This window comes from Halomonas sp. JB37 (genome assembly GCF_002332255.1).
Lineage (GTDB): Bacteria > Pseudomonadota > Gammaproteobacteria > Pseudomonadales > Halomonadaceae > Vreelandella > Vreelandella casei.
Genome location: NZ_NRGW01000001.1, coordinates 1,893,684 through 2,009,026 on the forward strand (window position 1 = coordinate 1,893,684; position 115,343 = coordinate 2,009,026).

A 115,343-nucleotide genomic window follows, 5' to 3' on the forward strand; every position below is an offset into this window, starting at 1 on the left:
TGAATATCAAGTGCGCTGCGACTACTTGGGGCCTTGGTTGATCGGTCTTTACGTGGGAAAGCAGAGGATTTGGCTTTGGCCGGACAGTGCGCCGCCAGAGCGCTTGCGTGAAGTAAGGCGGCTATTTCATCGTCCCGGGCGCTAGATGCATGCTTGAGAGCATTGAAGCGGTGGGTTTAGGCTGCTGATGAGGCCAATCGGTCGTGAAATGCAGGCCGCGTGACTCACGTCGCTGCTGGGCAGCCAGTACTGTCAATATGGCCAGCTGCAGTGCCTGAATTAGGCGACGGCCTTCTGGGGCTGCTTGGATGCCTTCAAGTCCTTCCGCGCTGTTTAACAGCGCCTTTAGCTGCTCCATGGCCGTTTTTAATCCCGCATTGCTGCGCACAATGCACACATGCTGGCTCATCACTTGACGCATGCGCTGGCGAATGTCCTTCAGTGCCGATTGAGAAATAGCGGACGCCGCAGGTTGGGCGGGAGGACGATATTCATCGCGGTGTAAGCCTTTGTCTTGTTTTTGCGCGCAGGCTAATAGTGCTTGTGCGCAGCTCCTAGCAAACACCAAACACTCAAGCAGCGAGTTGCTTGCCATTCGGTTAGCTCCATGCAGGCCTGTGCATGCCGTTTCACCAATGGCATAAAGGTTAATAACGCTGGTAGCGCCTTGCAGGTTGGTGGCGATGCCGCCGCAGCTATAGTGGGCGGCAGGCACCACAGGGATAGCTTGCTGGGTAATATCAATGCCCCGAGTGATGCAATGAGCTTGAATGGTAGGGAAGTGGTGGCGAATGGCCTCGGTGCCTAGATGACGAATATCCAGCCACACGTGGCCGAGCGTGCCGCGCTGTATCTCAGTATCAATAGCGCGGGCGACGATATCGCGAGGCGCCAGCTCGGCGCGTTGATCCAGCGCCAGCATAAAGCGCTGCCCGGTTTCATTTAGCAGGTGTCCACCTTCGCCCCGCACTGCCTCGCTGATCAAAAAGGCGGGGCCTTCAGGGTCAAATAAGCAGGTCGGATGAAACTGCTGAAACTCCAAATTCATTAGCTGGGCGCCCAGCTCGGCGGCCATCATCATGCCTTCGCCGCTGCTTGGGGTTGGCGTTGTGGTGTGTTGATAAAGCCCGCTGGCACCGCCGGTGGCGATAACGGTATGGCGTGCCGTAATCGAGTGCCACTGTTGGTTAAGATCACTGCCATAGGCGCCTCGACACCTACCGCTATCATCTTGTGATAAGCTAACGATTGTTAGGTCGTTGCGCTGCATAATCCGTGGATGCTGTGCGACCTTATCTAATAGCGTCTCTACCACGGCGCGCCCCGTGGCGTCATCTGCGTGGATGATGCGTCGGGCATTGTGGCCACCCTCACGAGTCAGATGATACGGGTAGCGTGCGTCAGGGTCGGTCTCAGGCGTAAAAGGAACGCCTTTATCGATCAGCCACTGAATGGCGGAGGGGCCGTTGGCGACGGTAAACCGAACGGCCTCTGTATCGCACAGGCCATCCCCCGCAACCAGCGTATCGTTAATATGTGCTTCGAGGTTGTCGTCAGGTGAAAGAACCGCGGCAATACCGCCCTGTGCCCAGCGGCTGGCCCCTTGGTCGTCTTGAGCAGGGCGCACGAGCATTACTGACAGGTGGTCAGCAATGTCCAGAGCAAGCGTTAACCCGGCAACGCCGCCGCCAATGATCAGTACGTCGGGTGTTGGCGTGCTCATGATGCCCGCTCCTTATTGTTGGTTCGCGTGCTTGCCGGATGTCAGTTCACGGTCAGTGTCTAGGCGAACGAAAGCCGAGCATCATAGCGTGACAATGACTAAATGACGATATTGCTGAACGCAAAATAGGCCCTGCAAGCGTTCGCCTGGGGCAATAAGAATAGCTAACTCAATAGAAAGGAGGGCAGCCAAAAGCTGAAGAGAAATGAAGAGTCAAACAAAAGAAATGGTGCCCGGAGCCGGACTTGAACCGGCACGGGGTTTCCCCCGAGAGATTTTAAGTCTCTTGCGTCTACCGATTTCGCCATCCGGGCAAATCATTGCAATGTTGTTTCAAATTTTTTTCAAAAAAACTTTGAAAAATGGTGCTTTGAAAAGCCATTGCTACACGAGAAATGTGGAGGCTGGAGTCGGAATCGAACCGGCGTACACGGAGTTGCAGTCCGCTGCATAACCACTCTGCCATCCAGCCTCAAGAGTCATTGGAGCGGGAAAGGAGATTCGAACTCCCGACCCTCGCCTTGGCAAGGCGATGCTCTACCACTGAGCTATTCCCGCTCGACTCGATGGCGAATTATACGGATCACCACCGAGTTGTCAATCAATCAATCTTAGATTGTTACTTATTTATTTATCAGCAGCTTACACGGAGCGACTAGTTACATCGAACGGCTGAGATGCGGCCAGGCGGCTTTTAGATACTGAATCATTGACCAGAGCGTTAGAGCAGCGGCGACATACACTACGACAACGCCTACCAGCGCAAGCGGGTGCGCTGGCGGGAAAGCCAGTAGAATGAGTAAGGAGACCATTTGTAGCGTTGTTTTGAGCTTGCCAACCCATGATACAGCCACCATGCCACGCTTGCCCATTTCCGCCATCCATTCTCGCAGAGCTGAAATAACAATTTCCCGGCCGATAATGACGAGGGCGGGAAGCGTTAGCACTAACGTGTCGTAGCGTTCAATTAATAGTGCCAGGGCCACCACGACCATGAGCTTGTCGGCCACAGGATCTAAAAAAGCGCCAAACGGCGTTGACTGATTCCAGCGGCGTGCTAAATAGCCGTCCAGCCAGTCAGTAATCGAGGCTAGGCCAAATAGCCCCGCTGCCACGGGCATGCTCCAGTTGAACGGGAGATAAAACAGCACCACGAGTAGCGGGATGAAGGCGATTCTCGCCAGGGTCAGTATGTTGGGTATATTCATCGCAGGAAGCGATCCTTGCTGGAAATCATAGGATTCGAAATGTTTGGAGTCATTCTATCCCCCTTAGCCGATAGCATCCATGCTAACAGGATGTTTATCCGTTTAACGCCCGGTAAATACTTTCGGCGAGTGCCGCATTGATACCCGGTACGCGTATAAGTTCATCGCGGCTGGCTTTTTGTACGCCTTGTAGGCCGCCAAAAAAGCGTAATAACTCTCGTCTACGTTTAGGGCCAACGCCAGGAATGTCTTGTAGGGTAGACGTGCGTCTTGCTTTGTCGCGCTGGGCGCGATGTCCGGCAATCGCAAAGCGGTGTGACTCATCCCGAATGTGCTGTATCAGGTGCAGCGCCGGCGAGGAGGGGTCTAGGTTGAGGGGGTTGTCCGCTGTTTCTAAGAATAGGCTTTCAAGCCCCGCCTTACGCGTTGTGCCCTTGGCAACCCCGAGTAGAATGATATTGGTAATATCTAATGCTTTAAACACGCCGCGAGCCATGTTGAGCTGACCTTTACCGCCATCGACAATCAAAATGTCGGGCGCCACCGCTTCGCCACTTTTTACCCGTTTTAGGCGGCGTGTCAACGCTTGCTGCATGGCTGCGTAATCATCGCCTGCGGCTACTCCTTCAATGCGAAAATGCCGATAGTCACTTTTACGCGGCCCCTGGTGATCAAAGACAACGCAGGAGGCAACGGTGGCTTCGCCATGGCTGTGGCTAATATCAAAGCACTCAAGGCGCTGGGGTATTTCGTCTAGCTCCAGTGCTTTCTGTAAGGCGCTAAAACGTTGGGTCAGCTGCGTTTGGTTGGCGAGATGTGACGCCAACTGCTGTTCTGCGTTAGTAATAGCGAGTTGCTGCCACTGGGCACGGTGACCGCGCACCTGGCTAGTCACCCGGATTCGTTTGCCCGCCTGCTGGGTCAGCGCTTCGGCAATCAGATCGCTGTCCTCTAACGGATGGCTGGTGATGACTTCGCTGGGCACGTTATGCGGTTGACCAAAATAATATTGGCTGACGACTTCCGTCAGCAGTATCTCAATCGGCAGGTCTAGATCGTTTTTCGGCGTGTGATGGCGCGCGCCCAGTAGTCGGCCATCGCGAACGCTTAGAACAGAAACGCCCAGCGCACCGGGGCGCGTGGCAAGCGCGAAAATATCCGCATCGCCGCCGCCGGTGTCGACAAACTGGCGCTGTTGAAGCTGGCGCAACTGCTGTACTTGATCGCGAAGGCGTGCGGCTTCCTCAAAGTTTAGCGCTTTGCTGGCTGCCTCCATCGCGGCCACCAGCTCTTGGGTCACATTTTCACTTTTACCTTCTAAGCACATCACCGCATGTTCAAGGTCACGGCGGTAATCCTCTGCCGAAATATAGTCAACGCAAGGCGCGCTGCAGCGCTGGATTTGATACTGCAAGCATGGCCGCGAGCGATGCGCGAATACGCTGTCTTCGCAGTTGCGGATATGAAATATTTTTTGCATCAACGATAGGCTTTCGCGCACGGCTCCGCTGCTAGGGTAGGGGCCTAAATAGCGGCCATCGTCGCGCCGTTGACGTGCGCGCTTATACTCTAATGCTGGGTAAGCATGGCGGTCGGTGACAAACACGAAGGGATACGATTTGTCGTCACGCAACAAAATATTGTACGGCGGGCGCAGCTGTTTGATTAGCGTCTGCTCGAGTAGCAGCGCTTCTGTTTCCGTGCGTGTAACAGTGACTTGCACGTCGGCAATGCGGCCAACCATCGCCTGGGTTTTGGTGTTCAACTGGCCGCGGAAATAACTGGATAGGCGTGCTTTAAGGCGCTTGGCCTTACCGACATAAAGCGTATTGCTTTGTTCATCGAGCATGCGATAAACCCCGGGGGAGGTGCTCACGGAGCTCAAGAACTGTTTTGAATCAAAGGTCATATCAGCGTGTCGGTACCCGATTACAGCGGAAGGTGGGGTTATATTTGGGTCGTGTCAAACCCCTCGACCAGCCCATGCCGAAGCGCTAAATGCGTTAGCTCAACGTCAGTGGCAACCTGTAGTTTATCAAAGAGTCGATAGCGATAGGTGTTTACTGTTTTAGGACTTAAATGTAGACGGTCAGAAATATCTTGCACCCGCTGGCAATTAACAATCATGAGCGCGATTTGTAGCTCACGGTGGGAGAGGTGGCTAAAAGGATTGTCTTCATTGGTGAAATGAGAAAGTGCTAAGCGCTGAGCAATTTCCTGGCTGACGTAACGGCCGCCATGAAACACTTGTCGTATGGCCTCGGTCATTTCTAGCGCACCGGCGCCTTTGCTTAAAAAACCTGAAGCACCGGCTTCGAGCATACGTCTCAGTACGCTGTCCTCCATGTGTGCGGTCAAGATGAGGACCTTAATGTCTTCCATCGTGCGGCGAATGCGTCGCGTTGCTTCCAGCCCGCCAATCCCCGGCATACGAATATCCATCAGCACGATATCGGGCTTCAATTGACGGCACTGAGTTACCGCGCTTTCACCGTCGTCGACCTCGCCTACAATTTTAATGTCGGACTCTTCGTTTAGTAGGTGGGCGATACTCGTTCTAACGAGATGGTGGTCATCGGCGATAAGGACACTGATCAATGGACAGGCTCCTGCATGGAAACTTCTTGGGCTCAGGCGTTGGCCTTGTACGCTAATCTATTACATTAACTGCATATAGGGTGCCACAGCTAACAACAAAGGAGAATTAGATAAAAGCAGGTGATTCAAAAACTTGACTGAGATAAATGTTCATCGTAGTATCCGCCTCGCTGCAAGTACGAGCAGTAAGTGGGGCCTTAGCTCAGCTGGGAGAGCGCAACACTGGCAGTGTTGAGGTCAGCGGTTCGATCCCGCTAGGCTCCACCATTATATTCACTGTTATCGATCATCGATAAAAAAGCCTCGCGGTTTAAGCGAGGCTTTTTTTGTCTTAATGTCAGCGGCTAAGCTGCAATTTTGCCTAGTAGCAAAAATTCGATAAGCGCTTTTTGTGCGTGTAAACGGTTGCCGGCTTCTTGCCAAACGACCGCACGAGGGTCGTCGAGCAGGGTGAGGCTAATCTCTTCGCCGCGATGAGCCGGCAGGCAGTGCAAGAACAGCGCGTCCTGGCGGGCGCCATCAAGCATCACTTCCGTGACTTGGAAGCCTGCGAAGTCTGCTTCGCGTTTAGCCTGTTCTTCTTCCTGTCCCATTGAAGCCCAAACATCGGTGGTGATTAAGTCAGCGTCTTTGACCGCTGCCTGAGGGTCATGCAGCATGCTAACGTGATCGCCGGCGGCCGCCATTATGTCAGCGCGCGGCTCGTAGCCTTTTGGGCAGCATACGCGCAGATGAAAGCCGAACTGGCGGGCAGCATTGATCCATGAATGGCACATGTTATTGCCATCGCCAATCCATACTGCAGTACGGCCCTTAACGCTGCCGCGTAGCTCGGTCCAGGTCATTACGTCAGCCAGTAGCTGGCAAGGGTGATAGTCATCACTTAACGCGTTAATGACCGGCACACTGCTAGCGCTGGCATAGGTTTCCAGCCCTGCATGTGAAAACGTGCGGATCATCACCGCATCGACCATCTCAGACAGTACGCGAGCAGTGTCTTCAATCGGTTCGCCGCGGCCTAGCTGCGTATCGCGGGGAGAGAGAAATAGTGCGTGGCCACCAAACTGCGCCATTCCTGTTTCAAACGACACCCGCGTGCGAGTTGATGATTTTTCAAAGATCATCGCCAGAGTGCGGTTGGATAATGGTGTATAAACAGGGCCTTGGGCCTTAAGATTGGTCTTAATCGTAATGGCGCGTTGGATTAAATAGTCCAGCTCATCCGGGGACAAATCTAGCAAGGTCAGGAAATGGCGTGTCGCCATAGGGGCTTCTCTCCGCGCAAAAACACTATCCTAGCGATGCGGCAGGGGATGCGCAACGCGTACGGCATGCGTAGAATGATGCCTACACGTTAAGCCTAGCGTTCCACTCGAGCATTAGTGAGTGGGCTCCGGCTATTTTTATGCGAGGAAAATTGTATGAGCACGACTGCCGAAAACATTCAGCGCCAAATTAGCGAAAACCCAATCCTCATCTACATGAAAGGATCTCCGCAACTGCCACAGTGCGGTTTTTCTGCCCAGACAATTCAAGCGCTAATGAGCTGTGGCGAGCGTTTTGCGTTCGTTAATATCCTCGATAATCCGGATATTCGCGCCGAGCTGCCGAAAATTGCTAACTGGCCGACGTTCCCCCAGCTGTGGGTTGAAGGTGAGCTCGTAGGCGGCTGTGACATCGTGGTAGAAATGCATCAAAGCGGCGAATTGGAAAAGCTAGTAAAAGCCGCTGCTCAGCGCGCTGGTGCGGTAGAAGGCGGCGACAACGCTTAAGCATTACCCTCTCGAAGGAAAAACAGCTTCATGAGCTATCAGGTTCTGGCCCGCAAGTGGCGACCCCGCACATTCCACGAACTCGTGGGCCAGGCCCATGTTCAGCGCGCCTTGGTCAATGCTCTTGATCAGGGCCGCCTGCATCATGCTTATCTGTTTACCGGCACCCGTGGCGTGGGTAAAACCACGCTGGCACGCATTCTTGCCAAATGTTTGAACTGCACCGCCAACGGGCGTGGAGAGGAGGGCGTTACCTCTACTCCCTGCGGTCAGTGTGCGAGCTGCCAGGCTATCGATGAAGGCCGCTTTGTTGACTTGATCGAGGTTGATGCAGCCTCACGCACGAAGGTGGAGGATACCCGCGAGCTGCTAGATAACGTGCAGTATGCGCCCACCCAAGGGCGCTATAAGGTGTACCTGATTGATGAGGTACACATGCTTTCCACTAGCAGCTTTAATGCGCTGCTGAAAACATTAGAAGAGCCACCCCCGCACGTTAAGTTCTTGCTGGCGACCACCGACCCGCAAAAACTGCCGCCGACCGTGCTCTCACGCTGTCTACAGTTTACGCTCAAGCACATGCCGCCTGAGCGAGTGGTTGAGCACCTGACATATGTGTTGGGTGAAGAAGGTGTTGCGTTCGATGAAAGCGCACTGTGGCTGCTGGGTAAGGCCGCCGAAGGCTCAATGCGTGATGCCATGAGCTTAACGGATCAGGCCATCGCATTTGGTCAAGGCTCGGTGCGGCATGCCGATGTAGCCTCAATGCTGGGCACGCTAGATCATCGCCATATTCTGGGGCTGGCAGAAGCGCTAGCCGATGTCGACGTGCAGCGGCTGCTGGCAGAAGTGTCCCAGCTTGCAGAGCAGGGCCCTGATTTTGCCGCTGTATTGGACGAGCTTGCAAGTATGTTGCACCGCTTAGCGGTTGCGCAGATGGTGCCGGACGCCGTTGATAATAGCCACGGCGATCGTGACGTGATCTTACAGTTGGCGAGTCGTTTTACCGCTGAAGATATACAGCTTTATTATCAAATCGGTATTCAAGGCCGTGGCGACATGGTGCACGCGCCGGATTTACGCAGTGCATTAGAGATGACCCTGCTGCGAATGCTGGCCTTTAGACCCCAAGGTGTGCCGAAGCCGCCGCGTACGCCGCTACCGCTGAGAAGTGAGCCTTCCGGAATAACCGCGGGTGATCCCAATGCCGCCGCCCAGGTTGCGAGCACATCCGCTGCCTTGCCCGCACCTTCGCCGCCTGTTGAGCCCTCGCCCAGTGAGAGTCACCGAGAGAGTGATCAGCGCGGCGAAGTAGCTCCTCAAACGGCCTTTTCAGCCCAGCCTTCTCAGGCGGAGTCTGAAGGGCCTGTGATTCAAGAGGAGCCGCCACTTCAAGAGCCACCACCTTGGTCAGTTGACACCGAAGTGACGGCCCCCGAGCCCGAGCCCGAGCCTGTTTCTGCCCCCGAACCTGTTGCTGAGCGGGAACCAGAACCAGCATCTTTTCCAGAGCCAGAGCCAGAGCCAGAGCCAGAGCCAGAGCCAGAGCCAGAGCCAGAGCCAGAGCCAGAGCCAGAGCCAGAGCCAGAGCCAGAGCCAGAGCCAGAGCCAGAGCCAGACATCGTGATGCCATCGAATGCTATGGCAGAAAATGGCTCAGATACTTTGGATAACGCGCTCTGGCTGCAGTCTTTTGATTCTCTCGGTCTGGGTGGTTTGACGCGCAACCTTGCTGGCAACTGTTTAGTAGAAAGCGATGATGGCAAGCTGTTAACGCTGCGCTTAGACCCAAGCCAAGCGGCTATGCAGGCGGAAGTTCATCAGACGCGTATCGAGCGTGCGCTTGGCGAGCAGGGAAAGCCGCGCCGAGTGGCATTTTACGTCGCAGAGCTGCCTAGCAATGTTGAAACTCCCCGTAAACGTGAGGAGCGCCTTAATAAAGAGCGGCACGCTCAGGCGGTTGATCTGCTCAACCATGACCCCCATGTACAAAAGTTACAGCAGGCGTTTGGCGCAAAGCTGATAGAATCCAGCGTGAAGCCTGCCGAGCAATTGCGCTAACAGCGCATCCTGCGAGTCACGTCCTTAGACTTTTTTTCAGCCATATTGGAGATCGGATCATGCTTAAAGGTGGAATGGGCAACTTGATGAAGCAGGCCCAAGAAATGCAGGAAAAGATGCAGCACGCCCAGGAAGAAGTCGCCAAGGTTGAGGTTCAGGGCGAAGCGGGCGCTGGTATGGTGAAAGTTACAATGAACGGTCGCCATGACGTTTCCAATGTGACCATCGATCCTAGCGTTATGGAAGAAGATAAGGAGCTGCTGGAAGATTTGCTGGCGGCGGCGGTTAATGATGCGGTACGCAAAGTAGAAGTTAGCTCTAAGGCGAAAATGGAAGAAGCGACGTCCGGGCTGAGTCTTCCTCCCGGCTTTAAGATGCCGTTCTAAGCAATGCGCTTTTCTCCCCTCGTTGAGCAGTTGATGGAGGCTTTTCGCGTTCTGCCCGGCGTTGGGCCTAAAACGGCCCAACGCATGGCTATGCACCTCCTCGAGCGCGAGCGCCCAGGCGGGCAACGTCTTGCCGCGGTGATTCAGCAAGCGATTGAGGAAGTGGGTTACTGCCAGCGTTGCCGTACCCTTACAGAGGCTGAAATTTGTGCTCTGTGTGAGAGTGCGCGACGTAACGATGCATTGCTATGTGTCGTAGAGTCGCCTGCTGATCAGTTGGCCATTGAAGAAGCCGGTGGGTTTAAGGGGCGCTACTTTGTCTTGCATGGGCACCTTTCGCCACTGGACGGCATTGGCCCCGAGTCGATTGGTTTAGATTTACTTGAAGCGCGCGTTGCAGAAGGGCTGGTCGAAGAAGTGGTGCTGGCCACTAACCCAACCATCGAAGGTGAAGCGACGGCTCATTATATTGCCTCGCAGCTTTCTGAATATGGCGTCAAGCTCTCTCGGCTAGCCTACGGAGTGCCAATGGGGGGTGAGTTGGAATACGTCGATGGTGGCACATTGAGTCGCGCGTTTAATGGGCGCCTGCCTTTTACCAGTGAATAAGCCTACTTACTCAGTAGTTCTCTAACCGCAAACGCTCTGGCGATTGTGTGTCAACTTGGAAGAATGCTTTTGTCCTCTCTTACTCCCGCTTTTCAATGGCTTGATACCCCCGATGCGCTCGATGCAGCGTGTGAGCAAGTAGCCGATGCCTCAGTGATTGCACTGGATACCGAATTTTTCCGAGAGAACACGTTTTTCCCTGTTCCTGCGCTATTGCAATTTACAGCGGGAGAGGAGGCTTATTTAATCGATCCAGTGGCGGTGCCATGTACCGAAAAATTCCGCGCTTTGCTGCAAAATAGCGCGATTAAGCTGCTGCATGCCTGCAGCGAGGATTTGGAAGTATTTCAATGCTGGGCAGGCGTTTTGCCTACGCCGTTAGTGGACACGCAGGTAGCGCAGGGTTTTTTAGGCGAAAATCCCAGCATGGGGTATCAAAAGCTGGTCGAATTTTGGTTCGATGAAACGCTTCCTAAAGAGGAAACACGCTCAAACTGGTTAGTGCGCCCATTAACGCCAGCGCAATGCCATTACGCTGCGCTAGACGTTATTTATTTATTGAAAGTATGGGGCCTCCAGGCTGAGAAGCTCGCTGTGTTGGGTCGCCGTGAATGGGTGGATGCTGAGTGCGCCATTTTAATTGAGCAGGCGGGTCGCAGTGTTGAAAACGATCAGCAGTGGTATACCCGGCAACGCCAGCTTTGGCGCTTAGCGCCTCGCCAAATGGAGGCGTATCGTCTAATGACCACGTGGCGCGAGGGTGAGACACGCCGGCGTGATTTACCTCGTAATTGGCTAATTAGTGATAAGTTACTGTTTGCGATCGCAGAAAAAATGCCTGGCAATCGCTTTGAGCTAGCCGAGGTGGAAGGCGTTAAGCCAGTGCTGATTAAAAAAGAGGGTGACACGCTGTTAGCAATGGTAAAGCAGGCACAGCACTGCGACGAGTCGGCCCTGCCAGTGCGCTGGCCTGACCCCATGCATCCTACTTTTAAAACGCGCTTTAAAGCGCTTAAAAAAGTGACCACTGCCAAAGCCGATGACTTAGGCATGGCGCCTGAAATGCTGATGCGTCGTCGAGATATTGAAACGCTCGTGATGCAGGATTTGGCCAGTGAGCCGCATTCATTACCCAGCGGTTGGCGTGGCGAGTGTTTGAATACTGCGCTAGTTCAAGCCCTTGAGGAGCTGCCTTCATGAGCGATAAGTTAATTTGTGATGTCTTCAAAAGCTCGCGTAAAGACGAGATGTATCTATACGTTGATAAGCGTCAGGGGATGACACAGGTGCCAGAATTACTCATGGAGACGTTTGGCAAACCGCTGCCTGTGTTTACCATGCTGCTGACGGCTGACAAAAAGCTTTCACGCGTCAGTGCGGCTGATGTGGTCGAAGGGATTAAGGACAAAGGTTATTATTTGCAGATGCCTCCTCCTAAAGAAGCCTATTTGCTTGATGTGCACCGTGCCCATGTTGCATCACGCTCAGACGCTGAATAGCCGGCATAATGAATTTTCTAGCCCATGCGTGGCTGGCGCGTGCCGGTAGCGATGATTTTCTATACGGCAATCTAATTGCTGACGGCGTTAAAGGTCGCGATTTAAGCGGCTGGTCGGATGCGACTGCCCTGGGTATTCGGCATCACCGCCGCGTGGATGCATGGGTTGATAGCCACCCCTGTGTTGCGGGGGCAAGGCGCCGCGCTCCAACCGCTCAGCGCCGCTATGCAGGAATCGCGTTAGATATGGTCTGGGATCATTTTCTAGCCAGGGATATGGCCGGCCGACAAGATCACGAGCAGTTGATTGAGCGCTGCTATCAGCTGCTTTCGACGCGCCCAGCCCCCAATCGCTTGGCTGGCATGATGCCGCTGCTGGTCAAGCATGACTGGCTAAGAGGCTACGCTGACTTTGAATTCACTTGCCGTGCCGTTGCTGGCATTGGGCGCCGCTTATCTGGCCCGAATCAGCTTGCGGCGCTTGTGCCGTGGCTGCATGACGATTATCCAAGGCTAGAGCAAGATTTTCAGTCGTTATGGCCGGTTTTATTTGAAGCATTAAGTTTGAAACACTCAGTCGCCAAAACACAGCTTTATAGCGTGTGTTGCCGCGTGACAATGAAGGAGGAGGCGATGAAAGCCACCATGCGCGAACGTTTCTGGGAGCGCTTTACGCTTGAAGAACTCACGCCGCCAGAATGGGAGGCACTGTGCGATGGGTGCGGGCAGTGTTGCTTGCTAAAGTTGCACGATGAAGAAACCCAAGAGCTAGCGGTGCTTAACGTTGCCTGCCGTTTGCTGGATATTCAGTCGTGCCAATGCAGTGACTACCCGAATCGTTTTGACAGCGTACCTGACTGTACCCAGCTCACGCCTGCACTGGTCAAAGAGTTCACCTGGTTGCCACAAAGCTGCGGCTATCGGCGAGTCTCGGAAGGGCGCAAGTTGGCCGGCTGGCACCCGCTATTGAGTAACGATGCAGAGCGGGTTCATCGCAAGGGGATCAGTGTGCGCAGTTTTGCTGTATCGCAAGATGATGTGCCAGAAAAACAGCTAGAATCCCACATCATCGCGATTCTGCCGATGTAACCTTCGCTTATTTAAGCGTTGGATTTAGGCGAATCCCAAATAGACAGAAACACGTCCTTAAATGCTGAACGCTCTTGTTTAGCAGGTGCTGCGTTTGCTGGCTTTTTGCTTGCAGCTTTTTTCTGGCGTGGCGCATCCCAAATAGTGGGAAAATGGTCTTGGTATTTCATAATATCTCCAGATAGCCTTGATTAGACGTTAGTGCATGCGACTAATGTCTAGTATGGCGTATTTTTATTGGTCTGTGAATATTTTATGGAAAGTATTTTCATAAAGGTTGATGCGCGCTGTTGACGAGGGTTACTCAGCAGTGGTGTTTATTGACAGCCATTAAAAAAGCAGCGCTTGAAGCGCTGCTTTTAAGTGACTCTTGCGTAGGCTAGTAATGTGGGGGTTAGCTGGGCATTGGCTGTTCCGCGAGCCCCATCGCCCACAGAATAAAGGCATCTTGCCTTGCGGTGTCCTGCCACGCCTTAAAACGCCCTGACGCGCCGCCGTGGCCGCTACTCATATCAGTGCGCATTAGAATAGGCGCTGAGCCTTGCTGCTGTTGGGATACCTGGGCATAGAATTTGGCAGGCTCCCAGTAACTCACACGCGTGTCGAACCAGCTGCCTTCAATCCAGAGTGCAGGATATGCCTGAGATTTGATGTTATCGATCGGCGAATAGCCGCTAACTCGCTCGGCCACTTCGACTTCTTCGGGATTGCCCCATTCACTGTACTCCGCGGTGGTCAGGGGAAGCTCAGGATTCTGCATGGTGCGTAATACGTCAAGGAAGGGCACGTCTAGCAGTGCTGCGCAAAACGCCTCGGGTGCTCGGTTGATGCAGGTGCCGACCAATAATCCACCCGCACTCGCGCCACAGGCCACTATGCGCTGAGGGTCACTGACAGCTTGTTCAACAAGCGCCTCACGCGCGGCCAGAAAGTCATTAAAGCTGTTTTCTTTGTGGGCCATCTTGCCGTTTAAGTACCAGGGTTCGCCGCGTTCGCCGCCTCCTCGCACGTGTGCAACGGCAAAGGCTGCGCCGCGTTCAAGTAGCTCTAAACGTGCGATAGAGAACCATGGATCAAGCGCTTCGCCGTAGGCGCCATAGCCGTACAGCAGTGTGGGCAGAGGTTGGTCTGCCAGGTCTGCACGCATGACGATTGAGACAGGCACCTGCTCGCCATCCTGGCTTGTCGCCCATAGGCGGCGGCTGACCAGTTGTTCGGGCAAAAGATTGCCGTAAACGGGCACGCGTTTTAGCAGCGTGCGCTGGCCGTTCGTAAGATCGAGCGCGAACCAGCTGGGCGGCTGGATAAAGGACTCTTCGCGCAGTTGAAGCACCTGGCTATCGAAATGAGGTGCATCTTCTAATAGCTGTGAGCAGGGCTGCTCGGGTAGTGCCAGATACTCATCCAAGGTGCAGCTATGCTGATCATCTAAGACAAGCCGCCGTAGGCGCACCTGTGCCTGGGCATGGTCACGCTCCGCGAGCATTAGTCCCCAAGAAAATGCATCAATGCCTTCAAGCGTTGCATCTTCGCGGTGGCCGATGAGTGTCTGCCACTTAGGCTGGGGCTGACCAAGCTGGCTTTCCGGCAGGTGATCAAGTTGAAAGTGAGCGCCGGATTGATTGTGTAAGCGGTAAAACGACCCAGGACGGTGGTCGATGCTGTACTCAACGCCTGCTTGGCGTGTTTGAATGCATATCGGCGTAGTGGCAGGAGAGTGCGCCGGTACCAGATGGATTTCGCTAGTATCTTTTGAGCCGCTTTCAAGCTGTAGCCACGCTTTCGACCGGGTTTTGCCGATACCGAGCCAAAATTCGGGATCATCTTCGCGTAACACAAGGATGGGGGCCGTTGCGGCATGTGGCTCTGTCAGCGCCAGCGGTAGACGCCATACGCTATCTGGGCGTTGGGTGTCGTCAAAGCGCGTGAACAGCAGCGTTGCCGTCTTTGCTGTTTGATCTTCTGCCCAGCAAAGGCCTGCGCCAATATCGCTTAATAATTGCAGGGGCTGGCCGTTAGGCAGTGCTTTTAGCCACAGCGTAAAGCGCTCGTCGCCCTGAGTGTCTTCCGTCCAGGCTAGCCACTGCTCGTCCGGGGAGAGTGCAATATCGCCCATGTCATAAAAGTCATATTCTGCGGCGCGGGCACCGACATCAAAAAAACACTCCTGCTGTTCGTGTCTAGCGTTAGGATGACGCCACCAGCAGGGGTAATCATCTTTAGCGCCGGTTTCGCTCCAGAACGTGAAGTGGTCAAGCGCTGTCTTAAGGCTAGTCACTGCAAGCTCGCGGCGTGCCAAATGGCTTTGATATAATGCTTCTTCTAGCGGTGCTAGCGGGGTGAACCAAGCAGCCTGCTGCTCATTGGCAGCCTCTAAAAAGGCAGTAACCTCTGAATCATCGCGCTTTTCTAACCAGTGCCATTGAGGGTCATTAGCGCGATAATAGCGCGCAGCGGGTAAGTTTGAGTGGATGCTTGGCTGTGCTTTCATAAATTCATAGGTACCATAACGAGAAATCAACGTCGGGTGAGTTCACCCACATGAGGGGTATTATGTTAATTGCAAATTCAACGTCAATGTTGTGGTTAAGTTACTACGGCGTAGCGCTGTTAGTGATTGTCGCTGTTTACTTTGCGCTATCTCTGCTGCCCCGTTTGCCACGGCTGGTGCTGACATGGTGTGTCGCTGGCGCCGTGCTGATGCCCGCTAGTTTTCGGCTGCCGCTGATAGAGGAGGGTGAATTCTATACCGGTTGGGCACCGTCGGCGATGGTGTCAGCGGTGGGTTTTTTAGAACATAACGGTGCAGCGCTGCGTGGAGGCCTGATGTGGCTGATATTTGGCGTCGCCGTGGGTGCGCTTATTGGTGTCGCTCTGTGGTGGTGGCGTCGCCCTGATGAATACGACTATGTCGAGCAGGACGAAGAGCGCGACGGTGTTGCGCAGCCTTCACGCCGTCGTGAACCGGTGATTGGCTAATGATTTTATGCGCATGGGTGATTGCCCTTGTGAGAGGCCCTGCGTGCCAGATTATGTTGAGATCTTTACGGGTGGCTAGGCATGTGTGAGTTATTGGGCATGAGCGCTAATGTACCCACTGATATTTGTTTTAGCTTCTCGGGCTTTTTACACCGTGGGGGCGGGACGGGCCCTCACCGTGATGGCTGGGGTATCGCTTTCTATGAGGAAGGCGGCTATCGCGATTTTCGAGATCCGTATCCTTCGGTCAATTCGCCTATTGCTCGATTGATTTGCGACTATCCCATTAAGTCCAATGTGGTGATTAGCCATATCCGGCAAGCCAATGTGGGCGGAGTGCGGTTGTCCAATACGCATCCGTTTATGCGCGAAATGTGGGGGCGCCCTTGGTGTTATGCGCACAACGGTCAGTTAAGCAGCTGGGAAAATCTACCGTTAGGCAGTTATACCCCGGTGGGCAGTACGGATAGTGAGCATGCCTACTGTTGGCTGCTAGGCGAGCTACGACGAGCCTTTCCGACACCGCCCGATACACTTGAAAGCCTGTGGGAGCGTTTACACCAACTGTGTGAGCAGTTAAGAGCGCTAGGCGTATTCAATATGCTGCTCTCCGACGGCCATTATTTATATACCTTTTGCGCTACTAAGCTTGCGCACATAACGCGCTGCGCGCCGTTTGGCGATGCTGAACTATCTGATGCTGAAATGACGGTCAACTTCGCTGAGCATACCACCCCCGATGATATTGTTTCGGTTATTGCCACTGAGCCACTTACCCATAATGAAGCCTGGGAGAAAATGGTGCCTGGTGAGCTATTAGTCTGGCGCGATGGAGAAATTCAGGCGCGATACTGTCCATAAATGAATGAGTTGCTAAAGTAGCAGGTGAGAGTGAGCAATGAATAAGACGTATTTGGCGCTAGGCTAAGGTTGAAACGTAGGTTTTAATCGATCGTTTTACAGCCCTTTACGCGTCGTATATCGTTGGTGCTCTCAACCTCGCGACAATAACAAGGTCGGTGATCTCGCCGACACGGATAGCGGAGATTGCCCATGAGCGAACACGCCAACGCCGCCGTTTTAAGTGGCCCAGCGCTTGAAGGGTTGGATCAATATGATTCAGTCACAGATGTTTTTCATTCCGCAGTAGAGCGTTTTAAAGAAAAGCCTGCCTTTTCCTGTATGGGGAAAACGCTGACCTTTGCCGACCTTGACCGCTTATCGGGGGGCTTCGCCGCCTGGCTACAGCACGAAACTGACCTGGTGCCCGGTGACCGAATAGCCATTCAGCTGCCCAACGTATTGCAATTTCCCGTGGCAGTCTTTGGCGCGCTGCGTGCAGGCCTCGTGTTGGTCAATACCAACCCGCTCTATACCGAACGGGAAATGGCAAACCAGTTCAAAGACTCCGGCGCGAAAGCGATTGTTATTCTGGCCAATATGGCGGACAAGCTTGAGAAAGTGCTCGATAAAACGGATATCAAGCACGTTGTGGTAACTCAGCTCGGGGATTTACACGATATACCCAAGCGCTGGTTAATCAACGCAGTGGTTAAACACGTCAAAAAGCTGGTGCCCGCCTATTCGCTACCCAGCGCGACTGACTTTAGAGAGGCTTTGAAAAAAGGCGCTTCGTTAAGCCATACCGAGGTCAAGCAGACGCACGATGACTTGGCGGCCCTTCAGTATACCGGCGGCACGACCGGGACGCCCAAAGGGTCGATGCTGACGCACCGCAACCTGGTCGCCAACATGCTGCAAGCACGTGAAGCGATTGGCGTCCGCTTGCGTAATGGCGAAGAACTCGTTATTGCGCCGCTGCCGGTTTACCACATTTATACGTTTACCGTTAACTGCCTATTTTTGATGGAGACCGGCAACCACTCTTTGTTGATTACCAATCCTCGTGACCTGGATGGTTTTATTAAAGAGCTCAAAGGGCTGCCTTTTACCGCCTTCATTGGCCTGAATACGCTGTTTAATGCCCTCTGTAACCGTGACGATTTCAAACAGCTAGATTTTTCTAACTTAAAACTGACGATTTCTGGCGGTATGGCTTTGACCAAAGCCGCAGCGCAGCGCTGGGAACAAACGACCGGCTGCCCGGTTGCTGAGGGCTACGGGCTGACTGAAACATCGCCTATCGTTAGCTTTAATCCTGCTGATGCCATTCAACTGGGCTCGATTGGTAAGCCCGTGGCAGGTACTGCGGTCAAAGTTGTTGATGCCGACGGCAACGACGTCGCCATGGGCGAGCCAGGTGAGCTGTGCGTACAAGGGCCACAAGTGATGAAAGGCTACTGGCAGCGCGAGGATGACACCCGCGCGGCCATTGATGAGGGTGGGTGGTTTCACTCCGGCGATATCGCCATACTTCAAGATGATGGTTACATCCGCATTGTTGATCGGAAAAAAGACATGATTCTGGTCTCTGGTTTTAATGTCTATCCCAATGAAATTGAGGATGTAGTGGCTTCTCATCCCGATGTGCTTGAGTCGGCTGCGGTAGGTATTCCGGATGAAAACTCCGGTGAGGCGATCAAGCTATTTGTCGTAAGCAAAAATAGCCAGCTTGATGAAAAAACACTCCGTGATTGGTGTAAAAAAGAGCTCACCGGCTATAAGGTGCCTAAAGTTATCGAATTTCGTGATGAACTGCCTAAAACGAACGTGGGCAAAGTTCTGCGCCGCCAGCTGCGTGACGAAGAAGCGCCTAAAGGGTAACCGTTTAACGCGTACCCAGCGCCGTGCTAGGCGTCAAGCAAATGAAAGCGTTACACTACGGGGCTGTGCTTACGACCCGCTCAATTGAGCGGGTTGATTTTTTGTGCCACTCAAGCGAATGGAAGCCTACTCAATCGTGACCACTGACATCCCTACAGCCCCCACCGATAGCCAACGCCTTGCATCGCTGACACAGGCAGCGGGGGATGTGATGCTGCGCGATACAGAGAGGCTGGAGAAGCGCCTGAGTGGTTTGAACCGTCGCCTGCGCGATAACAAGCCTATCAGCCGTGGTTTGGATGAGGTGCAGCGCGAGATCAGCCGTGCTCAGCAGCTGCTTAGCCTACGTCAGGCTCAGCAGGTCGCGCTTAATTATCCGCCTGAACTACCGGTTGTTGAGCGGCGAGAAGATATTCTTAACGCCATCCGTGATCATCAAATCGTCGTGGTGGCAGGGGAGACCGGCTCAGGCAAAACCACTCAGCTTCCAAAAATGTGCTTAGAGCTGGGGCGTGGCCGTCGTGGCTTGATTGGCCACACCCAGCCACGGCGCTTGGCGGCTCGAAGCGTTGCCGGGCGTTTGGCGGAAGAGTTGAACGTCTCTTTGGGCGAGCAGGTAGGCTATCAGGTACGCTTTAATGATCAGAGTACGCCGAGCACGTTAGTCAAGCTAATGACGGACGGTATCTTGCTGGCTGAGACTCAGCACGACCCGCTGTTGTTGCGCTATGACACTATCATCATCGATGAGGCTCACGAGCGAAGCCTTAATATCGATTTTCTGCTGGGCTATCTAAAGCGTTTATTACCCAAGCGGCCCGATCTCAAAGTTATTATTACCTCGGCTACCATTGACGTGGCGCGCTTTGCTGAGCATTTCGGTACCGCTAAGACGCCTGCACCGGTCGTGGAAGTGACCGGGCGGACTTATCCCGTTGAAGTGCACTATCGGCCGCTGGTACGTGACGAAGACGATGAAGACGATCGCACGCTGCAAGAGGGTATTCTGCACGCGGTAGAAGAAATCGAGGCCATTGAGCGTGATAAAGGCTGGTTGCATGGCCCTCGCGATGTGCTGGTGTTTTTACCCGGCGAGCGTGAGATTCGTGAAACCGCCGATACGCTGCGCCGCGCGGAGTTAAAAGGCACTGAAATTCTGCCTCTCTACGCACGCCTTTCCAACGAAGAGCAAAACCGTGTCTTCGCCTCACACCGCGGGCGCAGAATTGTGCTGGCGACCAACGTTGCAGAAACCTCGCTGACGGTGCCCGGCATTCGCTATGTGATCGATCCAGGGCTTGTGCGTATCAGCCGTTACAGCTACCGGTCAAAAATCCAGCGCCTGCCCGTGGAGGCCGTCAGTCAAGCGAGCGCGAATCAGCGTAAAGGGCGCTGCGGGCGGGTTGCGGAAGGGGTCTGTATTCGCCTTTACAGCGAAGAAGATTTCTTATCTCGGCCAGGCTTTACCGACCCTGAAATTCAGCGCACCAATTTAGCCTCGGTGATTCTCTCAATGCTGGGCCTCAAGCTTGGCGATATAGAAGCTTTTCCTTTTGTTGATCCGCCGGATAGCCGCTTTGTTAAAGACGGTTTTCGACTGCTGTTCGAGCTGGGCGCCGTGGATGAGCAGCAGCGCCTCTCTACGCTGGGTCGTAAGCTTGCGCGGCTGCCGATTGACCCTCGCTTAGCGCGCATGGTGTTGGCAGGCGTGGACATGGGTAGTTTGCGCGATGTGCTGATTGTGGTGTCGGCATTGGCTATTCAAGACCCCCGCGACCGGCCGGCAGATAAGCGCCAAGCGGCTGATCAAGCGCACCAGCGCTGGCACGACCCGGATTCAGACTTTGTTGCATTGCTGAACCTTTGGCACGGCATCGAAAACGCCCGCGAGGCGCTGTCCGGAAACCAGTTGCGGCGCTGGTGTCGCGAGCACTACATCAACTACCTGCGCATGCGAGAATGGCACGACACCTTCCGACAGCTGCGCCAGCTGCTGCGAGATATGGATATTGATGTACCTGCACCCTTGCCACGCAACGAAGAAGAGAGTGAAGAGCAGGCTCGACAGATGCGGCGCAAAACCTCGGGCAAGCTGCATCAGGCGCTGTTATCAGGGCTGCTTTCTAATTTGGGCACGCTGCTTGAGAACCGTGAATATCTGGGCGCCCGCAACCGAAAGTTTATGATTCACCCCGGCTCTGGGCTGGCTAAAAAATCACCCAAGTGGATGATGGCGTTTGAGATGATCGAGACGTCAAAGCTATTTGCCCGCACGGTGGCCAAAATTGACCCAGACTGGATTGAGCCTCAGGCGCAGCATTTGATAAAGCGTACTTACAGCGAATCGCATTGGGAAATGAAGCGGGCACAGGTGGTGGCATTTGAGCAGGTTACGCTGTTTGGTCTGCCGATTGTCGCGAGGCGCCGCGTTCATTACGGGCCAATAGCGCCTAAGGAGTCTCGGGAGCTGTTTATTCGCCGCGCGCTGGTGGAGGGTGAGTTTCAGACTAAAGGTGCTTTCTTCGCCCACAACCGAGCGTTGGTCAGCGAAGTCGAGGCGCTAGAAGATCGCGCTCGGCGGCGCGATATTTTGGTCGATGAAGACACGCTTTTTGATTTTTACGATGCGCGTATCCCCGACGAAACGGTTAACGGCAAAGGGTTTGAACACTGGCGCAAGCAAGCCGAGCAGCGTGATCCAGAGCTACTGCATTTCGATCTTGAGTCGTTAAAAGCGCGCGATGCTGACGACGTCACCCAAATTCAGTATCCCGATTATGTAACCTTGGCCGGCGTTGCGTACCCGATTAGCTATCACTTTGACCCTGACGCTGAAGACGACGGCATCACGTTGACCGTTCCCGCGGCCATGCTGCCGCAGGTGCCGGTGCATGCTTTAGAATGGCTGGTGCCCGGGCTATTGCGTGAAAAGTGCACTGCGCTATTGAAGTCGCTGCCGAAAAGTATTCGCCGCCAGGTTGTGCCAATTCCCGATTGGGTCGATGCTGCGCTGGAAACCTTGGGGCCTGATCAGCGCCCATTAACCGAGGCTCTTGGGGAGTTTATTCGCCGTCGCACAGCGACACGCGTGCAGCTCGAAGACTGGCGCTTAGACTTGCTTGAGCCACACCTGATTATGAATATTCGCGTGGTGGATCACGCGGGTGAAACCCTGGGTCAGGGTCGCGATCTGCGCGCCCTAGAACGGCGCTATGAAGCGGCGGCCAGCGCAGGTGCTCAAGCCCTGGCCGAACAGGTCAGCATTGAGCCTGCCGTTGCCGGTCTGCCTGAGTCCCCGTTACCGGCTTCCCGCGTTACCACTCAGGCAGGCATTCGCGTTGAGGCCTACCCGGCGTTGGTGGCGCAAGCAAGCGAGTTTAAAGTTGCGCTGTTCGATCACCCTGCCAAAGCCGATGCCGCCCATCAGGAGGGCATTGCCCGGCTAGCGATTGCCAAATTGCCGGAGCAGGTTAAAGCGATTAAACAGTTACCGGGCGTTGAGAAGTGCGCACTGCTGTTTGCTAAAGTGGGGAGTAAGCAAGCTTTGGTGGATGATCTGCTGCTGGCGGTATTCAGTCAGGTGGTGGCTCAGCATCCGCTGCCGCGCTCGGCAGGGGAGTTGAGCCAACGACTCAACGATACTCAGCATCAGCTTGTTAACGCAGCGAGCACTTTACTATTACGGGTAGAGGCCGCGCTAAAAGGTCATTTAGCGGTTAGTAAGCTGCTTAAAGGTAAACTCAATTTTGCCCTTGCGCTGGTGTATAGCGATGTCAGTGCACAAATGCAGCGCTTGGTTTATACCGGCTTTATTCGCAATGCAGGCGAGTGGCTTGAGGAATACCCGCGTTACACCGAAGCGGCGCTGATACGCCTTGAAAAGGCCGCCCGTGAGCGTGGCCGCGATCAAATGATGATGCACGATGTTCAGGCGTTGGAGGCGCGTTTTGATGCGCGGCGTAAGAGCGAACAGCGTGGCCAAGTGGAAGACCCCGAACTGGTTGCTTTCGGCTGGTGGCTGCAGGAGCTTAGGGTGTCACTGTTCGCTCAGCAGTTGGGCACTAAGATGGCGGTTTCGATGAAACGATTAGAAAAGCGCTGGCAAGAAATTATTAGTGCCTAGTGCGTTGACTAAAACAGGTGTCGAAAAAAAGTTGCTGGAAAAAGCGCTATTTTACGCACACAGTAACATTATGGTTACGCCGAAAGTTACCTCGGCAAGCCGCTAAAAGGAGATTGGCATGACACATGTGGTGATCACCGGAACAGGCCTCTATACGCCGGAACACGCCATTGATAATGCCGCTTTAGTGGCGGCATTTAATACTTGGGTAGACGGTGAAAATCATCAGCATGCTGACGCCATTGTCCGGGGAGAGCGTGAGCCACTCGCACACTCGAGCAGTGAGTTTATTGAAAAAGCATCAGGTATTAAGAATCGTTACGTCCTCGATGCGCAAGGTATCCTTGACCCACAGCGTATGCGGCCTAAACTGCCACATCGGGATAATGATGAACCCTCACTTCAATGTGAAATGGCTACCGCCGCAGCGCACCAAGCTTTGGCCGCTGCGCGCGTTGATCCTGCTGACATTGAGCTGGTGATTGTTGCCTGTTCCAATTTAGAGCGTGCTTATCCCGCCGTGGCAGTCGAAGTACAGCAAGCGCTGGGTACCAGCGGCTACGGATTTGATATGAACGTTGCCTGCAGCTCCGCGACGTTTGCTTTGGAAACAGCGGCCAATGCGATAGCGTCTGGAAGCATTAAGCGCGCGCTGGTGGTCAATCCGGAAATTTGCTCGGCGCATCTCAATTTCAGAGACCGTGACAGCCACTTTATTTTCGGTGATGCTTGCACCGCCATCGTCCTGGAAAATAGTGCAACTGCTGCTGCCGATGAACAGTTTGAGATTCTGGGTACGCGCCTAGTTACCAAGTTTTCCAATGCAATTCGTAATAATGCGGGTTTTCTCAGCCGTGTAACGGATAGTGACCCGCTGGCCCTTGATAAGCTGTTTGTGCAAGAAGGGCGGCGGGTGTTTAAAGAGGTCTGTCCAATGGTCGCTAAATTGATCACCGATCATTTGGCATCTTTGGAGTTGAATGGCAGTGATTTGAAGCGTATGTGGCTGCATCAAGCCAATCAGCATATGAATGACTTGATTGCCCGTAAAGTGCTTGGTTACGACCCGAGTGCCGCTCAGGCGCCGATTATTTTGGATCGCTACGCGAACACTAGCTCCGCTGGGTCGATTATTGCGTTCCACCTTCATCGCGAAGAGCTGGTAGAAGGCGACATTGGCGTGATTTGCTCCTTCGGGGCGGGTTACAGTGCTGGAAGTGTGGTAGTTCGCCGCCGGTAACGTGGCGTTGAAATGGATAAAGGAAAATGTCATGCAGCCGTTTTTAAATAAAGAAAAGCCAGCGCTTACGTGGCGTACACAAGGATTGCCTCTTCTATTGGTGGCGTTATTGGCCACCGGCGGCTGTGCCAGCACGCAGGTGGCGCAAGACACTAACCCTGATGATCCTTGGGAAGGCTTTAACCGCAAAGTGTTTGCGTTTAACGACGTATTAGATCGCTATGCGCTAAAGCCAGTCGCTCAGGGCTACCGAACGGTTACGCCTGACCCGGTACAAACAGGAGTAGGTAACTTTTTCTCCAATTTGGGCGAAGTGCGAACGGCGCTTAATAGCCTTCTGCAGGGTAAGCCAGCAAACGCGGGCCTGGCCACATCACGGTTTTTAATTAACTCCACAGTGGGCGTCGGCGGGTTATTGGACTATGCCACCCTAATGGAAATTACCGCTGATAAAGAAGATTTTGGCCAAACACTAGCAGTGTGGGGATGGGATGATTCGCGCTATCTTGTACTGCCTTTATTAGGCCCAAGCACGCTGCGCGATACTACCGGCTTACCTGCCGACCTGGCTGCGTATCCGGTCACCTATGTCGATGATGATACCGCTCGTATAAGCCTTACTGCACTGCGGCTAATCGATGTTCGTGCAGGCTTGCTTGATCAGGAGGCGTTGATCCGCGGTGATCGTTATAGCTTTATCCGTGATGCTTTCTTACAGAGTCGTCAATTTGAGGTGAGTGATGGAAAACTGGGCGATGACCCATTTGCCGCTGATGCCTTTGACTTTGATGATAGCGACTTTGGTGATGACGGCGTTGATGGCGATAATAGCGCCGATTGAGGCTAATGATGGATCATTCTAAGCAGTTGATCGCGGTCATCGACGAACCGGGTCGTGAGCGCGATGCGCTGGCTGAAGCTATTACCTGTGATGGCATGTGGGTGTTTGCATCAGAGAATATTGAGCATCTCCCCGCTGACACAGTGCTTATTGTCGCGCATGCTAGAGCGGTTCCTAGGCAGCAGTGGTCGCAGCTAACCCGGCGCCTACCGACGCTGGTGGTCAGCGACTCGCGCCAAGATGCGGATCTTATTAAGGCGATTGATGTTGGCCTAGTGGACTATATCGTTCATCCTTTGCGCCATGCCGAGCTGTTACGACGGATGATTCGCAAAGCGATAGAGCTTAATGATCTTGCCCTGGAGCGTGAGCGCGACCACGAGCGTCTAGCTGAGCTGAATGAAAGCCTAGAGACGCATTTAGCGCTGCTGCGTATGGACCAGCAAAGTGGGGGCCATATCCAGCGGCGCTTACTGCCGATTCATCCTAAAGTCATCAACGGGGTGTATTTCGATTACTGGTTTGCCCCCTCGCTGTATTTATCCGGGGATTTTCTAGACTATCAGCGCTATAACGACCGCTATAGCGCTTTTTATTTTGCGGATGTTTCGGGGCATGGCGCCTCATCGGCATTTGTGACGGTGTTACTAAAGTATTTATGTAACCGCTGGCTCAGTGAGTGGGATGGGCAGAAGCCTGAGGACTTACCGCCGGACTGGTTAACGGCAATGAACCGTGAGCTGCAGGGCACTGACATTGGCAAGCACGCGACGTTATTTGTCGGTGTTATTGACCATGAGGCAAAGACTCTTCACTATTCGCTCGGCGCTCAGCTGCCGATGCCCCTGTTAGTGGCAGAAGGAAAGCTAAGTCGCTTAGAGGGCGAAGGAATGCCGGTAGGCCTTTTCCCCGATGTAGAGTATCCTTCGCTGAGCTGTTCCTTGCCGCCTGAGTTTCGTTTGTGGCTATGTTCAGACGGTGTATTGGAATGCTTGCCGGGTAAAACGCTCGACACGCGGCTCAAGGAGCTTGAGCAATTAGTAAGCGAGAGTGTAACGCTTGAGCTGTTGCGCGATAGGTTAGTGGGAACTAATGCACTCCTTGCTAAAGGAGATGCACAGTTTGACGCTAATCAGGAGCGCGATGCTTTACCCGATGATCTTACAATCATGATGGTGAGCGGATTTGGTCATGCTGATTGAAGAAGGTCGCATAAAAGCGGCTTTCGATACTGGTGTTTTTGTTTTAAAGCTGTGCGGCGATGTGCGCTTGACGCTATGCGCCACGCTGGACTCTCAAGCTCAACGTCTTGCCGAGACGCCAGGGCTGCGCGCCGTATTGATTGACCTGCGAGAAGCCACCAATGTGGACTCCACCGCCCTGGGCTTTCTCGCTAAGGTTGCGATGGCCGTCAAAGGGCGCTTGGAGCAGCCGCCAACCATTATTGTCGATAATCCTGACGTTCGCAAAATGCTCGATGTAATGGGCTTCGCGCGCTTCTTTACTCTTATGGAAGCGCCTTTGCCTCTGCAGCAACCTGTCGCGCTCAATGATGCACTTGAAGAATTGCCTGAAGAGCCCGCAGACGAAGAAGGCCTGCGTGAGCGAATTCTCGAGGCCCATCGCATTTTAATGCATATGAATGAGCACAACCGTGAGCAGTTTCAGCCGCTGGTTGAGATGCTTGAGTCGCAGTGTGCTACAACTCATTGCTAGTACGTCTGTGAACTGACCTTGCGGCTAGAGCGCATATGCTAACGGGGTATTGCGCAATACGCTGAATCGTCGTGTTTCTGCCTTTTATGATCGTTCTCGTATGCGTGCCTGCTTATCTGTTGTTATTTAAATTGCTCGCCTGATTATCTAGCTCTTTTAGTCCTATAGGGATTAACGAGGCAGTGGTAATGGCGTGTAAATACCGACAAATGTAATCAAATCGTCTATGCTTAGCGGCCTATCTATCCCTGTGCGCACCTGTTGTGCCTCCTATGGAGCCTCATGCACCTTAATCCTCGTCGGGTGGCACTGCTGGTTGCTGCCAATACTGCTCTTGCTCCCTTTGCTATTGATGCGTATTTGCCCGCTATAGGCATCATCGCTGAAAGTATTGATGCCAGCATTCATCGGACTGAGCTTTCTATTAGCGTCTTTTTGTTTGGCTTTGCATTAGGCCAGCTTTGTTTTGGTCCGCTATCTGATCGAATGGGACGCAAGCCGGTACTGCTGGGTGGTTTAGTCGTTTTTATGCTGGCAAGCTTAGCGATTACCACGGTGGATAGTTTGTCTACGCTGCTCTTCTGGCGTTTTATACAAGCGCTTGGCGGAGGTGCCTGCGTGGTCAATTCGGCCGCGATTGTGCGCGACTGTTTTAGTGGCCGAGAGGCTGCCAAAGTCATGTCTACCATGGCGATGATTATGATGCTGGCGCCGCTAGTAGCGCCGGCAGTCGGCAGTTTGTTGCTTCATATTGCCGGATGGTGGCTAATTTTTGTATTTTTAGCGGTCTATGCCGGCTTCTTATTATGGCTTTTAGGCACGCGTCTGCCTGAAACGCGGGATATGTCATTACCGGCAGCGTCACCACGACAAGTTATCCGTAACTATGCCAGCGTGCTTAAGCACCGGGAAGGTATGGGCTATATTTGCGCCGTTGCTTCTTCGTTTGCCGGGTTATTTGCGTTTGTAACCGCGTCGCCATTTCTGTATCTAGATTATTTTGGCTTGTCTCCAGTTACTTACCCTCTGGTGTTTGGGGTGAACGTATTGGTTATTGCGCTCTCAAATCGCGTCAATATTCATCTGTTGCGTAAGCGTTCACCGCAACAAAATTTACGTTTAGGACTACTAGTGCAGTTAGTCGCCGCGCTTGGTCTGGTGCTTGTTACCGCTTTAAATATAGCCTCACTGTTCGTTGTGGTGCCTCTCATTATGCTATTTACCGGCATGATTGGGCTGATTACGCCTAACGCTATTTCCGCACTGTTGGATCACTTTGGGCATATCAGCGCAACGGCAACGGCGTTGCTTGGCGGTATCCAATTCACCTGCGGAGCGCTTGCCGGTGTCATGGTTGGGCTGTTTGAAGTAGAGCATCTGTGGCCAATGGTTCTCACCATGCTGAGTGCGACGTTGCTAGGCAATATTGGGGTACGCAAGCTAACCAAGAAACCTGCGGTGGATGAGCTACGGGGATGAACAGCACACATGAATAGTCTGCTTGCCTGGATCAATCTGCCATTAGATACCTGGCTTGCCTGTGCCGCGGTTTTGATGCTTGGTGCTTTTGTTCAGCGAGCGACCGGCTTCGGGTTGGCGGTAGTGGGGGCACCGCTACTGTTGATGTTGGAGCCTCGCCTAGTGCCGGTCACGCTGGTGTTATTTGGGCTGACTGTCTCGCTTATGATGGTGCGCCACTATTGGCACGAGGTGCGGCTGGATGCTATTGGAATGGCGTTAGTAGGCCGCCTGCCTGGTAATGCGCTGGGTGTTTGGCTGCTACTTGTGGCCCCTATGGTGATCTTAGAAAAGCTGATTGCCGTTATCGTATTGTTCACGGTATTAGTCACTGTATGCCGTTTTCAGCTGCCGGTGAACCGTATAACGCTGTTTGGAGCGGGTGTTCTGTCCGGTATTTTCGGTACCGTTGCGGCTATTGGCGGCCCGCCTATCGTATTGTTGATGCACGGCTTGCCGGTTGATCGAATGCGCGGCAATCTGGCCGCTTTCTTTATTTTAACCTCTACGCTAACGCTGATAACTCTCGCGTTGGCGAATCAAATTCAGCTATGGCATTTTCAAATGGCGCTGACTTTTTTGCCTGCGGTGCTTATCGGTAATGCGCTGGCAGGTGCGCTAGCACATCGCTTAGACAGACGCCTATTGCAGCGTGCTTCACTAACGCTGTGTACGCTAGCAGCGATAGGGCTTTTAGTGTGACGTTAAAAAAATAGCAATAATTGGTCACTGTCATATTTCTGCAATCGATCGTGTGCAGACTCCTCTTTGCGCAAGGCCATTGGGCCAGCTCTTCCGGAAGCTAAGTGCTAACCGGATATTAAACCAGAGGGGAACACGACGATGAATGTAGCTAAGAAGACATTAGGTGTTGCAGTAGTAGCGGCCCTGGCCACTGGCGTTTCCGCTACTGCAATGGCGCGCGATACTGTGCAGATTGCGGGTTCCTCTACGGTACTTCCGTTTGCCAGTATCGTTGCTGAAGAGTTTGGGGATACTTTTTCTCAGTTCGGTACACCGGTCGTTGGCTCTGGTGGCTCTGGTGGTGGCTTGCGTCAGTTCTGCCAAGGCGTTGGCGAAAACACCATCGATATTGCTAATGCCTCACGCGCCATCCGTAGCGCTGAAGTAGCGAGCTGTAATGAGGCCGGGGTCAATGAAATACTTGAGGTCAAATTCGGTTACGACGGTATTGTTTTTGCCTCGCGCCTAGACCGCGAAGCCTTTGAACTGACCCCAGACCATGTCTTCAAAGCCGCCGCAGCCCAAGTTACCCAAGACGGCGAACTGGTGGATAACCCCTATACCCGCTGGTCAGAAATCGATGCTGACCTGCCAGACCAGGAAATTGTGCTGGTCATCCCCGCTTCAAACCACGGCACCCGTGAAGTGTTCGAAGAGAAAGTCATCCACCCTGGCTGTGAAAGCGACGCCCAGGTTGAGGGTGATGCCTGCGTCAACCTACGTGGCGATGGCCGTATCGTTGAAATTGCTGGCGACTACACCGAAACGCTAGCGCGTTTAGATGCTCAAGCAGACGCCGTTGGCGTATTTGGTCTTAGCTTTTACGAGCAGAACCGCGACCGCCTACAAGTGGCCACCGTTGACGGCGTAACGCCAAGTCTGGAAACCATTGGCTCGGGCGAATACCCGATTTCTCGTCCGCTGTTCTTCTACGTGAAAGGTGAGCACCTTGACGTAATTCCGGGTCTGGCCGAATACACCGAATACTTCCTGAACGACATGGTGTCAGGCTACGGCAGCCCGCTGGAAGATGCTGGTCTTATTCCACTGGATGAAGAGGAGCGTGCAACCGCGCTTGAGCAGTTCCAAGCCCGCACTGTGGTTAGCCCAGAGTAAATACGGGCCTACTTGCCATCGATTAACACTTAACTCGCTTGGCAGTCGCGCCGGCATCAATGATCTGATGCCGGCGCTTAAATGTAGAAAATCACAGGCGGAGAGATAATGAGCAACATTGCCTTGATAGCCACACTGCTCGTGATCATGGCCCTGGCTTACCACTTAGGGCTGACACGAAGCCGTGCGGTTGCGGCAGAAAATGATGTCAGGATGCACTCGCGGCCGGGCTATTACGGTGTGCTCGTTGCATTGTGGTGCGGGCTGCCAGCCTTAGTGCTGTTTTTGCTGTGGTCTTTCTTAGCGCCCCAGCTTATTGAGATGCTCGTTACTCATCAGTTGCCCCATGAGTTGGTGGCTAGCATGAGCGGACGGGAGCTTGAAACAACGTTACGTCGTATTTCCGTACTAGCCGAAGGGCGTGGTGTTGCCGGCGGTGGAAGTGCCCAAGAACTGGCGGCTGCCAACCATATGGCGCGCCTGCATACCTATGAAAATCTAAGTCTCGTCGCGCTAATGGCTGTGTTAGTGGTCGCCGGTTTGACATATGCCAAGCGGCATATTTCACCCCAGTGGCGCGCTAGAAACCAAGTTGAGCGGGTGATTACCTTTGCCTTAGCAGCCTGTTCGGCAGTAGCGATTTTTACCACGGTGGGTATTGTGCTCTCCATGCTGGGAGAGGCTTTAAAGTTTTTCAGCTTTATTAGCCCCGCTGAATTTTTCTTGGGAACCACTTGGAATCCTCGTTTCAATACCGCCGGGTCGAGTGCTCAGGGCGAATTTGGGCTCCTGCCGTTGCTATGGGGCACCATGATGGTGAGCGCCATTGCCCTCTTAGTGGCCATCCCCATTGGTCTCATGACAGCCATTTATATGGCCGAATACGCGCCTCGCTGGCTGCGTAATATCGCTAAGCCGGTAATTGAGGTGTTAGCGGGTATTCCAACGATTGTTTATGGTTTTTTCGCGCTGATTGTCATTGGTCCTTTCTTGTCGAGTGTCGGTGATGTCATCGGTATCAATATCCGTACCACCAGCGCACTGACCGCCGGCCTGGTGATGGGGATTATGATTATTCCTTTTGTCTCATCGCTTTCCGACGACATTATTACCCAGGTGCCTAAATCGCTGCGCGATGGTGCGCTGGGGCTAGGTGCAACGAAGTCTGAAACGATCCGCCAAGTAGTTTTGCCGGCAGCACTGCCGGGTATCGTCGGGGCCTTTTTGTTGGCGGCCAGTCGGGCGATTGGTGAAACCATGATTGTGGTATTGGCCGCGGGTAATAATCCAGTGCTGCATGGCAATCCCTTCGAAGCGGTTTCAACCATCACAGTCACCATTGTTAATCAGCTGACCGGGGACATGGATTTTGCCAGCCCGCAGTCGCTGGTTGCGTTTGCACTTGGTTTGACGCTGTTTGTGATTACCCTAGGTTTGAACGTTATCGCACTGGTTGTGGTGCGTAAATATCGCCAGCAATACGAGTAAGCGACTATGTCTATAACGATTGAGCAGCGTCGACAGCACCGTCTGATGACGATCGAAAAATCGCTGGCGAAACGACACCGCAAAGAGACCCGCTTTCGCCGCGTGGGGTTAGCCGCTGTGACAACGGGCATGGCTCTGGTAATCATTTTATTCGCGAGTATTCTTGCGCGTGGCGTACCTGCTTTTTGGCAGTCGACGGTTTACACCGACGTGTATTTTGACCCTGAGGTTATTCAGTTGGATGAAAAGCCGCGGCGTGAAGATGGCGAGACCCAGCTTGCATTTGATGAACGCTATGGCGCATGGCTAACGCAGGCCAGTTTAATCAACTGGCAGTCACTGATTGATAATGCAATGGAAGATGCATTAGGCGTGGATGTTGAGTCTCGCCAATTGCGCGACTTGCGGGCATTATTGGCCTCTGGCGAGCGCTTTGCATTACGCGACCAGTTTATTGAAAAGCCTTCATTGCTTGGTCAAACTGTCGAGGTCAAGCTGCTTGCCAGCGCCAATGTGGATGTATGGATCAAAGGCAATATAGATCGCAGCTTACCGGATGCGCGTCAGCAGCTTAGCCCGCAAACGCGTGAGTGGGCTGATCGGCTCAGTGATGAAGGCATCATTGAGAATGCTTTCAGCACATCGCTGTTTCTCAATACGGATTCGCGCAGTTCACCGGCGTCAGCAGGTTTGGCAGGTGCCTTTATGGGCTCTCTGTTTATGATGATGGTGGTCATTTTGCTGTCGGTGCCTATCGGTGTCGCGAGCGCTGTTTATCTTGAAGAGTTTGCGCCTCAAAACCGTCTCACCGATCTGATCGAAATCAACATCAATAATTTGGCCGCTGTGCCTTCCATTGTCTTTGGCCTGTTGGGGGCATCCATCTTTATTGGCTACTTTGGCTTGCCGCTATCAGCACCGGTCGTCGGCGGTTTGGTGCTAACGTTAATGACATTGCCGACGATCATTATTACCACGCGCGCATCGCTGCGTTCGATCCCTCCTTCCATACGCCAAGCGGCGTTGGGTATTGGGGCATCGAAAGTACAAACCGTTTTTCACCATGTGCTGCCGCTGGCGCTGCCCGGTATATTGACCGGCTCTATTCTAGGTATTGCACAAGCGTTAGGTGAAACGGCGCCGTTACTGCTGATTGGAATGAATGCCTTTGTGGCCAACGTGCCGGGTACGCCGCTGGAACAATCAACGGCGTTGCCTGTACAGATTTATCTCTGGCAGGGCAATGAGCTGCGCAATTTCTTTGAAGCGCGCACATCAGCAGCCATCATCGTGTTGCTAGGGCTGATGCTTAGCTTGAATGCATTGGCGATTTGGTTGCGTAAAAAATTCGAGACGAGGTGGTAAGTGAATACTTCTACACAGCCTAATATACCTTCGCCTATGGTGAGTGTGGGTAACGGCGAGAGCCGCACCAGTAAGGCAAAAGATAAAGTGAAAATGAGCGCTGAAAACGTCGAAGTGTTTTATGGCAATGCTCAGGCGATTAATGGGATTGATCTCGATATTTACGAGAATGAAGTAATGGCCTTTATCGGCCCTTCGGGCTGCGGTAAATCAACGTTTTTACGCTGCCTGAATCGGATGAACGACACTATTGATATTTGTCGTGTCGAAGGCAGAATAACGTTAGATAATAACGATATTTATGCTCCGGATCGCGATGTCGTACTACTGCGGGCTCAGGTCGGCATTGTGTTTCAAAAGCCTAACCCGTTTCCTAAATCGATCTACGAAAATATCGCCTATGGGCCGCGTCTTCACGGACTGGCAAAGCGTAAGGCAGAGTTAGACGATATCGTTGAAAGCAGCCTGCGTCGTGCGGGCTTGTGGGACGAGGTTAAGGATCGCCTTGATCAGCCCGGCACGGGCCTATCCGGCGGGCAGCAGCAGCGTCTATGTATTGCCAGAACCGTGGCCGTTAGCCCTGATGTCATTTTGATGGACGAGCCCTGTTCGGCGCTCGACCCAATCGCAACAGCGAAAATTGAGCAGTTGATAGATGAGCTGAGCGAGAGTTATACCATTGTGATGGTAACGCACAATATGCAACAGGCTGCTCGCGTCGCTGACCGTACCGCCTTTTTCCACATGGGAGACCTGGTGGAAGTGGACAGTACCGATACTATTTTCACTAACCCACGGGATCAGCGCACGCACGACTATATTACCGGACGCTTCGGTTAAGTACCTTAATTGGCTAAGTTTTAATGGCTCAGTTTTAATGACTAAGCTTTAATGACTAAGATTTAATGACTAAGCTTTAAGCCAACGTCTTTTTTATTAAAAAGAGACGTTGGCTCTTGTCACAACGAGCTATGTGCCATTGATTAGTCGATTAACTCAACGGCGACGGCTGTCGCTTCACCTCCGCCGATACACAGGCTTGCGATGCCGCGTCGGCCACCTTGTGTTCGCAGGGCATGAATCAGCGTGGCAATAATGCGCGAGCCAGTCGAGCCAATTGGGTGGCCTTGGGCGCAGGCGCCGCCAAAAACGTTGACCTTGCTATGGGGCAGCCCTAGATCATCCATGGCCATCAGGGTCACGACGGCAAAGGCTTCGTTGATTTCAAATAAATCCACATCGTTAACGCCCCAGCCTAGCTTTTTCATCAATTGTTCAATCGCACCGACAGGCGCAATGGTGAACTCACTTGGGTGGCGGGCATGGGTTGAATGACCCACCATCCGCGCGAGTGGTTTAATGCCGTGCTGCTCGGCCGCTGCTTGGCTGGCCAAGATGAGTGCGGAGGCGCCGTCGGAAATGGAGCTGGCGTTGGCCGCGGTAATGGTGCCGTCTTTGGCAAAAGCAGGGCGGAGCTGGCGGATTTTGTCTAGTTTGGCTAAAAAGGGCTGCTCGTCATGTTCAACAACGGTGTCTCCGTGGCGAGATGTAACGGTGACGGGGGCCATCTCGTTGGTCAAGTGGCCTGCATTCGTCGCGGCCATCGCGCGCTCAAGAGACGCGATAGCGAAGTCGTCAAGCTGTTCGCGAGTGTAGCCGCGCTGAGTGGCGACGTCTTGGGCAAAGACGCCCATCAGTTTTCCCGTTTCAGCATCTTCCAGTCCGTCTAAAAACATGTGATCTTTTAGTTCGCCATGTCCCAGTCGATAGCCGCCGCGTGCCTTCGTCAGAATGTGAGGTGCGTTAGACATGGACTCTATGCCGCCAGCCAGCACAATATCGCCACTGCCCGCTTTGATAAGATCGTGGGCAAGCATGGTAGCCTTCATTCCAGAGCCGCACAGCTTATTAATGGTGGTGGCACCATTGGCATCGGGTATGCCGGCTTGGCGCATGGCTTGGCGAGCAGGCCCCTGTTTAACGCCCGCGGGCAGTACACAGCCCATAATTCCTTCGGTTATCGCAGCGGGGTCGATACCTGACGCTTCAATCGCCGCCTTAATGGCGGTTGCGCCAAGCTGTGGCGCTGTCATCGTGGCAAGGCTGCCCATCATGCCGCCCATCGGCGTACGTTTAGCGGCTAGAAATACAACATCGGTGGGGCTGCTCATGTTCAATCTCCTTCCAGTTTATTGTGATTATCATGCCGAGTGGTGGGTGACACGTTGACCCGTTGGCAGCGCTGTGGTTCTCTCCAGAGTAACCAAGCAAGCGCTAGTGTAAATGACATGAATGTAATGAATGCATCACCACGCCGCAAGGAATTGACGCGTCTCGCCGCTCAGCTGTTCGTCCAAGAAGGCTTCGATCGCACCACGGTGCGCATGCTGGCGCAGGAAATGGGCATTAAATCCGGTAGCTTGTTTCATCATTTTAAAGATAAGCAGGAAATTCTGGCGGCGGTGATTGAAGAGGGCACCCAAAATGCCTTGTTGATTGCACGTAAAGCCCTGAATGAGTGCGCCACCGAGCCGGAAATTCGCTTACGCACCATGGCGCGTGCCCACCTTGAAACCTTATTTACCGACCGCAATGCCCATGTAGTGGCGCTCTTTGAGTGGCGTAGGCTTGATCCTGTGGCGAGCGCTCATCTCAGTCATTTACGCGATGCTTATGAGGCTTTGTGGGTCTCGGTGATTGACGAGGCGCTGGACTCAGGATTAATCCATGGTGATCGTTTTCTTGTGTCGCGCTTTGTGCTGGGGGCTTTGAATTGGACCGTTCGTTGGTACGACCCCAACGGCTCTCGCTCACCCGATGACCTCGCTGACGAGCTTGTCGCTATGATAATGCCCACCGCTGATTGATATCCCGCTGTATACCATTGGCTAGCCCCGACCAACGTCTAGTGCCTTAAACCATCAGAATGCTTGCTCTCCAAGGCGATTGCTTTTAGCGTTGTTTTTATCTCAAAAGTTCCGTTAACGTCAACGGATGTTTTATAGGCGTTGCCTGTTCCCATATCGCTTGCTACGTGCTCATTACCAACAACAATTACCGACGACATCAGAGAGCCATCATGACCACGACACCGCACACACTGCCCGACTACCAGCACTACCTGGATAGCTTTTCTATCGATAGCGTCATTGCTCGCTTAGATGACCACCAAGACGGCTTCCTTAATGCTTTTGAGGCCTGCTGTGGGCGTCATGTGCGTGCAGGACGTGGTGACTTACTGGCGTTGGTTCAGGAAGATTCCCAAGGCGCTATTAATACGCTGACTTACGCCGAGCTTGATAAGCAAAGCGCGATGCTTGCCGGTTGGTTTCAAGCTCAAGGGCTACGCCAGGGCGATCGCATCGCCTGCATGTTGCCACGATCCCCGCAGCTGTTGATTGCCGTTCTAGCAACATGGCGTATCGGTGCCGTTTACCAGCCGCTGTTTACCGCGTTTGGTCCTGATGCCGTGGACTATCGGTTAGGGCGTGCCGATACCAAACTTGTGATAACTGATCACGCCAATCGCTATAAGTTTGATGGTTTGAGCCAGTGTCCGTCGGTGTTAGCCGTCGGTGGTGAAACCAGCGAGCATGCCGATGATCACGATTGGCAAGCTGCATTGACGCATACGTCAATGAGCGAAAGGCCGCCAAGGCTCTCGCCTGATGAGCCATTTCTGCAAATGTTTACCTCTGGCACGGTGGGCAAGCCAAAAGGGGTGGCGGTTCCGCTGGCGGGCATGACGGCATTTGCGATCTATATGGAGCTCGCCATTGACCTACGCGACGATGACCGCTTCTGGAATATGGCTGATCCAGGCTGGGCCTATGGCCTTTACTATGCGATCACCGGGCCGCTGCTGCTGGGCGTAACCACGCATTTCTGTGAGGCGGGCTTTAGTGCCGAAGGGGCGCTGGCGTTTATGAAGCGCCACCACATTACCAATTTTGCCGCCGCGCCCACTGCTTATCGCTTGATGAAGGCCTCAGGCCTATTTGATGACGCGCATGAAACGTTAGAGCTGCGAGCGGCAAGTTCAGCAGGAGAGCCTTTAAATACCGAAGTGGTTACCTGGGTAGAAAGGTCGCTCGGCTGTTCGGTGATGGATCACTACGGTCAAACCGAAACGGGGATGACCTGTAATAACCATCATGCGCTTGATCATTTAAAGCACGTAGGCGCCATGGGCGTGCCGATGCCGGGCTACCGTCTCGTCATTTTGGATGCGGAGTATCGCGAACTCCCCGCAGGGGAGCCTGGTGTTCTGGCGGTGGATATCAAGAACTCGCCAGCGCACTTCTTTCCAGGATATACCTGGCAGGAAAAAAATCCCTTTGTGGAAGGTTATTACCTAACCGGAGACGTGGTGATTCGCAATGAAGATGGCACCTTTCAGTTTGCCGGCCGTGATGATGACATTATTACCACGGCAGGTTATCGCGTTGGGCCAACGGATGTTGAGAACAGCGTGATGACGCATCCTGCGGTCGCTGAATCGGCAGCCGTAGGGCAGCCAGATGAAATTCGAGGCGAGGTAATTAAGTCGTATGTGGTGCTGCGCGAAGGCTTTGAGCCCAGTGATGTCCTCGCCGATGAAATCAAGCAGCGAGTACGCGAGCGGCTTTCGACGCATGCGTTCCCACGCATCATAGAGTTTGTCGATGAGCTACCCAAAACTCCCAGCGGAAAGATCCAGCGCTTTAAGCTACGCGCTCAAGCGGTAGAAGAATCCAAGTCAAGGCAGTCATTGTAACCACCATAGGGAATCCAGTTATGCAGGTTAAGGACAGTACGTTTTTGATTACCGGCGCCGCCTCAGGGCTGGGCGCAGCAACCGCTGAGCGTTTAGTCGCCTCGGGTGCACGGGTCGTTCTGTGCGACTTGAACGACAGCGTGAATGCGCATGCCCAGCAGTTGGGGGCAGGCGCACAGGCTGTCCTTGCTGATATCACCTCTGCTGAACAGATGCAGAAAGCGGTGGACGCAGCCGTTGCGCTAGGCGGTGAGCGCGGGCTGTCGGGCGTGGTTCATTGTGCGGGCGTGGTAAGCGTGGCAAAGCTGGTTGATCGAGACGGTATTCCGGCGGATCTAGAAAGCTATAAGAAAACGATCAATATCAATCTGGTGGGCACGTTTAACGTTATGCGCCTTGCCGCCGCAGCGATGGCGAAAAATGTGCCTAGTGAAAGCGGTGAGCGTGGGGTGATTATCAATACTGCGTCTATTGCGGCTTTCGATGGGCAGGTGGGGCAGTGTGCCTACAGTGCCTCTAAAGCGGGGGTTGTGGGGATGAGCCTTCCCGCCGCGCGTGAGCTGTCTCGGCATGCTATCCGCGTGATGGCAATCGCCCCAGGGGTATTTGAAACGCCGATGATGAGCGAGATTCCTGATGAAGCCGCTCAGGCGCTAGCCGCTGCGGTGCCATTCCCTAAGCGATTAGGCAAGCCAGACGAGTTCGCTCAATTAGCGGAGCAAATTATTACCAACGCTATGCTGAATGGTGAGTTGATTCGCTTGGATGGCGGCATTCGCATGCAGTAGTCGTTTTTCCCAGTAAATTATGGCAGCTCGTCAGCTAATCACTGGCGAGTTTTTTTATGTTTAGAGGCTATAGCATGTTGAGTTGGCGGCCAAAGTTGTAATGCGCTTCTAGGCTAAATTAAAACGCTCGCTTGACTCTATAGAGCGCTCGCGCTAGTTTTCAAACATGTGTTTGAAAGTTGTTTGTCTAAAAGCAATTTATCGGCTTTCAATACCCCTTCTTTTGGAGAAGTGTGATGCCCAGCTACCAAGCCCCTATTCGTGATATGCGTTTCGTGATGGACGAGATGCTTGATTACCCCGCTCACTACGCACAGCTTCCAAGTGGCGATGATGCATCGCCTGATGTGATCAGCGCTATTTTGGAAGAGGGAGCTCGGTTTGCCCGCGAGGTGTTACTACCGATTAATCAAAGTGGAGATGAAGAGGGGTGTTTGCTAGAAGGGGGGGAGGTTAAAGCCCCTCGCGGTTTTAAAGAAGCTTATCAGCAGTACGTAGAAGGTGGGTGGCCAAGTTTGGCTGCTGACCCTGAGCATGGTGGGCAGGGGTTGCCGCCCTCGCTAGCCATGCTGCTTTCGGAAATGATCTGTGCCACTAACTTGGCGTGGGGTATGTATCCAGGTCTGTCGCATGGCGCTGCTGATGCTCTGCGTCACCATGGCACTGATGAGCAGAAGGCGACGTATCTCACTAAGTTGGTGGAGGGTGTGTGGACCGGCACTATGTGCTTAACCGAGTCCCATTGCGGTACCGACCTCGGCCTAATCAAAACGCGGGCAGTGCCTGCTGATGGTGATGCTTATGCAATTACGGGCACCAAGATTTTTATCTCTGCCGGTGAGCATAATTTGGCAGAGAACATTGTCCACTTAGTGCTGGCAAAACTGCCTGATGCGCCAGAAGGCTCTAAAGGTATCTCACTGTTTGTAGTGCCTAAGTTCTTACCCGATTCTCAGGGTAATGTGGGGGAGCGGAATGGCGTCACCTGTGGTTCGCTCGAGCACAAAATGGGCATTCATGGTAATGCTACCTGTGTGATGAACTTCGATGGCGCAATAGGCTACTTAGTTGGGCCGCCCAATAAAGGGCTGGCGTGCATGTTTACTATGATGAACGCTGCGCGTCTCGGCGTAGGTATTCAAGGGCTTGGGTTGATTGAGGCGAGTTTCCAGAATTCACTGAGCTACGCGCGGGATCGACTACAGATGCGTGGGCTGTCGGGTAAGCAGGCGCCTGATAAGCCAGCTGATCCGATTATCGTTCACCCGGACGTGCGCCGTATGCTGCTAACGCAAAAGGCGTTTGCGGAAGGCGGGCGCATGCTGGTGCTGTACGCTGCCCAAATGCTCGACGTGGTGGAACAAGGTGAGCCAGGTGAAGAGCGAGATCATGCTGAAACTCTCCTTGGTCTGCTAACACCTATCGTTAAGGCTTTCCTGACCGAAGTTGGTTTTGAATGTACTAACGAAGGCGTACAGATCTACGGTGGTCATGGCTTTATTAAAGAGTGGGGGATGGAGCAGCTAGTGCGTGATGCACGCATTACTCGCCTCTATGAAGGTACTACCGGTATTCAAGCGCTTGATCTATTGGGCCGTAAAGTGCTTATGAGCCAGGGTGAGTCGCTAAAAGTATTCACCAAAGAGATCCATAGGTTTTGTAAAGCCGAGGCTGATAATCCCGCCCTTCACGAATTCATCGAGCCGCTTGTCAAGCTGAATGCAGAGTGGGGTGAGCTGACCATGGGCGTGGGTATGAAAGCTATGCAAGACCGCGAAGAAGTCGGTGCGGCTAGCGTTGACTACCTTATGTACTCAGGTTACGTCACGTTAGCGTATCTATTTGCCCGTGCGGCCAAACAGGCATCGAGCTCCTTGGGCGAGTCTGATAAAGCGTTTTATGCCGCGAAATTAAACACTGCGCGCTTCTACTATCAGCGGCTCCTGCCGCGCACTCGTGCGCACGCACAAATGATAAGTGCGGGTGCCGCGAGCTTAATGGCCATCTCTAGTGAGGACTTTGGCTTAGGTTTTGAAATTTAATAACAGGTCTTAATTTTTAGGCGCTAGCATTGGCCCAGCAACGCAAGCGCTAATGAGTGCTCTCTAATGATGTTGTTCTGCGCGTTGTTCTAAACGTGGTTTGCGGCAGAAGGGAGGTCTTCTGCCGTTTTTTTATGCTCTCCGCTTCTTTTTCTTGCAATCTCATCTGGGAAGCCATAAAGTACGCATCCGCTGCCGGGGACGCCTAGCGTTACCAGCGGTGGATGAAGGTGAAAACCTTCGGTTTGTCAGCAGGTTAGCGTTTTCAGGTCATCGAAAAATGTTTCCCGAATCGGCCCCAGAAATTGCCGATTGACAAACACTCGGAAGTGCGTAGAATACGCCTTCCTCGCTGAGGCCAAACAGTTCAACGGTTGGCCCGCTATCACAACACGATAGCCACAGCGAAACGCTCTTTAACAATTTGATCAGGTAATTCATGTGGGCGCTTGCTGATGTTGGTGACAAATCACCCAATATCAAGGCAAGCGACTCAAGCAATAAGGTTTTAAAGGCATTGCCTTTTTGATCCGTTTTGAATGAATTCGTTTGAACCTTGAGCCAAGTTTGATTCGCTTTTGTGTTTTCCTCGGAAGACACGAGTAAGGATCACAATGATTGTAAACTGAAGAGTTTGATCATGGCTCAGATTGAACGCTGGCGGCAGGCCTAACACATGCAAGTCGAGCGGTAACAGATCTAGCTTGCTAGATGCTGACGAGCGGCGGACGGGTGAGTAATGCATAGGAATCTGCCCGATAGTGGGGGATAACCTGGGGAAACCCAGGCTAATACCGCATACGTCCTACGGGAGAAAGGGGGCTTCGGCTCCCGCTATTGGATGAGCCTATGTCGGATTAGCTAGTTGGTGAGGTAATGGCTCACCAAGGCAACGATCCGTAGCTGGTCTGAGAGGATGATCAGCCACATCGGGACTGAGACACGGCCCGAACTCCTACGGGAGGCAGCAGTGGGGAATATTGGACAATGGGGGCAACCCTGATCCAGCCATGCCGCGTGTGTGAAGAAGGCCTTAGGGTTGTAAAGCACTTTCAGCGAGGAAGAACGCCTAGTGGTTAATACCCATTAGGAAAGACATCACTCGCAGAAGAAGCACCGGCTAACTCCGTGCCAGCAGCCGCGGTAATACGGAGGGTGCAAGCGTTAATCGGAATTACTGGGCGTAAAGCGCGCGTAGGTGGCTTTATAAGCCGGTTGTGAAAGCCCCGGGCTCAACCTGGGAACGGCATCCGGAACTGTGAGGCTAGAGTACAGGAGAGGAAGGTAGAATTCCCGGTGTAGCGGTGAAATGCGTAGAGATCGGGAGGAATACCAGTGGCGAAGGCGGCCTTCTGGACTGATACTGACACTGAGGTGCGAAAGCGTGGGTAGCAAACAGGATTAGATACCCTGGTAGTCCACGCCGTAAACGATGTCGACCAGCCGTTGGGTGCCTAGAGCACTTTGTGGCGAAGTTAACGCGATAAGTCGACCGCCTGGGGAGTACGGCCGCAAGGTTAAAACTCAAATGAATTGACGGGGGCCCGCACAAGCGGTGGAGCATGTGGTTTAATTCGATGCAACGCGAAGAACCTTACCTACCCTTGACATCTATAGAAGATTGCAGAGATGCGATTGTGCCTTCGGGAACTATAAGACAGGTGCTGCATGGCTGTCGTCAGCTCGTGTTGTGAAATGTTGGGTTAAGTCCCGTAACGAGCGCAACCCTTGTCCTTATTTGCCAGCGAGTAATGTCGGGAACTCTAAGGAGACTGCCGGTGACAAACCGGAGGAAGGTGGGGACGACGTCAAGTCATCATGGCCCTTACGGGTAGGGCTACACACGTGCTACAATGGCCGGTACAAAGGGCTGCGAGCTCGCGAGAGTCAGCGAATCCCTTAAAGCCGGTCTCAGTCCGGATCGGAGTCTGCAACTCGACTCCGTGAAGTCGGAATCGCTAGTAATCGTGAATCAGAATGTCACGGTGAATACGTTCCCGGGCCTTGTACACACCGCCCGTCACACCATGGGAGTGGACTGCACCAGAAGTGGTTAGCCTAACGCAAGAGGGCGATCACCACGGTGTGGTTCATGACTGGGGTGAAGTCGTAACAAGGTAGCCGTAGGGGAACCTGCGGCTGGATCACCTCCTTAAACGATGCGTCACAGTTAGTAAGCGTCCACAATGAATTACCTGATCAAAATGCTGTTGATGAGCAGTGATAAGCCAGCCGCCTCCGGCGTTGTCTTATCACTGCTTATAGCAGTCGCTCTTTAACAATGTATATCATGCTGACAAGAACGCACCGCAAGGTGGGTTCTTAAATTGTGATACGTTTTATACGTATCCGGCAAATGAACGTTATCATTGCGAGACACCAGACTCCTTCGGGTTATAGGGTCAAGCAATGAAGCGCACACGGTGGATGCCTAGGCAGTCAGAGGCGATGAAAGACGTGGTAGCCTGCGATAAGGTTCGGTGAGGTGGCAACAACCTGTGACCCGGACATCTCTGAATGGGGAAACCCACTGACCATAAGGTCAGTATCTTACACTGAATACATAGGTGTAAGAGGCGAACCAGGGGAACTGAAACATCTAAGTACCCTGAGGAAAAGAAATCAACCGAGATTCCCCTAGTAGCGGCGAGCGAACGGGGACCAGCCCTTAAGCATGTGAATGATTAGGCGAACAGATTGGGAAGTCTGGCCGTAGCAGGTGATAGCCCTGTAGTCGAAAATCTGATCATGTGAAATCGAGTAGGTCGGGGCACGAGAAACCTTGACTGAAGACGGGGGGACCATCCTCCAAGGCTAAATACTCCTGACTGACCGATAGTGAACCAGTACCGTGAGGGAAAGGCGAAAAGAACCCCGGATAGGGGAGTGAAATAGATCCTGAAACCGTGTGCGTACAAGCAGTAGGAGCAGACTTGTTCTGTGACTGCGTACCTTTTGTATAATGGGTCAGCGACTTATATTCAGTGGCGAGGTTAACCGTATAGGGGAGCCGTAGGGAAACCGAGTCTTAACTGGGCGACACAGTCGCTGGATATAGACCCGAAACCGAGCGATCTATCCATGAGCAGGGTGAAGGTTGAGTAACATCAACTGGAGGCCCGAACCAGGATCTGTTGAAAAAGATTTGGATGACTTGTGGATCGGAGTGAAAGGCTAATCAAGCTCGGAGATAGCTGGTTCTCCTCGAAAGCTATTTAGGTAGCGCCTCACGTATTACCGCCGGGGGTAGAGCACTGTTTCGGCTAGGGGGTCATCCCGACTTACCAACCCGAGGCAAACTCCGAATACCGGTGAGTACAGCGTGGGAGACACACGGCGGGTGCTAACGTCCGTCGTGAAAAGGGAAACAACCCAGACCGTCAGCTAAGGTCCCGAAATCCTGGTTAAGTGGGAAACGATGTGGGAAGGCTTAGACAGCTAGGAGGTTGGCTTAGAAGCAGCCATCCTTTAAAGAAAGCGTAATAGCTCACTAGTCGAGTCGGCCTGCGCGGAAGATGTAACGGGGCTAAACCAGGTACCGAAGCTACGGGTGCGTCATTATTTCGATAATGATGCGCGGTAGAGGAGCGTCGTGTAAGCCAATGAAGGTGGATTGAGAAGTCTGCTGGAGGTATCACGAGTGCGAATGCTGACATGAGTAACGATAAAGGGAGTGAAAAACTCCCTCGCCGGAAGACCAAGGTTTTCTGTTCGATGCTAATCAGAGCAGAGTGAGTCGGCCCCTAAGGCGAGGCCGAAAGGCGTAGTCGATGGAAAACGGGCTAATATTCCCGTACCGGACATGGTTGCGATGGGGGGACGAAGAAGGCTAGGTGAGCCAGGCGTTGGTTGTCCTGGTGAAAGTGAGTAGGCCGAGATCTTAGGAAAATCCGGGATCTTAAAGCCGAGACACGAGATGAACTGACTACGGTCAGGAAGTCACTGATGCCACGCTTCCAGGAAAAGCCTCTAAGCTTCAGATCATGTGCGACCGTACCCCAAACCGACACAGGTGGTCAGGGAGAGAATCCCAAGGCGCTTGAGAGAACTCGGGTGAAGGAACTAGGCAAAATGGTGCCGTAACTTCGGGAGAAGGCACGCCGGCGTAGGGTGAAGAGACTTGCTCTCCTAGCCCGAACCGGTCGAAGATACCAGGTGGCTGCAACTGTTTATTAAAAACACAGCACTCTGCTAACTCGTAAGAGGACGTATAGGGTGTGACGCCTGCCCGGTGCCGGAAGGTTAAATGATGGTGTTAGCCGCAAGGCGAAGCTCTTGATTGAAGCCCCGGTAAACGGCGGCCGTAACTATAACGGTCCTAAGGTAGCGAAATTCCTTGTCGGGTAAGTTCCGACCTGCACGAATGGCGTAATGATGGCCACGCTGTCTCCACCCGAGACTCAGTGAAATTGAAATCGCCGTGAAGATGCGGTGTACCCGCGGCTAGACGGAAAGACCCCGTGAACCTTTACTATAGCTTCACACTGGACGCTGATGTTGCCTGTGTAGGATAGCTGGGAGGCTTTGAACTTTGGACGCCAGTTCGAAGGGAGCCAACCTTGAAATACCAGCCTGGCATCATTGGCGTTCTCACTCAGGTCCGTTATCCGGATCGAGGACAGTGTGTGGTGGGTAGTTTGACTGGGGCGGTCTCCTCCTAAAGAGTAACGGAGGAGCACGAAGGTACCCTCAGCACGGTCGGACATCGTGCATTGAGTGCAAGAGCATAAGGGTGCTTGACTGCGAGACAGACACGTCGAGCAGGTGCGAAAGCAGGTTCTAGTGATCCGGTGGTTCTGTATGGAAGGGCCATCGCTCAACGGATAAAAGGTACTCCGGGGATAACAGGCTGATACCGCCCAAGAGTTCACATCGACGGCGGTGTTTGGCACCTCGATGTCGGCTCATCACATCCTGGGGCTGAAGTCGGTCCCAAGGGTATGGCTGTTCGCCATTTAAAGTGGTACGCGAGCTGGGTTTAGAACGTCGTGAGACAGTTCGGTCCCTATCTGCCGTGGGCGTTGGATGTTTGAGAAGGGCTGCTCCTAGTACGAGAGGACCGGAGTGGACGACCCTCTGGTGTTCCGGTTGTCACGCCAGTGGCATTGCCGGGTAGCTATGGTCGGACGGGATAACCGCTGAAAGCATCTAAGCGGGAAGCCCCCTTCAAGATGAGACATCCCTGAGGCCTAGAGCCTCCTGAAGGGCCCAGCGAGACCAGCTGGTTGATAGGCACGGTGTGGAAGCGCTGCAAGGCGTTGAGCTAACGTGTACTAATGGCCCGTGAGGCTTGACTCTATAACACCCAAGGGGTCTGGTCGCAGTGATAACGTTATGATGTTAACGCATCAAAAAAAAGCCGGATACGCAGCGTGTGGCCCAGCCCACTCATCAAGAGTGAACAAGCAGGCGGCACGACAGCAAGAAACGATCACATCAGCATGATATACGACCAGTTACGCCTGACGACCATAGCACGCGTGAACCACCTGATCCCTTGCCGAACTCAGAAGTGAAACCGCTTAGCGCCGATGGTAGTGTGGGGTCTCCCCATGCGAGAGTAGGTCATCGTCAGGCACTTATACGAAAAATCCCCCGAGGCTAACGCCCCGGGGGATTTTTTTTGCATCTTTTTTTAATTTTAGAGAAAACGTAAACAATATAGCTGCGCGTATTGCCGACCGCCTCGCTGCCAGAAATGCTATGATGCAGCCGTTAAGGGTTATCGCTTCGACTCGAAATAATCCGCCATGTCTATATGCTAAGTTTGAGGTGAAAGGGTGAGTGAGATAGTACCCACTTCGTGGCTAGTTTACTGTCGTCCTGGGTTTGAGCATGATGCGCTGGCCGAGTTGCAACATCACGCAGAACGGCTCGATGTTTCCTGTGAGGCATCTTACGGAGAAGGGTGGGTAAGCCTAACGCGTATCGATGGCGAACCGGTGAATGATTTGCACCGCCAAGCTGCCTTTAAATCACTGATTTTCGCTCGCCAGAGCCTAGCGGCACTGCCTGCGCTGAGCCTATCGCGTGATGATCGTCTTACCGCTATATTGGAGCAGGTCAAGGCCAGTGGCTGGAACTTCGAAGAAATTTGGCATGAAACGCCGGACACTAACGACGGTAAAGCACTGGCAGGGCTAATCAAGGCGCTTAAAAAGCCATTGGAAAGCTTGCTAAAGAAGCGTGGCGCGTTAAGGCGAAGTGCGGGTGCTAGACGGCTACACATTTTTTGGACCGATGGTGATAAAGCGCAGCTGGCAATGAGCTTTCCGGGTAATCGTAGTGAGCTTGTTAACGGTATTCGTCGGCTGCGTTTTCCTTCGCGTGCGCCTAGTCGCTCAACGTTGAAGCTAGAAGAGGCATGGCACGAATTTATCCCTCGCGAAGAGTGGGAGACGCGTCTTGCGCCGCATATGCAGGCCGCTGATTTAGGCGCTGCACCCGGCGGGTGGACTTGGCAGCTCGTACAGCGCGGCATGTACGTGTATGCGATTGATAATGGCCCAATGGATCCTCAACTGATGGGGACAGGGCAGATTGATCATCTTAAAGAAGATGGTTTTACCTGGGAGCCACCACAGCGTTTAGACTGGTTGGTGTGTGATATTGTCGATAAGCCTGTACGCGTGCTGGCGATGGTTGAGCGCTGGCTAATTCGTAAGTGGTGTAAAGAGGCAATCTTTAACCTCAAACTGCCTATGAAAAAGCGCTGGGGCGAAGTAACGCGCTGCTTAACGACTTTGGAAGACGCGCTGGAAAAAGCGGGTGTCAGTGCTAAGGTAACGTGTCGTCATCTTTACCATGATCGCGAAGAAGTCACTGTGCATGTAAGGCTCAGAAGCTAGTACCGACGGTCTTTCAAGTTTAATAGCCGGGCTCGTAAATACGGATAGTTTCATCTTCGGTTAGTAGCGGTAAAATACGCTGCATAGCCATTGTGCGCGCATCGCTTGAGTGCCACTCTTTCCAAGCACGGATGTCGCGCCACTTAGTAATCATTAAACGGCGATCGGTATGGCCACGCTCTACGAGGGTTTCGCCACCGACAAAGCCCCTTACGCCTAAAGAGACGCGCATGGCTTCCCGTGCCGCTTGTTCATACTCTTCTTCTAGGCCGGGCATAATGCGCCGTTCGATGATGATTTTAATCATACGCTTTGCTTCCTGCATCGAGGATATCAATGGCTGCTAATACGGGTAACTTACCCAGCTATGATGAGTTGTTAGACACCTCTGGACTCTATTGCCCAGAGCCGATTATGTTGATGCATAATAAAGTACGCGATATGTCGCCAGGTCAGGTTCTTAAAGTGGTGGCTACAGACCCAGCGACAACGCGTGACGTGCCTAAATTCTGTCAGTTTCTGGGCCATGAGCTACTTGGGCAAGACGTCTCATCCGAGAGCAGCTACCTTTATTTTATACGCTTAGCATAGCCCCGCTTAAGGCCTTTGAAGCTTGCGAGGCACAGAGCGACTGGCCTCGCTATTAGTGCAACTGTTCAGCATCTGTATCAATCGCTTGCCACGACCATCATGGCGAGAGCATCCAGCGTTGCCGGATCTTCTTCCAATATGCGGTTAGCAATATGGCGTTGGAAAAAATAAACGGTCTGGTGTCGATCCTGTGCGCTGTATAGGCACTTGTCGCCGAGAAGAATGGGTGTCATTAGCGCTTTTTGTTCATCAGCTAACAGCGCGTCAAGACTGCCATCACTGTAAAGCCGCCAGCCGTAAACGGGTTTCATATGCCAGGGCGAGTTTGGGTGATTCATACATAAAGCATGTGTACCAAGTGTATCTGGGATTTGTTGGATAAGGGTGACGTCGCCTGAAGCCTCATAATCGAAGTATTCCGCTGCCGCCATTAGCTCATGAAACTTGTGATCGGGTGGGGAATCGAAAATTTCTTCCGTTTCAGGATCACGATAGCCAACGAAATAGCCATTTTCTTCACTGTTCAGATCTTGGCAGGCGGCTAAGGTTTCCATCCACGGTACTAGACCGATAATGTTGCCGTCCTCTCTTAACCCCCAGGCTAGAATGGGCATGCCGTAATAGGTGTCAGGGTTCGCAGCGAGCTTATACACCATCTCAATGCCATCTAGCTCAGGTGCTAAACGGACTAAGCACTTTTGCGCCTGCTGACGTTGGCGCACGGTTTCCAGGTCGATGACCTGGGCAGAGCGGGGTGACAGGGATGCGCCCATTGTGTCCCTCCTTGTGCTGCGTGGTCATGACAGTGGCGAAGCAGGCTAGCTTGCTGCATTCTTCACCTCTTATATTCACCAATAGCACAAGTTGCTTATAAGGTTAAGGGTTTGGGCAATTTAATTCGTAGTGCAAGCAGCGAAACGTGCTCTTAACGCTTTATGTTCACTGAGTGCCTGTTGAAACTGTTGCCACGGAGCACCTGGGTATTGCAGTGAAAGCCAGCGCACTTGATAACGTTGGACTGCCGCTGGCTTGTCGACCTGCTGCGCATCGATTAACCGATTGATCGCAGTAAGCCACTCATGCGCCGTGTTTGCTAAATCCTCAAGGGGCTGTAAGTTCCAGGGGGTTAGGCAGCGCATGGGAGTATCGCTTTGCTGCGTTAATAGCGTATTTTCTTCGGCTAAGCGTTGAGTGGCGAGTAATAACGCCCGCAAAATTTCAGCCGTCAGTGGCCGCTCTTGCAGCGTTTTTAGATGGTTTTCGAGGACTGATGAGTTTTGCTGCCAGTCGAGGTCAAACTGGTGCACGGTCATTTCCTGTAAATAATCGATAGCCTCGAGATGGCCTGCGATAACCGCTTTATCGACATTGGCTAAAGGCTGGCTTGAGCGCGAAAAGCTTTTTATCCACTCGCTGGAATCAAAGATAGCGTTCCAGCTTACGGCGGATAGCTGTGCCGTTTTTGTTGCCGTTAACTGCTGTAGTCGCTCTTGATCTTCAGGGTTTAACTGGTCGGCAACGTCGCTATGCGAACAGACGCTTAGCCGCTGCCATAGCGTTCGTTCATATAGCCACTGCTGGCTGGGAGGCGCTACGCGGCCAAGCTGATTATTACGTGCCGCGATTAGCGAGGTGATTTGGCATTCACGCAGCGCGTAAACGTTGAGTATGCTGTCCCGCGTTTCAGGAATATCAATAAGGCGATCTTTGCGATCAGGAAACGCGCCAATATTTGCCGGAGCTGCTCTATCTATATCGGTCTTATCTATATCTGCCCGTGCGAGATCAGTTGCAAGCTGCTGATGATAGTCTCGCCACTGCTTTTCAGCGGGGCTGTCGCCACAGCCAGCCAGTAGGGCGCTTAGCGCGAGCGTGACACAAGCATGCGCCCATCGAGCCATGATTACTCCCGAACGCTGATGTGCTGTAGGCGCCAGCCGAGTAGGAGTGCGGCAGTGCTTAAACCAGCAATGAGGCCGATCCAGTAACCGTGAACCCCTAACGGCACAACCATATCACCTACACCATGAGTGCCTAACCAATGGCCGCCCCCTAGGCCGACAATCCAATAAGAGAGCACCGTAATGACCATAACGATACGCGTATCCTTGTAGCCTCTTAGAGCGCCTGCCAGCGTAACCTGAAGAGAGTCGGATAGCTGAAAAATAGCGGCCAATGCAATGATCGATAGCGCGAGGGCCTGTATCTCGTTATTCGACGTATAGAGTGAGATAACGGGCACCGCCGTGAACCAGAGTAGCGTGCTGTTAATAACCGCGATGATCACACTAATGATAACCCCGTTCCAGGCGACTTTTCTGGCAAGCGCCCAGCGCTGCTGCCCCAGCGTGTTACCAACGCGCACGGTTAACGCCATGCTCAGCGACATAGGCAGCATAAACAGAATAGTAGTGAAACTCAGCGCTATTTGATGGGCGCCCACGGTAACCTCACCAAAGCTTGCAATGAATAGCGCAATAAATGTGAATAGCGTTACCTCAACAAAAATAGCCACGCCAATGGGGACGCCCACGACGATGAGTTCGCGAATGCCTGCCCACTGTGGGAGCGTTAGCCCTTGCCAGATAGCTACACTTTTATACGTACGCCCGTGGCGCGTGTAATAAGCCATCGCTAACGCCATCGTCCACATTGAGAACGCCGTCGCTACACCACAGCCAAAGGCGCCTAGCGCGGGTATTTGCTGCAAGATGTCAGGTGTCCAGGAGCCGAATAGCTCAACTAACCCATCGCCACCGTAAATCAGGACATAGTTGGCGGGAATGTTGACGCTCAAGCCTACCAGGCTAATCCACAGTGCCGGGCGAGAATGGTTCATACCATCTGAGAATGCCCTCAGCGCTTGAAAGAGCGCAATTCCAGGCATGCCAAATGCCACGGCAGAGAGATAGGCTGCAGATTCGCGGGCGACGGCGGGTGGCACGTCCATTAATTCAAATATGGGCATCACGACTGACCAAAGCAGCAACGCCGCGACGATGCCTAGCAGTAGGGCGACCCAAAGACCCTGGTGTACTGCTGGGCGAATGGCCGTTTGACGCTGGCCACCGAGTAAATGAGCCACAATCGGCGTCAACCCCATCAAGGTGCCGGTCATAAATAGCATTAGCGGCATCCATAGACTGGAGCCAACCGAGACCGCCGCGAGTGACGTAGCATTATGTCGTCCAGTCATCATGACATCGACAACGCTCATCCCCGCCTGAGCCAACTGAGCACCACAAATGGGCAGTGCCAAAAAGATCAAGGCGCGCGTTTCCGGCCAGTACACTGATTTAACGTGTCGAGTGAAATCGCCCAATGGTTGGCTCCTGGTTGGCGAGTTAAGCTATAAAAAGGCGATAGATTAGCAGGGATCACTAAGCCTTGCCGCCTAGTATTTAGCTGGTGTTCATCCGGCGGGTATAATGCAGCAAATTAAACGACAAATGAGGTCAATGTGAGTTACGCCGAGGAGCGCTGGACCCTTGAAGATATTACCGCGCTATTTGATGGTGTTTTTGGCCAGCGCTATCAAACACGCCTGATTCGAGGAGACGATGAGCCTCTTTATCGCCCCGCGAATAATGAAACACCTTATCACCAGGTGATTTTTGCGCGCGGCTATTTTGCCAGTGCGCTGCATGAAATCCAGGCAACTCTTTAAAAGTTGACATGCTAAGAAACTCATGCTCGCATGGTGTACATCCTTATAGGACACCAAGGGTATGAAAACCACCCTCAATAAATTATTTAGGTCAAAAGCTAGGGTCATTCATCTAAGTCATTTTTATAAAGGCCAATTGATGTGGTCGAAGGTTGAAGACGACCATAAATATGAATACCATTTCTCACGCCTAGAGGGTGTCGGCTATTTTCCAAAGATGCCAGTAATTCTTCAGTCTGATGGATTGCCTTGGGATATCGGGAACGCTTACTTACTGGGACAGCTTGAAAAGCCTAGCCTCTCAAATATGAAAACGCTCACTGCTCGGGCGACTCATCTGAAATACTACCTGCAATACCTCGAAGATACCGGGCAACACTTTCTTGATTTGCCAAAGAAATACTACGAACGTGCACCGCAAAAATTCAGCGTTTTTATGAAGCAGTCTTTAAATAATAATGACTTCAGTGCTGAACATATTAATAACATTCTTTCCACAGTTGCCCATTTTTATACAAACATTCGTTACGAGTCACTCGTGACGGAAGTTAGCCTGAAGAATGAGCCATTCACGCCTATCAGAAAGACGATTATGACGGCTAACCGTGTGGGTTTGGTTCGCAGTGTACAGACGATTACGAATGACCTCCGGATTAAGAGTAGTAGACGTCCAATTCCTCAACATGGAAAGCTCAGAGATGGTGGAAGCTTGCGACCTTTAATGCCCGTAGAGCAAAAAATTATTGGGGAAGGATTTAGAAAAAATTACGCATCAATAGAGCTGGAGTTAATGATTCGAGTTGCTCTTGAAACAGGTGCCAGACAACAAACAGTATGCACGTTGAGTATCGGTTGCATTAAAGAGGCATTTGAAGAGCTAGAGTCATCCTCCTTTATAGATAATGTAGTTATAAAAACAGGCCAACGATACAAAGCAGATACGAAAGGAGGAAGGCCAAACAATCTGATTTTTAGACGCGAGCTTATTAACAACTTAATAACGTATATTTATTGTGAGCGTGCGGAAAAAAGACGAAGCCGAAAAAACAGTTTTTATTCTGAAACAGATGAAAACTATGTATTTTTAACACGTGATGGGAATCCATATTTAACAGCTCAACGAGAAATTGGAGACCGTCAAGACCCGATGGCTGCGTGGAATATTAACGCGCCACTGATGGTGCCGAAGAACGGTCAATCGCTTAGAAATGAGTTGGGACGATTTATTGCACGTATCCAAAAAGATGAGCCCGATTTCAAGATTTTTAGTTTTCATGACCTCAGGGCAACAATGGGAATGAACGTAGTACGACTGCTGAGGGGAAAAGGTTACCCTGATTCTAAGATATTTGATCATGTCAGGCAACGTTTGAATCATAGTGATATTAAAACAACAGAATTGTATTTAAATTTCGATGCAGAGCTAACTGAGTTTAATTATATCCAAGAGGAATTTGGTTCGCTATTTTATCCGGGGGATAATGATGAGTAAGTTATTCACTTCTCGACCTATGGTCGAAATAGACCCTCAAGACCCTCCTAAGTTGTATGCGCCCCAAGCTGTTATTGTTAAAGGGGTTAGGGCCGATGGCTTATTTTATAAGGTAGATATTGGCAGAATCTGTTATTTAGAGAGAGATGAAGTTTCCAGACGTTTGTCAAGGGGGAAGCATCACTCGCTTGGATTGGTTAGTGCTGATTCCCTATCGTCAGAGAGGGTGAATTGGCTAAGGAATTATTTGGATTACGCTTTTCGTAAAGGTTGGCGTGATGAAACTTTGCGGGGAAAGCTTCATTATGTACGATATTTTTTTCAGTTTTGCGATTTTAATGAAGGGGCAAAACCAACTTCATTGACTGATTTGGTAAATGAATATAAAAGATATCATATAGTTCTTTATCAACGAGCGCGCATGAGTGGTGTTTCTGCATTGGGTGGAACAGCATTAAATGGGCGTTTAAATTCCGCTAGAGACTTTATTCAGTGGGGTGCGCAACTGTCGAATAATGAAATTCTTGAATATGTCCCTAAGAATCGACATAGAAAGTTAAATATAGAACCAGAAGTTAGAACTATAAATCTTAAAGATGGACAAGATTATTTGCGCGCGTGTGCCGTCTATTTTAGCCAATTTTCAGATGCTATTCTAGATAATAAATATCCTGTTCGAGTGACTCCGCCAAATTCTACTGATAAGGATCTTTATTGGCATTCGCCAAGAGGGGCTACTTTGAAAGATTTGTCTAATTGTTTCGATGTAAATGGTGCTCCACTTCCTAAGAAAGATATTGGTTATGCTGTCTCAAAGAATTTCAAAAGTAAAAGTGGTTTTCATGGAAAAAGAGGCTTCTATGATAAAACTCTTATTTTTAATAGGTGTGAATGGAGGAGTGGGAGTTTAACTTTTCAAAAGATTTATGCTTACAACTTGAGTGTTTTTTGTTTTTTTCAGATTTATCTTGGGCTTACTGCAGCGAACGTTCAAACTACTCTTGATCTAAAGATATCAGATATTGATTTAAGTGCAATTGGTTCTTCTTCATTCGCTAAAAAGCATAAGTTTCGTGCAGGAAGATCCGTTGAATTTACGGCTTCGAGTAAACTAAAGAAAGAGCTGCTAAGATACCTAAAGCTAAGAGAGTGGGTTGAAGGTTTAGGTCTTTCAGGGGATGTCGGTGATTATCTTTTTGTAAAAATTGGCGAGAATCAGACTTTAAAACGTTTGGAAAGAAGCAGTGGTAATTGGCTTATAAGAGGATCACCGCTGTTTAAAGGTATTCCAATTATTTCATCGAGAGATATTAGACAGCTATCCGGTGAATATTTTATTAGAAAATCACAAGGAAAAATATCCTTGGTGGCCAAAAAATTAAATAATTCAATTGCAACAACTACAAAGTCTTACACATCTATTGACTTGGAATCACAGGCTATTGAGATGAATGACTTCCATGAAGCGGTGAGCTCTAAAGTGAGAAAGTTTGATCGGGCAACAGTAGAGCCCATTTCTGTTAATCTGGCGAGTGATTGTAAGACTGAAAGAATCGCAGCTGGGTCTTGTTCTAACTTAGATGGAGGCACCCCGTTAAGGCGAGAAGGTTTTAATACTGAAGCCCCAGAGCCTTCTTGTGGAACTTTTGAAAGCTGTCTATTTTGTGAGTACTTTGCAATCCATCCCGATTTTCAAGATATCCATAAAATTTTAAGCCTCCGGGAAGCGTTGCGTATAGCATCATTGATCAGAAATGATCCGGAGCATTATGAAGCCGTAGTGAAACCAGCACTTTTAAGAATTGAAGAAATTTTAGCATTTGTTTTAGACAAGAACGAATGCTATGGAGAAGTACTTAGCAAAGTGGAGGAGGAAATTGAAATGGGTAAATATAATCTACACTGGAACAGACAGATACAAGCGCTATTATCTCGATATAACGAATTGTTGATAGAGCATTAATTATGGAGTATTTGATGTCGAGAGATTCTACTGCGAAGGAGATATTTCTAGCTGAAGAAGTATCAAGCGCAACGATCGCAGATGAAATGGTAGTTACCATTGCCAGAGATGGGAATCCTTTGTCAAGATTTAGAGATGATATTTGGGATTATAGTGCTACTAGCACAGCAATGAAAACTCTCAATTTTAAGACAAAAGTTGAGAGTTTTCTTTCTGGTATAGGTACGAATAAGTTCAAACATGGAAATGCTTCTTGTGCAATTAAGTTTCTGAAGACTTTTGCGATTCATTGGATTAATTTTGTCGGTGGATGCTCAATGTCAAAACTTAATGGCGATTTGGTGGCAATGGCGTCTTTAATTTGTTATTGCGCTGATAATAATATTCCGGTTAACAAAGTTTTCTCTACTCCCAATTCAATTGATTTTTTGATTAGCCGTGGGTCGTCAGACAAGCAGGTGGGGATATTACTTGCAAAGATTCAGCGCTTCACAGATACAGCGACTGCTCTCGGTAATAGTTGGTTTTGGGAAGAGTTGACTCCCTCTCTGGAGTTTTTATATCGGTTAAAAATATTTAGAAAGCAGTTCCCGGAAACCGGCGATACGTTTCAGACACTTCTTATTCCATCAAAAATATATCAGTGCTTATTAAAAAGCACGATTGAAGATTTAGACCGATTCATTGACAAAATTGATGCTATCAATTTCATCTTTCAAATGCGAACTCTTGCAAGAGACAAGGCGGTGAGTCTGGACAGAAAGCTTGAAGCTAGTCCACTTACAAGTAAACAAGCCGCGCGTGTAACATTTCAATGGAATAAATTGATTTTAGAGAATGATAGGCTGCGCGTCGCCCTCAAAGAGCTCTTAGATGCGGGTATTTCAAAAAACGAAAGTTGGGCAGGGATCGTTGAGAATTTTGGCCGTTGGCAAATTCGCTGTGCAATTGTGATTGCTGCTTTTACTGGTATGCGCAAGGGCGAATTGTTGTCTATACCACTTAATGGCCTCAAAACTCTAAGTATTGATAATGGAGATATTCCCGTTGTTTGGTCATCTACAACAAAACTTGAGGATAATGGTGTACCTCGTTTTACAAAATGGGTTACTAGTGGTGTAGTCGAATCTGCATTTGAAGTAGCCAGGACTATTGCGAATGGCGCGCTATCTTGGACTGATGACAGATCTTTAGAATATCCTAATGAGCAAGACATACCTTTATTCTTATCAGTGGAGCATGGAAAAAAGGGAAAGCCCCATCCGAGGTTTCGTTATGCAGCAACTTCATTCAATGGAGGTTCTGCCTTTGGAGGACTTTACAAAGATGAACTTCAGATTTCCGATCAAGATGTAGAGGAAGTAAGTTGGTTCTTGTATGGCGAAGATTTACCAAACTGCATTAGCGTGGGTGAAACATGGCCTCTAACATTTCATCAGTTTAGGCGATCAATGGCAGTTTATGCAGCTGCGAGCGGGCGAGTATCATATCCTGTTTTAAAGGCTCAGCTTAAGCACATCAGCATGGTGATGACTGCATATTATTCCAACTCAAGCTCGAGAGCTATAAACATACTAGGGAATGGCCTTGAAGTTAAAGCTTTACGTGCCGAGTGGGCTGAGGCGAAGGCTCGTGCTGAAGCAGATGATCTCTTTCATTTATTAGAAAATGGACTGCCATTAGCTGGTAGCGCGGGGAAAAAATTAAGAACACAACAAACTAAGGGGCAATTGCCAAGCTTTTTAGAGAGTCGTAAGACAACAACGCAGGCTGTCAAAAATGGTAAGATTCGTTACCGCCCTACCTTGGTAGGAGGATGTATGTCACTGAAACCCTGTAATAAAGGAGCAGGCGTTCTGGCTTCCGCATGTATTAGTTGCGAAAATTCCGTGTTTTTACCAGGATCGAAGATAGCCTTGGAACAAACGAAGGAGTTTTATAAGCTGGAGTTAGCAGGTGTAATTCCAAAGCGTGCCCGCCAAGAGTATGAGGAAAATGTAAGGCAAATTGATATCTTCTTGCAGAATTTGGTTGAATCAGTGGAGGTCTCATGAGGATTCACAGCGAAGCAGAACAGCAATATTGGGATGCCCTTGTACGGTTAAAGAGTGGAAAAACTGAGGTGGTTGATACAAGATCAACTCGGTTTAAGTTCACTAAAGATGCTGTGGGCCGTGAAGCTGGGCGAGGTAAGGGCTATGTGCGTTATGAACGTTATCCATCGCTTTGTGATGCTATAGCTGATGCTGAAGCTAATCGTAAAAAAGATGGCTTAGATGCTCCTGGTTTTGCTCATAAAGTTGAGAAGCAAAAAGAGCTCAAAAAAAAAGCAAGAGATGAATACCATAAACTTAAAAAAGAATATGATCTTTTAATGGCTGAATATTTAAACGTTGTTCGGCGCAATTTTGAGCTGGAAACAGGTTTGGTTGAAAGTAATAATCAAAGGCTCGTTCGAGTTCCAAATAAGAAATAGATGATAATGCCTTTGATCTTTGTGGAAGAGTCTCAAATTTCAATGACTTTTTTTTATGCTCTTTTGTCATTAGTCGTTAAATGGTTTGTTCTCAGGGATTTATAAATGTTTGTTAACGATGAAGAATGCTGTCAGTATTTGATAGCCGCATTTGCAGGTATATTCCCCGATCTGAAAATAATAGGGGGAGCTGAGGAGCCGATTTATGTAGCGCCTAAAGACAATGACGCTGCAATAATCTATTTTAGGAGTAATTACCCGAGAAGTTTGCTGCATGAGATTTCTCATTATTGTTTAGCGGGTGATAGACGAAGAAATATAGATGATTTCGGCTTTTGGTATTCTCCATGCGGAAGAACTGCGAAAGAGCAATTGCTATTCGAGGACGCTGAGGCCAGGCCTCAAGGATTAGAGAAAGCCATGTGTGAGATTCTAGGTTTGAAATTTTCACCAAGTTTGGACGATTTTTCAGGGCGTCCCCCCTCGGAGGAGTTTCAGAAAAATTTGAATGTGGCATATCGAGAGATGATCACAAGTCCGCCTCCTACTGCAAAAAAAGCATTATTGGGTATAAAAAACTATGGGGATGCTAAGGGACGTCCTGTCATTATCAGTAATTGTTACGGCATTTAATAAATGGCTGCGATAGTCCAGGCCGTTTTAGGCCACCAAGAGTTTGACCATACAAGGCCATACCTCACCGTAAACCAAGAGACAATACGGCTAGCATGTGAGTTAACCTTGACCTAGTGACGTATGGAGTTTAATGTCTGCCAGGGGTGCTTTTAACGCACCATTTTAGGAATAAATGTGTCTGATCAAATCTCTTATCCCAAGGGTGATCTAAGGCGTATGTTGCTTGTGCTTGGCGTGATAGACACCACCCGAGAGGCCACTTTGGTAAAAATAGCGGCCAGGAGTGGCCTGGACAAGAAAACTGTCTCGAATCTGATCCATCATGCGGCAGAGCAGGCGCACGTCAGCATCGAGAAGTCAGGGCCGGTTTATGCCATTGCTCATTGGGGGCCAATTATTAAGAAATCAGGTGCTAGAATGGTCTTAACAGGCGCATTAAACACACCTGGTATGGTTATATCTAAACACGGCTGAGGAAAACATCATGACACAAAGGGAGAATGCTGGGGGTAGCGAATCCGTAAAGGCGGATGATGTATATACGAAAACTCTCTACGACTTTAGTGAATTGGAAATTATTAAGTTGCTGGGCTGGATGCACGGTGAGTGCTTGTCAGGAAGAGCATCAGACAAAGAGATTCGTGACTTCGTTCTGGGAATCTATAGGACACGTTTCATGGCGGCGGGATATGGTAAGCAACTCTTTCTTAGTCAAGGCGGAGGGCTTGATGAGGCGCTTGAGTTATCAGATGAATTATCTAAGCATAGCCCTATAGCGCAAATGTCTTTTGATGCTAGGGTTCAGTTCTCAGATGTTATCAGTAACCCATTTGATATAATTAAGCCTGAAGCTGAAGAAATGCTTAAATCGGGGGGCTTAATGGCCAACCTTGTAGCTACTGGTAAGCCAGAGATCGCGCAAATCATCTGGAGGGATGCCGCCAAGGGTGTGTTTCATTCCCTGTGAGCACGGCAAATAAATGCAATCGCAATATATGTCGAAAAATACATAGCCTGTCGCAGCAATAGCTATTAATTCTGTCGCATTTAATATTGTGCAGGTTACTATAACTTACGGCTATTAGGTGACCAACGTCGCATAATAGCTGAAAATAAGTCATCTAATTCTTTAATACCTGATGTAATGTTTTATGGCATGACTGCTCCTTAGAGGATGAGCGTATGGGGCTCAATTAGCCAAGTGCGAGGCCCTTTAAGAGAGACAGCAGCGATATCTGAGGCATGCGTACCACTTTGCCTACCTTGGACGAATGCCTCTCTTGCTGTCCTACGGTTTATTCCTTGCTCATAGTTTGTCAAGCGCCGCTGATTAGGAGCCTCCGAACCTCAGTGGCTGGAGGTGGTCTGCCCGCGAAAAAAGGCTGCGAGAATTGGCTCACTCGGCTTTCCATCCATGAAATTGTTAAGCCGAACGGATAAATAGCATCATTATGGAGGCAGCTATTGCCATTACACTACCTTAGGTGAGCTGAGCCCCAACCAAAGAACGGCCTCTAGGTTTTTTTGCAGTGCTTACTCATCTCGTGTGTTCAAGTGAAAAAACAGCTAATGGGCTCAGTCTCGTATGCAGGCAGAATAGTTGCAGATTAAATCCCCCCAATCTACTGCTTACTATGTCTATATATTTAAAAGGTCATATCTTTCTTTCACTTCCGAAAGACATTTTGCCCTAGTTATTGAAGATTTTCCTTGCCGTGTACCATGCAACTTACGGCAAAAATAAATTTTCCAAATTTTATTGAATATTTTATCTTCTATGCTAGGATCCCAGTCCAATTTTTTTCGCCATTCAATTGCCCACCTCCGGCACATTTCATCAAAAAGCTCGCGATTAAAAGTAAGTACTAAACTGTCAATTGCCTCTATAGATTTTTGCAATGTTGCAAATCCTACAGCAATCCTGACTGGCTTTTTGTAATTTTTTGCTCCAATCTGAACTGCATTTCTCCCTGGCAAAATGCCAGCGTTATGTACGATACCATGGCGCAAATGGCAAACAAGATCGTATTGTTCAAGGGGGCCTTTGAAGCTAGAGTCTTTGAGTTCGAACCTAAGGTAGCCTTTCGCAGCCTTTTTAATGTCATCTTTCGAGCAAAAGGTAAGATGTTCGAATGCACTTCTTCGAAACTCAGCATGCCCATGCCACAATACGCCACCTAAATTTATTTGCTTTTCAGCGGCGTTTTCGCGAGAAATTGGGCACGCTTCCAAAGTAAGCGATAATATAGAGCGAAAATATGCTTCCGCAGCGGAAACAGCTCCAAGTAATAGTAACCCTCCAAGATGCTCGTTCTCTTGAAGTTTTTCTTCAGTGCCATAGGCAAGCAAACTTCTAGAGTAATCGACATACGCATCAATCGGACAAGGAAGATCAATTTCAACCAAAAAGGAATGATCCGATCCCATGCTGTTAGATGAAGGAGCTTCATTTACATAATCCGAGATTGAGAGCGTCACGAAACATACTCCTCAGCGTGCCCTACAATCGCTTGCGCCCGTGCTTTACCTATATATGAAATTCCAAGCAATGTTTCTCGATTAGCATCTGTAAGAATATCTCGAATTCTACGAATTTGTGAATGCTCCTTAATTCTTTTCTCTAGCCTTTTTGAGATTGGAAGAACTGATATGTCCCGTTTTACAAGCTCCTCATAGGCTGAGGACGGCTTTAGCTTTGCCCCACAATTGGAACAGAACCTTGCCTCTGGATTGCTTCTCGGAGTTGAGCAAGCATGACAAAGCGGCAGTGCAAGTGTGAAATCTTCGGATACGAGTCCTGCCTTCTCGAAAATAGAGGTGGATGTCAATCTCGGCCAAGCTTGGTGCTTTGGCGCCCTGATAACTTTAAGAAATGAGCTAACTGATTTTGTTCGACTTCCTACAATAATATTTTCCGTAGTTAGATCACCAATGTGAACGTGATAATGTTGAAATGCTCCCTTTTCACCCTTGAGGATTGAACCGGAAGACATAATCAGTCCCGAGTATTGAAGAAATCCGAACACTTTTTCCAAATCTGCATTAATCGGTGTTTTTACAGCAAATTGCAGCGCCTGCTTTTCAAGCGGCTTTCCCTTATTAAAATCTCTTATCTGAGCAAGTATTGCTTGATAAGCCCTAGATCCATTTTCGACATAGCTTTCATAAGAGGGTAATTTTGCGGTAAGTGAATCGTAGACACCATGCGACATATCTCTTCCAATACGAGATAGGCGCAGCAATTTTGATTTATTCAGACCGCCGTTAGTATTAATGTATGTATCTGGAGTGTTAAATACAGATCGTAGCATTCCTAAAAATCCTCTAGGGATTCCGAATGCAGCATATGCAAGCAGTATTATGTCTTCCTCGTTTCCTGAAATAAAATCTAAATCAGCGCCCTCAAATCTCTTGCTAGCCAACGAAACCATGAAGGCTTCATACTCTTTACCAGATGGCTTAATCCACGCATCAATTTGTTCCGCGTCGTGTCCAACGTGAAAATTAGCCGAATTTGAGGTTATACCGGGATATATTGCTGCCTTTGGAGAAATAGTTCTCGATTTTATTGCACGAAAGAAGTCAAAAAAATCTTCTTGCTGCTTCTCTGAGAATGAATGAGCGGCATCATCTATAAGAATTACACAGCGCTTAAGTTCGTTCCTTGAAATCAATTCCTCAATATGCTCTGTTAAGAATGTTAATGTGAATTTATCTATTTGATCCGCACTTGCGCTGCTCGCCTCCAGTGAGTTAATAGCCTTTGAAATAAACTCTTTTGGAGGAAAGGATTCTGGGGCAACCAGATTGCCATGCTCCTCCATAGCCTCCCATATAGATAAAAGAATTTTCGCAATAAGCCAAGACCGAAACCAATACGATGCATTAGGCCCATTTACGTAATAAGGCTCTAATTTTAAAGTGAGCTTGAAGTTCACATAAACTGGTAATGTCTTGTCTGCACTTTCCTCAATAAGGCGGTAATACGCCTTCTTCATAAGTGTGCTTTTGCCGCAACCGCGAGGGCCTATCAAAAGCTTTGCTCCACCACCCATGAGCTTCTTTAAAATTTCCGTTTCATTAGGGTGCTCTGCAGCTAACTTTTGAAACTTTGCACGGTCGATGTATTCCGCTTGTTCGATGAAATTTTCCTCAAGCGGTAATTCTTCTTCTATTTCTAAATTAAAATTAGCGGTAGTGGCCATAATAGTTGTATCCTTGCATGTTTAACTCCAACTTAATTGACCGGTGGAGACTGTTGTCGTTTTTTCTTTTTTAGTATGAATTATCTGCTTTTAAGTCTGCCAGCTACCTGGGAGCCGTGCAAAACAATTATTTGGGAATCGTTTTCATTGGCACAGATACAGAACCTTCCTATTAAAAGGTGCGGTTTATCCGTTCGATTTAACAGCTTATTCACGGATAGAAGGGCCGAGCGACCCAATTCTCTCAGCTTTTTGCGGGCAGACCATCTCCAAGCACTGAGGTTTGGAGGCTCCTCAATAGCAGCGTTTGGTAAACATAGGGAAAATGTACAAAAAGAGAATTTTATAGCAATTTTGTACATTTTTCTAAGACATGCTGCTTTTTAATTGGAATTTAAAATTATATTTTAAATCAGAATGTTATGTATGTACATTTGTTGCTAAGAGATTGCTAGAAATGAGCCATTGGTGTATTGCTGGCTCGCAGCGGCGCCTGCAAGAAGATTACGGCTACTGGTACTGTCCTGATGGACGTAATGCCGAGCAGCAGGCATTGTTCGAGCGGGCTGAAATTGTGCCACAGGCGCTCGAATCAATATTTACTCATGCCTGCGGCCGCCCGTTTAATATCAGTGTCGATAATCTCGGTGGCGATGTTGAGGTCGATAGAAGTGCATTTACGGCGCGCGTTGTATCTCGCGCGCAAGGCTACTTGAAAGAAGGGCTGCCTGTACGCGCTAACGCTTTCCTGGTGGCCATTAACTGCTTTTACTCTCACCAGAAAGCGCTAGCGGACGCCATCGCCGAAGGGCAGGCTGTGTTAGATCAATTAGACGTGACGGCCAGCGCTTAATCGTCGTCTGTTAGGCGCTGATGCATCGACAGCATGACCTCGAGCTCATGTTCTGGCCGCATCGGTTCCAGACCCAGTTCGCTAAAGGTTTCCCGGCGCTGGCGATGCCATTCGCTAGGAGTGATCGATGGGTAGAGTACCGAGGCGGGGGCAAGCTCAACAAAAGGGTCTAGCCCATAGGTGTCGAATAGACGCGCAAGCGCCGCTTCGTCTTCTCCGTTGTCACTGGTATATAGCGTGGCGGAAAAGTGATCGGTCTCTAGCTCGCGAATCACCTCAAGCGGGCTTACGCCGAGGCTTTCCAGTTCTTCCATGCTGTAGGCGCCCAAGGCATTCGTGTCTTCTTTAATCCAGCTGTCATCCGGCTGAATCAACGTTTGCTTTACACGACCATCGGGTAGTGACCAAGCAATGGCTAGCGGTAGGCCATCGTCTTCACCTGTTTCAATGGCTATAAATCCTGGATAATCAGACACGCTATTACTCCTCTAGGGGCGTCGTAGGAAGGCGGAAAAATCGCTGTGCGGTTTGGGTCGTGGCTGCGCCTAATGCTGCATCGCTGATGCCGTACCACTGGGCAATCTCGCGCGCTATCCACGGCAGCAGTGCGGGCTCATGTCGACGGCCTTTTAATTTCGCCGGCAGATTGCGGGGCAGCAAGTAGGGGCAGTCCGTTTCCACCATCAACCGTGTCAGCGGTATATCGCTAACCAACGAGCGCAGGTGATGTCCGCGTCGCTCATCGCAGATCCAGCCGGTTAAACCTATATGTAAGTCTAGGTCGAGATAGCCAAAAAGCGTATCGCGATCGGCCGTAAAGCAGTGCACCACCGCTTGGCTGATGTCGTCTCGCCATGCATGCAATATTTCGCGCATCCGTTGACCCGCATCCCGCTCATGTAAAAAGAGCGGTAAACCGCTTTCAACGGCGAGTGCCAACTGAGCCTCAAAGGCACGCTCCTGCTGCTGAGGCGTCGAAAAATTACGATTGAAATCCAGCCCGCACTCACCCACTGCGACCACTTCTGGCATGGCATGTAACGCCGCCATCGAGCGCGACAGGTCGTCATTCCAGTGACTGGCATCATGGGGATGTACGCCTGCCGTCGCGTATAACCCAGAATATTGTTTGGCGAGTGCAACGGCCTGTTCAGCATGGGCGAGATCAGTGCCGGTCACGATCATAGTCGTTACCTGCGCCGCCTGGGCACGCTCGATCACTGCCTCAAGATCGCGACCAAAGCTTTCATGAGTCAGGTTTGCACCAATATCTATTAAAGGAGCGCTAGGGCGAAACTGTAGTGCTTCGGGTAAAAACGCATCAGTGTCAGCAGTAGCCAAACGTTGCTCCTTAGCCAGATAGAAAACCTCCATTGTAACGGTATGCGCGTACATCGACTAATGCTCTGTTGATAGTGGTCAGTGCGCACGAATGGCACGAATTGCAAAAAACTTGGCTTGTTAGGTAAACAGCAACGGGGTATTTGCGGCTAGGATGAAGTGAGGGTATTACCGGCGATTCTGCGGCCATTGATTTAATAACAACAATAGAGAGTCTAATAACCATGCCAATATCTCACCGCTTTGCTGTCTCCACGCTCGCCATTGGTATTCTACTGGCTAGCAGTGCCTCCCTGGCTGTTGCTGCTGAAGGTGTTTCTGATAATGAAATACGGATCGGCTATTTAGCTGATATGTCAGGCGTTTACCGCGACCCTATTGGCCCGCTAGGCGAAGATGCCATCATGATGGCGATTGAAGATATCGGCGGAAGCGTTAACGGCGCCAATATCGTGGTATTTAGTGCCGATGATCGCAATAGCCCAGACGTTGGCTCAAGCGTAGTGCGTGAATGGATCGACGAACGTAATGTCGATATGGTCACCGGGCTGGTGGCATCATCTGTCACGCTCGCTGCGGTAGGTTTATTAGAAGAAGCCGACAAGCTTGGGCTGGTCAATGGTGCCGTGTCGTCAGCTATTACTAACGAACACTGCTCGCCTAATCATATTCATTGGGTATACGACACATGGGCGATGTCCAATGGCACTGCAAAAGCCATTACCGACGAGGGCCATAAAAAGTGGTACCTGCTGAGTGCCGATTACTCGTTTGGCCATGCGCTAGAGGCTGATGTCACAAGAGTCGTCACAGAAAATGGCGGCACCATTGTGGGCAGCGCTCGGCACCCGTTCCCCAATAGTGATTTCTCTTCTTTTATGCTCCAGGCTCAGGCCTCGGGTGCGGATGTTATTGCGTTAAACAACGCTGGCGGCGACACGATTAACGCCGTGCAGACAGCGGGGGAGTTCGGCATTACCCAGGCAGGCCAGATTTTAGCCGGAATGGTGCTGTTTAGTACCGATGTGCGCAGTATTGGGCTAGAGAATGCACAGGGCTTACAGTTTACCAAAGCGTGGTATTACGATTTAAACGACGAGACACGCGCCTGGGCTGAACGCTTTCGCGAACGCACGGGCAGTATGCCAACGATGGTTCATGCAGGGCTTTACTCCAGCACTCGCCATTATCTTGAGGCCATTGCAGCAACGGGCACGGACGATACACAGACCGTGCGTCAGCAAATGGCTGATACGCCCATCAACGACATCTTTGCTACCAATGGCTACATCCGTGAGGATGGCCGCATGGTGCATGACATGTATCTAGTCGAAGTTAAGACGCCTGAAGAGTCGCAGGATGAGGATGATCTTTTCCATATCATTCGTACCATTCCTGCAGAAGAAGCCTTCCGGCCGCTTTCAGAAAGTGTTTGCCCACTGGTCACGAGCTAAAGCGTTGCCCATTAACGGCCACCCACTTGAGGATTTAGCATGTCTGAACCGTCTATTATTCAGCAAAATAGTATTGGGGCTGCTTTAAGTCGCAGCGCTCGAAAGTATCCGCATCAGTTGGCACTGGTATTTGGTGAACGTGAGTGGCGCTATCTTGAGCTCAGTCAAGCCGCCAATCGGGTGGCTAATGGCTTGCTGGCAGCAGGCCTCGTACCAGGTGATAGATTGGCCGTTTATGGCAAAAACTCTGACGCATATGTGATTGCTTGGTTGGCAGCTACCAAGGCAGGTTTAGTGCATGTGCCTATTAACTTTGCGCTAAGCAGCGAGGAGTTGCGCTACATTCTTGAACAGTCGGGTGCCATGGGCTTGCTGAGTGATATAAGTCTTGCTAGCAAAGTGAATGCCGCGACAGAGGGGTTGAATTTGGCCCTGATGGGAACGCTACACGCTGAGCAGGAGAGTACTGCCGGCAGTTTTGATGTGCTAAGGCATGCGAGATCAGCAGCACTTAGCCAAGAGCCAGACGCTGCAGTCGATGGCGCCAGTCTCGCTCAACTACTTTATACCTCGGGCACCACCGCGGCGCCCAAAGCCGCCATGATGACGCATCAAGCATTAATGGCCGAATACATGGCCTGCATGGTCGAGCTGGATATTAAGAGCAATGACGCCATGCTCGCCGCGTTGCCGCTTTACCATTCAGCGCAAATGCACGTTTTTCTAATGCCCGCGCTGTTATTGGGCGCTACCGTCTATTTGCTTGAAGCGCCGCTTCCTGAGCTATGTTTAAGCGCCATGTCTAACCACAAGGTCGCATCTTTTTTTGCCCCGCCAACGGTCTGGATCAGCTTGCTACGCCATGCTGAATTTGACCGCTTTGACTTAAGTGCCCTCAACAAAGCGTATTACGGTGCCTCGATTATGCCGGTGCCGGTACTGGAGGAGCTGCAGCAGCGCATACCGGGCGTAGGGCTATACAACTGCTATGGGCAGAGCGAAATTGCCCCGTTAGCCACCGTTCTGCGTCCTGAAGAGCATGCCGCGAGGCCTGCTTCCGCCGGGCGGCCCATATTGACGGTGGAGACGCGCATCGTCGACCTAGACATGAATGACGTACCTTCCGGCGAGCATGGAGAGATTGTCCATCGCTCACCGCAGCTTATGAAAGGGTACTGGGACAAAGCAGCGATGACAGAAGAAGCCTTCCTGGGAGACTGGTTTCATTCTGGCGACGTGGGTTACTTCGATGAGGCAGGCTATCTTTATGTCGTCGATCGCATTAAGGATGTGATCAATACCGGTGGCGTACTGGTGGCCAGTCGTGAAGTAGAGGAGGGGCTCTTTAAGCACCCTGCGGTATCGGAAGTTGCTGTCATCGGTCAGCCGGATGAGAAGTGGATTGAAGCTATCACCGCCGTGGTGGTTCTAAAAGAAGGCCAGTTGGTCAGCGAGGAAGCGCTGATTCATCACGCCAAAACGTTAATGGCGCCTTATAAAGTGCCTAAGCACATTGTCTTTACCGATGCGTTACCCAAGAGCACCGCTGGAAAAATCCTCAAGCGCCATCTACGTCAAGAGCTTAAGCCATGAGCGTGGACCAGGAAGCAAGCGCGCTGTTCTACAGCATGATTAAGCGCTGTCTCACGAAAGAAGTGGCACCGTTTTACGATCAGTGGGAGGCCTCAGGCGAAATCCCCCGTTCGTTGTGGCATGCGTTAGGCGCTGCAGGCTTGTTGGGTATTGATCTAGATGAACAAAACGGTGGGTCAGAGGCCGATATTGCGATTACCCAGCTCGTGCTGGAAGAGCTTTCTCGCCAAGGATTTGGTGGCTTAGCCAGCGCTTATAATATTCACGCCAATATCGTCATGCCTTATGTGCAAACGCTAGGGACGGCCTCACAGCGCGAGCAGTGGCTGCCAGCCATGGCCCGTGGCGAAATTCTCGGTGCCATTGCCATGACCGAGCCCCATGCCGGTAGCGATCTGGCATCAATGAACACTCGCGCGAAGCGCACTAATGAAGGCTGGGAGTTAAGCGGCAGCAAAATTTTTATCACCAACGGCCAGTTTGCCGACGTGGTGATTGTGTGTGCCAAGACGGATCCTAGCGCTGGCGCAAAAGGCGTTTCTCTGTTTTTAGTCGATACTCATTTGTCGGGCTTTGCACGGGGCAAACCGATCAAAAAAATCGGCCAGCACGCCAGCGACACCGCCGAGCTTAGCTTTGATCATATTCAGTTGCCTCATGATGCTTTGCTGGGCGAAGAGGGCGCCGGTTTTCGCTACTTAATGCAGGAGCTGCCGCGCGAACGTCTCGGCGTTGGCGCTCAGGCCTTGGGCGCAGTAGAAGGCGCGTTAGCGCTTACCTTAGCGTATGTGGAGCAGCGCCAAGCATTCGGGCAACGCGTGGCTGATTTTCAAAATACTCGTTTTGTCCTGGCTGATATAAAGGCCCAGCTAGACGTCGCACGCGCCTACTTCGAGCACTGCCTCGAAAAATACCGCCAAAGGACGATGAGCAGCACCGATGCCGCGATTTTAAAACTGCAGCTAAGTGAGCTGCAGTGCCGAGCGGTGGACCGTTGCCTGCAGCTGTTTGGCGGCTACGGTTATACGGAGGAATATCCTATATCACGCTTTTATCGAGACGCACGAGTGCAGACTATTTATGCCGGTAGCTCAGAGATCATGAAAGAGGTCATTGCACGCTCGCTGCTTGGCAAAGTGGATTCATCGAGTCGCTAATAAAGCGTTGCTAAGAATCAGTTAGTTAAGACATGAGAAAATATCTATGCGGTTGGATGATGTCGTGATCTTAGCGGGTGCGCGCACCGCTATTGGCAGTTTTGGCGGGTCGCTCTCAAGCATGGCGCCGTTTGAATTGGGGGCGATAACCGCGAAAGAGGCATTACGGGGCTCTGGTGTTGAGGCTGGTGATATTGACCATTCTGTTTTCGGCCACATTATTACCACAGGCCCTCAAGATGCCTATTTGGCGCGGCATATTGCGCTGAACGCTGGCGTGCCCAAGGAAGCCGGTGCCTTCAACGTTAACCGACTGTGTGGATCGGGTGTTCAGGCCGTGGTGTCTGCCGCACAGCAGATCGTTTTAGGCGATAGTCGTTTGGCGTTAGCGGGCGGTGCTGAATCCATGTCTCGCGGGGCCTATATGTTACCGCCTCCGGCGCGCAACGGTGTGCGTATGGGCGATATGGGCATCCAGGACTTAACCTTGGGCATACTTAGCGATCCTTTTGGTAGCGGCCATATGGGATGCACCGCAGAAAACATCGCTAAAAAGTATGGATTTACCCGTGAACAGTTGGATCAATTTGCTCTTGAAAGCCACCAAAAGGCGGCTTGGGCAATAGCGGAAGGTCGCTTTGATGCTCAAATTGTACCGATAGAAATAAGCCAAGATAAGCAGACGGTGCGTTTCTGTCAGGATGAACACGTGCGCGAAGGTCTCCAGCTAGGCGATTTAACGCGGCTGAAGTCGGCCTTTCAAAAGGACGGTGTGGTGACCGCAGGCAACGCGTCAGGCATTAATGACGGCGCAGCAACTCTTGTCCTTGCTCACAGAGATGAAGCGAAACGGCGCGGACTGGTGCCCCGGGCACGCCTACGGGTAGCTACGATGGCGGGTGTTGAGCCATCGCTTATGGGCTTAGGGCCGATTCCCGCGGTTAAGCGCTGCCTGCAGCAGGCAAGTCTTAGTATTCATGATATTGATGTGATTGAATCAAACGAGGCCTTTGCTGCTCAAGCAATGGCGGTAGCGCAGACGCTAGGCTTTCCACTGGAAAAGCTCAACCCTAACGGTGGGGCGGTTGCGCTAGGCCATCCAGTGGGCGCGACGGGGGCTATTTTGATTCTCAAAGCGCTGCATGAATTAGAGCGTATTAACGGTCGCTACGGCTTGATCACGCTGTGTATTGGCGGCGGTCAAGGTATTGCGCTGCTTATTGAGCGCTGCTAAAGAAGCTCGCCGCAACAAGAACAAGCGAAAAGGAGTTTTAATGTCCACGATCACACCAAAAATGTTACCGGCAACGGCGTCGGCCACCAATCCATCTCTAATGATTGGCGACTTGCTGGACGCGGGTGTTCGCATGGCCGGCGATAATCAAATCGTATATCGAGACCAAAGCCGCCACGATTACGGGCGTTTTCGCGAGCGAGTCCATCAACTGGCCCACGTGCTGACTGCCCAGGGTGTTAAAGCGGGTGATGTGGTGGCCGTGTTAGATTGGGATAGCCATCGTTATCTGGAGTGTTTTTTTGCGATTCCAATGATTGGCGCAGTGCTGCATACGGTCAATGTACGCTTGGCGCCGGAGCAAGTTCTTTACACCATGGAGCACGCCGAAGACGCTTTTGTTATCCTGCATGAAGAGTTCATATCGCTGATTGAGCCGCTGGCCGATAAACTTCCCTTAGTACGTGGCTACCTGCTGTGCCAAGACGCGTCACAGGCTCTTAATACCACTCTTCCTGTTGTTGGTGAGTTCGAATCGCTGTTAAGTGAGCAGCCCACTGACTATGCATTCCCTCGCTTTGATGAAAACGCCGTGGCGACCTTGTTTTACACGACGGGCACCACGGGCAACCCTAAAGGGGTTTTCTTTACCCATCGCCAATTGGTATTACATACCTTAAGCGAGGCGAGTGCGTTCCAAGCGCCAGGTTTTGAGCTGTTGAATCGAGACAAGGTATATATGCCTATTACACCCATGTTTCACGTGCATGCCTGGGGCGTGCCTTATACGGCTACGCTGATGGGGGCTACCCAGGTCTACCCGGGGCGATATGAGCCAGAAATGCTGGTGAAACTGCTGGTCAGCGAAAAGGTCGATTTTTCACACTGTGTACCGACGCTATTAAACATGGTGGTTAGCGCTGAGGCGGTTGCCTCAAAACAGATTGATCTCACTGGTTGGAAGGTGCTGGTGGGTGGCAGTGCGCTAACGCAATCGTTGGCAAGCAAGGCCTGGGAACTTGGGATTGATACGCGCAGCGCCTATGGCATGTCGGAAACCTGTCCACTGCTGACCGCCGGGATTTTGCCCCAGGATATCGCCACCGCCGATTTTGCGACCCAACTGCCCTGGCGCTGTAAAGCGGGGCTGCCCATTCCTTTGGTTAGGCTGCAGGTTGTTGATTCCAACGATGAGCCGCTACAGCAGGATGGTAAAAGCATCGGCGAAGTGCGCGTCCAGGCGCCTTGGTTGACTCAAGCCTATTTTAAAGAAGAGGCGCGCAGCACCGAGCTATGGCGCGATGGTTGGCTTCACACCGGAGATGTAGGTTCTCTCGATGAACGTGGCTTTCTAACCATTAGCGATCGTATCAAAGATGTTATTAAAACGGGGGGCGAGTGGCTCTCATCGTTAGAGCTTGAAAGTTATATCAGTCAGTGTCCGGGGATTGCCGAAGTGGCCGTGATCGGCGTCGCCGATGACAAGTGGGGAGAGCGTCCGGCTGCATTGGCTGTAGCCGTCGACGCTAACAACCCGCCGACGGTGGCAGATGTACAGGCATTTCTAGAGCAGTTTGTCACCCAGGGAAAACTCAGACGCTGGGCCATTCCGAGCATGATCCGTTTCGTCGATGAAATCCCCAAGACCAGCGTGGGTAAGCTGGATAAAAAACGTATTCGTAGCGAAGTCTAGAGTGTCTAAAGTACCTGTCGCGCGATCAGTGAAGGTTGCCCGCCGTGCGAGCTTTGCGGTAAGCGGCGGGCGAATTGCCTGTCCAGGTTTTAAACGCGCGGCTAAAGCAGGCCAAGTCTTCAAAGCTTAATGCTTCGGCAATACTGATGAGTGGCTTTTGACTGCAGGTAAGCGCCTGAACGGCGTAGTCGCGCCGGTACTCATCCTTAACGGCCTGAAAGTGAGTGCCTTCCTGCTTCAAATGCCGAGCTAATGTGCGCGCCGACATGTGTAGGGCGTCGGCGACGCTGTGCACCGTGCCGGCATTGATAAGATCGCGCGCTAGGTGCTCACGTACACGGTGCGCCAGTAGGCGGTCCGCAAATGAGACGTAAAACCAATCTGCCGGGGCGCGCTTTAAAAAGGCGCCCAGGTGTTTTTTGGTTTGGCGTATAGGATGTTCAAGCCATCCTCGATCAATATAAATCGCGGTTTGAGGCTGCTCAAAGCGAACCGTACCTGGGTGGAAGTACAGATAATCAGCACTGTGTGGCGGCAGGATGTAGGCACACTCCATTAAAATCGGCGGTATTTTACGTGCAATCATCCATGATGCTATACCGTGAAAGAGCTTGAGCATCAGCTCATGAATTAAGGTTCTGCTCCCCGCCAAGGGCGCGTGCTCGACCAGGGCCATGCGGGCTAGGTCTCCTTCCAGCGTAAACACGTAGCCAAAGTCATCAAGCAAAATGCGGAAGAACTGCGTGTAGCGATGCAGCGCCACCTGTAGATTGGGCGCATCCAGCATCGTTAAGCACAGCAGCTTTAATGTGCCGCCGCGCAGCGGGCGGGCAAAAAAGCCGGGCGTTTCGTCGTCTAGTTCATGCACCAATAAGCGGTAAAGCTCGGCAAACTGCTCAACCGTTACTCGGCCATGTGGTGCTGCGAGTAAAAAGGGCGAGATCCCTGCCCGTTCAAGATAGCGAGTAGGCGGGGTTACGGTGATCGGTAAGCCTTTAAATAGCTCATTTACAAAATGCATCGAGACGGTAACCGTCACTGGCGGGCTGCCTATAGAAAAAGTCTTATCGACGAATTGTTGTTGTACATTGGCAAAACGTTACCACGCTGCCAGTTTTCGCTCCATAGGTTCCACCCCCTCGGCGCGCGCATGCGTTACACTGTGCGCCTTATGATTAAGGAGGACTCCGCGTGGCCCTGTTACGACTCGAACAGCTGCAACTCGCCTATGGCACCCATGTACTGCTCAATCGCGCCGATCTGACGGTTGAAAAAGGCGAACGCCTCGCGCTGGTCGGTCGCAATGGCACCGGCAAGTCCACCCTACTAAAACTGGTAGCGGGCGATATTTTACCCGACGATGGTTCCATCTGGCGTGCCCCCGGTCTCAAGATCGGTGTGCTTGCACAGGAGTTGCCGGAGTCATCCGGCCTCACTATTTTCGATATGGTCGCCCAAGGGTTGCCCGAAGCCGGTGAACTGCTCTCTGAGTATGATCATCTTATCAATGATCCTGACCCTGATATGGATCGCATGGCGACGCTGCAAACGCGCCTGGAAGCTATTGACGGCTGGTCGTATCACCAGCGTATTGATACCGTATTAACCCGTTTGGGCTTACCGCCTGAGGCGCAAATGAGCGCGCTTTCCGGTGGCTGGCGTCGGCGTGTGGCGCTTGCACGCGCGTTAGTCGCTGAGCCTGATTTGCTGCTGCTCGATGAGCCGACCAACCATCTGGACTTAGACACTATTGCTTGGTTAGAAGAACAGCTGCTGTCGTTTAATGGCGCCGTGCTGCTGATTACCCATGACCGGGCATTTTTATCTAAGTTGGCGACCAGTATTCTGGAGCTGGACCGTGGTCAACTGGGTCGTTACCCCGGTAAGTACGTCGAGTATCAAGCCCGTAAGCAGCACGAGCTTGAAGTTGAAGCGCGTGAAAATGCCGAGTTTGATAAAAAGTTAGCGCAAGAGGAAGTCTGGATTCGCCAGGGCGTCAAAGCACGGCGTACGCGCAATGAAGGTCGCGTGCGCGCTTTAGAAGCCATGCGCAATGAGCGCAGTCAGCGTCGTGAGCGCCAAGGCAATGCTAACCTGACGGTAGACCGTGGAGAGCGCACCGGCAAGCGCATCGTGGAGCTGAAAGGCGTCACTCAGCGGTTTGGCGATGACGTTGTGCTGCGTGGCATGAATCTCGAAATACTGCGTGGTGACCGAATCGGCTTCTTAGGGCGCAACGGGGCGGGTAAAACCACGCTGCTGAAAATATTGTTGGGCGAGCTTGAGCCCACCGAGGGCAGTGTTCAGATGGGCACCAATCTGAAGGTGGCCTATTTTGACCAGCTGCGCGCCGGGCTTGAACTGGACAAAACGGTTTACGACAACGTTGCTCAGGGCAGTGACCGGGTGAGCGTTGGTGGTAAAGATCGCCATGTGATGAGCTACCTTCAGGACTTCTTGTTCACGCCTGAGCGGGTACGCCAGCCGGTGAAAGCACTTTCCGGTGGTGAATCTAATCGACTTCTGCTCGCCAAGCTATTTACCCAGCCGGCCAACGTATTAGTGCTCGATGAGCCTACCAACGACCTCGACATGGAAACCCTTGAGCTGCTTGAAGAGCTGCTACTTGATTTCGATGGCACGCTGCTGCTGGTATCCCACGACCGAACCTTTATGGATAACGTTGTCACCAGCATGCTGGCCTTTGAAGGCGAGGGCGTGGTGCGTGAATATGTGGGCGGCTACACCGACTGGATTCGTCAGGGCGGTAAGCTGCCGCCGGCGCCTTGGGAAGGGGCAGCGCGGCAGCGTACTGAACCGACCTCAGAGGCGCCCAAAAAAGCGCCTGAAATCTCGGCGGCACCTGCCAAAAAAAGCGTCAAGCTCTCTTACAATTTGCAGCGTGAGTTAGATACGTTGCCCGCTGACATTGAACGTTTTGAGGGCGAGGTAGAAACGTTAGAAAATGCGATAGGTGACCCAGCGTTTTATCAGCAGGACGCCGACACCGTCGCAGCTAAGTTGCAGCAGCTCGAAGCCGTGCAAAAGCAGTTAGAAACAGCGATGGAGCGCTGGATGGAGCTGGAGGCAATGGCCGCAGGAGAGTAAGCCCGATAAATTAAAAGGCGCCTTATGGGCGCCTTTTTTGTTCTTGATAAAGCGGGCTCGATTACTCGTCGGTTTTCTCACCTTTCTTGCCGACGCGAACGGCTAAGACATCGCACTGGGCGCCATGAAGTACGCCGGTGGAGGTTGAACCCAGCAGCAGAGCAAAGCCATGGCGGCCGTGGGAGCCTACGACAATCAAATCCACGTTATGATCTTCGGCAAAGCGATGGATCTCGGTGTCGGGCATACCCACTACCACATGCTGATGGGTTTCAGGCACGTGAGGAGCGGCAATTTCAGCCAGGCGCTTTTTGGCATGCTCATCCAGCTGGTCTTGAATGCTGGTAAGGTCCATCGGGATATCGCCACCATAGGCAAAGCCAAGCGGTTCAAGCGTGTGCATGATGGATATTTTAGCCCGGTCATTACGCTCTGCAATGACGACGGCGCGCTCAAGAATTTTGTGCGAGTCTTTGGTTAGGTCAACGGCAACTAAAATGTGGTGATAGCTCATGGCGTATCTCCTTGGCAGTGGGTTACAAAGGTACTCTTTGTACGATGATGATGGCCTTTACTTTAGATGGCGTAGCGTTACTTAACAACGACCTATGTCATGGTTTTTTAGGTTAGCTTAGTCAGTGTGGCTTATGTTGAAGGAAATGTAGAGATGGAATGGTTAATTATTGTCGGTATTGTGATGTTTGTCATCGCGCCCGTGATGTGGTTGAAGCCCAGCCCGGAGCAAAAGCGTCACTCATTGCTTCGCTCGCAGATCACGCGTCAAGGCGTCACTATTAAGATGGAAAAGCCTCCGCTTCACCATTTTAAAGGCACGATGCCAGCTTATCGCTGGCACTATCCGCAAGACGATCCTGGGCCGGATTTTCTGCTGGTAAGAGACAGCAATGCAAGCGAAGCATTAGCGCCTTTCCATGCCGGTTGGCGCTGGCGAATAGCGCCGCTACGCCCGTTACCTGATAGCGCTACGGTGCATTTAAAAACGTTGCTGGAGCGCTTGCCACAGGATGCGCTGGTGGTGCAGTCGACCCAATATACGTTGACGCTATGGTGGTGGGAGTCACAAACGGCGGAACGATTTACGACTTATGTGCCGGTGTTTGAGCACTTAAGAGATGCGCTGCGTGGCTATGCGGATCGACCCATTACCAAGCCGCTCGGTTTTAAAGAGCAGCCTGGCAGTAGGGAGGCGAAGCCTTAGGACGCGGGCTTGTCTTGAAGAGTCTCTTATTGAGAGCTGTCGCCTTCAGTATCATTTTCTTCAGGGCAGTTTTCTTCAGAGCCATCCTGATCGCGCGCTTGTATCGCCAGTCCGTTTGACTCAATCAGGGTCAGCCACTCATCCAACTGCTGAAGATTTTCATCCGTTAGGCCTTGTAATATCTCTTTGCGGGCTTCTTTAGCAACGCTGTCAATTTTTTCAAGTAGTGGCATAGCGGCAGGCGTTAAATAGATACGCTTGCTGCGACGGTCATTGTCGCAGGCACGCCGCTCAACTAATCCTTGTTCTTCAAGCTGGCCCAGCGTGCGCACCAGTGAAGGTGCCTCCACGCCAATAACCCGAGCAAGATCACACTGGGGGTGTCCCTCTCCCAAGCGCCATAGGTGATAGAGCGTTACCCAGCGGGTTTGCGTTAAGCCCAGCGGGGCAAGTCGCCGATCTAGGATTGAGCGCCACAGATGTGGCAAACGGGCAAGGCGAAAACCAATAGATGAAGCCATAAGCAACTAGCTACCAATAAGTGTGTATAGGCGAATTGTCATAAGCTACGCCGCTGAATGCAAGGTGCTGAATCAATCAATCTGTTTATTCGTCCTTAGTATTGTTAGAACTTCCGGGCACAAAACGTCTTAGATTCAAGCCACTTAGACCGCTGGGGCGTATTTGTGCATCGGCTTTAGAGGCGGTTTGACTATCCTCTGAGACTTCAAAACGTATCAGACCAAGGCGCTGCCCGCTGCCTGTCATAATATCAACGCGCCAATCACCGGTAGGGTCATCGGGGAAGTTTTGCTTATGACTCCAAGCACGATAACCCTCTTCGCGCCCGCCGTTAATATTCAGCTTCACCACATCCATGGGCTGACCGTTGTGATGCCAAGCATGGGTAATGGTTTCACTTAATCCCCTTGGTGCGCGTATGGCCGTATAAACATAAAGCCCGTTTTCACTAATTGTCTGAGGCGTTAATGCTATTGAACCTTCGGGCAGTCGCTGTTCAATATTGAAAGAGGGCGACAGTGCACTGCTGGTCATCCATAAACTGGCAGGCGGTACCCATATGCGGCCTACCCAAGCGCCATAGGCCAGCACTAATGTTAGTGCAAAAAATAGGCACCAGCGTTGAAGCGAACGTCGCTTCAATAAATGCCAAAAACTAGGTAGCGCCACCACGATGGTAATGCTGAGTGCTAGCAGCAAGCTCTGACCGGTGGTCAGGTGCACCATGATAGGCAGTGTAACCAGCAGCACTAGAAACACGCACATAGCATGAAACATAAAGTAAAGGCTGCGCCAGCGTTCAGCTACTTTGAAATATAGCGGATCAATAATAGACAACAAGGCCATGCCGCCAACTAATACTGCAAACAGTGTTTGCCCGCTATTCCAAACCGTTGTGACTAAAATAAACGGCAGCGTAAAGAAAAGCGTTTCTTGGTGAATCATTTGCGCAATAAACGTCGCCACGCCCCGCGGTGGCGTCGGGTGACCCCGGTGAGATAGCCAGCGGCTGATCAATCCTTCTGATAGTAGCAGTGTCCAGGCGAACAGCAGCCCAAGCGCTAAGGCCGCGCCTAGCCACTGTTGACGATCGACTAGAAAAAAGCTTCCCAGGCCTGCGGCGAATGCCATTGGGGGCCATAACCAGCTCCAAGGCTTTATGCGTACGACTATACTTTCAATACGCCGCTGAGCCGAAGCAATGCGAGAAGGTGTGAGCAGTGTGCCCATACAAGGTAACCTGGATGATGAAAGATGTGTGATTCTAACAGTCTGCCGGGCTTGGCGCTGATCTACTGCGAATCTCGGCCTGGATGAATTGATTTATTAGCCGAAAGTCAGGGCTTGACGTGCTTAGGCATCTCAACCAAGCTAAGGCAATCAAACGGCCGTATGAAAGTCGTCTAAAAGTGTGGCGGGTTCTCTTTTCAGAGCCAGCCCGAAAAGCGGAGAGAACGCGGATGATCTACCAAGGCAATGCCATCACGGTGACACGTCGTGACACCCCTAGCGGTAATGATATCGCAATGCTCACTTTCGATTTGAAAGATGAGTCCGTCAATAAGCTTTCTAGCGCTGTTGTTGCAGAACTCGCTGACGCGGTGAAGGCTATTCAGGTTGAAAACAGCTTGAAAGGCTTGGTCATCGCCAGTGGTAAAGACGCGTTTATCGTAGGCGCCGATATCATCGAGTTTCATACGCTTTTCGATAAAGGCGAAGAATACCTCGTCGAGATGAACCTTAAGGTTCACGACATTTTTAACGCGATTGAAGACCTGCCTTTCCCGACAGTCACGGCGGTCAATGGGCTGGCGCTTGGCGGCGGTTGTGAGGTTCTGCTGACCACCGATTTTCGTGTGATGAGTGAAACTGCCAAGATCGGCCTTCCAGAAACCAAGCTAGGCATACTCCCCGGCTGGGGAGGCTGCGTTCGTTTGCCTCGCTTGATCGGCGCAGACAATGCCATTGAGTGGATTGCAGGTGGCACCGAAAACCGCGCCGATGCGGCACTTAAAGTAGGTGCTGTCGACGCGGTCGTCGCCGCAGAACAGTTAGAAGAGGCGGCGTTCGACATTCTAGACCGCGCTAATAGCGGCGAGCTGGATTACCAAGCGCGCCGTCTGGAAAAAACCAGCCCGCTGAAGCTTAATCCCATTGAGCAGATGATGGCGTTTGAAACCGCCAAGGGGTTTGTTGCCGGAAAAGCTGGGCCGCATTATCCCGCGCCGGTTGAAGCCATCAAAGTCATTCAGAAAGGCGCGGGTGAAGAGCGTGGCCGTGCCCAGGCAATTGAAGCCAAGGCATTCGCTAAGCTTGCGCTGAGCAGCGTGGCGTTCAATTTGGTGGGCCTATTCCTGAATGACCAAGTGGTTAAAAAGAAAGCCAGCCGTTATGAGAAACAGGCACAGCCAGTGAAACAAACGGCTGTGCTGGGTGCCGGTATTATGGGCGGCGGTATCGCTTACCAGAGTGCGTCTAAGGGCACGCCAATCCTGATGAAAGACATCAAGGATGAAGCGATTGAGCTTGGCTTGAAAGAAGCGCGCAAGCTATTTACCAAGCAGGTTGAGCGTAAAAAGCTTTCCACCGAGCAGATGGCTGAAAAGCTGAGCAATATTCGCCCAACGCTCTCCTATGGTGATTTTGGTAACGTTGATCTCGTTGTCGAAGCGGTGGTTGAAAACCCCAAGGTAAAAGGCGCGGTGCTAGCTGAAGTTGAAGATGCGGTGAGCGAAAACACCATTCTTACTTCTAATACATCAACGATTTCCATTAATCGATTGGCGGAGAATCTTAAGCGTCCAGAAAACTTCTGCGGTATGCACTTTTTTAACCCCGTTCACCGCATGCCGTTGGTGGAAGTAATTCGTGGTGAAAAGACGTCTGATGCCGCCGTTGCAGCAACCGTGGCCTATGCGCGTGCGATGGGGAAAACGCCGATCGTGGTTAACGACTGCCCCGGTTTCTTAGTTAACCGCGTACTGTTTCCGTATTTCGGCGGCTTTAGTTTCCTGGTCGAGCAGGGCGCTGACTTCCAGCATATTGATAAAGTGATGGAGAAGTTCGGCTGGCCTATGGGCCCCGCTTATTTGCTCGACGTGGTGGGCTTAGACACTGCCGTACACGCTAATGAGGTAATGGCGGAAGGTTTCCCTGATCGCATGGCGCGTGAGGGTAAAACCGCTATTCAGGTCATGTATGACAATGACCGCCTTGGTCAAAAGAACGACAAAGGTTTTTACGCTTACGAGGAAGACAAAAAAGGTAAGCCTAAGAAAGTAACCGATGAAGCCGCTTACGCTCTGATTAAAGAGGTGGTGAAAGAGCATAAAGAATTTTCTGACGAAGACATCATTGCGCGCATGATGGTGCCGCTGTGCTTGGAAACCGTGCGCTGTTTGGAAGATGGCATTGTAGCGACGCCAGCAGAAGCGGATATGGCGTTGATCTATGGCATCGGCTTCCCTCCCTTCCGCGGTGGTGCGCTGCGCTATATTGACGCGATGGGCGTAGCAGCGTTCGTCACATTGGCAGAAGGCTTAGCCGATGAGCTGGGGCCGCTGTACGCGCCCACCGACAAGCTGCGTCAGATGGCGAAAAACGGCGAGTTATTCTATTCCAGCGATAAGCAGGCCAACCAAGCCTAACCACCACGCATAGGAGATAAAAGATGAGTTTGAGTCCGAGAGATATTGTGGTGGTTGACGGTGTCCGTACCGCCATGGCAAAAGCCAAGCATGGTGCTTTTCGCAACGTTCGCGCTGAGAATCTATCCGCAGCGGCGATGCAGGCGCTGTTTACCCGCAACCCCAATCTAGATCCATCAGAAGTAGACGACGTGATCTGGGGCTGCGTGAACCAAACGCTTGAGCAGTCCATGAACATCGCTCGTAACGCGGCGATTATGACTGGCATACCCCGCTCGGTCCCCGCGCAGACGGTGAACCGTTTGTGTGGTTCTTCAATGACGGCCCTACACATTGCCGCTGCGAATATTAAAGCGGGCATGGGTGATTTCTTTATCATCGGCGGCGTTGAACACATGGAGCATGTGCCCATGGCACACGGCGTTGACGTGAACCCGGCGGCCAGTAAGTACGCGGCCAAAGCGGCCATGATGATGGGGTTAACCGCCGAACTGCTGGGCAAAATGCACGGCGTTTCGCGTGAAGAGCAGGATAAGTTTGGCGTGCGCTCTCATCAGCGCGCCCAGGCAGCGATGGAAAAGGGCTATTTTGATAATGAGATTATCGGCGTAGAAGGCCACGACCAGCGCGGCTTTAAAGTGATGGTGACGCGCGATGAAGTTATTCGTGGCGACTCGACCCTTGAATCTATGGCGAACCTGAAGCCTGTATTCGATCCGCGTAACGGCACCGTCACGGCGGGCACCTCATCGGCGTTGTCGGTCGGGGCTTCAGCGATGGCAGTCATGAGCTATGAGCGTGCACAGGCACTTGGTTTAACGCCCATCGCACGGGTGCTATCAACCGGTGTGGCTGGTTGTGATGCATCGATCATGGGCTATGGCCCGGTGCCCGCATCGAAGAAGGCGCTTAAAACAGCGGGTCTGTCGTCCGCGGATATTGAGACCGTTGAGCTTAACGAGGCATTTGCTGCTCAAGGCATCCCGGTACTGAAAGATTTAGGTTTCCTAGATGCGCTAGACGATAAGGTCAATCTTAACGGCGGCGCTATTGCGCTAGGGCATCCGCTGGGCTGCTCGGGGTCGCGTATCTGCACTACGCTACTTAACGTCATGCAGCAGCGCGATACGACGTTAGGCTTGGCGACCATGTGTATCGGCATGGGGCAGGGCGTTGCCACAGTGTTTGAACGCTTGAAGTAATCGATTGTATTTAAGTAATAAACGGCGCTTCTGAGTGCCGTTTTTTTTGCAAAAAAATGCCCATATACCTGTCTTCAAACTAACGTAAACTGTCAAAATTAAAGCCAGGAGTAAAAGGCGTTGAAAGCGACGATTTACCACAACCCAGCGTGCGGCACCTCCCGTAATGCGCTAGCAATGCTCGAAGCCTCAGGCGAGGCGCTCGAGGTGGTCGAGTATCTCAAGACCCCGCTTAGCCGTGAACGGCTAGTCGAGCTGATCTTGATGATGGCGATTGCCCCTCGAGAGCTGCTGCGCCGTAAGGAGCCCTTCTATGATGAGCTCAACCTTGATGATCTAGCGTTAAGCGATGATCAGCTGATAGATGCCATGATCGCGCACCCAATCTTGATCAATCGTCCGATTGTCGTTACGGACAAAGGCGCCCAGCTGTGTCGGCCTGCAGAGCGTGTACTCGATTTATTAGCCAACCAGGTGGCAATATCGACTAAAGAAGACGGTGGGATTATGCGCGTAGAGTAAAGGCACTTATGAATCGCTCAGCCTATCGTGTCGATGGTTGTTCGATACGCGCTGAAAGCGCAAAGCTTGCTCATCGGGCTAAACAAAGCACTCTCTGATCGAGGTCATTTCATGTTGGCGCTAGCCATTTTTGTCGTCACTCTAGTGTTAGTGATCTGGCAACCGAAAGGTTTAGGTATTGGTTGGAGCGCGCTGGGCGGTGCTTTAGTGGCGCTGTTAATGGGCGTCGTGCAGCTGGGGGATGTCGCGATAGTGTGGGGGATTGTCTGGGATGCTACCTTCACCTTTGTGGCATTAATCATCATTTCGCTGCTTCTAGACGAGGCGGGATTTTTTGCCTGGGCGGCGTTGCATGTTGCGCGCTGGGGCAATGGGCGAGGACATCTTCTCTTCCCGCTGGTCGTTATATTAGGCGCCATCATTGCAGCATTTTTCGCTAACGATGGCGCGGCCTTACTGCTAACTCCCATTGTGATCGCTATCTTGTTACGCCTTAACTTTGAGCCGCCTGCGGCATTCGCTTTCATTATCGCAACGGGGTTTGTCGCCGATACCACAAGCCTGCCGCTGGTGATCTCCAATCTTGTGAATATTGTCAGTGCCAACTACTTTGATATCAGCTTTGATCGTTATGCTGCGGTCATGGTACCGGTCAACCTAGTGTCGCTGGCGGCAACGCTGATCGTTCTCTGGATCGTATTTGGTCGCCGTATTTCTGTACGCTATAGTGTCGAAAATCTTGACGCGCCGGTTTCGGCCATCAAAGATCCCCTCGTATTTCGCGCAGCATTCCCATTGCTAGCGGTACTGCTTATTGCCTATTTTGTGACTGCCCCGTTAGGGATCCCAATCGCGTTTGTGACGGGAACAGGCGCCATTCTGTTGATGGCTATTGCCGGGCGTTGGTGGCAAGTAGGCCGAGGTGCCGTCGTTTCTGTAACGGGAGCACTACGCGGTGCCCCTTGGCAGATAGTGCTGTTCTCAATTGGGATGTATCTCGTTGTCTACGGGCTGGGTAGTGCAGGGCTGACGAATTATGGCGCTTTGGCGCTTGAATGGCTGGCGCAGCAGGGCGACTTTATCGCCACGTTAGGTACTGGCTTCCTTTCCGCCATTGTGGCCTCGGTAATGAACAATATGCCTTCGACACTAGTGGGCGCGCTGGCTATTGAGCAGGCGAAATTGCCAGCGGGAACTCAGGAGTTAATGATCTACGCTAACGTAATCGGTAATGATCTGGGGCCAAAATTCACCCCCATTGGTAGTCTCGCGACTCTGCTATGGCTACATGTGCTAGCGGGCAAGGGATACAAAATTGGTTGGGGCCAGTACATGAAAATTGGCTTATTGATTACGCCGCCAGTACTACTGGCGGCCTTGGTCGCCCTGGCTTTGTGGTTGCCGATATTGCCCGCCGCGTAAGCATATAGTGCTTACTATGGCGAGGCTGCTAGAGTGAAGACACTACTTAAATGTTTTAACATGGTGAGAGTCTTAACGCTGAGAGCTGATCATGCCTAGTAAGACATCTATCAACATTTTTTACGACGCGCAGTGCCCGCTTTGCCGTAAAGAGCGGCGCCGCTATGAGCGCTGGCTAGGGCACGAGGCGGATGATATCGACTGGCTTGATGTCAGCGAAAATGAGCAGGCGCTGCGAGATAAGGGCGTTGAGCCTGCCATGGCGCTGCGCTCGCTGCATATTGAAACGACGCAGGGCGAGCTGATAGAAGGTATTGATGCCTACCGAGTGCTAATGAGGCGTATTTCATTATTGGTGCCTGTCGCCTGGGTTCTTGGCCTACCAGGAATAAAACCGGGCGTTCGCGCACTTTACGATAGGTGGGTAAAACGCCGCCTACAAAAACAGGGCCGCTGGCCCACTTAAGCACTAGCATAGGATGCCTGGCAATGCAGCGAAGTTCGCTATGGATGTGGGCGGTAGGGATAGGGGGGAGTCTGTTGTTAGCAGGCTGTGCCGGCGGGCAACGTCCTGCACCTTCGCCCATTCAGCCTGACAGTGAGGCGCCGCTAACGGCCCCGCAGCCCATCCCGGTAACGGGCATGAATGCGATGCCCGTTACCGGGATGGCAAGTGACTGGGTGCCGCCTCTGTTTATTAGCCCAGAAGAGGAAGCATCCTATTACGTTAGCCGTTTAGCGGATAGGCGCTTTGTGACCAGCTACGGTGGCTATGATAATCGGCGGCCTTTTTATATTGCCGCCGAGCGTTTGGGCGAAATAGGCCTTCCAGCGATTCCTTTGCTGTTTACTCGTTTGAATACTGCCGACCAATATGAGCTGGCGCTGGCACTCTATGCTCTGCAACTCGCTACGCAGGATCCGCAGCTTATGGTCCGAACCAGTGGTGAATATATTCAGCTGGGAGTGGTGTTAGACCCGGCGTATAACGCTGACAACATTGCTATCGCCCAGCAGTGGTGGCAACGTCACGCGATGCAGCTTGATCGTTAACGCGCCACCATTATTAAGATAATTCAGGAGAGAACGATGGCCTTTGCACTTTCAACCATGCAGGTTACTAGCGTAGCTTTTGCTAATCACCAAGCGGTTCCTTCCAGATACTCCGGTGAAGGTGAAGATATTTCTCCTGCGCTAGCCTGGCAAGGTGCACCTGAAGGAACCAAAGGGTTTGCAGTGATATGCCATGATCCGGACGCTCCTTTGGTTAAAGAAGGCAGCTACGGCTTTATTCACTGGGTGCTCTATAACTTGCCTGGCGATATTCAAGAATTAACTGAGAACACGGCCGTGGGCACCTCGGGCGTGAATGATCGTGGTAATAGCAGCTACTGTGGTCCGATGCCGCCAGAAGGGCATGGCAAACATCTCTACTATTTCTGGGTGCTAGCGTTAGACCATCAAACGTCGCTTCCAGCAGGGCTGACCCAAGCTGAGTTGCTCAATGAGATAGAGCCGCACCTGCTGGGTATGAATCGCTTGGTAGGTACTTACCAGCGCGGTTGATTCGCTAGCGGCTGGACATTTTACGCAACCCGTGTAGGCTCCATCGCTTTCTGAACCCCTATATACGAGTGCTTGTACGCGTTCTCGTGTTTGTTGAGTGATGGAGTCGTCTGATGAGTGATCTTCCTAACTGTCCTGCCTGTGCCTCTGAATTTAGCTACGATGACGGGCTTCAATACGTGTGCCCAGAGTGCGGTCACGAGTGGTCAAAGGTAGCAGAAGAAGAGGGCGCTGATGACGCATCCGGCGTGCGTGATGCGAATGGCAATCCGTTGGTCGATGGCGATAGCGTAACGGTCATTAAGGATTTAAAGGTAAAAGGTAGCTCACTGGTCGTTAAAGTAGGCACCAAAGTCAAAAGCATCCGCCTGGTAGAGGGGGATCATGACATCGATTGTAAAATTGATGGCATCGGCCCGATGAAGTTGAAATCTGAGTTTGTCAAAAAAGCCTGAGCTCACTGCTACCAAGTATTATTAATAAAATAGTCCATTGATTTCAATGGGCTATTTTTTTATTCCCAAGCTCTCTGGTAGCCATGCGCAGCATTGCTGTCCGGTGGTTATATGCAAATTCCAGGGGGAGAGCACAATAAACCAATAGCTTTTTAAATGATAATGATTGTTGTTTTTGATGCTATCAGCGCCGAACGTGCTTATATTTCGCGCAAATTGCTAACCATTTTGCTCAAGGGCTTCACATCAAATTTATACAGGACTAAAATGGTCCTCAATTGACGTGGCGTTCATTTGATCGACTGCGTTTTATGTATATGAAGGGGAGTGACATGCTCAAGCTTTCTCGGCTGACAGACTATGCCGCTGTGGTGATGGCGCAAATTGCCCGTCACTCTCAGGCATCGCATGCAGCGGCAGAGTTAGCGGATGCTGTGCAGTTGCCACACCCGACTGTGAGCAAAACGCTCAAAATGCTGGTGCGCGCTGGCTTGCTTGTTTCCCAGCGAGGATCGCAAGGCGGCTATCGCCTAGCGCGACCGGCGTCGCAGATTAGCGCTGCTGACATTATTGCGGCCATTGAAGGCCCTGTCGCCATGACCGAATGCAGTCAGGCAGAAGGCGATTGCGAACTTGTGGCTACCTGCGGTGTGGCAGACAACTGGCAGCGAGTTTCACTGGCAATGCGAACGTTGCTAGAAAGCGTAACGCTCGCGCACCTGGCGGATACAGCGCCGATAAAACTGCCGGTGCAACTGCCTATTCAAACGATCAGCCTGTCGACAGCGTCGGCTTCCTAGCGACGTAAAACAGGCCTTACTCATTTTGACGGCGAGCCGAACTCGCCACCCAACTGCCCGGAGGGTATCACCATGGCAAGCGAAGAAATGGAACAGTTGGTTCGTCGCGAATACAAAGATGGTTTTGTAACGGATATTGAGAGCGACACCCTGCCACCTGGCCTTGATGAAAATACCATCGCCTTTATTTCGAATAAAAAGGGTGAGCCGGAATGGATGCTGGAGTGGCGTCTTGATGCCTATCGCCAGTGGTTGAAGATGAAAGCTCCTTCCTGGGCACATCTTGATTATCCGCCGATTGATTACCAGTCGATCTCCTATTTCAGTGCGCCAAAACGGCCTGAAGATGGCCCGCAAAGTTTGGATGAAGTAGATCCTAAACTGCTCGAAACCTATGAAAAGCTGGGTATTCCGCTGCATGAGCGCGCGGCCCTTGCTGGTGTTGCGGTAGACGCGGTGTTTGACTCCGTTTCTGTCACCACAACGTTTAAGAAAGAGCTTGGCGAAGCAGGCGTTATTTTCTGCTCGATTTCAGAGGCTATCCGCGACTATCCAGAGCTGATCAAGCAATACTTGGGTACGGTCGTTCCCGTGGCGGACAACTATTTTGCGGCGCTGAACTCCGCGGTGTTTACCGATGGCTCCTTTGTGTTTGTTCCTGAAGGCGTCACCTGCCCGATGGAGCTGTCTACCTACTTCCGTATTAACGCGGCCAACACCGGCCAGTTTGAGCGCACCCTGATTATTTGTGAAAGCCGCGCTCAAGTATCGTATTTAGAAGGTTGCACCGCGCCGATGCGCGATGAAAACCAGCTTCACGCGGCAGTCGTAGAGCTTGTTGCGCTGGATGATGCTTATATCAAATATTCCACCGTGCAGAACTGGTATCCCGGCGATGAAAATGGCGTAGGCGGTATTTATAACTTTGTCACTAAGCGCGGCGATTGCCGTGGCGATCGTTCACGGATTAGCTGGACACAGGTCGAGACCGGCTCAGCGATTACCTGGAAATATCCTTCCTGCATGCTTCGCGGTAAAGACAGTATCGGCGAGTTTTACTCCGTGGCGGTGACTAACGGTCGCCAGCAGGCGGATACCGGCACCAAGATGGTTCACATTGGCGAAGGCAGTCGTTCTTATATCGTCTCTAAAGGCATTTCGGCGGGTAAGAGCAATCAATCCTATCGTGGACTGGTTAAAATTGGGCCGCGTGCCAAAGGCGCGCGCAACTTTACCCAGTGTGATTCCTTGCTGATCGGTGATAAGTGCGGAGCACACACTTTTCCTTACCAGGAAATTGGCAACAGCACGGCGACCATTGAGCACGAAGCGACCACATCGAAAATTGGCGAAGATCAGCTGTTCTACTGCAAGAGCCGCGGTATTTCAGAAGAAGATGCGGTGAGCATGATCGTCAATGGTTTCTGTAAAGACGTTTTCCAAGAGCTGCCCATGGAGTTCGCTGTAGAAGCCGAAGCGCTGCTCAACGTGACCCTGGAAGGCGCGGTTGGCTAAGCAGTTCGCTGTTCATCCTATTTAATTTATCAGTGTCGCCGCGGCGGCTCGCCAGAATCAAAAGGTAATCAACATGTTGCAAGTGAAAGATTTACACGTCACCGTCGAAGACAAAGAAATTCTTAAAGGCCTTACCCTGACCATCAATGCGGGTGAAGTGCACGCTATCATGGGGCCGAACGGCGCGGGTAAATCGACACTGTCGGCAGTCATCGCCGGTAAAGACGGCTACGAAGTTACCCAGGGTACGATTACCTTTGAAGGCAAAGATGTGCTGGAAATGGAAATTGAGGAGCGTGCCCAAGCCGGCTTGCTGCTGGGTTTCCAATATCCGGTTGAGATTCCAGGGGTTAAAAATATCTACCTGCTGAAGTCTGCCCTGAATGCCCAGCGCGTCGCGCGCGGTGAAGGTGAAATGCCGGCACCTGAATTCATGAAGCTGGTGAAAGAGAAGCTAGGCTTTATGAAAATGGATGCAAGTTTCCTGCAGCGCGCCGTTAACGAAGGCTTTTCGGGCGGCGAGAAAAAGCGCAACGAGATCCTGCAAATGCTGGTGCTTCAGCCCAAACTTGCCATGCTGGATGAAATAGATTCAGGACTGGATATCGATGCGATGAAGGTTGTCGCCGACGGCGTCAATAGCCTGCGTGCTGCTGATCGCGCCATTTTGCTGGTCACGCATTATCAGCGCCTGCTGGATTACATCGTGCCAGACAAAGTTCACGTTTTGGTCGATGGTCGTATCGTGAAAACCGGCGACGCTGAGCTGGCCAAGCAGCTTGAGAGCAACGGCTATGAAGGTATCGAGGAGTCTGTGGCATGAGCGATACGCAAAACTTTTTAGATACGCTGAAGGCGCGTAGCTCTCGCTATAAGGCGGAGCCGACGTGGATTGCTGCTCGTCGCCAGGCCGGTGCTGCGCGCTTTGAAGCGCTCGGCTTTCCTACTCGCCGTGACGAGGAGTGGAAGTATACGGATGTACGCTCAATTGCACAGGGCAGCTTTGCGCTTGCCGATAATGCCGAGTTCTCCCAGGCTGCTGCCGCTGCGCTGACACTGCCGATTGATGCTTACCGCTTGACCTTCGTCGATGGTGTTTTTTCATCAGCGCTGTCGGATGTTGAATCACTGCCCTCAAGCGTTCAAGTGCTGCCGCTTTCTAGGGCGCTAGAGGAAAATCACGAAGCGGTAGGTGGCCCGCTTGGCCGTCTCACCGGCGTAGATTTTTCACCCTTTGCTGCGCTGAACACAGCGTTTATGGAAGAGGGCGCCGTGGTACGTATTGCGCCCGGAACGATCGTTGAGAAGCCGATTCTTCTGCAGTTCCTGTCCCGTGCAGGTAAGCCTATGATGAGCCATCCTCGTGTGCTGGTTACAGCCGGTGGCCGTAGCGAAGCGACGTTGATTGAGCACTATGCAGGTGAAAGTGACGCGGCTAACTTCACGAACGTGGTGGCCGAGCTCATGCTTGATCGGGGCGCGATACTGGCGCATTACAAGCTGCAAGAAGCGCCGCTGGGCGACCTGCATGTGGCGAGTATTCACGTCGAGCAGGCGCGCGATACGCGCTATACCTCTTACAACCTGAGCCTAGGCGGTGCGCTGGTGCGTAACGACCTCATCAGTGATCTGAATGGTGAAGGGGCAGAAACCAATTTCTATGGTTTGTTCTTTGGGCAGGGCCGTCAGCACGTCGATAACCACACCAAGGTTAACCATAATGCGCCGCTCACGTTCTCTAATGAGAACTACAAGGGTATTTTGGACGACCGCGCCCACGGCGTATTTAACGGCAAAGTGTATGTGAAGCGCGATAGCCAAAAAATTGAAGGCTTTCAGAGCAATAAAAACCTGCTGTTATCTGATCGTGCTCATGTTGATGCCAAGCCTGAGCTGGAGATCTACGCCGACGACGTTAAGTGCTCTCACGGCACCACCACGGGCCAGTTGGATGAAGATGCTATTTACGCACTGCGCACGCGTGGTATTGATGAAGCAACGGCCCGTGGACTGCTAACACTCGCGTTTGCTGGTGAAGTGCTGGACAAAGTTACCTTGGATGCGATTGCAGAGCGCGTTGAGCTAGCCGTTGCCGGTAAGCTACCAGAGCGCTTCAACCTTGCTGGGCTTGTTGAAGCAGCCGTCGCACTTAACGACTAGCTCAACCACTCGCTTAACCACCCGCTCTCAAGGGCTATACCAGGAGTGATTGATGCCACATACCGTTACTGAGCCTACGCGTGTGAAAGCGCCGTTTGATGTTATGCGACTGCGTCAGGATTTCCCGATCCTGGCGCGTGAGGTGCATGGCAAGCCGCTGATCTACCTGGATAACGCGGCGACGAGTCAGACGCCTCAGTCGGTGATTGACGTATTTAGCGATTACTACTCACGCTATAACGCCAATATTCACCGCGGGCTGCATACCCTGGCCGATGAGGCGACGGCGGCGTTTGAAGGCACTCGTCACCGGGTAAAGGAGTTTCTTAACGCGGAAGATGCGCGTCAGGTTATCTTTACTCGCGGCACGACCGAGGCGATCAATTTAGTCGTTCAAAGCTGGGGGCGTCAGCACCTTGCCTCTGGCGATGAAGTGCTGATCTCAATGTTGGAGCATCATTCTAATATTGTGCCCTGGCAGCTGTTGGCCGCTGAGATTGGTTTTACCATTAAGGTCATTCCCGTTGAAGCCAATGGCGCGCTGGATATGGCAGCCTACCGCGCACTGCTCAGTGAGCGCACCCAGCTTGTTGCGGTCAATCACGTGTCTAATGCGTTTGGGACCATTAATCCCGTGCAGGAAATGGCCGCATTAGCGCATCAGTATGGCGCGCTCATTTTAATTGACGGTGCCCAGGCAGCGCCTCATCAAGTCGTCGATGTGCAGGCGATCGATGCCGATTTCTATGCGTTTTCGGGCCACAAAGTCTATGGGCCAACTGGCGTAGGCGTATTGTACGGTAAGCAGGCGCTCCTGGAAGCCATGCCTCCTTGGCAGGGCGGTGGTGAGATGATTCAATCCGTCTCGTTTGATGCGGGTACCACCTTTGCCGCTATTCCGCATAAATTTGAAGCGGGTACGCCGGCTATTGCTGAAGTCATCGCCCTTGGCAAGGCGCTGGAGTGGGTTGAGAGCGTTGGCATCACGGCCATTGGCGCGTGGGAAGGGCGACTTCTCGATCACGCTACGCAAGCAGTTAGCTGTATCGATGGGCTGCGTATTTTAGGCACTGCGCCTCAAAAAGCCGGCGTGCTTTCGTTTGTAGTCGACGGCGCACACTCCCAAGATATTGGCCTGCTGATTGACCAGCTGGGTGTCGCTATTCGTACGGGGCATCACTGTGCGCAGCCGTTGCTCGCCCATTTTGGCGTTGACGCTACCTGTCGTGCATCATTTGCTGCGTATAATACGCTCGAAGAAGTGGATCACTTTATTGAAGCACTCAACCGTGTCATTGGTATGGTGCGTTAAGGCCAGTTCTTTAAGGATAGTTATGGATCTTGAGCAAGTCGCGAGTCTCGAACGAGGCCAACAGCTACCGCTACAGCGTGATGTGGATGCTATTGCCATACCGTTTGGTAAAACGGAAACGCTGGCCGAAGATAGCATTGTGAGCGTAATGCAAGCGAAAGGCAGCTCGGTGAGCGTCGGTTTTGAGGGGCGTCTCTATCTGGTCGAAGGGCGCAATTTAGACGCCTTAGGTCTTGAGGCATTGCCGCGCCCGACGCTGCCAGAAACAGCGTCTGAGGAAGAGATCGAGCAATTTGTGTGGGATCAGCTGCGCACCTGTTTCGACCCCGAAATTCCCGTTAATATCGTTGATTTAGGGCTGGTTTATGGATGCCGTATTGATCGGCTAATCAGTGGCGAACGCATTGCCACTATCCGCATGACGTTGACTGCTCCCGGCTGTGGTATGGGGGATGTGATTGCGGCAGACGCGAGAAATAAAATTCTTGGCGCACCGCAGATTAGCAAAGTGCACACTGAGATTGTCTTCAGCCCTCCTTGGAGCCGTGACATGATGAGTGACGAGGCCAAGCTTGAACTCGGCATGTTTTAATTTCGGCTGGGGCGCTGGATGTATAACGCGGTTTTGAAAGGGATTAAGCGCTTATTAATGTCGCTAGGAGCACTTTTGCTGCTGGCGGCGTTGCTGTTTATAGCCGGTAATTTATGGGTAGTCGCCACCACCGCCGCTTATATTGAGCAGCAGCCCTTGCAGTGCCGTGCCGACAAAGTGGGCATTGTGTTTGGTACGTCTCACTGGACGCGCAGCGGCGTGCGTAACCCTCATTTTCATGCGCGCATGCGCACCGCTGCCGCGTTAATTGAACAGTCTCAGGTTGAGCACCTGCTGTTGTCAGGTGATAATCGCACCAAGGCCTATAATGAGCCGCGAGCAATGTGGCGCGATCTTCATCGGCGCGGCGTCGCGGCCGAACGGCTTACCATGGATTTTGCAGGCTTTAGTACCTATGACACGCTGGCGCGTGCGCGAGATGTGTTTCAGTTAGATGAAGCGTTGTTGATTACCCAAAGCTGGCATCTACCGAGGGCCGTGTTTATTGGTCGTGCACTTGGGATGGATGTGGCTGGGTGTGTGGCCGATGATCCAACGGCAGGGGTTGAGTGGGGTTTGAAGGTGCGTGAGTGGGCGGCGCGTGTGGCCACCCTAGGAGATCTTTATATTTGGAACAGGCAGCCGTATTTTCTGGGATCGCCGGAGCCCATTAGATTGCCAAAGAGGACGCTAATAGACCTCATCGCGCCCTCGCTAGACAAGCGCTTAATTAGCCCTAGTCCCAAACCTTAGCGGTGCGTTTTCCGCTTTTGCAGCGCATACAACTCGCGAATCAGTTTACGACATCCTTGCATGGCCTCATCAACCACGGGTTCGATTGGGTCAGGTAGCGGATGGGTAAAGAGTGAGGAGAGCGCCTGCATCAATACTCGCTCTTGCTCTAATAGCTCATTGATCAATACCTGACTATCGTTGCCAACAAAGCTCTTCAGGCGGCTCCAGAGCCACAGAAAATCATCGCGTTCAACGTCCGCATCACGCGGCAGCATTTTTAAATGCGCACGGGCAAGATCCTGCAGTTTGCGCATTTGCTTTAGCCGCGCAGTATAGTGCGGCTTTAAAGCATCGCGCAGTGATGGGCGCAGGCGTTCGATATTATCTTGGAAATAATCAATGCTATCGGCCAGCGCTTCCAATACGCTGTCCATCGCCACTTGGCGATTATCGAGAAACATGAGCGTCTACCTCCTTCGGTGACGCCGATTGTGGGGGTGGCAGCGATGATTTGCCACCCCAAAACGGATTATTTTTGAATTTCCACCTTAGCCTTTAGGCTTTGGGGGGGCTTTACGTGCTGGAACTGCATTTTTTTCAATATGCTCAATGATCATTCCCGCAATATCTTTGCCGGTAGCGTTCTCAATACCCTGCAATCCGGGCGAAGAGTTAACTTCCATAATCACCGGGCCGTGGTTTGAACGCAGTAAGTCAACGCCCGCCACTCGCAGCCCCATGGCTTTTGCGGCGCGGATAGCGGTCGAGCGTTCTTCCGGGGTAATCCGAATGACGCTGGCGGTGCCGCCGCGGTGCAGATTAGAACGAAACTCGCCTTCCGCCGCTTGGCGTTTCATGGTCGCTACGACTTTATCGCCGATCACGAAGCAGCGAATGTCTGCGCCGCGTGCTTCCTTGATGTACTCCTGCACCATGATATTAGCTTTCATGCCCATGAAAGCTTGAATGACCGATTCAGCGGCTTGGTTGGTTTCAGCGAGTACCACGCCAATGCCCTGGGTGCCTTCGAGCAATTTAATCACCAGCGGCGCGCCTTTCACCATGGTGATTAAGTCAGGAATGTCATCAGGTGAGTGCGCAAAGCCAGTAATTGGCAAGCCCAGCCCTTTACGCGACAACAGCTGAAGTGAGCGCAGCTTATCGCGCGAGCGAGTAATCGAGACGTTATCGTTAATAACGTAAGTGCCCATCATTTCAAACTGGCGTAGCACCGCGCAGCCGTAAAAGGTCACCGATGAACCGATGCGAGGTATCACCGCATCAAACGGTTCGATCTCTTCGCCTTTATAGTGAATAGAAGGGTGATGCGAGGTAATGCTCATATAGCAGCGTAGCGTGTCCACTACGCGTGCGGTATGCCCACGCTGCTCTGCGGCTTCAATGAGACGGCGGGTCGAATACAGATTGCGATTGCGCGAAAGCAGGGCGATATGCATGTAAAAACTCCGGGCTAAAGGCGACTAAAAAAATTTAGGGCTCACCGTGCAAAAACGCGGCGCCAGGTGCAACTAACAGGCGGCGCATGGCGCGGCGTCCTAGCAGCATGGGGTGGCGCATATTGCTGCGGTCAGTCAGGGTTAGTTCAACGGGGAAATTCAAATCGCCCATTTGCATAGGCGTGCGAATAACATAGCGCCATTCGCTATGACCGTTGGAACTGGTGATCCGGCGTCTATCGTGCAGATGTAACTGATAGCGGTGAGCAGGCGTTGTTGGCCCGCCACTATGGGTTATAAAGCTGACCCACAGCTGGCCATGCTCATCTTCATGAGTCTCAATTTCTTCTGCATGCAGGGCGGACGTGCGTGCCCCTGTATCTGCTTTGCAGCATAGATGAAGGCCTAGTTCCGGCAGCGTCACCATTTCACGGCGACCAATGACCGCCTTAGCCTGATAGGGTAATTCCTTCACGGCTCACTCCTTGAAAATATAACAGACTGCATCAAATCAAGCGTTCCTGTGTGGCGTCATGATGGCTAAGCGACGTTGAATAGCAGAGCTCGCTGGCGCATCTCGCAACGCCATCATGACGGGCAAACGCAGCCGCGGTATTAGTGCAATGTCTCGCACTACCGCCGCAAAGTCAGTACGTTCGTCTTCCGCTAGGCGCTGCAGAAAAAGTGGCAGGCGCTGGGCGTCTTCAAGATGCTGCCAGCCACGGCCAGCGATTGCTGCCAGCACATCCGGTCCACAGGCGGCGATATCGCTCAATATGCTCGAGTACCAATTGCCAGCTTCAGGCGCACTAGCCGTGCCCACGGCACGCAAACAGGCACACAGTGTTTCTATATCACCCATTTGGGCGGCTGTTTCACCGCGTCTGTGTAACGCAGAAACTAACGTGTCTGGAAATGCCCTATGCTCTAAACAGTAGCACAGGGTGTGAATAACGGCGGTAGGCAGTGACTCAAATAGTTGTGCTAGCGATGCGCTCTCATGTGCTTGCATACGAACAATATAATCAGCGATTCCCTGCAGTCCCAATGACTGCCAGTCAATCATTTGTTGACCGCTAAAATAAGCCTCAACGGGTTCGAAATGTTGGCTTGCAGATAGCCCCATATCGCTCGTGGCGCGCGCATTAAGCATTGCTTGAAAGGTGATGTTAGGCGTGAAGGCGAGGGGATTATCCTTCATTAAATGATCCACGTCTGCAGTTTCTTCACGACCTACTTGCGATACATTACGACCTAATGTCTCCAGCAGTCGATTTAAAAATGCATCGCGCTGAGCGGGTGCCAGCAGGCCTTGCTCATCCAGCGGCAGGGCTAAAAACCAAATCGCAGGCTCAGGCATATCGCCCAGGCGAAATACAATGGCCACTCGCGCCTGTCCTTGCCAAGGTTCCGCCCACGCTATTTCGCCCCGCTCAAATACGGCGAGTGATTCCCGTGGGCAGGGAATAACACGGCGGCCCATATGATAGAGGGAGACCTCCGCACCGCTACGGGTAAAAAACTCATCAAGCGTTTTAATTGGTTGCATGACATCCTTCCGCTTTGCAAGACCGCACTCTACCTTGCTGATGTAACACTGTCAGCCGTAGCGGGTAATAAAAGGTAGTGGGTAATAAAGCATAGCGTTAATGACAGGGCGGTTAAAAATTAAACAACAAGGTGAAAGGTGCATGAGCGTTGAGGATGCGACACCTTTCCATAGTTTATCCACAGGCTCGTGCACGTTTTCTGTGGGTCTATGAGCCATGCCCAAAAGCGATGACCTGTGGTAAGCAAGCGTTTGAGTTGGGATAATTGCTAGATACACACTTTTACCACCTAACCAAGGTATTTATGAGCACTTACCAGACGCTACAAACAGCGCTTCTTGAACTTGAAGCATCGATGAAAGCCGCTGACTTATGGCGTATGCCAACACCGGATGCTGACGCGCTGGCCAGCCAGCAGCCTTTTTGCATCGATACAATGTCGCTTCCTCAATGGATACGGTTCGTGTTTGTTGCGCGCTTGAATACGTTAATTGAAACAGGTGCTGCTATGCCGGCTAAATGCGAAGTGGCACCAGCGGTGGCGGCCTATTTGCTGCAGGAGAAAGTGCCTGCCCATCATTTAGTGCTGGTTGTTCGGGCAGTAGAAACGGTTGACCAGATAGTGACTGACAGCTGATTTTGGCTGGCTAGACCTTGAAACGCACAAAGCCTGCCGAAAGGCAGGCTTTGTGGACTACACAAGCATCATCAATTGACTGCACTCATACTGAATTAACGTTCGATATGCTGGTATTCACCGGCATCGGCAGTCACGCTGCTAACTACCAAAATGGCAATGAAGGAGGCGATGAAACCAGGGATAATCTCGTAAACGCCGGGGCCACCCATGAACTCCCCACTCCAGCCCAGCGAAATCCAGATCATCACGGTAAGAGCACCGACTATCATCCCCGCAATAGCACCGGCGCCATTGGTGCGCGACCACATCAGCGAGAGAATAATCAGCGGGCCAAATGCTGCGCCAAATCCTGCCCAAGCATTGCTCACTAATCCTAGCACTTGTGAGTCCGGGTCAGACGCAATAACGGCCGCTACCAAACCCACTAGAACGACACTAATACGGCCTACGCCAACCGTTTGTTTCTCCGTTGCCTGCTTATTCAAAAACAGACGGTAGAAGTCTTCGGTGAGTGATGACGACGCCACCAGAAGCTGGCTAGAGATGGTGCTCATGATAGCGGCAAGCAGCGCTGCATAGAGAAAGCCGGTTACCAGCGGATGGAACAGCAGGTTCGCCAGAATGATAAAGATCGTCTCCGGATCCTGGACGTCCATGCCATTGCGAATTGCATAGGCGCGGCCGAAGATACCTAGAGAAACGGCGCCGATCAGCGAGATGGCCATCCAGCTCATGCCAATGTTTCGAGCAGTCGGTACATCTTTCAGCGTTCGAATCGCCATGAAGCGCACGATAATATGCGGCTGCCCGAAATATCCCAGGCCCCATGTTACCGCAGACAGCCAGCCGATGAAGGTCAGTCCTTCGGTCCAAGACAGCAGGGTTGGGTCGACCTCGTTCAGTGTCTGTGACGCTTGGCTGAAGCCGCCGCCGCCTTCACCAAAGAGGACAACGGCTGGCATGATTACCAGTGCCAGCATCATGATGCAGCCCTGTACGAAGTCTGTCAGGCTTACGGCCAAGAACCCGCCGACGACGGTATAAGCCAGTACCACGCCTAGTGTGATAATGATGCCAACAGTGTAATCGCTTAGGCTGCCAATGCTGACAATGCCGGAAAACGCGCTTTCGAACAGTTTACCGCCGGCGACTAGGCCTGACGCAGTATAAACCGCGAAGAAAACGACGATAACGACAGCGGAAACCGTTCTTAACGACAGCGCCCGCGTTGGGAATCGATTTGCCAGGAAGGCTGGAATGGTGATTGCATTACCGTAGTGAACAGTCTGTTCACGCAGACGAGGTGCAACCAAAACCCAGTTGAAGAAGGCACCCACGAACAGGCCGATACCGATCCAGGCCGAGCCCAGTCCGGATACGAACATTGCGCCGGGCAAGCCCAGCAGCAGCCAGCCGCTCATGTCGGAAGCGCCGGCCGACAACGCCGCCACCTGGGGGCTAAGTGTTCGGCCGCCCAGAATATAATCTTCAGACGTGGACGTGGATGTGCGCATAGCATAAAGCCCAATGCCGATCATAAGCGCAAAGTAAGCGGAAAGGCTGATCCAAACTCCAATAGCCATAAAACGTCTCCCTATTCTTAGTTCTGAGGCCGGATATAGCTCCGACAGGTTATTAGTATTGTATGAGCTGTTTACTCATCACCAAGCGCCAATAGCGACGCGTTCCCTCCTAAAGCTGCAGTATTATTGGTAATCGTTTTCTCGGTCACAAAGCGCTGCAGGTAGTGGGGCCCACCGGCTTTGGGGCCTGTGCCCGATAGCCCTTGGCCACCAAATGGCTGAACACCCACGACGGCACCGATGATATTACGATTAATATAAACATTACCGACGCGCATTTTCTGCGCTATTTCAGCGGCAAAAGACTCGTTTCGACTATGTACACCAAACGTTAAGCCATAGTTGCGGCCATTGATATCGTTAATGACTTTATCAATCTCGCTGGCTTTGTAACGCACAATATGTAGCACCGGCCCGAACTGCTCACGAGTAAGTGCATCAATGCTATCGATAGTGAACGCTACCGGCGCGACGAAAGTACCTTCTTGAGTATGCTCGGCAGCCATCGGCGTTTCCGCCACCAGGCGATTTTCAGCCTTTAGCTTTTCGATATGTTCCAGCAAACTTTTACGCGCATCTTCATCGATAACGGGGCCGACATCGGTACCCAAGTCACGAGGATCGCCAATGCGCAGCTCGTTCATTGCACCTTTAAGGATTTCAATCACTCGGTCAGCGACGTCATCCTGAAGATAGAGCACGCGCAACGCGGAGCAGCGCTGCCCGGCACTTTGAAACGCGGATTGCACCACATCAACCACAACCTGCTCAGGCAGGGCGGTGGAGTCGACAATCATCGCATTCATGCCGCCAGTTTCAGCAATCAGCGTCGCCAACGGGGCATTTTCACGTGCCGCAAGGGCGCGGTTGATAATGTGAGCAGTGTCGGTGCCGCCGGTAAATACCACGCCAGTAATCCGTGGGTCGGAGGTCAACACGCTGCCTACGGTGGGGCCATCGCCGGGTAAAAGCTGCACAACGTCGCGGGGCATGCCGGCTTCGTAAAGCAGTTCAATGACACGATGCGCGATAATCGAGGTTTGTTCCGCCGGTTTGGCTAGGACGGTATTACCCGATACTGCGGCCGCCACCACCTGACCGCAGAAGATCGCGACGGGGAAGTTCCAGGGACTGATAGCTGCGAATACGCCTTTGCCGCCGATGATTAGACGATTGGATTCACCGGTGGGGCCAGGTAGTACGGTGGCTTCGCCGAAATCTTCTTCAGCGCGCATAGCATAAAAGCGACAGAAATCGACGGCTTCTTTGATCTCATCGACGCCGTCGGTAAGCAGCTTACCGCCTTCCCGAGAGCACAGAGTCATTAACTCCGGCATATGCTCTTCCATCAAATCGCCGAGGCGCCGCACAATGGCCGCGCGCTCAGCCACGGGCGTTGCATCCCAGCGGGGGAATGCTGCCCAGGCAGCGTCAAGGGCCTGGGTGGCCTGCTCTTTGCTAGTCCACTGTATACTGCCCACCGTTTGTCGGCGATCAAAAGGGCTGGTAACGCTATGGGTAAGGGTTGCATCATCGGCAACATCAAAGGCGAGCAGCGGCTTAGCCGGATACTGCTTGTCCATAAACGTAGCCATCTGTTCCATCAGCGGGTAGTAGTGACTGCGGATGTTGAGATTCACACCACGAGAGTTGAGCCGCTTGGGGCCGTAAATATCTTTAGGCAGCGGAATATTCATGTTGATCAAACTTTTTTGCTGACGCAGCGTTTCGATAGGATGCTGGCACAGCCACTCAACCGGAACATCAGGGTCCACTAGTTGATGGACAAACGACGAGTTAGCGCCGTTCTCAAGTAGGCGGCGCACCAAGTAAGGCAGCAGATCTTTATGTGCGCCTACCGGGGCGTAAATACGGCAGTAGGTGCCTTCAGGCGCCCGTTCCAGAGCGGCATCGTAGAGGGCTTCGCCCATTCCGTGCAGGCGTTGAAACTCAAACGGGCGGCTGTCGTCGTTGGCGAACTCTAAAATAGTCGTCACAGTGTGAGCGTTGTGAGTCGCGAACTGCGGGAAAATACGCCCGCGGGTATCGTTAGAAAGCAGGAACTGAGCGCAGGCGAGGTACGCTACATCGGTGCCTGCTTTACGGGTGAATACCGGGTAGCCGTCGACCCCCAGCTGCTGGGACTCTTTAATTTCGGTATCCCAGTAAGCGCCTTTGACTAGGCGCAGCGGAATTTCATCACCCTGTTGCTCGGCTAGCCGGTTGATATAGTGCAATACCGGCAGCGCACGTTTGGAGTACGCCTGAACCACCAGGCCGAAGTGCCCCCAGCCTTTGACCGCTTCACTTTCATAAACCGCGCGGAAAACTTCCATTGAAAGCTCTAGGCGATCCACTTCTTCGGCGTCGATAGTGACCGCCACTTCTAGCTCACGGGCTCTGCTAACCAGTTGGATAACGGTGTCGACGAGCTCGATGAGCACCTGCTCACGGCGGCCAAATTCATAGCGCGGATGTAGCGCCGAAAGCTTAATAGACACCGAGGGTGCCGGCGTTTTATCACCTAAGGATTTACAGGTTTTGCCGACTTGTTCGATTGCACGAGCGTAATCATCCAAATAGCGTTTGGCATCATCGCGTGTGCGCGCAGCTTCGCCCAGCATGTCGTAAGAATAGGTATAGCCTTTATTGAACAGCGGTTTTGAGCGCTTAAGGGCTTCATTGATATCCCGGCCCAGCACGAACTGTTTACCCATAATTTTCATCGCTTCGTACATTGCGCGGCGAATAACCGGCTCGCCCATGCGATTAACCATGCGATTGATGAAGCTGGCGGGCTGGCCCTCTTTAGGATGATCCATTTTGAGAACACGGCCGGTCATCAATAAGCCCCAGGTAGAGGCATTGACCATCCAAGAATCGCTTTTGCCCACGTGGGCTTGCCAGTCGGCAGGGCCCAGCTTGTCTTCAATCAATGCATCCGCCGTCGCCTTGTCGGGGATCCGCAGCATGGCTTCCGCTAGACACATCAGCATTAGCCCTTCGTGAGTGTCCAGGCTGTATTGCTGCAGTAGCTCATCAATGGTGTCGACGGCTGTATCCATCTTCCGGACATCTTGAACCAGCGCCGCCGTGTTGGCTTCAATGCGGGCAAAGTCATCGTGGCCCGTATCCAGCACCTTGATCAGTTCGCTGACGTAGGCGCTTTCATCCACTAAATAGTGATCGCTAACGCGAGCCATGAGTGTGTCGAGATCAGTTTGCCAGATGGCTGGGTCACGCATTTTCTTAGCATTGAGCATTGAAGCCCCCGGAAGTCTGAACAGAACGAATGGGTAACAGGGCATTAGGCCCAAGCGAATAAGCGAATGTAGAGCGCGACCACGTTGGGTGCATGCTGGTTTCAAGGTAAAACGTGTCAATTCCCCGGCAAGCGCTGAGTCTTTAAGACTTTAGTAGAGTTTTTAATGTCCTGCTAGTGGCCCTGATGGGGGATTTGACGAGCTAACATTCACTGGCGCCATATCGCTCTGGCGCAACTTGCGTGGCGACAATCCATAACTGCTGCGAAACGCATGTGAAAGCGCACTTTGATTGGCAAAACCTGTTTGCATCGCGATATCGGTAAGAGGAAGCCTACTTTGTAAAATCAGCTCACGCGCCGCATGCAACCGCTGCCGTTTAACGTATTGCCAGGGAGAGAGTCCCGTTTGCGCACGAAAACAATCGGAGAAATGCGCTTCGCTTAAACATGCAATCTGCGCTAAATCGGCAACGCGCATGTCATCGGCGAGATGCTGGCGGATGAAGCGATCAATGCGTGTCAGGTTTAAGCGCTTCGGGCTGGTATGAGTGTCTTTGCCCAGTCGCGCCTTAAGTGCGCCCAGCATTGTCGCCGCTAAGCGATCTTGCTGAAAAGAATTAGTCGAAGTATCAAACTCTTGAGCAAGCTCGCTTTGCATAAAGGCGAGGTAGTGACGTAGCGCGTTATCTAAGCCAAAAAAGCGCGGTGCATCAAATAGCGCCACCAGCTCACGGTTTTCTCCGGTCAATGCGGGGGTATCTTCTGGGAGGTCAAAGATTAGCTGTCGATTATGGCCGTAACCTGAATAGTAGTGCTCGTGGTGCGCCGGAACAATACAGCCTGAAAATGCATTGACGCGGCCGCCGAGCCCTTCGATTTCAAACTCCGATGAGCCACACAGCGTAATCACGATCTGATGAAAGTCGTGCGTGTGGTGATGCGTAGCGCTGGCTAGCGGAATCTGACGAATCGTGCTGGGCATAATCGGGCTCCTGAGCCGCCATAGCTCTTTTAAACAGTCTTTTTTGAACAGTCTCTACTGCTGACGGAGGGCTGTATGAGCGGACAAATGATCGCGCAGAGCCTTGAGCTCTTCTTGGCCCTCTTGGTTAAGCAGTGGCTTGCCCTGGGCAATCATCCAGCGCCTTCCATGCCGCTCCATTAAGTGTTCGCCGCGTCGCCGGATGCTTTCCAAATATTCATTATGGCGGATTGGATAGCCGATCGTAGCATTCCACTCTGTTTCGCTTACTTGGCTGTTAAGCGCCTTATCGAACAAAGCGATCAAATCTTTTGGCTCAGTGCGGTAGCGCGGCGTGCTTGACGACATTAACACGAGAATGACCGCGCCAATCACCAGTAGGCACACCGCGAACACTAATAAATACAGCGCCATTTTCTGAGCTCCTATCTATGCGAGTAGGCTTTATGCGACTAGGCGTAGCCGGTCAATAAATCGTCACTTAACTATACGCTTGGTGGTCTTTACACGGAAAATTTACTTTTTTGCGAACTTTTCCTTCACAGCGTGTCTGAGTTAGTACAGGCAACATCGCGATAGCAGTCGCTAAAGTTGTTCTGGCTCTATATGTTTTGATCCCTTGCTTCCGTTACTCTTCGAGTAACGGTTTTTTTTGTCTATGTTCTGTGCCTCCCGACATTTTATAGCGGGTTAGTGGCATCGAATGCTCAGCAATGCCACCAGGATATCACGCCGGGTGACGATTCCCACCAACCGCTGCTGCTCGACCACCGGATACACTTTTGGCTTGGCACCAAGCATTTCTTGCGCCAGGTCGGTAATGCTTTTATTAGGCGAGACGCTGAGTACTTCATGGCGCATTAGCTCTTTGACCAGCGGTGCTTCGTGGTCATGATAAATACTGTCGAGCACTCGCCCTAGAACGTCCTGTTCTGAGATAAAGCCTATTAGCCGATCGGCTGCGTCAACCACCGGTGCACCGGGTAAACGGTGCAGTGCTAACCCTTTGGCTAACGTAGTAATTGAAGCGTCTGGTGTTACTCGGTAGCAATCCCGAGACATAATGTCGCGAACGGTACTGGGATGTGCTGCTTTCATCGTTGCTTTTTTTATAGTTGTTTTGTTCATAGATAAGGTATGCATGGTGGTTGTACTCATCGTAGCCACTCCTTTTTCATCGCGTGCAGCGCCACTGCTGTTAAAGGGCAATCCTTCGTGCTTGGCCTTAATGTATCATCGGCTCTATTGACTGTAGTTGAAACTGTAGCTGAATTAGCTTTTTATGCGCCGGTGGAAGGCTGGTGCTATTCAACGTTTTGAGCAGTGAATTTTATAAACTGTCACGGCTCTCATCATGAAAGAATTATTATTTAACTCTGAAAGGACCCTCTGATGGATGCACGTGAGTATTTAAACCGGAAAGGGGTAGGCGTTGAGCGGGACCCTGATCGCCCCAACACTTTGGAAGAAAAAGCCTGGGAACGCGCGCGCGGTGCCGGTGATCAGCGGCCTAAATCCGGGACGCCCCATGATTGGGAAGATTGGGAGCGCCACCATGATGATCTTGCGGAAGGTGCCGAGACGTTAGAGCAGAAAATTGACAAAGATGCGCATCGATTTTCTCAAGAGCCGGCGGCACAGGTTCGCGCTCGCCCAGCCTCTGCTGACGTTGAACACTTCACGCCACCACTAGTCGCCGCCAGGGAGCAGCCGCAGAACCCAATATCTGAACAGGTAGCCCCGCCAACCGCGGGTTTAGCGCTGGCCTATCAAGCGCTGGCGATTTTGCTGCCGCCCTTAGCGGTAGGCTTAACTCAAGGTGGCGCTAAACGTGTCGCTATTGCGGTGCTGTTAACAGTGGCGGGCTGGCTGCCCGGCGTTGCCTATGCATTTTGGTGGCTGCAGCGACGTTAACCTTTTTGTATGAGGCATGTTTACTGCTTGGCAGGCCGACGTAGTTGGGTATAATCCGCGTAAACTTATTTAAATAATGGGGTTTACGATGGGGTATTTGGTTGGCGTTACAGCGCTTTGGGCTTTTTCCTTTTCGCTAATAGGTGTTTATCTGGCAGGGCAGGTCGATAGCTACTTTGCGGTGCTGCTAAGGGTATCGCTGGCAATGCTGATATTTCTGCCCTTTTTACGTCCAAGCTTGTTGCGAGGTAAACAGCGTTTGGCGCTAATGGCGTTAGGTGCCGTGCAGCTGGGAGTGATGTATACCTTCTTCTACCAGTCTTTTTTACTGCTATCAGTGCCGGAAGTGCTGCTATTCACCATCTTTACACCTATTTATATCGCGCTGCTTGATGACTTACTGTTTGGCCGCTTTACGCCGATTTATATTGTGACCGCGCTGCTCGCGGTTATTGGAGCGGGGGTTATCCGCTATGACGGTATCGATAGCGGTTTTTGGACGGGCTTTTTAGTTGTGCAAGGGGCCAATCTTTGCTTTGCCTTGGGCCAGGTGGGCTACCGGCGTTTAGCGGCTGATTTACCGCCTACGCTTGCATGGCACAACGTGTTTGGCTGGTTTTTTATTGGTGCGATGATTGTGGCACTACCGGCGTATTTACTCTTTGGCAACAGCGCGGCATTGCCAAGCACACCGGTGCAGTGGGGCGTGTTGGCTTGGTTGGGCCTTGTCGCTTCTGGCGTGGGTTACTTTGCTTGGAATCAAGGCGCCACTAAGGTAGATGCGGGCACCCTAGCCATTATGAACAATGCGCTAGTGCCCGCGGGACTCATTGTTAACCTGGTGATTTGGAACCGCGATGCGGATATTCCGCGCTTGGTGATAGGTGCGCTGATTATGGCCGCATCACTTTGGTTAAACCACTGGTGGTGCCAGCGTCGGCAGACAGCGCCGGCCAGCTAATTGTCAAACAACGCTTCAGCCTATTTGCCCGGCAAGTAAGGTGTCTCCATAATGGCGACTTATGCTAGCGAGAGTCGGCCCATGAGCAACGCGTTACTACCAGACACTATGCCTACTGCAGGCGGCCCATCAGACAAACCCTTTAAGACGATTGGGCTGATTGGTCGCTTAGGTAGCGATAAAGTGGTCGACTCCCTTCAGCGGCTGGTGACGTACCTTGTCGCGCATGGTTACAGCGTGCTGGTAGAAGACCGCACAGCCACTGCCTTGCCCAAGCATGGCCAACCAGAAGCTAGCCGTCGCGTATTGGGAGAGCTATGTGATCTGGTCATTGTTGTCGGTGGCGATGGCAGCTTACTGGGTGCGGCGCGCACACTGTGCCGAAGCGGCACGCTTATTTTGGGCGTTAACCGTGGGCGGTTGGGGTTTCTAACCGATATTTCTCCGGACGAATTGGAAACCCGCGTTGGTGAAGTGCTGGCAGGCGAGTTTGAGATTGAGCAGCGCTTTCTACTCGATGCGGTGCTTTATCGTAACGGGATCGCTGTCGGTAATGGCGATGCTTTGAATGAAGTCGTACTTCATCCGGGTAAAGCGGTACGCATGATTGAGTTTGAGCTGTTTATTGATGGCCAGTTTGTTTATAGCCAGCGCAGCGACGGCTTAATTGTTGCCACGCCAACCGGCTCAACGGCCTATGCGCTATCGGGCGGCGGGCCGATCATGCATCCAAAGCTTGATGTGGTGACGCTGGTGCCGATGTTTCCTCATACGCTGTCGAGTCGGCCCATTGTTATTGATGCTGCTAGCGAAATTCGCATTCACATTGGCGAAACGAACCAGACCTATCCGCATATTAGCTGCGACGGCCAGACTCGGGCGGTGGCCAAGCCCAACGATGTGCTGGTCATTACACGCAAGCCTGAGCGAGTGCAGCTGGTACATCCTATCGGCCATAATTTCTACGAAGTACTGCGCAGCAAATTAGGCTGGAGCCATCGGTTGGGGGATTAAGCATGCAGCGTCAAACGCAGGGCAAGCCCCGGTTAGAAGGCTACGACCTGATTGGTGATGTGCATGGGTGCGGCGTTACGCTTGCCTCGTTACTAGAAAAACTGGGCTATCATCAAAGCCGCGGCGTGTATCGCCACCCGCGCCGAAAAGTTGTTTTCTTGGGTGATTTGATTGATCGCGGGCCGCGTATTCGCCTAGCGGTGACTATCGCCCGCCGGATGGTGGAGCAGGGCGAGGCATATATTGTGATGGGTAATCACGAATATAATGCCTTAGCATATACTCACCCAGGGCCTGCGGGCAGTCATAAACGGTGGCTGCGCGAGCATACGCCCAGGCATAACCGTATTATTCAAGATACCCTGGCGCAGTACAGTGATTACACCAATGAGTGGGATGATACGCTGGCGTGGTTTAAAACCATTCCGCTATGCCTAGAGTTAGAAGGCATTCGCGTGGTGCATGCTTGCTGGGACCAGCAACTGATTGCCGAGCTTAAACAACGCCGTCCTGACTGCTGTATGGATACGCAATTTTTAGTGGAATCAACGGATCCCTCTACCCAGGCGTTTCGTATTTTAGATCGCTTGACCCGAGGCCCGCATGTCTCGTTACCTGACGGCATTGCAATACACTCAGGTGACGGATTTACTCGGCAAAGTTTTCGCGCCCATTTTTGGGCTCAGGCGCCGCAGCAGTGGGGGGATGTCGTCTTTCAGCCGGATAACTTACCCGGCGATCTCGAAACTCGCGAACTATCAGCCCAGGAGCGCCGGCAACTTAGTTATTATGGTCCTGAGCAGCCTCCGTTATTTATTGGGCATTATTGGTGCGAGGGTATACCAGCATTGCCTGCCCACAATATCGCCTGTTTAGACTATAGCGCGGTTAAATATGGGCGTTTGGTAGCTTACCGCTGGAGTGGAGAGGCGACGTTAAGTGCCGATCACTTTGCTTGGGTCAAGGTGCCTAGAGAGGAGCGGATGCTTCCCAAACCATGGGAAATAGATTTCGATTAGTGCCTTTTTTTAAAATTTACATATCTTTACATAATTTTTGCAAATCAGATGAACTAACCCTGCTGTCGGCTATCAGAGTAAGTGTTCCCTTGAATGATCCCTTGCTTTTATTCTCCGGCGGTCCTTACCGCCGGTTTTTTTTGCCTGTCTGTTGGCTTTCCAGCGCGTTAGTTACCATCGTTGCAATGAACACCTACCCGCTGCGGTCAATATGCCGCGAGCGCTTTGATTAGAGGGATGTTATGCATCCAGTGATGCTTTTACCCGATCACGCGGATACCAGCGAACTGCGCCAAGCATTATGGCGCCATCGTATTGGTCACCGGATTACCGACGAGGCCGACGGCCAGCTATTATGGATCGCCGACCCTCGCCAGCAGGGTGAACTCACCGCGCTTGTCGAACAGTGGAAACAGGGTGAACCTCTAGCGCTTCAACAAACGACTAAGCACCCGCGTTCTATGGCCCATTCTTTTGCATCGCTGCGCCAAGTGCCGGTTACCTCGCTGATGATTGTTTTTAGCCTGGTGGTGTTTGCCCTGATCGAAGTGTTGGGCAATCAGCTAATCGTTGCCTTAACTATTGTGCCCGTTGGCATTTCTGGTGGTGAGCTGTCGTTTGGTAACCTGTCGCAAATGCTTGCCTCAGGACAAGTTTGGCGATTGCTATCGCCGGCCTTTCTACATTTTGGCTTGATGCATCTCATCTTTAACTTGATGTGGGTATGGTACTTCGGTCGTCAGGTTGAAGCCTTGCAAGGCAGCCGTACCATGCTGTTGCTGCTTATTGTTGCCGGTATCGGTGCGAACATCGCTCAATATATGACCGGTACCGTGCTGTTTGGTGGTATGTCAGGCGTGGTGTATGCCTTGTTAGCGCATGTTTGGCTAATGTCGCGGCGAGTACCCCAAAGCGGCTTTTTTGTGCCCCAAATGTTAGTGGTATTTATGCTGGGTTGGATGGTATTTACCATGACAGGGGTAGCAGGCAGCGTTGGCTTTGGCAATGTCGCTAATGAAGCGCATTTGGGCGGGCTACTCGTGGGCCTTGTCACAGGCTGGTATTATTCATCCCGCCGTTTGAAAAATAGTTAAGAGGCCTGCAATGAGCGAAATGACCTTCGATAAAATGATTAATCAAATGACCCCGGCGATCTATGAGAGCCTGAAACAGGCGGTGTCGCTGCGCAAGTGGCCCGATGGCCGCCGTCTAACGCCAGAACAGACCGATCTGTGCTTGGAAGCCGTGATGCGTTTTGAGGCTGAAAATAACGTGCCGGAAGAGAATCGGGTGGGGTATTTAGAGCAGCGCACCTGCGGTGCGGCGGCGACGGGCGCAGGCGTAACGCCAGAAATGGCTGGCTTGGCTCGGGATGCAACGCGTGATTGAAGCGGCAGTGCAAGGCTGTTTAAGTAAAATGGCGGTCGCGGTACCAGGCCACCAAGATGACCAAGTGGTCTACCATTTACGTGCCGGTGAGCACCGCGTTGCGCTTAATGAGCGCATTGGTGAGCTGATCAGCCTACGTTGGACAGGCGCCATTGCATGTACTCACTGCGGTCGAGCCACGAAAAAAAGTTTTGCCCAGGGCCACTGTTATCCGTGTTTCAAACGATTAGCGCAGTGCGATACTTGTATTATGAAGCCGGAAACCTGCCACTTTTTTCAAGGCACATGTCGCGAGCCCGAATGGGGCGAGCGCCATTGTTTTCAGCCTCATACGGTGTATTTGGCCAACTCTTCCGGCCTCAAGGTAGGCATCACGCGAAAAACACAGATGCCTACCCGTTGGTTAGACCAAGGCGCTATTCAGGCGCTGCCTATTCTTGAAGTGGATACTCGCCAGCAGTCAGGGTTCGTCGAAATGCTGTTCAAAGAGCAGGTTTCAGACCGCACTAACTGGCGCGCTATGCTTAAAGGTGATATCGACGTAATGGACTTAAGCGCCGAGCGTGACCGTTTGCTTAGCCTGTTGTCTGATGGCTTGAGCCAGCTACGTGATACTCATGGCGTGGACGCTATTCGCACGTTAGACCAGCCAGCGCATCATTTTCACTACCCGGTTAGTGTTTTCCCACAAAAAGTTGCGTCGCATAACTTTGATAAGCAACCGCTGGTGGAGGGCGTGCTACAGGGGGTTAAAGGACAGTATTTGATACTCGATAGCGGCGTGATTAACCTGCGTAAATTCACGGGTTATGAGGTTCAAGTGAGTTAGGTTGCTACGCTAACCTGTATAGCCAAGCACTTGTTTTAGCCGCTCAGCATGCGTGGCTACCCAGCAGGGGTCAATCGCGCCCCAATCTCGAATCTGGTAACGGCCAATGTTATGGCGTTGGCCGTCATCTTTAGTAAAGACACACTCAATATCCAGTTCGGCAAGTGATGCTATCGTGTCCTGAGCAGTGCGTCGCGGCATGCCGGTGGCCTCTATGATGGCAGGTACACTGGCAATGCCCTGTTTGATCAAATGGGCCACGTATAAACGTCTATAAAAGCTTGATTTAGTTTTACTAAGGTCGGGCATGGGGCTTCCTTGGTAGCAAACGTATTGGCGTTGCTAGCTAGCTTAAATGAATAAATCCCCTTGCGCCCGTGGTGGACGAAAATCGCGCGTGTTTAAGCCCTGCTCCGTGCGATCCTGCAGCTTCCATTGGCGGCTGGCGCGAGCGAAGCGTTGCGCGATCAAATCTGCAAAGACGCCTTCACCGCGAAAGCGTTTACCGAACTGAGCGTCGTATATCTTCCCGCCCCGGCATTGGCGCATTAGGCTCAGGACTTTAGCGGCCCGCTCTGGGTAGTGTGTTTCCAACCATGCTTCAAACAGCGGTGCGACTTCATAGGGCAGGCGCAGCAACATCCAGGCCGCGGTGCGTGCACCGGCGCGGCTGGCCGCTTCTAATAGTTTTTCGATTTCGTGATCCGTAAGCCCTGGTATCACCGGCGAAATCAACGTTCCCACCGGAATGCCCGCCGTATTCAGTTCACGTATCGCTCTCAAACGTGCCTGGGGCGACGCCGCACGTGGCTCTAAGGTACGTTTTAAGTTGACATCTAGGCTAGTTAAACTGACAAAAACACGTACTAAACGGTGCTCGGCCATCTCGGCCAATAGCTCTAAATCACGCAGCACTAAGGTGCTTTTAGTCACAATTGTGACGGGGTGGCGGCATGCTAATAGTAGTTCCAACAACCGGCGGGTGGTTTGTTGGGTAGCTTCTAAGGGTTGATAACAGTCTGTATTGCCAGAAAGATTAATTGGCCTGCACACATAGTTGGGGTGGCAAAGCTCCTCCGATAATTGCTCAACCAAACCGCTGCGGGCAATCAGCTTGGTTTCAAAATCTAACCCAGGCGATAGGTCCCAGTAGGCATGGGAAGGTCGTGCATAGCAGTAAACACAGCCATGCTCGCAGCCACGATAAGGGTTTAACGAGCGATCAAAGGGTAAGTCCGGCGATTTATTCCACGACAGCGCACTCTTGCTCACTTCTTCCCGCACTTCGGTGGCAATGGTCGTGGAGGTTTCCTCGCGCCACCAGCCGTCGTCGTCTGCAATGCTTTGGGTCGGCGCGAAGCGGTTGTGCGGATCATACGTCGCGCCGCGGCCCTTGTAGATAGTTGGCTGGATAGGCTGGCCAAGAGATGCCATGTATTCACCTCTTTATTGGTTTTATATACAGTAGTTGCGGAGTGAGAAAAAATCAATAGCCAGCTAGTTGCTGAGCGTATGATGCCGGGAACACGACGCTACCCAAGTCGCTATTACGACGTTAAGGTATTTGAATGAACTGACCATTAACGCGTTACTGAGGAAGCATTATGTCGAAAGTAGTCATCGTGACAGGAGGCAGCCGTGGTATTGGGGCAGCGACCTCATTACTGCTAGGCGCTAAAGGCTATGCGGTGTGTGTTAACTATCTTGCTAACCAAGAGCGAGCACATGAGGTGGTTGATTCCATTATACGTGGCGGAGGTAGAGCCTTTGCTTACCAAGCCGATGTCAGCAAGGAAGCCGACGTTATTCGCTTGTTTGATGCGGCAGAGGCTCACTTTGGCAGTGTGACCCACTTGGTTAACAATGCGGGTATTTTGTTTACGCAATCCAAGTTTGTTGATATTGACTTTGAGCGCTTCAAACAGGTGATGGGTAGTAACGTGGACAGCTGTTTTCTGTGTTGCAGAGAAGCTATCCGGCGCTTTAGGCAAGGCAGTGCGATCGTCAATGTCTCTTCGCGTGCCTCACAAACAGGCTCGCCCTTTGAGTACGTTGACTACGCCGTCTCGAAAGGCGCCATGGACACGCTGACTAAAGGCTTATCTTTAGAAGTTGCCGCCTTGGGTATTCGTGTCAACGCCGTTCGCCCTGGATCTATCTACACTGATATGCATGCCGATGGGGGCGAGCCAGGTCGTGTTGACCGTTTAGCACCGCAGATTCCTATGCAGCGTGGCGGTACCGCTGAGGAGGTAGCGAATAGCATCGCATGGTTGCTTTCGGAGGAAGCTTCTTATGTGACGGGATCATTTATTGATGTGGCGGGCGGACGGTAACAATCCCGCACTGGCTACAGTATTATATAGTGTGGATTAGCCCGCATCTCAACCACCGGGAGGCTCATGTGAAAATCTTCGTTCCGCTAACGATTACTTCAATTTTGTTCATTTCGGGCTGTGCAAATTCAGCCCAAAATCAAGTTGATGCTCAAGCATCTGCCGCGACACTTCCAGAATCTATTATGCATAGCTATGAGTGCGAGAGCGGTGAAACGATAGCCGCCGCCTACCCCTCAGCAGACACGGCGAGAGTGCAGTACAAAGGCCGAAGCTACAGTATGCAAATTGCAGTTTCTGGCAGCGGTGCGCGTTATGTGAGTGACGATTTAGAGTGGTGGACAAAAGGCTCTGGCTCAGGGTCTGAGGGTATACTGCTCAGCCATCTGGCTGACGGCACTTCTGGTGACATTATCGAGCGTTGTGCCGTGCCCTGAATCACCCTAGCAATTCATTATGTTACAAACCACCAGCGCCAGCTTGCCGCACATATAATGCCAACGGCAATTGATGCTAGAGGACTTTTTAAGATAATAGCGACAGCACCTGCCATTAAAGCGGCAAACCGGGTTCCTCCGTCACCATGCACAATGATGGGGGTGATGATGGCAATAAGCACCGAGCTAGACATGGCATCAATAAACAGGCGAATGTTAGGGCTTAATGGTATACGGGCCATAATGAGGAGCCCCAAAATTCGAGACCCGTAGCCTATAGCTACCATCATCATGATGGCTAATAGCGATTGCCATAATGGTGATGAGCTCACAAAATACCCGCCTTATACCAGCGTTTGGGAAGTAATATGGCGACCATTCCTCCTGTCAGTGCGCCGACCAGTACATGTAGATAGGGCGGTAGCCACCAATAGGCTAGCAGCGCACTGAGGGCTGCTGCTAACCATGGAAGAATCATTACTAGCTTTGGGTTACCACCTATCACGATCACAAGCAGAAAACATAGCATGATCACGTCAAGACCAAAGCGTTCAGGTTGATGGATACCACCGCCAAATGCCAAGCCGATACCCGTACCTATTACCCAGGCAGTCCATAACGCGATACCTCCTCCTAGGAGAATGCCAATATTGCGCTCTCCGCGCTGATATTCGCCCAGTGCCATGGCCCAATTGGAATCCGTTAACATGAAAATGACGCCAAATTGCTGCAGTAGAGGTAATGGTTTGAGCCAAGGATAAAGAGATGCACTCATTAATAGGTGTCGGGTATGAATGGCCATGGTCGTCATTGCTAGGGCCAGAAGGGGCAGCGGCGTTGTCCATAGTTCAAGTGCCGCAAACTGTGAGGGAGCAGCAAATACAAACATGCTCATTAATATCGCTTCCCAATGAGTGATGCCTGCATGGATAGCTGCTACGCCGAAGGCTAGGCCAAAGGCCACCGTGAAAGTGGCCAAAGGCAGCATCATGAGAATACCTCGCCACGTACCCGCCATATCCAATTTTATTTTATTTTCTCTTGTATTCATAAGCTTACTAGGCATCTTTTGATAGTGAATAATAAAAACAAACAGTCGTGCTTGTTTTTATTATTCTTCGCGTTTAGATTTAACAGCACACATACACCGCTAGGCAATGTGTTATTAAAAATAATGAAATAATATAACACTAAAAAAAGCCGATTAATTCGGTCAGGAGACTGATATATGAACTTCAAGCGCAATGTAATAACACTGGCGGTAACAGCTTTAGCTTTACCTGTAACAGCTAGTTCTACTCAAGCTTCAACTTCATTTATTGCCAATTCGTTTTATGATCAACAACACCCTTTCTCTCGTTACGGCTATATCGAATGGGCAGAGATGGTTAAAGAACTGTCTAACGGGGAGCTTCAACCCGAGGTGTATACCGGGACTGTACTGCTAGCACCTCGTGCTAATTTGCAGGGCATTCAGGATAATATCGTTCAGGTGGCGCATCATGCTGCTATTTTTACTCCGTCTGAAATGCCAGTAGCGAATGCCGTTCAGGAGCTGGGCTTTAACTACGATGATCCGTTAGTCAGCATACTGGCCGTTACCGATTTCAGCCTTAACAACCCCATTCAACTAGCCGAATGGGAAGGCCTGAATATCGTTTATCTCGGCGCCTACAGCACCCCGCCTTATGTCATGTTCTGCCGCGAACCGGTTCGAAACCTTGAAGAATTACGCGGTAAACGGATCCGCACTGCGGGCTCAACGGTGTCTGCCTGGGTCGAACAAGCCGGCGGCACGCCTGTCAATGTTCCTTCGAGTGAAATGTATAGTGGCCTTGATCGAGGCTCGCTGGATTGTGCAACCAACGCGGCTAATGACTTGATTGATCGCTCCCTATGGGAAGTGGCTGAGCACACCACGCTGCTGCCCACCGGCATGTACTGGTCCGGCCCTCAGTGGGGCTTCAACGAAGATTTCTGGTCAAACCTTAATGACGAGCAGCGTGATGTGTTCAAAGAAGCTACCGCTCATGCAATGACGCGTATGGTTGTGCAGTATATTAATGCGTCAGAGGCAGCTATCGAAGAAGCGATCAAGCTTGGCAATAACATCTATGAGCCGGAAGAAGATCTAATGGCATCTGTGGTGGCTTTCCGTGATGAGGCATTGGCAAATGTTTACGATAAGGCCCGTGATCAATACGGTGTGGAAGATCCAGAAGCGCTAATTGATGATTTCCTCGCCACTTACGAAAAGTGGGAAAGTTTACTCAGCGACGTTGATCGTAATGATGAAGAGGCGCTTGCCGAGCTAGCTATGCAAGAAATTTATAATAAGCTACCCGCTGACTACGGCATTTATTAATTTTGCCGTCATTGGCTGCCCTAATGGGCAGTCAATGCTAATACGATAAAAGAGTGCGCTATATGACTAAACGACAAAATCAGGAAGAGCGCTCACGTCACACCCAGGCTCGCGTTATACAGGCGACTATTGAATGTATTCTTGAGAATGGCATCCGCGCTACATCGACCGTTGACATCGCTCGTCAGGCTGGCGTTTCTCGCGGTGCTCTCGTACATCACTACCCATCTAAGACGCTGTTAATGCAGTCGGCGCTTGAAGACCTGCTAAGCAGGGAGGTTGAGAGCGTTCGAATCATGGCTAATGGGGTCAAAGAGGGTGCCTTGGACTTTGATAGTCTATTAAAAGCCTTGCATGAGCACTTCAAGGGCGACCTGTATATGGTGACGCTAGAATATCTTACCAATGCGCGAACTGACCCTAACTTAATGAAAGTGCTAGCTCCATTAGGGATCAAATTCAACACATCACTTGAATATATATGGGAGCAGTTAGTCGCTAGTGCTGAGCACACTTCTCATCAAAATCGTGTCGCCTTGAACGCCACTTTATGCATGATGAGAGGGATGGGTGCACAGAGCATTTGGCGTGATGATCCTGAGCTTTATCGTGATATGTTGCTGTTTTGGAAGGAAACTCTTATGAAGCTTGGTTTCTCGACTACAGATTCCGAGAGGGGCAGAACAGCATGATCGCGAACAGTATTGAACGCTTATCCCAGTGGGTCGCTAAGAGCACGTTGGTACTCGCTGCCTTCTTTTTAGTACTAATGGCACTGCATGTCTCACTTGATGTCGGACTGCGCTATTTCTTTGGAAAATCGTTTGCCGGCACGCTGGAGTTCGTCTCTTTCTACTATATGGTCGCGGTGATTTTCCTGCCAATTGCTTACGTTGAATTAAAACGCGAGCATATTAGCGTTGATGTTTTTGTGGGCAGGTGTTCGCCTACTGTACAGCTAGCGTTTTACCTCTTTGCCGGTGCTCTGGGCCTTGTGTATTTTGGCATGCTTTGTTACCAGAGCTATCTCGATGCAGTTCGTGCCACGGTTCGTATGGAAACTGCCATGGCCAACTTCACGTTCTATTTGTGGCCTAGTCGTTGGGCATTACCCGTCGGTTTTGCCGCCATGTGTCTGGCCATTCTCGCCAATATGATAAAGGCAGTGCAGCAACGCCAAGCGCTGTAGGAGCTAATCAATGACTAACATCGAGATAGGTGTGGCGGGTATCGCCATC

At 51.7% G+C, this 115,343-nt stretch carries 106 protein-coding genes, 4 tRNA genes, 3 rRNA genes and 2 pseudogenes (2 of these 115 cut by a window edge); 78 read left to right on the plus strand and 37 right to left on the minus strand.

Translation table 11 applies throughout. The features are described from left to right. Nucleotides 1-145, plus strand: the end of a protein-coding gene (locus CIK78_RS18075) for a hypothetical protein (protein WP_225734454.1). The gene continues 281 nt to the left of window position 1, outside the view; only the last 145 of its 426 coding nucleotides appear in the window; its start codon lies beyond the left edge, outside the window; its stop codon occupies nt 143-145. On the opposite strand, the gene nadB is transcribed toward CIK78_RS18075, so the two are convergent. The 7 genes from nadB to uvrY all read right to left on the minus strand — a co-directional run bounded on the left by nadB (nt 122) and on the right by uvrY (nt 5,529). After that, nucleotides 122-1,723: an L-aspartate oxidase gene (gene nadB / locus CIK78_RS08755; protein WP_096279164.1), complete on the minus strand. Its 1,602-nt coding sequence runs from the start codon at nt 1,721-1,723 to the stop codon at nt 122-124. The two genes, CIK78_RS18075 and nadB, sit on opposite strands and share 24 nt — an antisense overlap. Before the next feature lie 227 nt (nt 1,724-1,950). Then, nucleotides 1,951-2,037 (minus strand) — tRNA-Leu (locus CIK78_RS08760). Nucleotides 2,038-2,121: 84 nt separating this feature from the next. Continuing rightward, nucleotides 2,122-2,195 (minus strand) — tRNA-Cys (locus tag CIK78_RS08765). 11 nt (nt 2,196-2,206) lie between these two features. Further along, nucleotides 2,207-2,281, minus strand: a tRNA-Gly gene (locus CIK78_RS08770). 101 nt (nt 2,282-2,382) lie between these two features. After that, on the minus strand, nt 2,383-2,931 hold the full coding sequence (gene pgsA / locus CIK78_RS08775; RefSeq protein WP_096279166.1) for a CDP-diacylglycerol--glycerol-3-phosphate 3-phosphatidyltransferase: 549 nt from the start codon (nt 2,929-2,931) through the stop codon (nt 2,383-2,385). Between the two features lie 94 nt (nt 2,932-3,025). Next, a complete protein-coding gene (gene uvrC, locus CIK78_RS08780; RefSeq protein WP_096279168.1) occupies nt 3,026-4,840 on the minus strand; it encodes an excinuclease ABC subunit UvrC in 1,815 nt (604 codons plus the stop codon). 38 nt (nt 4,841-4,878) lie between these two features. Beyond that, nucleotides 4,879-5,529 (minus strand): UvrY/SirA/GacA family response regulator transcription factor, encoded by a 651-nt coding sequence (gene uvrY / locus CIK78_RS08785; RefSeq protein ID WP_096279170.1) that lies wholly within the window; start codon nt 5,527-5,529, stop codon nt 4,879-4,881. 191 nt (nt 5,530-5,720) lie between these two features. On the opposite strand from uvrY, the gene CIK78_RS08790 reads away from it, so the two are divergent. Continuing rightward, nucleotides 5,721-5,796: transfer RNA gene (locus tag CIK78_RS08790), tRNA-Ala, on the plus strand. Between the two features lie 77 nt (nt 5,797-5,873). Here the strand turns inward: CIK78_RS08790 and argF are convergent. After that, nucleotides 5,874-6,794 carry an ornithine carbamoyltransferase gene (gene argF, locus CIK78_RS08795; RefSeq protein WP_096279172.1) on the minus strand — a complete coding sequence of 307 codons (921 nt, stop codon included), beginning with the start codon at nt 6,792-6,794 and terminating at the stop codon, nt 5,874-5,876. Between the two features lie 156 nt (nt 6,795-6,950). On the opposite strand from argF, the gene grxD reads away from it, so the two are divergent. The 8 genes and pseudogenes from grxD (at nt 6,951) to CIK78_RS08835 (ending at nt 12,944) form a co-directional block, all read left to right on the plus strand. Further along, nucleotides 6,951-7,301: a Grx4 family monothiol glutaredoxin gene (grxD, locus tag CIK78_RS08800; RefSeq protein WP_096279174.1), complete on the plus strand. Its 351-nt coding sequence runs from the start codon at nt 6,951-6,953 to the stop codon at nt 7,299-7,301. A 30-nt stretch (nt 7,302-7,331) separates the two neighbouring features. Next, nucleotides 7,332-9,362, plus strand: a complete 2,031-nt coding sequence (gene dnaX / locus CIK78_RS08805) for a DNA polymerase III subunit gamma/tau (RefSeq protein WP_096279176.1) — start codon at nt 7,332-7,334, stop codon at nt 9,360-9,362. A gap of 59 nt (nt 9,363-9,421) precedes the next feature. Further along, nucleotides 9,422-9,748 (plus strand): YbaB/EbfC family nucleoid-associated protein, encoded by a 327-nt coding sequence (locus CIK78_RS08810; RefSeq protein ID WP_096279178.1) that lies wholly within the window; start codon nt 9,422-9,424, stop codon nt 9,746-9,748. A gap of 3 nt (nt 9,749-9,751) precedes the next feature. Next, nucleotides 9,752-10,357: a recombination mediator RecR gene (gene recR, locus CIK78_RS08815; protein ID WP_096279181.1), complete on the plus strand. Its 606-nt coding sequence runs from the start codon at nt 9,752-9,754 to the stop codon at nt 10,355-10,357. 63 nt (nt 10,358-10,420) lie between these two features. Beyond that, entirely contained in the window at nt 10,421-11,557 is a 1,137-nt protein-coding gene (gene rnd / locus CIK78_RS08820; protein ID WP_096279183.1) for a ribonuclease D, read from the plus strand. Then, nucleotides 11,554-11,856, plus strand: coding sequence for a YcgL domain-containing protein (locus CIK78_RS08825; RefSeq protein WP_096279185.1), 303 nt, complete (start codon nt 11,554-11,556; stop codon nt 11,854-11,856). The genes rnd and CIK78_RS08825 overlap by 4 nt, the downstream gene beginning before the upstream one ends. An 8-nt stretch (nt 11,857-11,864) precedes the next feature. Beyond that, nucleotides 11,865-12,398: pseudogene (locus CIK78_RS08830) on the plus strand (ACP phosphodiesterase); the annotation flags it as partial. A gap of 90 nt (nt 12,399-12,488) precedes the next feature. Then, nucleotides 12,489-12,944, plus strand: a complete 456-nt coding sequence (locus CIK78_RS08835) for a YcgN family cysteine cluster protein (RefSeq protein ID WP_096282329.1) — start codon at nt 12,489-12,491, stop codon at nt 12,942-12,944. An 11-nt stretch (nt 12,945-12,955) separates the two neighbouring features. On the opposite strand, the gene CIK78_RS17865 is transcribed toward CIK78_RS08835, so the two are convergent. Then, a complete protein-coding gene (locus tag CIK78_RS17865; protein ID WP_176483382.1) occupies nt 12,956-13,114 on the minus strand; it encodes a hypothetical protein in 159 nt (52 codons plus the stop codon). Nucleotides 13,115-13,338: 224 nt separating this feature from the next. Then, nucleotides 13,339-15,435: a prolyl oligopeptidase family serine peptidase gene (locus CIK78_RS08840; protein ID WP_096279187.1), complete on the minus strand. Its 2,097-nt coding sequence runs from the start codon at nt 15,433-15,435 to the stop codon at nt 13,339-13,341. A 62-nt stretch (nt 15,436-15,497) separates the two neighbouring features. Here CIK78_RS08840 and CIK78_RS08845 point away from each other — a divergent pair, with 62 nt between their 5' ends. The 14 genes from CIK78_RS08845 to pstB all read left to right on the plus strand — a co-directional run bounded on the left by CIK78_RS08845 (nt 15,498) and on the right by pstB (nt 33,638). Beyond that, the gene (locus CIK78_RS08845) at nt 15,498-15,923 is read left to right on the plus strand and encodes a hypothetical protein (RefSeq protein ID WP_096279189.1); all 426 of its coding nucleotides are present in this window, start codon (nt 15,498-15,500) and stop codon (nt 15,921-15,923) included. 81 nt (nt 15,924-16,004) lie between these two features. Further along, nucleotides 16,005-16,784, plus strand: a complete 780-nt coding sequence (locus CIK78_RS08850; RefSeq protein WP_096279191.1) for a class II glutamine amidotransferase — start codon at nt 16,005-16,007, stop codon at nt 16,782-16,784. Between the two features lie 192 nt (nt 16,785-16,976). Next, a complete protein-coding gene (locus CIK78_RS08855) occupies nt 16,977-18,647 on the plus strand; it encodes an AMP-binding protein (RefSeq protein WP_096279193.1) in 1,671 nt (556 codons plus the stop codon). 118 nt (nt 18,648-18,765) lie between these two features. Then, nucleotides 18,766-22,770, plus strand: a complete 4,005-nt coding sequence (gene hrpA / locus CIK78_RS08860) for an ATP-dependent RNA helicase HrpA (RefSeq protein ID WP_096279195.1) — start codon at nt 18,766-18,768, stop codon at nt 22,768-22,770. Nucleotides 22,771-22,888: 118 nt separating this feature from the next. Further along, nucleotides 22,889-24,010 (plus strand): beta-ketoacyl-ACP synthase III, encoded by a 1,122-nt coding sequence (locus tag CIK78_RS08865; protein WP_096279197.1) that lies wholly within the window; start codon nt 22,889-22,891, stop codon nt 24,008-24,010. Nucleotides 24,011-24,041: 31 nt separating this feature from the next. Further along, complete coding sequence (locus tag CIK78_RS08870; RefSeq protein WP_096279199.1) at nt 24,042-24,851, plus strand: VacJ family lipoprotein; 810 nt, start codon at nt 24,042-24,044, stop codon at nt 24,849-24,851. An 8-nt stretch (nt 24,852-24,859) separates the two neighbouring features. Then, nucleotides 24,860-26,053, plus strand: coding sequence for a SpoIIE family protein phosphatase (locus tag CIK78_RS08875; RefSeq protein WP_096279201.1), 1,194 nt, complete (start codon nt 24,860-24,862; stop codon nt 26,051-26,053). Next, the gene (locus CIK78_RS08880; RefSeq protein WP_096279203.1) at nt 26,043-26,567 is read left to right on the plus strand and encodes an STAS domain-containing protein; all 525 of its coding nucleotides are present in this window, start codon (nt 26,043-26,045) and stop codon (nt 26,565-26,567) included. The genes CIK78_RS08875 and CIK78_RS08880 overlap by 11 nt, the downstream gene beginning before the upstream one ends. Nucleotides 26,568-26,849: 282 nt before the next feature. Further along, a complete protein-coding gene (locus CIK78_RS08885; protein ID WP_096279205.1) occupies nt 26,850-28,046 on the plus strand; it encodes a multidrug effflux MFS transporter in 1,197 nt (398 codons plus the stop codon). Nucleotides 28,047-28,055: 9 nt separating this feature from the next. Continuing rightward, nucleotides 28,056-28,787, plus strand: a complete 732-nt coding sequence (locus CIK78_RS08890) for a sulfite exporter TauE/SafE family protein (protein WP_096279207.1) — start codon at nt 28,056-28,058, stop codon at nt 28,785-28,787. A 141-nt stretch (nt 28,788-28,928) separates the two neighbouring features. After that, nucleotides 28,929-29,945: a substrate-binding domain-containing protein gene (locus CIK78_RS08895; RefSeq protein WP_096279209.1), complete on the plus strand. Its 1,017-nt coding sequence runs from the start codon at nt 28,929-28,931 to the stop codon at nt 29,943-29,945. 108 nt (nt 29,946-30,053) lie between these two features. Next, nucleotides 30,054-31,433 (plus strand): phosphate ABC transporter permease subunit PstC, encoded by a 1,380-nt coding sequence (pstC, locus tag CIK78_RS08900; RefSeq protein WP_096279211.1) that lies wholly within the window; start codon nt 30,054-30,056, stop codon nt 31,431-31,433. Between the two features lie 6 nt (nt 31,434-31,439). Then, nucleotides 31,440-32,798: a phosphate ABC transporter permease PstA gene (gene pstA / locus CIK78_RS08905; protein ID WP_096279213.1), complete on the plus strand. Its 1,359-nt coding sequence runs from the start codon at nt 31,440-31,442 to the stop codon at nt 32,796-32,798. Between the two features lie 36 nt (nt 32,799-32,834). Continuing rightward, nucleotides 32,835-33,638, plus strand: a complete 804-nt coding sequence (gene pstB / locus CIK78_RS08910; RefSeq protein ID WP_096279215.1) for a phosphate ABC transporter ATP-binding protein PstB — start codon at nt 32,835-32,837, stop codon at nt 33,636-33,638. A gap of 143 nt (nt 33,639-33,781) precedes the next feature. Here the strand turns inward: pstB and CIK78_RS08915 are convergent, their stop codons facing one another. Continuing rightward, nucleotides 33,782-34,969: an acetyl-CoA C-acyltransferase gene (locus CIK78_RS08915; protein ID WP_096279217.1), complete on the minus strand. Its 1,188-nt coding sequence runs from the start codon at nt 34,967-34,969 to the stop codon at nt 33,782-33,784. A gap of 126 nt (nt 34,970-35,095) precedes the next feature. On the opposite strand from CIK78_RS08915, the gene CIK78_RS08920 reads away from it, so the two are divergent. The 4 genes from CIK78_RS08920 (at nt 35,096) to CIK78_RS08935 (ending at nt 40,384) form a co-directional block, all read left to right on the plus strand. Further along, nucleotides 35,096-35,665, plus strand: coding sequence for a TetR/AcrR family transcriptional regulator (locus CIK78_RS08920; RefSeq protein ID WP_096279219.1), 570 nt, complete (start codon nt 35,096-35,098; stop codon nt 35,663-35,665). Nucleotides 35,666-35,877: 212 nt separating this feature from the next. Next, entirely contained in the window at nt 35,878-37,554 is a 1,677-nt protein-coding gene (locus tag CIK78_RS08925; protein WP_096279221.1) for an AMP-binding protein, read from the plus strand. A gap of 20 nt (nt 37,555-37,574) precedes the next feature. Further along, the gene (locus CIK78_RS08930) at nt 37,575-38,342 is read left to right on the plus strand and encodes an SDR family NAD(P)-dependent oxidoreductase (protein WP_096279223.1); all 768 of its coding nucleotides are present in this window, start codon (nt 37,575-37,577) and stop codon (nt 38,340-38,342) included. Between the two features lie 236 nt (nt 38,343-38,578). Further along, nucleotides 38,579-40,384 (plus strand): acyl-CoA dehydrogenase C-terminal domain-containing protein, encoded by a 1,806-nt coding sequence (locus CIK78_RS08935; protein WP_096279225.1) that lies wholly within the window; start codon nt 38,579-38,581, stop codon nt 40,382-40,384. Nucleotides 40,385-40,654: 270 nt separating this feature from the next. Here the strand turns inward: CIK78_RS08935 and CIK78_RS17770 are convergent, their stop codons facing one another. Then, nucleotides 40,655-40,984: a hypothetical protein gene (locus tag CIK78_RS17770; protein ID WP_141393013.1), complete on the minus strand. Its 330-nt coding sequence runs from the start codon at nt 40,982-40,984 to the stop codon at nt 40,655-40,657. A 22-nt stretch (nt 40,985-41,006) separates the two neighbouring features. Here CIK78_RS17770 and CIK78_RS08940 point away from each other — a divergent pair. The 4 genes from CIK78_RS08940 (at nt 41,007) to rlmM (ending at nt 47,232) form a co-directional block, all read left to right on the plus strand. Beyond that, nucleotides 41,007-42,539, plus strand: a 16S ribosomal RNA gene (locus CIK78_RS08940). A gap of 245 nt (nt 42,540-42,784) precedes the next feature. After that, a 23S ribosomal RNA gene (locus tag CIK78_RS08945) occupies nt 42,785-45,682 on the plus strand. 163 nt (nt 45,683-45,845) lie between these two features. Beyond that, a 5S ribosomal RNA gene (rrf, locus tag CIK78_RS08950) occupies nt 45,846-45,961 on the plus strand. Together the 16S, 23S and 5S rRNA genes form the textbook arrangement of a ribosomal RNA operon. A gap of 203 nt (nt 45,962-46,164) precedes the next feature. After that, complete coding sequence (rlmM, locus tag CIK78_RS08955) at nt 46,165-47,232, plus strand: 23S rRNA (cytidine(2498)-2'-O)-methyltransferase RlmM (RefSeq protein WP_096279227.1); 1,068 nt, start codon at nt 46,165-46,167, stop codon at nt 47,230-47,232. Nucleotides 47,233-47,251: 19 nt separating this feature from the next. Here rlmM and CIK78_RS08960 read toward each other — a convergent pair whose 3' ends face one another. Continuing rightward, on the minus strand, nt 47,252-47,539 hold the full coding sequence (locus tag CIK78_RS08960; protein ID WP_096279229.1) for an antibiotic biosynthesis monooxygenase family protein: 288 nt from the start codon (nt 47,537-47,539) through the stop codon (nt 47,252-47,254). A 29-nt stretch (nt 47,540-47,568) separates the two neighbouring features. On the opposite strand from CIK78_RS08960, the gene tusA reads away from it, so the two are divergent. Beyond that, nucleotides 47,569-47,823, plus strand: a complete 255-nt coding sequence (tusA, locus tag CIK78_RS08965) for a sulfurtransferase TusA (protein WP_096279231.1) — start codon at nt 47,569-47,571, stop codon at nt 47,821-47,823. Between the two features lie 77 nt (nt 47,824-47,900). On the opposite strand, the gene CIK78_RS08970 is transcribed toward tusA, so the two are convergent. The 3 genes from CIK78_RS08970 to CIK78_RS08980 form a co-directional block, all read right to left on the minus strand. Beyond that, nucleotides 47,901-48,596: a hypothetical protein gene (locus tag CIK78_RS08970; protein WP_096279233.1), complete on the minus strand. Its 696-nt coding sequence runs from the start codon at nt 48,594-48,596 to the stop codon at nt 47,901-47,903. A 120-nt stretch (nt 48,597-48,716) separates the two neighbouring features. After that, complete coding sequence (locus CIK78_RS08975; RefSeq protein WP_096279235.1) at nt 48,717-49,724, minus strand: DUF3080 family protein; 1,008 nt, start codon at nt 49,722-49,724, stop codon at nt 48,717-48,719. A gap of 2 nt (nt 49,725-49,726) precedes the next feature. After that, nucleotides 49,727-51,145, minus strand: coding sequence for an MATE family efflux transporter (locus tag CIK78_RS08980; RefSeq protein WP_096279237.1), 1,419 nt, complete (start codon nt 51,143-51,145; stop codon nt 49,727-49,729). Nucleotides 51,146-51,283: 138 nt separating this feature from the next. Here CIK78_RS08980 and CIK78_RS08985 point away from each other — a divergent pair. From CIK78_RS08985 to CIK78_RS09020, 8 genes and pseudogenes are all read left to right on the plus strand, one after another. Further along, nucleotides 51,284-51,475, plus strand: a pseudogene (locus CIK78_RS08985) (elongation factor P hydroxylase); the annotation flags it as partial. Nucleotides 51,476-51,551: 76 nt separating this feature from the next. Next, nucleotides 51,552-52,982, plus strand: coding sequence for a tyrosine-type recombinase/integrase (locus tag CIK78_RS08990; protein WP_096279239.1), 1,431 nt, complete (start codon nt 51,552-51,554; stop codon nt 52,980-52,982). Further along, a complete protein-coding gene (locus tag CIK78_RS17775) occupies nt 52,975-54,945 on the plus strand; it encodes a hypothetical protein (protein WP_141393033.1) in 1,971 nt (656 codons plus the stop codon). The genes CIK78_RS08990 and CIK78_RS17775 overlap by 8 nt, the downstream gene beginning before the upstream one ends. A gap of 14 nt (nt 54,946-54,959) precedes the next feature. Continuing rightward, a complete protein-coding gene (locus CIK78_RS09000) occupies nt 54,960-56,999 on the plus strand; it encodes a hypothetical protein (RefSeq protein ID WP_141393034.1) in 2,040 nt (679 codons plus the stop codon). Next, a complete protein-coding gene (locus CIK78_RS09005; protein ID WP_096279245.1) occupies nt 56,996-57,421 on the plus strand; it encodes a hypothetical protein in 426 nt (141 codons plus the stop codon). The genes CIK78_RS09000 and CIK78_RS09005 overlap by 4 nt, the downstream gene beginning before the upstream one ends. A 105-nt stretch (nt 57,422-57,526) precedes the next feature. Continuing rightward, nucleotides 57,527-58,054 (plus strand): elongation factor P hydroxylase, encoded by a 528-nt coding sequence (locus CIK78_RS09010; protein WP_096279247.1) that lies wholly within the window; start codon nt 57,527-57,529, stop codon nt 58,052-58,054. Nucleotides 58,055-58,231: 177 nt separating this feature from the next. Continuing rightward, nucleotides 58,232-58,531, plus strand: coding sequence for a hypothetical protein (locus CIK78_RS09015; protein ID WP_217990281.1), 300 nt, complete (start codon nt 58,232-58,234; stop codon nt 58,529-58,531). 10 nt (nt 58,532-58,541) lie between these two features. Continuing rightward, entirely contained in the window at nt 58,542-59,024 is a 483-nt protein-coding gene (locus CIK78_RS09020; RefSeq protein WP_096279249.1) for a hypothetical protein, read from the plus strand. Nucleotides 59,025-59,695: 671 nt separating this feature from the next. Here CIK78_RS09020 and CIK78_RS17780 read toward each other — a convergent pair. Continuing rightward, nucleotides 59,696-60,535 carry a hypothetical protein gene (locus CIK78_RS17780; protein WP_141393035.1) on the minus strand — a complete coding sequence of 280 codons (840 nt, stop codon included), beginning with the start codon at nt 60,533-60,535 and terminating at the stop codon, nt 59,696-59,698. Beyond that, complete coding sequence (locus CIK78_RS09035; protein ID WP_096279255.1) at nt 60,532-62,262, minus strand: hypothetical protein; 1,731 nt, start codon at nt 62,260-62,262, stop codon at nt 60,532-60,534. Before CIK78_RS09035 ends, CIK78_RS17780 begins: the two co-directional genes overlap by 4 nt. Nucleotides 62,263-62,635: 373 nt before the next feature. Here CIK78_RS09035 and CIK78_RS09040 point away from each other — a divergent pair, with 373 nt between their 5' ends. Beyond that, nucleotides 62,636-63,115, plus strand: coding sequence for an elongation factor P hydroxylase (locus CIK78_RS09040; RefSeq protein ID WP_096279257.1), 480 nt, complete (start codon nt 62,636-62,638; stop codon nt 63,113-63,115). Here the strand turns inward: CIK78_RS09040 and CIK78_RS09045 are convergent. Together CIK78_RS09045 and CIK78_RS09050 are read right to left on the minus strand one after the other, a co-directional pair. Then, a complete protein-coding gene (locus tag CIK78_RS09045; RefSeq protein ID WP_096279259.1) occupies nt 63,112-63,591 on the minus strand; it encodes a hypothetical protein in 480 nt (159 codons plus the stop codon). The two genes, CIK78_RS09040 and CIK78_RS09045, sit on opposite strands and share 4 nt — an antisense overlap. Before the next feature lie 4 nt (nt 63,592-63,595). Then, nucleotides 63,596-64,456, minus strand: a complete 861-nt coding sequence (locus CIK78_RS09050; RefSeq protein WP_096282331.1) for a TatD family hydrolase — start codon at nt 64,454-64,456, stop codon at nt 63,596-63,598. A gap of 224 nt (nt 64,457-64,680) precedes the next feature. On the opposite strand from CIK78_RS09050, the gene CIK78_RS09055 reads away from it, so the two are divergent. From CIK78_RS09055 to CIK78_RS09075, 5 genes are read left to right on the plus strand one after another with little or no spacing between them, the layout of a single operon-like run. Next, nucleotides 64,681-65,910, plus strand: coding sequence for an ABC transporter substrate-binding protein (locus CIK78_RS09055; RefSeq protein ID WP_096279261.1), 1,230 nt, complete (start codon nt 64,681-64,683; stop codon nt 65,908-65,910). A 39-nt stretch (nt 65,911-65,949) separates the two neighbouring features. Continuing rightward, nucleotides 65,950-67,503: a fatty acyl-CoA synthetase gene (locus tag CIK78_RS09060; RefSeq protein ID WP_096279263.1), complete on the plus strand. Its 1,554-nt coding sequence runs from the start codon at nt 65,950-65,952 to the stop codon at nt 67,501-67,503. Between the two features lie 2 nt (nt 67,504-67,505). Beyond that, on the plus strand, nt 67,506-68,660 hold the full coding sequence (locus CIK78_RS09065) for an acyl-CoA dehydrogenase family protein (protein WP_096282332.1): 1,155 nt from the start codon (nt 67,506-67,508) through the stop codon (nt 68,658-68,660). A 46-nt stretch (nt 68,661-68,706) separates the two neighbouring features. Next, the gene (bktB, locus tag CIK78_RS09070) at nt 68,707-69,894 is read left to right on the plus strand and encodes a beta-ketothiolase BktB (protein ID WP_096279265.1); all 1,188 of its coding nucleotides are present in this window, start codon (nt 68,707-68,709) and stop codon (nt 69,892-69,894) included. Between the two features lie 40 nt (nt 69,895-69,934). Beyond that, nucleotides 69,935-71,587 (plus strand): fatty acid--CoA ligase, encoded by a 1,653-nt coding sequence (locus CIK78_RS09075; protein WP_096279267.1) that lies wholly within the window; start codon nt 69,935-69,937, stop codon nt 71,585-71,587. Nucleotides 71,588-71,612: 25 nt separating this feature from the next. Here CIK78_RS09075 and CIK78_RS09080 read toward each other — a convergent pair whose 3' ends face one another. Continuing rightward, on the minus strand, nt 71,613-72,608 hold the full coding sequence (locus CIK78_RS09080) for an AraC family transcriptional regulator (RefSeq protein WP_225734492.1): 996 nt from the start codon (nt 72,606-72,608) through the stop codon (nt 71,613-71,615). A 170-nt stretch (nt 72,609-72,778) separates the two neighbouring features. On the opposite strand from CIK78_RS09080, the gene CIK78_RS09085 reads away from it, so the two are divergent. Further along, complete coding sequence (locus tag CIK78_RS09085; RefSeq protein ID WP_096279271.1) at nt 72,779-74,695, plus strand: ATP-binding cassette domain-containing protein; 1,917 nt, start codon at nt 72,779-72,781, stop codon at nt 74,693-74,695. 61 nt (nt 74,696-74,756) lie between these two features. On the opposite strand, the gene CIK78_RS09090 is transcribed toward CIK78_RS09085, so the two are convergent. Next, nucleotides 74,757-75,209 carry a universal stress protein gene (locus tag CIK78_RS09090; protein WP_096279273.1) on the minus strand — a complete coding sequence of 151 codons (453 nt, stop codon included), beginning with the start codon at nt 75,207-75,209 and terminating at the stop codon, nt 74,757-74,759. Nucleotides 75,210-75,362: 153 nt separating this feature from the next. On the opposite strand from CIK78_RS09090, the gene CIK78_RS09095 reads away from it, so the two are divergent. Continuing rightward, nucleotides 75,363-75,914, plus strand: a complete 552-nt coding sequence (locus tag CIK78_RS09095; protein WP_096279275.1) for a preprotein translocase subunit YajC — start codon at nt 75,363-75,365, stop codon at nt 75,912-75,914. A 26-nt stretch (nt 75,915-75,940) separates the two neighbouring features. Here CIK78_RS09095 and slyA read toward each other — a convergent pair whose 3' ends face one another. Together slyA and CIK78_RS09105 are read right to left on the minus strand one after the other, a co-directional pair. Next, a complete protein-coding gene (slyA, locus tag CIK78_RS09100) occupies nt 75,941-76,435 on the minus strand; it encodes a transcriptional regulator SlyA (protein ID WP_096279277.1) in 495 nt (164 codons plus the stop codon). A gap of 85 nt (nt 76,436-76,520) precedes the next feature. Further along, nucleotides 76,521-77,666, minus strand: coding sequence for a DUF5924 family protein (locus CIK78_RS09105; RefSeq protein ID WP_096279279.1), 1,146 nt, complete (start codon nt 77,664-77,666; stop codon nt 76,521-76,523). A 230-nt stretch (nt 77,667-77,896) separates the two neighbouring features. Between CIK78_RS09105 and fadB the strand changes: the two genes are divergently transcribed. The 15 genes from fadB (at nt 77,897) to CIK78_RS09180 (ending at nt 92,382) form a co-directional block, all read left to right on the plus strand. Next, on the plus strand, nt 77,897-80,083 hold the full coding sequence (gene fadB, locus CIK78_RS09110; RefSeq protein ID WP_096279281.1) for a fatty acid oxidation complex subunit alpha FadB: 2,187 nt from the start codon (nt 77,897-77,899) through the stop codon (nt 80,081-80,083). Nucleotides 80,084-80,106: 23 nt separating this feature from the next. Further along, on the plus strand, nt 80,107-81,285 hold the full coding sequence (fadA, locus tag CIK78_RS09115; RefSeq protein WP_096279283.1) for an acetyl-CoA C-acyltransferase FadA: 1,179 nt from the start codon (nt 80,107-80,109) through the stop codon (nt 81,283-81,285). 120 nt (nt 81,286-81,405) lie between these two features. Beyond that, a complete protein-coding gene (arsC, locus tag CIK78_RS09120; protein WP_096279285.1) occupies nt 81,406-81,807 on the plus strand; it encodes an arsenate reductase (glutaredoxin) in 402 nt (133 codons plus the stop codon). A gap of 111 nt (nt 81,808-81,918) precedes the next feature. Next, the gene (locus tag CIK78_RS09125) at nt 81,919-83,229 is read left to right on the plus strand and encodes an arsenic transporter (RefSeq protein ID WP_096282333.1); all 1,311 of its coding nucleotides are present in this window, start codon (nt 81,919-81,921) and stop codon (nt 83,227-83,229) included. A 91-nt stretch (nt 83,230-83,320) separates the two neighbouring features. Continuing rightward, a complete protein-coding gene (locus CIK78_RS09130) occupies nt 83,321-83,695 on the plus strand; it encodes a DUF393 domain-containing protein (RefSeq protein ID WP_096279287.1) in 375 nt (124 codons plus the stop codon). A gap of 23 nt (nt 83,696-83,718) precedes the next feature. Next, nucleotides 83,719-84,282 (plus strand): hypothetical protein, encoded by a 564-nt coding sequence (locus CIK78_RS09135; RefSeq protein ID WP_096279289.1) that lies wholly within the window; start codon nt 83,719-83,721, stop codon nt 84,280-84,282. A gap of 36 nt (nt 84,283-84,318) precedes the next feature. Next, nucleotides 84,319-84,795 (plus strand): YbhB/YbcL family Raf kinase inhibitor-like protein, encoded by a 477-nt coding sequence (locus tag CIK78_RS09140; protein ID WP_096279291.1) that lies wholly within the window; start codon nt 84,319-84,321, stop codon nt 84,793-84,795. A gap of 113 nt (nt 84,796-84,908) precedes the next feature. Then, nucleotides 84,909-85,250 (plus strand): zinc ribbon domain-containing protein YjdM, encoded by a 342-nt coding sequence (locus CIK78_RS09145; protein ID WP_096279293.1) that lies wholly within the window; start codon nt 84,909-84,911, stop codon nt 85,248-85,250. Nucleotides 85,251-85,582: 332 nt separating this feature from the next. Next, entirely contained in the window at nt 85,583-86,050 is a 468-nt protein-coding gene (locus CIK78_RS09150) for an SUF system Fe-S cluster assembly regulator (RefSeq protein ID WP_096279295.1), read from the plus strand. Between the two features lie 72 nt (nt 86,051-86,122). Beyond that, on the plus strand, nt 86,123-87,565 hold the full coding sequence (gene sufB, locus CIK78_RS09155) for a Fe-S cluster assembly protein SufB (RefSeq protein ID WP_096279297.1): 1,443 nt from the start codon (nt 86,123-86,125) through the stop codon (nt 87,563-87,565). A 73-nt stretch (nt 87,566-87,638) separates the two neighbouring features. Next, a complete protein-coding gene (gene sufC / locus CIK78_RS09160; protein ID WP_096279299.1) occupies nt 87,639-88,388 on the plus strand; it encodes a Fe-S cluster assembly ATPase SufC in 750 nt (249 codons plus the stop codon). Continuing rightward, nucleotides 88,385-89,725 carry a Fe-S cluster assembly protein SufD gene (gene sufD / locus CIK78_RS09165; protein WP_096279301.1) on the plus strand — a complete coding sequence of 447 codons (1,341 nt, stop codon included), beginning with the start codon at nt 88,385-88,387 and terminating at the stop codon, nt 89,723-89,725. Before sufC ends, sufD begins: the two co-directional genes overlap by 4 nt. A gap of 52 nt (nt 89,726-89,777) precedes the next feature. After that, nucleotides 89,778-91,037 (plus strand): cysteine desulfurase, encoded by a 1,260-nt coding sequence (locus CIK78_RS09170; protein ID WP_096279303.1) that lies wholly within the window; start codon nt 89,778-89,780, stop codon nt 91,035-91,037. 22 nt (nt 91,038-91,059) lie between these two features. Further along, nucleotides 91,060-91,629, plus strand: a complete 570-nt coding sequence (gene sufT, locus CIK78_RS09175) for a putative Fe-S cluster assembly protein SufT (protein ID WP_096279305.1) — start codon at nt 91,060-91,062, stop codon at nt 91,627-91,629. 18 nt (nt 91,630-91,647) lie between these two features. Next, the gene (locus CIK78_RS09180) at nt 91,648-92,382 is read left to right on the plus strand and encodes an ElyC/SanA/YdcF family protein (protein WP_096279307.1); all 735 of its coding nucleotides are present in this window, start codon (nt 91,648-91,650) and stop codon (nt 92,380-92,382) included. Here the strand turns inward: CIK78_RS09180 and CIK78_RS09185 are convergent. From CIK78_RS09185 to CIK78_RS09200, 4 genes are all read right to left on the minus strand, one after another. Continuing rightward, nucleotides 92,379-92,825: a hypothetical protein gene (locus CIK78_RS09185; RefSeq protein WP_096279309.1), complete on the minus strand. Its 447-nt coding sequence runs from the start codon at nt 92,823-92,825 to the stop codon at nt 92,379-92,381. The two genes, CIK78_RS09180 and CIK78_RS09185, sit on opposite strands and share 4 nt — an antisense overlap. A gap of 87 nt (nt 92,826-92,912) precedes the next feature. After that, nucleotides 92,913-93,821, minus strand: a complete 909-nt coding sequence (gene rimK / locus CIK78_RS09190; RefSeq protein ID WP_096279311.1) for a 30S ribosomal protein S6--L-glutamate ligase — start codon at nt 93,819-93,821, stop codon at nt 92,913-92,915. A gap of 34 nt (nt 93,822-93,855) precedes the next feature. Then, a complete protein-coding gene (locus CIK78_RS09195) occupies nt 93,856-94,296 on the minus strand; it encodes a RimK/LysX family protein (RefSeq protein ID WP_096279313.1) in 441 nt (146 codons plus the stop codon). A gap of 36 nt (nt 94,297-94,332) precedes the next feature. Next, a complete protein-coding gene (locus CIK78_RS09200; protein ID WP_096279315.1) occupies nt 94,333-95,370 on the minus strand; it encodes a DUF3549 family protein in 1,038 nt (345 codons plus the stop codon). Between the two features lie 305 nt (nt 95,371-95,675). On the opposite strand from CIK78_RS09200, the gene CIK78_RS09205 reads away from it, so the two are divergent. Then, nucleotides 95,676-96,008: a YqcC family protein gene (locus CIK78_RS09205; RefSeq protein WP_096279317.1), complete on the plus strand. Its 333-nt coding sequence runs from the start codon at nt 95,676-95,678 to the stop codon at nt 96,006-96,008. Between the two features lie 95 nt (nt 96,009-96,103). Here CIK78_RS09205 and putP read toward each other — a convergent pair whose 3' ends face one another. From putP to CIK78_RS09230, 5 genes are all read right to left on the minus strand, one after another. Further along, nucleotides 96,104-97,594 carry a sodium/proline symporter PutP gene (gene putP, locus CIK78_RS09210; RefSeq protein WP_096279319.1) on the minus strand — a complete coding sequence of 497 codons (1,491 nt, stop codon included), beginning with the start codon at nt 97,592-97,594 and terminating at the stop codon, nt 96,104-96,106. 71 nt (nt 97,595-97,665) lie between these two features. Next, entirely contained in the window at nt 97,666-100,857 is a 3,192-nt protein-coding gene (gene putA / locus CIK78_RS09215) for a bifunctional proline dehydrogenase/L-glutamate gamma-semialdehyde dehydrogenase PutA (protein WP_096279321.1), read from the minus strand. 162 nt (nt 100,858-101,019) lie between these two features. Further along, entirely contained in the window at nt 101,020-101,841 is an 822-nt protein-coding gene (locus CIK78_RS09220; protein WP_096279323.1) for a helix-turn-helix domain-containing protein, read from the minus strand. A 54-nt stretch (nt 101,842-101,895) separates the two neighbouring features. Continuing rightward, nucleotides 101,896-102,255, minus strand: a complete 360-nt coding sequence (locus tag CIK78_RS09225) for a hypothetical protein (RefSeq protein ID WP_096279325.1) — start codon at nt 102,253-102,255, stop codon at nt 101,896-101,898. A gap of 276 nt (nt 102,256-102,531) precedes the next feature. Further along, entirely contained in the window at nt 102,532-102,939 is a 408-nt protein-coding gene (locus CIK78_RS09230) for a CBS domain-containing protein (RefSeq protein ID WP_096282334.1), read from the minus strand. 294 nt (nt 102,940-103,233) lie between these two features. Between CIK78_RS09230 and CIK78_RS09235 the strand changes: the two genes are divergently transcribed. The 7 genes from CIK78_RS09235 (at nt 103,234) to CIK78_RS09265 (ending at nt 108,967) form a co-directional block, all read left to right on the plus strand. After that, nucleotides 103,234-103,755: a YqaE/Pmp3 family membrane protein gene (locus CIK78_RS09235; RefSeq protein ID WP_096279327.1), complete on the plus strand. Its 522-nt coding sequence runs from the start codon at nt 103,234-103,236 to the stop codon at nt 103,753-103,755. 88 nt (nt 103,756-103,843) lie between these two features. Then, nucleotides 103,844-104,716 carry a carboxylate/amino acid/amine transporter gene (locus CIK78_RS09240; RefSeq protein WP_096279329.1) on the plus strand — a complete coding sequence of 291 codons (873 nt, stop codon included), beginning with the start codon at nt 103,844-103,846 and terminating at the stop codon, nt 104,714-104,716. 81 nt (nt 104,717-104,797) lie between these two features. Continuing rightward, nucleotides 104,798-105,730 carry an NAD(+) kinase gene (locus CIK78_RS09245; protein WP_225734493.1) on the plus strand — a complete coding sequence of 311 codons (933 nt, stop codon included), beginning with the start codon at nt 104,798-104,800 and terminating at the stop codon, nt 105,728-105,730. A 2-nt stretch (nt 105,731-105,732) separates the two neighbouring features. Continuing rightward, nucleotides 105,733-106,749: a metallophosphoesterase gene (locus tag CIK78_RS09250; protein WP_096279331.1), complete on the plus strand. Its 1,017-nt coding sequence runs from the start codon at nt 105,733-105,735 to the stop codon at nt 106,747-106,749. A gap of 242 nt (nt 106,750-106,991) precedes the next feature. Next, nucleotides 106,992-107,843 carry a rhomboid family intramembrane serine protease gene (locus tag CIK78_RS09255; RefSeq protein ID WP_096279334.1) on the plus strand — a complete coding sequence of 284 codons (852 nt, stop codon included), beginning with the start codon at nt 106,992-106,994 and terminating at the stop codon, nt 107,841-107,843. Nucleotides 107,844-107,853: 10 nt separating this feature from the next. Then, entirely contained in the window at nt 107,854-108,138 is a 285-nt protein-coding gene (locus CIK78_RS09260; protein WP_096279336.1) for a DUF1315 family protein, read from the plus strand. Continuing rightward, complete coding sequence (locus CIK78_RS09265) at nt 108,122-108,967, plus strand: DUF2797 domain-containing protein (RefSeq protein ID WP_096279338.1); 846 nt, start codon at nt 108,122-108,124, stop codon at nt 108,965-108,967. The genes CIK78_RS09260 and CIK78_RS09265 overlap by 17 nt, the downstream gene beginning before the upstream one ends. Before the next feature lie 9 nt (nt 108,968-108,976). Here the strand turns inward: CIK78_RS09265 and CIK78_RS09270 are convergent, their stop codons facing one another. Both CIK78_RS09270 and CIK78_RS09275 read right to left on the minus strand, forming a co-directional pair. Then, nucleotides 108,977-109,276, minus strand: a complete 300-nt coding sequence (locus CIK78_RS09270) for a winged helix-turn-helix domain-containing protein (RefSeq protein ID WP_096279340.1) — start codon at nt 109,274-109,276, stop codon at nt 108,977-108,979. Nucleotides 109,277-109,318: 42 nt separating this feature from the next. Next, nucleotides 109,319-110,401, minus strand: coding sequence for a PA0069 family radical SAM protein (locus CIK78_RS09275; protein WP_096279342.1), 1,083 nt, complete (start codon nt 110,399-110,401; stop codon nt 109,319-109,321). A gap of 170 nt (nt 110,402-110,571) precedes the next feature. Here CIK78_RS09275 and CIK78_RS09280 point away from each other — a divergent pair, with 170 nt between their 5' ends. Together CIK78_RS09280 and CIK78_RS09285 are read left to right on the plus strand one after the other, a co-directional pair. Then, nucleotides 110,572-111,303 (plus strand): SDR family oxidoreductase, encoded by a 732-nt coding sequence (locus CIK78_RS09280; protein WP_096279344.1) that lies wholly within the window; start codon nt 110,572-110,574, stop codon nt 111,301-111,303. Nucleotides 111,304-111,371: 68 nt separating this feature from the next. Beyond that, nucleotides 111,372-111,740, plus strand: coding sequence for an MliC family protein (locus CIK78_RS09285; protein ID WP_176483384.1), 369 nt, complete (start codon nt 111,372-111,374; stop codon nt 111,738-111,740). Nucleotides 111,741-111,757: 17 nt separating this feature from the next. Here CIK78_RS09285 and CIK78_RS09290 read toward each other — a convergent pair whose 3' ends face one another. Together CIK78_RS09290 and CIK78_RS09295 are read right to left on the minus strand one after the other, a co-directional pair. Continuing rightward, nucleotides 111,758-112,072, minus strand: a complete 315-nt coding sequence (locus CIK78_RS09290) for an AzlD domain-containing protein (RefSeq protein WP_096279346.1) — start codon at nt 112,070-112,072, stop codon at nt 111,758-111,760. Then, nucleotides 112,069-112,731 (minus strand): AzlC family ABC transporter permease, encoded by a 663-nt coding sequence (locus CIK78_RS09295; RefSeq protein ID WP_096279348.1) that lies wholly within the window; start codon nt 112,729-112,731, stop codon nt 112,069-112,071. The genes CIK78_RS09290 and CIK78_RS09295 overlap by 4 nt, the downstream gene beginning before the upstream one ends. 393 nt (nt 112,732-113,124) lie before the next feature. On the opposite strand from CIK78_RS09295, the gene CIK78_RS09300 reads away from it, so the two are divergent. The 4 genes from CIK78_RS09300 to CIK78_RS09315 all read left to right on the plus strand — a co-directional run. After that, nucleotides 113,125-114,105, plus strand: a complete 981-nt coding sequence (locus CIK78_RS09300; protein WP_225734494.1) for a C4-dicarboxylate TRAP transporter substrate-binding protein — start codon at nt 113,125-113,127, stop codon at nt 114,103-114,105. Nucleotides 114,106-114,167: 62 nt separating this feature from the next. Further along, nucleotides 114,168-114,797 (plus strand): TetR/AcrR family transcriptional regulator, encoded by a 630-nt coding sequence (locus CIK78_RS09305; protein WP_096279353.1) that lies wholly within the window; start codon nt 114,168-114,170, stop codon nt 114,795-114,797. Continuing rightward, the gene (locus CIK78_RS09310; RefSeq protein ID WP_096279355.1) at nt 114,794-115,294 is read left to right on the plus strand and encodes a TRAP transporter small permease; all 501 of its coding nucleotides are present in this window, start codon (nt 114,794-114,796) and stop codon (nt 115,292-115,294) included. Before CIK78_RS09305 ends, CIK78_RS09310 begins: the two co-directional genes overlap by 4 nt. A gap of 10 nt (nt 115,295-115,304) precedes the next feature. Further along, nucleotides 115,305-115,343 carry the 5' end (the start) of a TRAP transporter large permease subunit gene (locus CIK78_RS09315; RefSeq protein ID WP_096279357.1) on the plus strand. 1,269 nt of this gene lie beyond the right edge of the window, so only the first 39 of its 1,308 coding nucleotides appear in the window; the start codon lies at nt 115,305-115,307; its stop codon lies beyond the right edge, outside the window.

Coding starts and splice junctions, on each gene's coding strand:
- grxD (WP_096279174.1), top strand. CDS start 6,951: ATGAGCACGACTGCCGAAAACATTCAGCGCCAAATTAGCGAAAACCCA.
- CIK78_RS09255 (WP_096279334.1), top strand. CDS start 106,992: ATGCATCCAGTGATGCTTTTACCCGATCACGCGGATACCAGCGAACTG.
- CIK78_RS08920 (WP_096279219.1), top strand. CDS start 35,096: ATGAATGCATCACCACGCCGCAAGGAATTGACGCGTCTCGCCGCTCAG.
- CIK78_RS09130 (WP_096279287.1), top strand. CDS start 83,321: ATGCCTAGTAAGACATCTATCAACATTTTTTACGACGCGCAGTGCCCG.
- CIK78_RS09220 (WP_096279323.1), bottom strand. CDS start 101,841: ATGCCCAGCACGATTCGTCAGATTCCGCTAGCCAGCGCTACGCATCAC.
- sufB (WP_096279297.1), top strand. CDS start 86,123: ATGGCAAGCGAAGAAATGGAACAGTTGGTTCGTCGCGAATACAAAGAT.
- CIK78_RS08840 (WP_096279187.1), bottom strand. CDS start 15,435: ATGAAAGCACAGCCAAGCATCCACTCAAACTTACCCGCTGCGCGCTAT.
- CIK78_RS09295 (WP_096279348.1), bottom strand. CDS start 112,731: ATGATGCTGCCTTTGGCCACTTTCACGGTGGCCTTTGGCCTAGCCTTC.
- CIK78_RS08850 (WP_096279191.1), top strand. CDS start 16,005: ATGTGTGAGTTATTGGGCATGAGCGCTAATGTACCCACTGATATTTGT.
- CIK78_RS09185 (WP_096279309.1), bottom strand. CDS start 92,825: ATGTTTCTCGATAATCGCCAAGTGGCGATGGACAGCGTATTGGAAGCG.
- CIK78_RS09000 (WP_141393034.1), top strand. CDS start 54,960: ATGTCGAGAGATTCTACTGCGAAGGAGATATTTCTAGCTGAAGAAGTA.
- CIK78_RS08835 (WP_096282329.1), top strand. CDS start 12,489: ATGAAAGCCACCATGCGCGAACGTTTCTGGGAGCGCTTTACGCTTGAA.
- CIK78_RS09145 (WP_096279293.1), top strand. CDS start 84,909: ATGAGTGATCTTCCTAACTGTCCTGCCTGTGCCTCTGAATTTAGCTAC.
- CIK78_RS09240 (WP_096279329.1), top strand. CDS start 103,844: ATGGGGTATTTGGTTGGCGTTACAGCGCTTTGGGCTTTTTCCTTTTCG.
- CIK78_RS09035 (WP_096279255.1), bottom strand. CDS start 62,262: ATGGCCACTACCGCTAATTTTAATTTAGAAATAGAAGAAGAATTACCG.
- CIK78_RS09150 (WP_096279295.1), top strand. CDS start 85,583: ATGCTCAAGCTTTCTCGGCTGACAGACTATGCCGCTGTGGTGATGGCG.
- CIK78_RS09095 (WP_096279275.1), top strand. CDS start 75,363: ATGGAATGGTTAATTATTGTCGGTATTGTGATGTTTGTCATCGCGCCC.
- CIK78_RS09075 (WP_096279267.1), top strand. CDS start 69,935: ATGTCCACGATCACACCAAAAATGTTACCGGCAACGGCGTCGGCCACC.
- CIK78_RS09270 (WP_096279340.1), bottom strand. CDS start 109,276: ATGCCCGACCTTAGTAAAACTAAATCAAGCTTTTATAGACGTTTATAC.
- CIK78_RS09105 (WP_096279279.1), bottom strand. CDS start 77,666: ATGGGCACACTGCTCACACCTTCTCGCATTGCTTCGGCTCAGCGGCGT.
- CIK78_RS09200 (WP_096279315.1), bottom strand. CDS start 95,370: ATGCAACCAATTAAAACGCTTGATGAGTTTTTTACCCGTAGCGGTGCG.
- putP (WP_096279319.1), bottom strand. CDS start 97,594: ATGGCTATTGGAGTTTGGATCAGCCTTTCCGCTTACTTTGCGCTTATG.
- pstA (WP_096279213.1), top strand. CDS start 31,440: ATGTCTATAACGATTGAGCAGCGTCGACAGCACCGTCTGATGACGATC.
- CIK78_RS09055 (WP_096279261.1), top strand. CDS start 64,681: ATGCCAATATCTCACCGCTTTGCTGTCTCCACGCTCGCCATTGGTATT.
- recR (WP_096279181.1), top strand. CDS start 9,752: ATGCGCTTTTCTCCCCTCGTTGAGCAGTTGATGGAGGCTTTTCGCGTT.
- rimK (WP_096279311.1), bottom strand. CDS start 93,821: ATGCATATCGCCCTGCTTTCGCGCAATCGCAATCTGTATTCGACCCGC.
- dnaX (WP_096279176.1), top strand. CDS start 7,332: ATGAGCTATCAGGTTCTGGCCCGCAAGTGGCGACCCCGCACATTCCAC.
- CIK78_RS09310 (WP_096279355.1), top strand. CDS start 114,794: ATGATCGCGAACAGTATTGAACGCTTATCCCAGTGGGTCGCTAAGAGC.
- CIK78_RS09260 (WP_096279336.1), top strand. CDS start 107,854: ATGAGCGAAATGACCTTCGATAAAATGATTAATCAAATGACCCCGGCG.
- rnd (WP_096279183.1), top strand. CDS start 10,421: ATGCTTTTGTCCTCTCTTACTCCCGCTTTTCAATGGCTTGATACCCCC.
- CIK78_RS08975 (WP_096279235.1), bottom strand. CDS start 49,724: ATGGCTCGATGGGCGCATGCTTGTGTCACGCTCGCGCTAAGCGCCCTA.
- pstB (WP_096279215.1), top strand. CDS start 32,835: ATGGTGAGTGTGGGTAACGGCGAGAGCCGCACCAGTAAGGCAAAAGAT.
- slyA (WP_096279277.1), bottom strand. CDS start 76,435: ATGGCTTCATCTATTGGTTTTCGCCTTGCCCGTTTGCCACATCTGTGG.
- CIK78_RS08845 (WP_096279189.1), top strand. CDS start 15,498: ATGTTAATTGCAAATTCAACGTCAATGTTGTGGTTAAGTTACTACGGC.
- CIK78_RS09275 (WP_096279342.1), bottom strand. CDS start 110,401: ATGGCATCTCTTGGCCAGCCTATCCAGCCAACTATCTACAAGGGCCGC.
- CIK78_RS09040 (WP_096279257.1), top strand. CDS start 62,636: ATGCTGCTTTTTAATTGGAATTTAAAATTATATTTTAAATCAGAATGT.
- CIK78_RS17865 (WP_176483382.1), bottom strand. CDS start 13,114: ATGAAATACCAAGACCATTTTCCCACTATTTGGGATGCGCCACGCCAG.
- nadB (WP_096279164.1), bottom strand. CDS start 1,723: ATGAGCACGCCAACACCCGACGTACTGATCATTGGCGGCGGCGTTGCC.
- CIK78_RS09180 (WP_096279307.1), top strand. CDS start 91,648: ATGTATAACGCGGTTTTGAAAGGGATTAAGCGCTTATTAATGTCGCTA.
- sufT (WP_096279305.1), top strand. CDS start 91,060: ATGGATCTTGAGCAAGTCGCGAGTCTCGAACGAGGCCAACAGCTACCG.
- CIK78_RS09245 (WP_225734493.1), top strand. CDS start 104,798: ATGAGCAACGCGTTACTACCAGACACTATGCCTACTGCAGGCGGCCCA.
- CIK78_RS08890 (WP_096279207.1), top strand. CDS start 28,056: ATGAATAGTCTGCTTGCCTGGATCAATCTGCCATTAGATACCTGGCTT.
- CIK78_RS09235 (WP_096279327.1), top strand. CDS start 103,234: ATGGATGCACGTGAGTATTTAAACCGGAAAGGGGTAGGCGTTGAGCGG.
- CIK78_RS09135 (WP_096279289.1), top strand. CDS start 83,719: ATGCAGCGAAGTTCGCTATGGATGTGGGCGGTAGGGATAGGGGGGAGT.
- sufD (WP_096279301.1), top strand. CDS start 88,385: ATGAGCGATACGCAAAACTTTTTAGATACGCTGAAGGCGCGTAGCTCT.
- CIK78_RS09090 (WP_096279273.1), bottom strand. CDS start 75,209: ATGAGCTATCACCACATTTTAGTTGCCGTTGACCTAACCAAAGACTCG.
- argF (WP_096279172.1), bottom strand. CDS start 6,794: ATGGCGACACGCCATTTCCTGACCTTGCTAGATTTGTCCCCGGATGAG.
- CIK78_RS09280 (WP_096279344.1), top strand. CDS start 110,572: ATGTCGAAAGTAGTCATCGTGACAGGAGGCAGCCGTGGTATTGGGGCA.
- sufC (WP_096279299.1), top strand. CDS start 87,639: ATGTTGCAAGTGAAAGATTTACACGTCACCGTCGAAGACAAAGAAATT.
- CIK78_RS09010 (WP_096279247.1), top strand. CDS start 57,527: ATGTTTGTTAACGATGAAGAATGCTGTCAGTATTTGATAGCCGCATTT.
- pstC (WP_096279211.1), top strand. CDS start 30,054: ATGAGCAACATTGCCTTGATAGCCACACTGCTCGTGATCATGGCCCTG.
- CIK78_RS09225 (WP_096279325.1), bottom strand. CDS start 102,255: ATGGCGCTGTATTTATTAGTGTTCGCGGTGTGCCTACTGGTGATTGGC.
- CIK78_RS08875 (WP_096279201.1), top strand. CDS start 24,860: ATGGATCATTCTAAGCAGTTGATCGCGGTCATCGACGAACCGGGTCGT.
- CIK78_RS09300 (WP_225734494.1), top strand. CDS start 113,125: ATGGTTAAAGAACTGTCTAACGGGGAGCTTCAACCCGAGGTGTATACC.
- CIK78_RS08880 (WP_096279203.1), top strand. CDS start 26,043: ATGCTGATTGAAGAAGGTCGCATAAAAGCGGCTTTCGATACTGGTGTT.
- CIK78_RS08810 (WP_096279178.1), top strand. CDS start 9,422: ATGCTTAAAGGTGGAATGGGCAACTTGATGAAGCAGGCCCAAGAAATG.
- CIK78_RS08885 (WP_096279205.1), top strand. CDS start 26,850: ATGCACCTTAATCCTCGTCGGGTGGCACTGCTGGTTGCTGCCAATACT.
- CIK78_RS08855 (WP_096279193.1), top strand. CDS start 16,977: ATGAGCGAACACGCCAACGCCGCCGTTTTAAGTGGCCCAGCGCTTGAA.
- CIK78_RS08825 (WP_096279185.1), top strand. CDS start 11,554: ATGAGCGATAAGTTAATTTGTGATGTCTTCAAAAGCTCGCGTAAAGAC.
- CIK78_RS08895 (WP_096279209.1), top strand. CDS start 28,929: ATGAATGTAGCTAAGAAGACATTAGGTGTTGCAGTAGTAGCGGCCCTG.
- CIK78_RS09250 (WP_096279331.1), top strand. CDS start 105,733: ATGCAGCGTCAAACGCAGGGCAAGCCCCGGTTAGAAGGCTACGACCTG.
- CIK78_RS08970 (WP_096279233.1), bottom strand. CDS start 48,596: ATGGGCGCATCCCTGTCACCCCGCTCTGCCCAGGTCATCGACCTGGAA.
- CIK78_RS09020 (WP_096279249.1), top strand. CDS start 58,542: ATGACACAAAGGGAGAATGCTGGGGGTAGCGAATCCGTAAAGGCGGAT.
- CIK78_RS08960 (WP_096279229.1), bottom strand. CDS start 47,539: ATGATTAAAATCATCATCGAACGGCGCATTATGCCCGGCCTAGAAGAA.
- CIK78_RS08915 (WP_096279217.1), bottom strand. CDS start 34,969: ATGAGCAGCCCCACCGATGTTGTATTTCTAGCCGCTAAACGTACGCCG.
- CIK78_RS09005 (WP_096279245.1), top strand. CDS start 56,996: ATGAGGATTCACAGCGAAGCAGAACAGCAATATTGGGATGCCCTTGTA.
- CIK78_RS08870 (WP_096279199.1), top strand. CDS start 24,042: ATGCAGCCGTTTTTAAATAAAGAAAAGCCAGCGCTTACGTGGCGTACA.
- pgsA (WP_096279166.1), bottom strand. CDS start 2,931: ATGAATATACCCAACATACTGACCCTGGCGAGAATCGCCTTCATCCCG.
- CIK78_RS09060 (WP_096279263.1), top strand. CDS start 65,950: ATGTCTGAACCGTCTATTATTCAGCAAAATAGTATTGGGGCTGCTTTA.
- CIK78_RS09230 (WP_096282334.1), bottom strand. CDS start 102,939: ATGAAAGCAGCACATCCCAGTACCGTTCGCGACATTATGTCTCGGGAT.
- hrpA (WP_096279195.1), top strand. CDS start 18,766: ATGGAAGCCTACTCAATCGTGACCACTGACATCCCTACAGCCCCCACC.
- fadB (WP_096279281.1), top strand. CDS start 77,897: ATGATCTACCAAGGCAATGCCATCACGGTGACACGTCGTGACACCCCT.
- CIK78_RS09080 (WP_225734492.1), bottom strand. CDS start 72,608: ATGCATTTTGTAAATGAGCTATTTAAAGGCTTACCGATCACCGTAACC.
- CIK78_RS09125 (WP_096282333.1), top strand. CDS start 81,919: ATGTTGGCGCTAGCCATTTTTGTCGTCACTCTAGTGTTAGTGATCTGG.
- CIK78_RS08925 (WP_096279221.1), top strand. CDS start 35,878: ATGACCACGACACCGCACACACTGCCCGACTACCAGCACTACCTGGAT.
- CIK78_RS09265 (WP_096279338.1), top strand. CDS start 108,122: ATGCAACGCGTGATTGAAGCGGCAGTGCAAGGCTGTTTAAGTAAAATG.
- CIK78_RS09305 (WP_096279353.1), top strand. CDS start 114,168: ATGACTAAACGACAAAATCAGGAAGAGCGCTCACGTCACACCCAGGCT.
- CIK78_RS08865 (WP_096279197.1), top strand. CDS start 22,889: ATGACACATGTGGTGATCACCGGAACAGGCCTCTATACGCCGGAACAC.
- CIK78_RS09205 (WP_096279317.1), top strand. CDS start 95,676: ATGAGCACTTACCAGACGCTACAAACAGCGCTTCTTGAACTTGAAGCA.
- CIK78_RS17775 (WP_141393033.1), top strand. CDS start 52,975: ATGAGTAAGTTATTCACTTCTCGACCTATGGTCGAAATAGACCCTCAA.
- CIK78_RS09170 (WP_096279303.1), top strand. CDS start 89,778: ATGCCACATACCGTTACTGAGCCTACGCGTGTGAAAGCGCCGTTTGAT.
- fadA (WP_096279283.1), top strand. CDS start 80,107: ATGAGTTTGAGTCCGAGAGATATTGTGGTGGTTGACGGTGTCCGTACC.
- CIK78_RS08935 (WP_096279225.1), top strand. CDS start 38,579: ATGCCCAGCTACCAAGCCCCTATTCGTGATATGCGTTTCGTGATGGAC.
- uvrC (WP_096279168.1), bottom strand. CDS start 4,840: ATGACCTTTGATTCAAAACAGTTCTTGAGCTCCGTGAGCACCTCCCCC.
- CIK78_RS09140 (WP_096279291.1), top strand. CDS start 84,319: ATGGCCTTTGCACTTTCAACCATGCAGGTTACTAGCGTAGCTTTTGCT.
- CIK78_RS08930 (WP_096279223.1), top strand. CDS start 37,575: ATGCAGGTTAAGGACAGTACGTTTTTGATTACCGGCGCCGCCTCAGGG.
- tusA (WP_096279231.1), top strand. CDS start 47,569: ATGGCTGCTAATACGGGTAACTTACCCAGCTATGATGAGTTGTTAGAC.
- putA (WP_096279321.1), bottom strand. CDS start 100,857: ATGCTCAATGCTAAGAAAATGCGTGACCCAGCCATCTGGCAAACTGAT.
- bktB (WP_096279265.1), top strand. CDS start 68,707: ATGCGGTTGGATGATGTCGTGATCTTAGCGGGTGCGCGCACCGCTATT.
- CIK78_RS08990 (WP_096279239.1), top strand. CDS start 51,552: ATGAAAACCACCCTCAATAAATTATTTAGGTCAAAAGCTAGGGTCATT.